Here is a 114,217-nt window from a genome sequence, read left to right as displayed (position 1 = left end):
CCCACCCGGACACCGGCGGAGGCAACGGAGTCGGCCGAGGCGACCGCTGTGTGACCCCCCACGGGCGCAGGTGGGCGCATTCGCGCCCACCTTGGCATCGTCGGACGCTGGCACCTCCCTTCGGCCGGTTTGGGACCATGGCCAGGTGGACGGGGATGCGGATATGGGCGCGGGCGAGCCGAGCGCGCTGGAGGTGGCGCCGACGCCCCGGACGGCGGTGGCGTGGCTGCCGCCGCCGGAGCTCTGGCCGGCGATCCAGGACATCCGGTGGGAGCACGATCCACAGGTACGGCGCTGGCCACCGCATGTGAACCTGCTCTTCGGCTTCGTACCGGAGGCCGAGTTCGCGCGGGCGGTGCCGCTGCTCGCCGCCGCGGCGAGGGAAAGCACGGCGTTCACCGCCCGCCTCACCGGTGTGCGGTACTTCCGACACCGGCACTACGCGACGATCTGGCTCGATCCGGCCGCGGCGGACCCGGCGCCCTGGGCCCGCCTCCACCGGGAACTCCAGGAGCGCTTCCCCCTCTGCGTCGGACGCGGTGACCGCTTCACCCCGCACCTCTCCCTCGGCCGCACCCACGACCCGAAAGGCCTGGCCGCCGAGTGCGCCGCTCGGCTCGGCAGCCTCTCTGCCGCGGTCGAGGACATGGTCCTGCTCTCCCGTCGGGGCGAGGAGCCCATGAAGCCGAGGGCCATGATCACCCTGGGGACCGGCGAGGTCCGCCACCCGGGCACCCACTGAGCCTCACCGCGCCGCGCGCCCGGTGACTCACATGTCCAGGACGACGTCGGACTTCGGCCGGGCGCAGCAAATGAGGACCTGGCCGTCCGGTGGGGGCTCCAGCGGGGCGGGAGAGTAGGTGACGCTGCCGGACAGGAGCGGGGTGACGCAGGTGTGGCACACACCCGTACGGCAGCTCCAGCGGGTGGGGACGTCGCATGTGTCGGCGAGTTCGAGCACGCTCTGCTCGCCGTCGGCACTCCGCGCGGAGAGGCCGCTGCGGGCGAAGGTCACCTGCGGTCCGGTGCCCGGCGGTCCGGTTGGCTGGTGAGGCGCCGGGCCGGTCTCTCCGGTGAGGCCCGGAGTGAGGGACGGCAGGGCCCCGAACAGCTCGGTGTGTATGCGGGCGGCGTCGATGCCGGCAGCGGTGAGGGCGTGCCGTATGTCGGTCATGAAGGAAGCGGGTCCGCAGACGTAGGCACTCGCGTCAGGCGGTACGGCGAGAGCCAGCATGGCGTCCTCGGTGAGCCGCCCGGGAGAGGCATGGAAGCGACGGCTTTCCTCGCTCGTGGCCGCGCTGTAGAAGACGTGCTCGTGGGCGTGCGGCAGGGCGCGGAGCAGGGCGTGTGCTTCGCCGGCCAGCGGATGCTCCCGCGGCCCGCGCGCACCGTGGATCCACCACACCTCGGGGACGAGGGGCCGGGCGGCGAGTTCGTGCAGCATGGACAGCACCGGGGTGAGGCCGATACCGGCGGAGACCAGGAGAACCGGCCCCGCGCTCTCGGTGAGGACGAAGTCGCCGCGCGGTGCCGCGACTTCGAGGACGGCGCCGGGACGCAGCTCGGTGGTCAGATAGCCGCTGGCGGTGCCGTTCGGCTCGTGCTTGACGCTGATCCGGTAGGTCCCGGCGTCCGGCGCCGAGGAAAGCGAGTAGCTGCGGATCGGGGCGGGCCGCGCGGCCTGCGGGATCCGCACCGTGAGGTACTGGCCCGCCCGGGCGCTCGGGAGTCGGGTCCCGTCGGGTGCGGACAGGTGGAGGGAGAAGACCGTGGTGCTCTCGGCCACGACATCGTCCACCCGCAACTCGCGAAACCCGTCCCAGGCGGGGCCGTCGTCGGCCAGGCCCGGACCGTCGGCGGCGGCAAGCAGCTCACGGAAAGACCCCTGCCAACCCGGGCTGAGCGCGGGGATGTTCAGCGCGCGACGCAGCATGTCCGGGTCGCGGCCGGGGAGGTAGAGCAGCGCGTCGATGTCGGCCACGCTCAGCGCGCCGGGCCCGGTCCTGGTCTTGGTGATCGTGTCACCGGCCTGGATGTGTCCCTCCTGGATGACGCGCATGTAGAAGCCCGGCCGGTGGTGGCTGACCAGCAGGGCGGGCAACTCGGGCTCGCCCATGCGCAGGCCGACCCGGTAGCAGGTGACCCGGGGCTGGGTGACTTCGAACTCCGCCTCGCCGATGCGGTACCGGTCGCCGACGCAGACCTCGTCGTCGGGCAAACCGTCGACGGTGAGGTTCTCTCCGAACTGACCGAAGGTGAAGTCGTCCCGTCGGAAGTGCCGCTGCCAGTACCGATAGGACTCGATCTGGTAGACCAGCACCGCGCGTTGCTCTCCACCATGGCCCTGGGTGTCGCCCTGGCCGTCGCCGTCGAGGTTGAGCCGGCGGGCCATCACGGGGCCACGTACGGGCCGCTTCCACACACCGGTGTAGACGACCCTGCCCTGCCAGGGCACGTTCGCCGGCTTTCCGACGTTCACCGCCAGCACTGATCCCATCGGGGGTCTCCTCCCGGTTCCAGTAAAGGCCGCTTCACGTCCGGACTCACGTCGATCACGGCGTCATGGGGGGCTCTCACCGTCGGCGGTCCGGCTACCGGCTCACAGGGCCAGGCGCATGATCGTCAGATCGAGCCACCGCCCGAACTTGGTGCCGACCTCGGGCACCGCTCCAACGACCTGGAATCCGAACCGTTCGTGCAGCCGGACCGAGGAGGCGTTCGCCGACTCGATACCGGCGATCATCACATGGTGTCCGGCCTCGCGTGCCGCCGTGACGAGCGCGGCGAGCAGCGCGGAGCCGATGCCGAGTCCGAGCCGGTCCTCGCGGACGTAGACGGAGTCCTCGACGGTGTGGCGGTATCCGTCCAGGTCTCGCCACGGCCCGTAGACCGCGAATCCGGCCACCTCACCGCGCACTTCGGCCACGAGCGCCGAGCCGCGCTCCAGATGGACGGACAGCCAGGCCGCCGCGTCGGCGGGAGACTGCGGGGTCTCGGTCCACAGGGCGGTCGAGTGCTCGATCGCGTGGTTGCGGATCGCCCGGATCGACTCGGCGTCGCCGGAGTGTGCCGGGCGCACTGTCACGAGACGCTCTCTCTCGTATATTGGATTCATGTCCAACATAGTAGATCCCCTGGTGGGGCGCATCGCGGCCCGCGTCCGCACCGAGCGCGAACGCCGTCGATGGACCCTGGCCCAGCTTGCGGATGCGTCGGGCGTGTCCCAGGCCATGATCAGCAGGATCGAGCGCGGGGAGAGCAGCCCCACCGCCGTCGTCCTCGGAAAGCTGTCGGCCGCCTTCCAGCTCAGCGTCGCCTCCCTGCTGGCCCTCGCCGAGGGGACGCCGGACGAGACACCCGAGCTCTCGGGGGTGCGCCGCCGGGCCGACGCGGCCGAGTGGCGCGACCCCGCCACCGGCTATCGGCGCCGTCAGATCACCAGCCCGCACTTCCCCGCGGAGATCGCCGAGATCCGACTGCCCGCCGGCGCCCGGGTGCCGTATCCGGCCGCGGCCTTCGCCTTCGTACGCCAGGTCGTCTGGGTCCTCGAGGGCCATCTGACGTTCCACGACGGCGACACCGTGCACGAGCTCGACCCGGGCGACACGATCGAACTCGGCGAGCCCTCCGAGCGTGTCTTCGCCAACACCGGCGACGCCGAGTGCCGGTACGCAGTCGTCCTCACCCGCGGCACACAGCCGTGACCCGGCCCCTACCGCGAGGCGGCACGCTGCTCCTGGCAGCCATAGCCGGTACGGCCATCGCGAACAACTACGCCCTGCAACCCGCGCTCTCCGCCGTGGCCGCCGACCTCGGCGTCTCCCTCTCCCTCATCGGCCTGGTGCCGACCGCCGCGCTCGTCGGCTGCATGGCTGGTTTCGCCCTCCTGCTGCCCCTGACCGATCACCTCGCCCCGCGCACTCTGGTCACGGCGCAGCTCACCGCACTGGCGCTCGCTCTCGGCGTCGGCGCCGCCGCGGCGGGCCCGGTGCAGCTCCTGGTCGCCTACCTGCTCATCGGCGCCGCCGCGAGCGTCGGCGCGCAGGCCGGCAACATCGCGGGCCGGCACGCCTCGCCCGGACGTCGTGGTTCCGGGGTGGCCACGGTCGCCGCCGGTATGTCGGCCGGCATCCTGCTCAGCCGCCTGGCGGGCGGAGCACTCACCGACGCCCTCGGGTGGCGCCGGATGCTGCTCGTCTTCGCCGGCCTCGCCCTGTTCGGCGCGGTCGCCGCCCTCACGTTCCTGCCCCGGCGACGGCCACACCCCGAGCACGGCTACGGCCGCACCCTGGCCTCGCTTCCGTCGCTCCTGCGCACCCATCCCCCACTGCGCGGCGCCGTGGTCACCGGGGGCCTGTGGTACTTCGCCTTCAACCTCGTCTGGGTCGCGCTCACCCTCGCCCTCGCGCAGCCGCCCCACTCCCTGAGCCCCGCCTCCATCGGCCTGTACAGCCTGGCCGGGGTGCTCGGATTCGCCGTACTCCCCTTCACCGGCCGCCTCATCGACCGGCACGGACCGCGGACCGTGATCGTCGCCGGCATGGCAACCGCGGTGGCGGGCACCGCCCTGCTGGCGACGGGCCTGAGCACTCCGGCCGCGGCCGCCCTCGGACTCGCGCTCTTCGACGCCGGCTGCTTCGCGGCGCAGGCCGCCAACCAGAGCCGTGTCATCGCCCTCGACCCCCAGCGCTCGGGCAGCCTCAGCAGCGTCTATCTCATGCTCTACTTCACGGTCGGCGCCCTCGGCACCGCGCTCGCCGCACCGCTGCTCAGCGCACTCGGCTGGCGGGGCGTCACACTCACGGCCATCGCCGCGCTCCTCCTCGCCACGGCCATCGGGCGCACGGGCACCACCCGACGGACGGTGCACGTCACGAGGACGCGCGCTCGGAGCACCCGTCGGCATCAATGACTCCATTTTGACAGGGCCTTGACATATTTGACCGGCCTCAGCAGCATGCAAATCACCACCAGAGTTCCGCAATTCCCTTTGACCGCACCGCAATTCACGTACAGCACGTAGCGCACCCATGCGGCGGTACGGCATCTCCGTGGCCGACCCCGCGCCAGCACCCGGCAAGCGCGGCCGGCGCGCGCCTTGCCTGACATCTCTCACCGTCAGGAAGGACAACCCCCCATGCTTCGGCGCCCCCGCGCGGGGCTGAGAACGGTCACCGCGCTCGCGCTCCTGCTGGCCTGCGCCGCCACGGCGGCACCCACGGCCACGCCCGCCTCCGCAGCCCCGGCGGACCTCCCGCCCGGCGACTACCAGCAGGTCCAACTCGCCACCGGCGCGGCCGAGACGGGCGAGCCGATGTCGCTCGCCGTACTGCCCGACCGGTCGGTCCTGCACACCGCCCGCGACGGCACGATCCGCCTCACGGACGCCGCCGGCAACACGAAACAGGCCGGAAAGCTGGACGTCTACACGCACGACGAAGAGGGCCTGCAAGGGATCGCCGCCGACCCCGCCTTCGCCACCAACCGGTACGTGTACGTCTACTACTCCCCCAAGCTGAACACACCGGCGGGGGACGCCCCCACGACCGGGACCGCCGCCGACTTCGAGCGGTGGAAGGGCCACCTCAACCTGTCGCGGTTCGTCCTGCGCACCGACGGCACCCTGGACCCGGCCAGCGAGAAGGTCGTCCTGGAGGTGCCGAACGACCGCGGCCAGTGCTGTCACGTCGGCGGTGACATCGACTTCGACGCGGCCGGGAACCTCTACCTGACGACCGGCGACGACACCAACCCGTTCGACTCGTCCGGGTACGCGCCGATCGACGAACGCACCAACCGCAACCCCCAGTTCGACGCCCAGCGCAGCTCCGGCAACACCAACGACCTGCGGGGCAAGGTGCTCAGGATCAAACCGACCGCCGCGGGCGGCTACACCGTCCCCTCGGGCAATCTCTTCGCACCGGGCACGGCCGGCACTCGCCCCGAGATCTACGCGATGGGCTTCCGCAACCCGTTCCGGATGTCCGTGGACCGGCCCACCGGCACGGTCTACCTCGGCGACTACGGCCCCGACGCCGGCGGCACCGACCCCAACCGCGGGCCGGGCGGCCAGGTCGAGTTCGACCGCATCACCTCGCCCGGCAACTACGGCTGGCCGTACTGCACCGGCACCAACACGACCGGCGAGACGTACAACGAGTACACCTTCCCGAGCGGCCCCTCCGGAGCCAAGTACAACTGCGCGGGTGGCCCCGCCAACAACTCCTTCCGCAACACCGGCCAGGGACAGCTTCCCCCTGCCAGGCCCAGCTGGATCAAGTACGGACTCGACGGCTCACCACCCGAGTTCGGCGGCGGCTCGGAGTCCCCGATGGGCGGGGAGGTCTACCGCTACGATCCGAACTCGTCCTCCACGGTGAAGTTCCCGCAGTCCCTCGACGGCCGCTTCTTCGCCGCCGAGTACGGACGGCAGTGGATCAAGGCCATCGAGGTCAGGAGCGACGGTTCCTACGGCACGATCGACGACGTCCCCTGGAACGGCACCCAGGTGATGGACACCGACTTCGGCCCCGACGGCGCGCTCTATGTCCTGGACTACGGCACCGGCGGCAACAACTCGGGCCTGTACCGAGTCGAGTACATCGCGGGCAGCAACCGCAACCCCGTCGCCCGGGCGTCCGCCGACCGCACCTCCGGCGCCCTGCCACTGACCGTGCGGTTCTCCGCACAGGGCAGCTCCGACCCCGAGGGCGGGGCGCTGAGCTACTCCTGGAACTTCGGCGACGGCACCACCTCCACGCAGCCCGACCCCAGCCACACATACACCAGCGCGGGCACCTACCGGCCCACCCTCACGGTCCGCGATCCGCAGGGCCTGACCGGCACCGCCAGCCTGGTGGTCACCGCGGGCAACACCGCGCCGACGGTGGCCCTCCAACAGCCCCTGGACGGGCAGCCGTTCGCCTTCGGGGACACCGTGCCGTTCAAGGTGCAGGTCAGCGACCCCGAGGACGGCACCGTCGACTGCTCCAAGGTGAAGCTCACCTATCTCCTCGGCCATGACAGTCACACCCACGCCATCACCTCCACCAACGGCTGCGAGGGCAATCTCACCGTGCCCGCCGACGGCGAACACGACAGCGCCGCCAACCTCTACGGAGTCTTCGACGCCGAGTACACCGACGCCGGCGGCCTGACCACGCACTCCGTGCGGACCCTGCAACCACGTCACCGGCAGGGCGAGCACTTCGGCGCCCAGTCCGGCATCCAGCTCGCCAACCACGCCACCGCCGAGGGCGGCCGGACGGTCGGCTACACCGACGACGGCGACTGGATCTCGTTCAAGCCGTATGTCCTCGCGGGCGCCACGAAGTTCACCGCGCGGGTGGCGTCCGGTGGAGCGGGCGGCACCCTCCAGGTCCGCGCCGGGTCCGCGACCGGCACGCTGCTCGGCACCGCGACCGTGCCGGTGACCGGCGGCTGGGACACCTTCACCGACGTCACCGCGGGCCTCTCCGGCGCGCCCGCCGGCACTGCCGAGCTGTTCCTGGTGTTCCGCGGCCCGACCGGGCAGGGCAGCCTGTTCGACGTCGACGCCTTCACCCTCGGCTCCGGCTCCTCCACGACCACGCCGTGGGAGGCGGAGTCGTACAGCTCCGCCGACGGTGTGCAGTCGGCGGCGCACGGCACGGCCAGCGGCGGTCTGACGCTGGGCTACATCGACAACGGCGACTGGGCGGGCTACGCCTCCGTCTCCACCGCCGGCGCGGCCTCCGTCTCCGCCCGGGTCTCCTCGGCCGGGGCCGGCGGCACCCTCCAGTTCCGCTCCGGCTCGCAGACGGGGCCGCTGCTGGGCTCCGTGACGGTGCCGGTGACCGGCGGCTGGGACACCTTCACCACGGTCAGCACCACACTGAACGGCGCCGGATCGGGCCCGCTCTTCCTCACCTTCACAGGAGGCTCCGGCTCCCTGTTCGACGTCGACACCTTCACCCTCACCCGGTCCGCGTCCGCGGCACGAAAGGGGCGTTGACTCCTCCCCGTCCTGAAGGAGGGGGATTCCTGGCTCACTTCGCCTGACACCTAGCAGGTGGCAGGGCTTACAAGATCAGCACCAGCCGGGTTGAGACCAGCCCGGACCAGCATCACACGGGCGGAGTTCTTGTCTCTCGGGGAGACGGCTCCGCACGCGGTGCAGGTATACGTTCGTTCGGAAAGAGGCAGTGCGTGCTTGGTCCTCGCTCCGCACTTGGCGCAGTCCATCGTGGTATGCGCCGGGTGGACCAGATGCACGGCCCTGCCATGCTTCCTCGCCATCTCCACCAGCGCCTTCTTCGTGGCACTGATCGCCGCATCGGCGGCCTTGCGCGCCATGGTGGTCTTCGCGAGGAACTTGGGCCGGAAGTCCTCCACAGCGAGCGCGTCGTGTTCGCGGACGACCTTCTTGGCCCACTTACGGGCCGTGTCCTGCCGCTGGGCAGCGACTTTCCGGTGCAGTTTCGCGGTCTGCCGCTTCGCTTCACGGTAGCCCTTCGAGGCCCCCTGTCCCTTGGCCGGACGGCGCCGGGCCATCATCCGCTGGTAGCGGGCCAGCTTCTGCGCGGCCGTACGCCCGTGCTGCGGGTGGGGAAGATCGTGGGCGTTGGATGTGGTGGTGGCTGTCTCCTTTACGCCCCAGTCGATCCCGATCACACGCCCGGTCGCCGGGAGTTGTTCGGTCACGGCGGGGACGACGAAGGATGCCCACCAGTGCCCCACCGCATCCCGGTACACACGCACACTCGACGGGGGCCTGGGCAGCTGGCGCGACCACACTGGCCGCACCACAATCCCGCCGGCAAGCAACAGACGACCGTCCTTGAGACGGAACCCGCGCCTGGTGTATTCGAGGGTGGGCAGCGCCTCGCGCTTCTTCCTGTACTTGGGCATTCCGGCCCGCTGCCGCATCGGCACACCGGCCTTGATGTCTTTGAGGGCCTTGGCGCGGGATTTGCCGAAGTCGCGGATCACCTGCTGCTGGGGAACGCACGCACCTTCCCGCAGCCATCCGGTGCGGGCGCGGGCCTCGGTCAGCATCGCCGCCAGCTGCACCGGACCACACGTCGCCCCCTCACCGGTTACCCGGTTGTGCGCGTTGACGGCCCTGGACTTCGCGACGCACTCATTCCACACCCACCGCACCCGGCCCCACTCCGCCTCAAGAGCAGTGCGGGCCGTGGACGACAGGCGCAGACGGTAGGTGTACCGGCAATGCCGGGACACCTCCGCCTTCACTTCTGTCGTCATGCATCCCAACCTACCGGGGAGGACTGACAGTTAAGACCACCTTCCCTGGGCGGGCTGCCTCACCTGCACTTCGGTGTACGCCGATCCGCCCTGGCGGCGAATCGGCTCTCCCTGCCCCGCTCCCGCGGGAGCTTCGTTTCCTCCCCCGGCTGAAGCCGGCGGTATCCACGAAGGAAGACCTGATGACCATGAACATCCTGATGCGGCGGCTGCGCCACGGCACCGCGGCCCTGGCCCTGGGGCTGCTGGGCGCCCTGATCGCCCCGGCCGGCCCGGCCCACGCGGCCTCCTTCGACGTCCTGGTGTTCTCCAGGACGGCCGGCTTCCGGCACGACGCGATCCCGGCGGGCATCGACGCCCTGCGCACACTCGGCGGGCAGAACGACTTCTCCGTCACGGCCACGGAGGACTCCGGGGCCTTCACCGCGGCCAACCTCGCGAACTACGAGGCCGTGGTGTTCCTCAACACCACCGGCGACGTCCTCAGCTCCTCGCAGCAGACGGCGTTCCAGTCGTACGTCGATTCCGGCGGCGGCTACCTCGGCGTCCACGCGGCCGCCGACACCGAGTACGACTGGCCCTACTACGGACAGCTCGTCGGGGCGTGGTTCCAGAGCCACCCCGCGATCCAGCAGGCCACGATCCGCACCGAGGACCGGACGCACCCGGCCACCACCCACCTGGGCGCCACCTGGACCCGCTCCGACGAGTGGTACAACTACCGCGCCAACCCGCGTCCCAGGGTGCACGTCCTGCAGACGCTCGACGAAAGCACCTACAGCGGCGGCTCGATGGGCGCCGACCACCCCATCACCTGGTGCCACGGCCAGGGCGCGGGCCGGTCCTTCTACACCGGGCTCGGCCACACCACCGCCTCCTACGCCGAGCCGGCCTTCCGTTCCCTGCTGCTCGGCGGGGTCCGCTACGCAGCCGGGCAGGCGGCGGCCGACTGCTCGGCTCCGGCCGGCAACGCACAGATCGAGGCCGAGTCGTACGGCTCCGGCTCCGGCGTGCAGGTCGCCGCGCACGCCCCGGCCAGCGGCGGGCAGACCCTCGGCTACATCGACAACGGCGACTGGGTGGGCTACCCCCATGTCACCACCGCGGGAGCGAAGACCTTCACCGCCAAGGTGTCCTCCGCGGGCGCGGGCGGCACCATCGAGATCCGTTCCGGCTCGGCGGGCGGCACCCTGCTCGGTTCGGTGGCGGTGCCGGTCACCGGGGGCTGGGAGACGTTCACGACCGTGACGACGACTCTCACCGCCTCCGCCTCGGGGCCGCTCTTCCTGCGGTTCACCGGAGGCGGCGGAGCCCTTTTCGACATCGACACCTTCAGCCTCGGGGCGGCCACAGGCTGAGACCGAGCGCCCCTCCGTTCGGGCCACCGCTGGGGGCTCATCCGGTGATTTCCGTCGGGGCCGGGCTGTTCGCACGGCCCTGGCGGGTACGCCGGTTGCGCGGAACACGACCCCACGACCCCTGAGGAGATCAGCCCATGTATGCAGTGGTCCGGCGGTACGAAGGAGTGACCGATCCGCTGGAGGCGGGGCGTCGGGTGAACGAGGAGTTCGTGCCGCTCCTGCGCCAGGTCGAAGGGTTCGTTGCCTACTACTGGATCGATGCCGGCGACGGGGTGATGGTGTCGACGGGCGTCTTCCAGGACCGGGCCGGTGCCGAGGAGTCGACCGACCGGGCGAGGGACTTCGTCCGGGATCGCCTCGCCGCGCTGCTCCCCAACGCGCCGCAGGTCACGGCCGGCGAGGTGGTGGCCCATTCGTAAGGGGGGCCGAGTCGGTCGCGTTCTGGAGGCGGGCGTGGAAGTGAACCGGTTGGGTCTGGTGGTCCACGGTGGGCGTGCCCAGGCCGTGGACGCGGCCGGTGTGGTCCGGGCCTGGTGCGATGAGCACGCCGTGCGGTGCACGGACATCGACGTGTGGAGCGAGGGCGGGCGGCACAGCGCGCGTGAGGAGGTAGAGGCCGCGGGCGATCCCGATCTCATCGTCACCCTGGGCGGAGACGGCACCTTTCTGCGGGGTGCCAGGCTGGCGGCCGAGAACGACGCCCTCGTCCTCGGTGTCGACCTCGGGCGGGTGGGATTCCTGACGGAGGTGTCGGCCGCCGAGGTGCCGTCCGCGCTGGACGCGTTGCGCGAGGGCCGCTTCCACGTCGACAGCCGCATGCTTCTCGCCCTGCGTGCCTCGCGTCGTCTGGAGATGCCGCCGGGCATGGAGGCCCTCATGGAGTACGGCCGCGGCCCGCTGCTGCCTCCCCCGCAGGTGCGCTCCGACTGCCGGACCGACGACGAGTGGGGTGTCCCGCTGGACGTGACCGCGCTCAACGACGTGGTGCTGGAGAAGCTGGCCAGGGACCGCCAGGTGTCGGTCGGGGTCTACGTCTCCGGCAGACTCCTGGCCTCCTACTCCGCCGACGCGCTGCTGGTCGCCACGCCGACCGGTTCGACCGCGTACAGCTTCGCCGCCGGTGGCCCCGTGGTCTCGCCGCGTGCGGAGGCGCTCGTCTTCACACCGGTCGCGCCGCACATGACGTTCAACCGGTCGGTCGTCACCGCCCCCGACGAACCGGTCGGGCTGCGCATCCTGGAGCGGTCGGGGCAGGCCGCCGTGAGCATCGACGGCCAGCTGCGCGGTGTCCTCGGGCCGGGCGACTGGATCGGCGTGTACGCAGCGCCGCGCCGGCTGAGGGCCGTACGGCTGGGACGGATGGATTTCTACGGCCGGCTGCGTGAGCGGATGAACCTGACGGACGCGCCGGCCGCGGTCGCCGACGGAACGCCCGCTCCCCTGTGGTCGGTGACCACAGCGCCACCTCATGACCTCGCTCATCTGGCCCTGCTGACGACACCGGAGGGCCCGTCACCGCTGCGATGAGCGTGCTGACGACGTGGGCTACTCGAAGAACTTGAGACTCCAACCGGTGTTCGTGTTCGAGCCGGGGACGTTGGCGCGACTGTAGGTGGTGTTGCCCCACCAGCAGAACGTGCCGGTGTACCAGTACCGGTTCTCCCACGCGTACGGCGTCCCCTTCGGCACCGCGTGGAACATCAGGGGGAACGTCGGCCCGGCCGGCGGGCTCGTGCCGATGTCGCCGTCGAGCAGGACGAAGCTGTGGTGGCCGGGGCCGTTGACGTACAGGGTCGGGTCCCAACCGGGCATCATCGTCGAGCGGTTGGAGCCGAACAGGCAGCCGTTGGACTTGTACCAGTCCCACACGTACGTCGGGTCTCCCCCGGCACGCAGTCGCAGGTCGGCCAGGCAGTACTGCTCGCTCCAGCTGCCGTTGGCGGAGTACACGATGTGCAGTTGCCCTTTGGGGTCCTTGACGGCCTCGGGTGCCTCGTTGATGAACGGGTGGCCGACCACGCGCTCCCAGCTCTCCCGGGGCTGAGAGATGACATACCGTCCGCCGGTCGGTGTGGTCGGGCTGCTCATGCGGGCGATGTACAGGTTCTGCTCGACGTTGGTGTCGCCGGCCCAGCCCGACCACACGAACCAACGCCGGCCGTTGAAGGTGAACAGGGTTCCGTCGATGGCCCATTTGCCGTCCGGCAGAGCCAGTTGGGTCTCGGTGGTGTATCCGCTGTCGGGGCCGGTCGAGCTGATGACGTACATGCGGTGAGCCGGTCCGCGGCCCGCCGAGAAGTAGATGTAGTAACGGCCGCCGTCCCGCACGATTTCGGGAGCCCAGACCTCGCCGAGGTCGCGGGTGTCGGACCAGACCTGCCGGGCGGGAGCCGTCGCCAGAGCGTCCGTGGACGGAGCCTGCCGCACGACGATGCCGCCGCCGGCAGACTGCACCGACACGTAGGTGCCGCCGACCCGGAGCACGCTCGGGTCGGCGGCCCGGAGACTCGTCTGCCCCGCCTGGGCCGGATCGGCGGACGTCAGGGACAGCACGGCGGCGAGCAGACCGGCGAGCAGGGCGGCAGCGGCGACCGCGATGCGGCGAGGAAGCTTCGTGGGCACTTGAAAGTCCCGCTTTCCATCGATGGAACAGCTCTCCGGCAGCATTGTTGTGAGACGCGAGCATGTCAATGCCGTGGAGGCTCGAGTGCCGCAAGTCGCCTGCCGCACAAGCCCCGTGAGGGTGACGACAGAGTGGTGCGCGAGGTCTGGACACCAGTCGGAGGCCGTGCTGTCATTTCGGCTGTCGCAAGATTTCCAACGTTGAAAGAGCCGCCCGACCGCGCCCGTCCCGGTCTCCCGTCGTTCCTGCGGGCCGGGCCTTTCCGGATGACCGGTCCCGGTCCGCGGCCTCCGTCCGAGGAAGGTTCGATGACAAGACAACACATCCGCCCACGGGCGAGACTGTGGGCGCTGCTGGCCACGGCCGCTCTCGTTGTGCCCCCGAGCGGTCTGGCCGCCACCGCGTCGGCAGCGGAGCCGACCGGCAGCGCCTCGGCACTCTCCGCCGAAGCAGCCGACGTAGAGGTGCACGGCCTGAAGGGCGAGTACTTCAGCATGTCGGCCCCGGGCGCCCGGGACTTCGCCGAACTCGGTGGCACGCTGCTCGACCCGCAGATCAACTTCTCCGGTCTGACCAGCACCTTCCAGGAGCTGAACGGCAGGACGGAGCACACGACCGCCCGCTGGACGGGCCAGATCCAGGCACCCGCCACCGGCGACTACACCTTCTACGCCATCGGCGACAACGGCTTCCGCCTCTACATCGACGGCAAGCCGGTCATCGACCACTGGGAGCCGGACTGGGACCGGGAACAGACCAGCGCCGCGATCCGCCTGAACGCCGGCGAGAAGCACGACTTCCGCCTGGAGATGTTCCAGGACTTCGGCGGCGCCAACATGTTCCTGCGCTGGTCCGGCCCCGGCCTGGCCAAGCAGCTCGTGCCGATGTCGGCGTTCACTCCGCCGGAGGGCTTCGAGGTCTACCCGGTGGAGCTGTCCGTGGCCACGGACGGACGCCGCCTGCGGGCCCGGTTCGAGGGCAGGGTCGATGAACTCCAGGCGGTCAAGGACCACTTGAAGGTCGAGGCCGACACCACCGCCATGCCCCTGAAGTCGGTCACCATCGCTCCCGGGGACCGCAACTCCCTGCTCGTGACGCTCGCCGAGCCCATCCAGAAGAACCAGCAGGTGCGGGTCACCTACGACGGCCAGGGCGGCCTGACGTCGGGCGGCGAGACCGTGCCGAAGGTCATCCGCTACGCCGACAACGCCTCCGCCCACCGCCTCACCACCAAGGGGGGCGACAAGGTCGACGGGAAGAACCCGCTGCCGGAGTACCCGCGTCCGCAGCAGGTCCGCTCCAAGTGGAAGAACCTCAACGGTCCTTGGCAGTTCAGCGGTGCCAAGGCCGGCGAGCAGCCGGTGTTCGGCAAGGATCTCGACGAGAGGATCGTCGTGCCGTACCCGGTGGAGTCGCAGCTCTCCGGCCTCGAGCGGCACGAGGACCACATGTTCTACCGCAGACTGGTGAACGTCCCCAAGGACTGGAAGGTCGGCAAGGACGGCAAGGGCAACCGGCTGAAGCTGAACTTCGGCGCCGTGGACTACCAGGCCCGCGTCTTCGTCAACGGCACGAAGGTCGCCGAACACACCGGCGGCTACGACGCGTTCAGCGCCGACATCACCGACGCGCTGAAGGGCACCGGGCCGCAGGAGGTCGTGGTCGCGGTCACCGACACCGGCGGCGCCGACCAGCCGATGGGCAAGCAGTCCACCAACCCTGGCGGCATCTTCTACACCCAGTCGTCGGGCATCTGGCAGACCGTCTGGATGGAACCGGTCGCGAACGCCGCGATCGATAACGTTGTCTCGACGCCCGACATCGACACGAGCAGCCTCGCGGTGACGGTGGAGTCGGGCAAGGCGTCCGCCGGGGCCCGGGTCGAGGCGGTCGCGCGTGACAAGCGCGGCAACGTTGTCGGCAAGGTCAGCGGGCCGGCCAACAGGCAGCTGCGGCTACCGGTGGCGAACCAGCACCTGTGGAGCCCGGACGACCCCTACCTCTACCAACTCGACGTCAAGCTCACCGACGGCCGGTCGACCGACAAGGTCGGCAGCTACTTCGGCATGCGCGAGATAGGTGTGGCGAAGGTCGGCGGCTTCCAGAAGCTGGTGCTCAACGGCAAGCCGGTCTTCTCCCTCGCCACCCTCGACCAGGGCTTCTGGCCCGACGGCCTGTACACCGCTCCGAGCGACGAGGCCCTCGCGTTCGACCTGAAGGCGCACAAGGAGCTCGGCTTCAACGCCGTGCGCAAGCACATCAAGGTGGAGCCCGCGCGCTGGTTCTACCACGCGGACCGGCTCGGCCTGCTGGTCTGGCAGGACTTCGTCTCCGGCAACATCACCAACGAGACCGGGCGCCGCGCCTTCGTCGACCAGGGCCGCGAGGTGCTGCGCGAGCACCACAACGCGCCGTCCGTGATCGGCTGGATCGTCTTCAACGAGGGCTGGGGCGAGTGGGACCGCACGGAGACCGGCAAGATCGCCGAGGCGGTGAAGGAGGCCGACCCGTCCCGGGTCGTCAACGCCCACAGCGGCGTCAACTGCTGTAACTCCAAGGGGGATTCGGGCAAGGGCGACATCATCGACCACCACGACTACAACAACGAGGACCCGCCGTTCCCCGACGACAAGCGGGCCGCGATGGACGGTGAGCACGGCGGCTTCACCCTGCGCACCCCCGGGCACATGTGGCCGGGAGCCCCGACGGTGATCTACAGCGGCGTCAACGACAAGGAGGCGCTGACCCGCAAGTACGTCGAGAACACCGAGAAGTTCTATCTCGACCAGGCGGCGAACGAGCTGTCCGGCTCGGTGTACACCCAGATCACCGACCTGGAGAACGAGCTCAACGGCCTGTACACGTACGACCGCCGGGAGATCAAGGTCGACCCGGTCCGGGTCCGCGAGGTCAACCGCAAGGTCATCGCCGCCGGTGCCGAGGCGGGCGAGCGGCAGCCGCTGAAGGGCGGCGGACACTGGGCCCTCGACGAGGGCACCGGGACCACGGCCAAGGACGACGGCCCGAACTCCAAGCCCTTGACGCTCTCCACGGGCACCACCTGGACGCCCGGAGTCAGCGGCAGCGCGCTGAAGTTCGACGGCAACGGCCAGTACGCCGAGACCGACGGACCCGTACTCGACACCACCGGAAGCTACTCGGTTTCCGCGTGGGTCCGGCTGGACGAGCTCCCCGGCAACTACGCCACCGCGGTCAGCCAGGACACCCGGCGCCAGGCCAGCCCGTTCTATCTCCAGTACGGGCAGGGCGCGTTCGCCTTCAGCACGCCCGGTGAGAACCGCGCCCGACTGGTGACCACGCTGGAGAAGGGCCGCTGGTACCACCTGGTAGGCGTCCGCGACGGCGCGAACAACACCATCAAGCTGTACGTCGACGGAAAGCCGGCGGCGACTGCCACCGGCGGTGCGGCCTACCCGAGCACCGGTTCCCTGGCCGTCGGCCGTGCCCAGTGGGGCGGCAACGACACCGACTTCTGGAACGGCGCGGTCGACGAGGTCCACGCCTATGACAAGGCGCTCACCGCCGAGGAGGTGAGCGCGCTCTACACGGACGAGAAGGCGTAGCGGCAGCGGCGACGAGTGGGCCCCGGGGGGGGGGACCCCCCCCCGCGGGGGCCCACTCGCTTGGCTATGCCTTCTCCGTGCCGACCCACTGGCTGAGACGGCGAGCGCGGTGGTCGCACACCGCGCTCGCCGTCTCAGCCAGTGGGTCGGAGACGTGGGCGTGCGTGCGGGTCCGGGCCTTTCACATGAGTTGCCGTCTGCGGCCCAGCCAGGTCTGGGCGATGACGACGACGGCGAGGAAGGCGCCGCTGACGACCTGCTGGTAGGAGGAGTCGAGGGAGCCGATCTGGTTGATGACGTTCTGGATGACCTTCAGCAGCAGGACGCCGACCAGGGAGCCGCTGACGTAGCCGAGACCGCCGGTCAGCAGCGTCCCGCCGATGACGACCGCGGAGATGGCCTCCAGTTCCATGCCGTTGCCGAGGATGGTCACGCCGGAGGCGAGCCAGGCGGCGTTGAGCGCGCCGGCCAGGCCGGCGAGGAGCCCCGACAAGGTGTAGACGAGGATCTTGGTGCGGGCCACGGGGGCGCCCATCAGGGCCGCGGCGTCCTCGTTGCCCCCGACCGCGTACACGTGCTGTCCGAAGCGCGTGCGGCGCAGTACGGCGGCTCCCGCGGCGAACAGGGCCAGGGTGATCCAGACCGGGTTGCCGAGGCCCAGGGTGGTGCCCTGGCCCAGTTCGGCGAGGAGAGAGCCCTTGGCGATCAGGAAGGTGTCCGCGCCCTCGTCGGTGAGGGCGAGCAGCAGGCCGCGCGCGCCCAGCATGGCGGCGAGCGTGACGATGAACGGGGCGAGTCGGGAGCGGGCGACCAGCAGGCCGTTGACGACGCCGATCAGTCCGCAGACCGCGAGCGGCAGCAGCAGGGCCACCAGGGTGCCGTGGCGGGATCCCCAGGCCGCCAGGACGCCGCCGAGGGCGAAGAGTGAGCCGACGGAGAGGTCGATGCCGCCGGTGATGATCACGAAGGTCATGCCGAGGGCGACGACGGCCAGGAAGGCCGAACTGGTCGCCATGTTGGTGATGTTGTCGCCGGTGGCGAAGGTGTCGAAGGAGAACGACGCCACCAGTGAGACGATCACCAGCACGGCCAGTGCGCCGTGCTGCTGGACGAGGGCGCTGAGTCGCTCGGAGCGGGCGGAGCCGACCGGTTCGGTCTCCCCCGTCGGCTCGTTACTCGCGGTGGTCACCGGCGCGTCCGCTTTCGTGACGGTCATCGCTTCCCCCGTCCCCGTGCCGCGTAGACGGCGGCGACGATCACTACGGCCTGGGCGATCTGGGTCCAGGAGGGCGGCAGATCATGCTTGATGAGGGTGGCGGTGAGCAGCTGGATGAGGACGGCTCCGGCCACGGTCCCGGCGATGTTGACCCGTCCGCCGGTCAGCGGGGTGCCGCCGACGACGACCGCCGTGATCGCCGAGAGTTCCATGAGGTTGCCGAGCGAGGTCGGGTCGCTCGCCTGGAGGCGGGCGGTCGCCAGCACACCCGCGACTGCGGCGAGCAGCGCGCAGACGACGTACACGATGATCAGGACGCGTCGTACCGGCAGGCCGGCGAGTTGCGCCGCCGGGCGGCTGTCGCCGATGGCGAGGAGCTGGCGTCCGAAGGTGGTGCGGCGCACGACGAAGGCCACCAGCAGGGCCAGGACGGCGGCGATCAGGATCAGGTACGGGATGCCTACGATGTCGCCGGAGCCCAGGGAGGCCAGGGAGGGGTTGCGCAGGTCCTCCAGCTGGGGCAGCAGGACGAGGGCGAGGCCCCGGCCGCCGACCATGAGGGCCAGGGTGGCCACGATCGGTTGCACTCCGACGAGTGCGACCAGCGCGCCGTTGGCCAGTCCGACCCCGGCGGCGAACAGGGCGACCACGAGCAGTGCGGGCAGGAGTCCGTAGCCGAGGTAGAGCGCGGTGACGGAGGCCGCGAGTGCCATGACGGCACCGACCGACAGGTCGACGCCCTCCGTGCCGATGACCAGGGCCATGCCGAGGGCGACGATGATGACGGGGGCGACCTGGACGGCCTGGGTGCGGAAGTTCTCGGCTGAGAGGAAGTGCGGGGTGATGACGGTGTTGACGACGAGCAGGGCCGCCACGCCCGCGTAGACGCCGTAGGTCTGGAGCCACTGGAGTGCGCGGGTCTTGTCCAGCGGGGCGGTGCGGAGCGTGGCCTCAGCCATCGGTGGCCACCTCCTTGGCCAAGTGCTCCACCTGGGCGTTCCCGGCGATGGTCCGCATCAGCTTGTCCTCGGTGACGTCGTCGCCGGTCAGCTCGCCGACGACGGCACCGTCCTTCAGTACGACCACGCGGTCGGACCCTTCGATCAGTTCCTCCAGGTCGGAGGAGATGAGCAGGACGCCCAGGCCGTCGGCGGCCAGTTCGTCGACGAGTTTCTGCACCTCGGCCTTGGCGCCGACGTCGATGCCGCGGGTGGGCTCGTCGAGGAGCAGCACCTTGGGGTTCATGGCGAGCCAGCGGGCGAGCAGCACCTTCTGCTGGTTGCCGCCGGACAGTTCGCCGACCTTCTGGTGCGGTGAGGAGGCCTTGATGCGCAGCCGCTTGATGAAGGTGTCGACGACGCTGTCGACGCGGGCCTCGGAGACGAGGCCGAAGCGGGAGAGGCGGGGCAGGACGGCGAGCGCGATGTTCTCCCGGACCGACAGGCCGGGGACGATGCCCTCGCTCTTGCGGTCCTCCGGCAGCAGGCTGACACCGGCCCGGATGGCGGCCGGAGCCGAGCCGCCGCGCAGCGGGACGCCGGCCACGGTGACGCGGCCCGAACGGACGGGCAGGGCGCCGGAGATGGCCTTCGCCGTCTCGGTGCGTCCGGAGCCGAGCAGTCCGCCCAGGCCGACGACCTCGCCCGGGCGGATGGTCAGGGACACCTGGTGCAGTTTGTGGGGCACCGTCAGTTCCCGGGCGTCCAGCACGGGTTGGGTGTCGGTCGCCTCGTGGTCGCCGGTGAACTTGGTGAGTCCTTCCTCGCGGACCTCGCCGAGGTCGCGGCCGAGCATCGTGGACACCAGGGCGAGGCGGTCGAGGTCGGCCAGGCGGCCGTGGTGGACACGGCGGCCGTCGCGGAGCACGGTGACCGTGCTGCACACGGCGTAGAGCTCGTCGAGGCGGTGGCTGACGTAGACGACGGCGATGCCCGCGTCCCGCAAGCGCCGGATCACCGAGAACAGGGTCTCGACCTCGCGCGGTTCGAGGGAGGAGGTCGGTTCGTCCATGATGACGATGCGGGCGTCGGTGGCCACGGCGCGGGCCAGGGCCACCATTTGCTGGGCGCCGACGCCGAGGGTGCGCAGTGGCCGGCGGACGTCGACGCGGACGCCGTAGCCGCGCAGGGTCTCCTCGGCCTCGCGGTTCATGCGGGCGATGTCCAGGACGCCGAAGCGGTTGCGCGGTTCACGGCCGAGGAAGAGGTTGCGGGCCACGCTGAGCAGCGGGATCAGGTTGACCTCTTGGTAGATGGTCGAGATGCCCGCCTTCTGTGCCTCCAGGGGTGTGGCGAAGGAGACCTTCTCGCCCTGGAAGGTGATTTCGCCGGCGTCGGGGCGGTACACGCCGGTGAGGAGTTTGATGAGGGTCGACTTGCCGGCGCCGTTCTCGCCGATGAGGGCGTGGACCTCGCCGGCGTGCAGGCTGAGGTCCACGTCGTCCAGGGCCCGGACGCCTGGGAAGGTCTTGCTCAGTCCGCGGACGGTGAGGACTTCGGCGGGGGGTGCCACCTGTGCCTCCAGGAAGTGGGGTGCGGAACGTGGTGACGGGAATGCGTGGGGGGCACGGTCGCCCGTGCCCCCGGTGGCTCAGTACGCCTTGCCGATCTCCGACTTCGCGTTGTCCGCGTCGTAGGCGCTGTCCTGGATGATGATGTCCTGCGGGACTTCCTCGCCCTTGGTGAAGGTGTCCAGGGTCTGGAAGGCCAGCGGGCCGAACCGGGGGTTGGACTCGATGACGCCGCTGATCCAGCCGTCGACGATGCCCTGGACGGCGTTGCGGGTGCCGTCGACCGTCACGATCTTGACGTCGCCCGCCTTCTTGCCGGCGCCCTTGAGCGCGGCCACCGCACCGAGGCCCATCTCGTCGTTCTCCGCGTAGATGCCCTTGATTCCGGGCTTCGACTGGATGAGCTGCTCGGTGACCTGCTGGCCCTTCTCGCGGGCGAAGTCACCGGTCTGCTCGAACACGACCTTCAACTCCGGCGCCTTCTCGGCGATCCGCTCCTTGAAGCCCTTGGTGCGTTCGGTGGTGACGTTGTTGCCGGCCGAGCCGAGGAGGATGGCGACCTCGCCCTTGCCGCCGGTCGCCTCGATCATCTGGTCGGCGGCGCGCTTGCCCTGCTCGACGAAGTCGGAGGCGATGAAGGAGACGTAGTCCTTGCAGGCGGTGGCGTTGATCTTCCGGTCGATCGTGACGATCGGGACCTTCTTGGCGGCTGCGGCCTGGAGCACCGGGTCCCAGCCGTCGGAGTTGAGCGGGGCGATCACCAGCAGGTCGGCGCCCTTGGCGAGCAGGTCCTGGACGTCGCTGATCTGCTTGGAGAACTGCGACTGGGCGTTGGCCGTCAGCAACTTGACGCCCCGCTTCTTCGCCTCGTCCTTGATGGACTGGGTCTCGGCGATGCGGAAGGGGTTGGCCTCCTTCTCCGACTGGGAGAAGCCCACGGTCGCGTTCTTCAGGTCCAGCTTCTCGGCGCCGTAGGCGTCGATGGCGCAGGTCTTGCTGCCCGGCTTCGGCGTGACGACCTTCTGTTCGGCGCCCGCGGCCGCCGGGGACCGGGCGTCCTTCGAAGCGTCGTCCTCCGACTTCGCGCAGGCGCCAGCGGTCAATGCCACCGCGGCGGTCAGAGCCACGACCCCGGGGCGGGCTAGGAGACGAGGGCGGTGAGTGGTGCGCTGCATGGTGACCCCGATCCGGGCGACGCTGAAAGGGAGTTGGGAGCCGACGCAGGAGCGGAAAACGGTGCGTCTCCCTGGGCGGGCAACGTTGTCGGGCCCGCCGCAAGGAGGTTTTTACATCGTTGGAAGGGAGCTGTAAACCCCCTGTGCGCGCACCTCTGTGGGTGGCGGGAAGGCGGGGGCGTGATGGAAGCGCTTGCCCGATGGCCGTTCCGTGGCCGCCCTGTGGCCGTCCCAACGGGGCGATCGCGAGGTGCCGTTGCGCTTCAGGACCTCAGCCGACCGGGCACACGGTGGTGCCGGCCGGGATTTCATCGCGGGCCGCGGCGGGCCATCCGAATACGGCTGACGCAGGTCTGCGCGGACGGCGCCATGCTGACCACCCTGTCCGACATGGCCGCCTCCGGAGAGCTGGCACTGAGCGTGGCCGAGACCTATCCGCTGGAGGAGGCCGCCAAGGCACACGCGCGCCTGGCAGCCAGCGGACTCCGCGGCCGCATCGTCCTCACCATGGAATGAGAACGCATCCTCACCCAGCCGCGTCGACGGCCGCGCTGCCCGCGGCACAGCTGATTGTGACCCGAGCAGGAATCTCAAGGTTAGACGGATCGCGACCGTCGACGGCCAGGTCGTGGCGGACGCGGCAGGGTGCGGACCGCCAAGCGTGCAAGCCCCCTGCCACACGGATCCACAGTCGATACCGGCGCCAGATACCCGAGTGGACCGTCGGCGGACGGGAGTTGACCGTCCGCCGACGGGCGCGTCGGTTCGTCAGCGGATGAGCCGGTGCCGGCGCCGAACGTTTGTGGAACAGGTCGCGGGGCCGACCGGCCACGCCGCCGCCTGTCAACCTGCCGTTCGGCAACATGTCACCCGCCGCCACCATGCCATGGCCGCATCAGGAACAGGCGCTTACCCACGCGGAAACGGTCCGTGGCCGCGGGCGCGGCTGCGTGGACTGCTGCGCCGCCGCGGCCGGTCCTGACTGGGCTTGCGAAGACCTCCGCCAGGTGCAACAGGCCCGGTTGGGTGACGATGGAGGTGTACGGCCCGACCGTGCTGTTCCAGGAGGAGGCAGCGGCATGACTTATCCCTCCGATTCATCGGGCACCGGCCCTCCGCGCGGCACCGAGCCACACGACGCCCCCTTGACCGAAGGGCTGGGCGCCTTGGCGAACATGGGCTGGCAGATCCTGCTCACCACGGGCCTGGCCACGATCGCCCTGGGCGTCGTGATTTTCGCCTGGCCTGAGGAGACGCTGCGGGTCGTCGGCGTACTCTTCGGCATCTACCTGCTGGCTACCGGCGTGTTCCAGCTGGCCGCCGCCTTCGGCACGCATGTCCCCCGGCATCTTCGGGTGCTGCACTTCCTCACCGGTGCGCTCTCCGTCCTGCTGGGGCTGATCTGCTTCAGGGGCACTGTGCAGTCGATCTTTCTGCTCGCCCTGTGGATCGGCTTCAGCTGGCTGCTGCGCGGCATCATGGTGACGGCTGCGGCGGCTTCCGCAGAGGACATGCCGGCACGCGGCTGGCAGCTGTTCTACGGGATCATCAGCACTCTGGCGGGCATCGTGTTGATCGTCTCGCCGTTCTCCTCGATCGCCGCACTCACCCTGGCGGTGGGTGTCATGGCCGTGGTCCTGGGGGTGGTCGAGGTGTTCCAGGCCATCAGGATGCGCGTCGAAGTCGGTCGCCTCGCTCCGGGCGGCACTGCCGCCGAGCGGCGGCCTCTGTTCCACCGCCCGCACCCCCAACACTGATCACCCAACACTGATCACCGGGACCGGACCGGACCGGGCAGCCACGAACGCGCAGCGAAGCGGCACTCCCTGCTACCGGGCGAACACCTCGGTCAGCGCCTGCACCGCGCAGGGCCCCCTCAGCCCGGCGCATTCATGAAGCGGGATGTCCAGCAGGATGATCCGCGAAGGCGGATGGGGCGAGCGGAGCGCAGCGCGGACGTCACGCTTGGCCGGCTCCGGTGGGGAAAGGGATACGGGAGTCTGGCACTCAAGGACTTCCCCTCAGCGGGGCATCGCGCGCTCCGGTGGCATCCCCGGGCGGTCCTTCGGCAGCAGCAAACGGAGGGCACCCGGCCGGATACCGCACACGACGGGCAGAGGAAGCCGCACCGCTTCGCCGTCGACGCCCGCGTCAAGGTGCGGCACCTCGCCGTGCAGAGTGATGCCGGGAGCGGACCAGATGACGGCCCCATCCCCCGCCGACCCGGCACCGCGCTTGTGCTGTCGCAGTTCGCCGCGCAGATGCCGCAGGAGATCCGGGGGAGCCTGCGCACGGCGCTTGAGAACGATGACGCCCAGCTGTCCCGTGGTGAGGGAGAACCGACGCCCCAGCCAACGCGGTGTTGCCAGGTGGTAGGGGTTATTGGAGATCAGCACCACCTGCGGGAACTCGACGGTCCCCCGTGGTGTGTCCACCCGGGCCTCGACCCACTGCTTGCCCTTGGCGTAGTCGGGTGCCACTGCGGCGAACGCGCGAGGCTTGTCCTCCCGGTACCCGGGTTCCAACAGGGCGTCGGCGTACACGCCGAAGGAGACGTTGTTGATGAAGACACGCGAGCCGAGCACGCCCAGGTCCACCTGCGCGGGCTCACCGTCGACCAGGGCTTCCAGCGCCTGCCCTGGATCGCGCAGATCGAGGCCCAGGTCCCGGGCGAAGTGGTTGCGGGTGCCCGCCGGGACCACGACCAGCGACCGGCCCGTGTCGGCGGCCACCGCGGCGACTGCCGACACGGTGCCGTCACCGCCCGCGACCCCCAGCACCTGCGCCCCCTCCACCACGGCTTTCCTCGCGAGCGACGCCGCGTCCCCTTCCGCACTGGTCGTCGTCCAGACCTCGGCTCCTATGTCCTCGGCCCGCTGCACCAGGCCGTAACGAGCCGTCTTGCCGCCGCCCGAGCGTGGATTCATCACGATCACCACCCGGGCGCGAGTCCGAGCGCCGGCCATCAGCGCATCCACTCTCGGTGTTCATGCGGTGACTTCGAATTGCCGGCCCAAGTTCGCCAAGGTCGCCAGGCTTCCGCCGGGCAAGGGTCCTGAGGTGCGTTGTCGTGCGGGGGCGTGGTGCCGGTGCCTGCTGGGGTTGCGGAGGTGGATGTCATGCCGCCTCACCCTCCAGGTAGAGGGGTGGATCGGTTCCCCTCCATCGTCACTCCGCCCAGCCCCGTGTTGCCTGGCGGGAGGTGGACACCCTCAAGGTCCGGTGTCCAAGGTGTCCACGCTCAGGGGGGCAGGCCCCTTCGTCTGGCTCACCCTCGGCCGCGTGAACGAGCCGGGGAGTGGTCGGCGGGCAAAGCCCCAGCTGCGGAGCAGTAACATCTGGGACCCGGTCGGAGGTCGCGGTGCCGGATGAATGAACGCGCACGAACGAGCCCGAGCGCTGGATCGCCCGTAGATTGGAAGTCCAGGCAGTCGCGCTCGCGGCCACGGAGAGCGCGTGATGACAGCGGACATCGATTTCACGGCGTTCTTCGACGCCACACCAAGCCCGTACCTGGTACTGGATGCGGACCTGGTGATCCGCTACGCGAACCCGGCATGCCTGCGGACTGCGGGCCGGACCAAGGACGAGTTGATCGGGAAGTACTTCTTCGACGCCCTGCCGGAGAATCCCAGCATCCGCGACGACGCGGAACGAAGTCTGAAAGCCTCCCTGCACCGGCTTCTGGACACCGGGAAGCCGGAAACCGCGGTGCTCCAGCGGTACGACGTGCCCGCCCCCGATCAGCAGGACGGGTTCGAGGAGCGATGGTGGTCCGTCATCCACACCCCCCTTCGCGGACCTGACGGCACGGTGAAGTGGATCATCCAACAGGTAACGGACGTCACGGCGTTCGTCCACTCACCCCGGGCACATCAGCTCCGCAGGGAGTCGACCGAGAGAACGGAAAGCATGACAGCCGAGCTGTACGCGCGCGCCCGCGAGCTGCACCGGCTGAACCAGGAACTGCGCCAAGCCCACGCCCGCGAACAGCAGGTCGCCGTCACCCTGCAGGAAGCCATGCTCTCCGTCCCCGACCTGGACCGGCACACCAACATCGCCGTGCGGTACCTGCCCGCGACCGCGTCACTGAACGTGTGCGGCGACTGGTACGACGTCGTCGACCTGCCACCCGACCGCTACGCCGTGGCGGTCGGAGACGTCGTCGGCCACGGCCTGCACGCCGCGGCCGTCATGGGCATGCTCCGCAGCGCCCTGAGCGCCGTCATCCGCGCCATCCCCAGCCCCGCCCAGGCCCTGGAAGTCCTCGGCCTCTACGCCCGCTCCGTGGACGGTGCCATGGCCGCCACCGCAGTCAAGGTACTCGTCGACACCCGCAGCAGACTGATCATCTACAGCAACGCCGGGCACCCACCGCCGATCCTGCTCCACACCGACGGAACCCACGACCTGCTCGACCAGGCCACCGACCCGCCACTCGGCACACGCGAGCACCACGTTCCCCGCCCTCAGGCCGGCCTCCCCTACACGCCAGGAGACATCCTCGTGCTGTACACCGACGGCCTCATCGAGCGCCGCGACGAGGACATCGACACCGGCCTGGCCCGCCTGACGACGGCCCTGACCCAAGAGCAAACCCTCCCCCCCGACCTACTGGCCGACGCACTGCTGACCCGGCTCAACGTCGCAGAGGGCGTCTCCGACGACATCGCTCTCGTCATCATCCGCCTTTGACCCGGCGCCTCCCGACAGCTCCGGAGATACGCCAGCCGAGTTAAGAACAGGCACTCAGCTTGTTCTGGCGGGCCGACCCCCGCCGTGAGCGGCAGACTTACGCCTTCCCCACGGGCACACGCCAGACCAGCTTCGTCCCGCCGCTCCCGGGAGAGGTGAACTCCAGCGTGCCGCCGAGGTGTTGGGCCCGCTCCGCCATGTTGCGCAGGCCACTGCGGCGCCCGTCGGCCGGAATGCCCACGCCGTTGTCGAGGACGGTCAGCCGCACCTCGCGGCCGTCGGTCTCCAGCAGGACCTCGGCCCGGTTGGCATGGGCGTGCCGGGCAACGTTCGTGAGTGCTTCGGAGAGGACGGCGACGACGTGGTCGGCGACCTCTTTGGACACCTGGGTGTCCAGCAGCCCTTCCATGCGCAGGCTGGGTGCGAAGCCAAGGACCGGCGCCGCCTCGCCCACGGCACGCACCACATGGGCCCGCAGATTCTGGTCCGCGCTGCCCTCCCGTGTGCGGAGTCCGAAGATCGTCGAGCGGATGATCTTGATGGTTTCGTCGAGGTCCTCCACCGCGCGCACGACCCGCTCCGAGGCCTGGGGGTGCTCGATGAAACGCCCCGCGCTCTGCAGGGTCATTCCGGTGGCGAAGAGCCGCTGGATCGCCAGGTCGTGCAGGTCCCGGGCGATTCGGTCGCGGTCCTCCAGCAGCGCCATCTGCTCGGCGTCGTTCCGCCGGTCGGCGAGTTCCATCGCGACCGCCGCCTGGGCGGCGAAGGCCTGGAGCGGCTCGGTCTCCTTGTCCGAGTACACCGTGCCGCCGGCCTCACGGACCAGGAGCACCACGCCCCGCACCCCGTCGCCCTTGCCGATGGGCACCGCCACCGCCGGGCCGAGTCCGGTGAAACGCTGCCGGCCGACCAGGAAGCGCTCGTCCCGCAGGACGTCCGCGCTCGTCACGGGTGAGCCGGCGGCGAACGCCTCGCCCATGAGGCTGCCCTCCACCGGCAACACCTGCCCACGGTGTCCTTCGGCGTCCTGGCCCGTGGCCAGCTCCACGGTGAGCGTCTCGGTGTCCTTCACCGGCACGCCGACCACGGACAGGACCGCGCCCGCGATCTGCCTCGCCCTGTCGGCGACCAGTCTGAGCACCTCGCCGCGCGGGCTGCCGGACAGCAAACTGCTGGTGATCTCCGCGCTCGCCCGCACCCAGCGCTCACGGCGCTGGGCCTCCTCGTACAGGCGGGCGTTGTCGATCGCGACACCGGCCGCGACCGCCAGCGTCGACAGCACGGACTCGTCCTCTTCGTCGAACTGGGCTCCGCCCCGCTTCTCCGTCAGGTACAGGTTGCCGAATACCTGGTCGCGGACGCGGATCGGGACACCGAGGAAGGTGTTCATCGGCGGATGGTTCGCGGGGAAACCGTACGAGGACGCGTGCTCGGAGATCTTCACCAGCCTGAGAGGCTCGGGGTTGCGGATCAGCTCGCCGAGGATGCCGTGGCCCTCGGGGTACGGCCCGATCTTCGCGATCTGCTCGTCGGTCACGCCCACCGTCAGGAATTCCGAGAGCCGCTTGCCGTCCGGTCCGATCACGCCAAGGGCCGCGTACTGGGCCTCCACCAGGACCGCCGCCGCCTCGACGATGCTCCGCAGGGCCTGCTCCAGGTCCAGCTCGCGGCCCACCGAGAGGACGGCCTCCAGCAGGCTGTGGACCCGATTCTGCATTCCCCGCGCCGCGTCCAGGCGGGCCTGCAGTTCCTCCAGCAGTTCGTCCAGCTTCAGCTGCGGCAGTCGTACTCGACCGCTCTCCGAGCTTCCCACCGCTGATTCCTCCAGGCATCCCGCGCCGGGCCGACGGCCGGTCGTCCGTCGCCCCGTCACCGTATCGTGACGGAATTTCGGGAGGAAAGCCGGTCGATTTCATCAGCTGGGCGACCGGAAACCCCGGGTCTCGGGCGGGTGAGCGGCCCGTGTACGGCTCGGGTCAGATCTGCGGGAGGCGGGCGGCGACGTACTCGGTCAGGTCGAGGAGGCGGTTGGTGTAGCCCCACTCGTTGTCGTACCAGCCGAAGACCTTCACCAGCTCACCGTGAGCCTGCGTCAGGGGTGCGTCCAGGACGCAGGATGCGGGGTCGCCGACGACGTCGCGGGAGACGATCGGAGCGTCGCAGACCCGCAGGACGCCCTTCAGCGGCCCCTCGGCGGCCTCCCCGAACGCGGCGTTGACCTCGTCCGCGGTCGCAGGCCTTCGGAGAACCACACTCAAGTCGGTCAGGGAACCGTCCTCGACCGGGACGCGTACGGCGATGCCGTCCAGAGTGCCGGCCAGTTCCGGCAGGACGAGGCCGACGGCGCGTGCGGCACCGGTGGAGGTGGGGATGATGTTGACGGCGGCGCTCCGGCCGCGGCGCAGGTCCTTGTGGGGGCCGTCGAGAACGACCTGATCATTGGTGTAGCCGTGGATGGTGGTCATCAGGCCCTTGACGAGGCCGAAGCTGTCGTGCAGGACCTTCACCATCGGCGCCACGCAGTTTGTCGTGCAGGACGCGTTGGAAACCACGTGGTCCCGCTCCGGGTCGTACGTGCTCTCGTTGACGCCCATCACGACTGTGGCGTCGACGCCCTTGCCCGGCACCGACAGCAGCACCTTGCGCGCCCCGGCCTTCAGGTGCAGGCCGGCCTGCTCGCGGGTACGGAAGCGGCCGGTGGACTCGATGACGATGTCGACGCCGAGGTCGCCCCATCGCAAGGCGGCGGGCTCGCGCTCGGCGGTGACGCCGACACGCTTTCCGTCGACGGTGATCGAGACGTCGTCGTGCTCGACCGTGCGGCCGAGTCGGCCGTAAGTCGAGTCGTACGACAGGAGATGCGCCAGCGCGGCCGGGGAGGTGACGTCGTTGACGGCGACCACCTCGACCGCTGTTCCGATGCCCTCCTGCGCTCGTTCCAGCACGCAACGCAGGTAGTTGCGTCCGATGCGGCCGAAGCCGTTGATGCCCACGCGCACGGTCATGTCCGTCGCCTCCCGGCCGGTTCCTGGGGTGTGCGCTGCCAGCCTGTGGCAGCGACTCGGGCAGGGACATGGGCCGTACGGGGCTGAGCCCGGGGACGTTCGGCCCCCGGCCTCCCGGGCGGCTGTCAGCGCCCTTCCTGCTGGAGCCGGTCCTGAGCCTGGGTGGCGATGACGGCGGCCTGGATGCGGCGCTCGACGCCGAGCTTGGCGAGCAGACGGGAGATGTGGTTCTTCACCGTCTTCTCGGCGAGGAAGAGGCGCTGGCCGATCTGGCGGTTGGTCAGGCCCTCGCCGACCAGTGCCAGGATCTCCCGTTCCCGGTCCGTAAGGCCGGGCAGCGCCTCCGGCTCCGGCTCCGGCTGCTCGCCCGCACGCAGTCGGGCCATCAGCTTGGTGGTGGCACTGGGATCGAGCAGGGACTGGCCCGCGGCGACCGTGCGGACGGCCGAAACCAGGTCCGAGCCCTGGATCTGCTTCAAGACGTACCCGGAGGCACCCGCCATGATCGAGTCCAGCAGGGCCTCTTCGTCGTCGAAGGACGTCAGCATCAGGCAGGCCAGTTCCGGAAGGCTCGAGCGCAGTTCCCGGCAGACCGTGACGCCGTCGCCGTCGGGCAGACGGACGTCCAGGACCGCGACCTGCGGGCGCAGCGCCGGGACGCGGACCAGCGCCTGCTCGGCGGTCGCCGCCTCGCCGACCACGGTGATGTCCGGTTCGTCGTTCAGCAGGTCGTGGACCCCGCGCCGTACGACCTCGTGGTCGTCCAGCAGGAAGACCCGGATCGGGTCGTCGCCGGCCAGCGCGCTGTCCGCCATGTGTCGCTCCTGTTCTCGAACCTACGCAGTCTGCCGCCCGACCGGGCCGAATGAGCGGCACGTGACCGTCATCCGCCTCTGATCCTGCGCCCTGCCGGGCCGATGGACCAGGGCCGATCGGCCCTGATTTCCACCGAGCCGGGCCTGGACGAGGGCCGGCGGGCCGAAAGGCTGGTGCTCGGCTCCGGCGGCCACGGCGCGAGCGTCGGCTTCCTGGTCCAGAACCCCGACGCACAACGCCGCCGCCGCGATCGCGGCCCTCCCCCGGGGGCGGAGGGCCGACCGGCCCACCGGTCGAGGACGTACGGGACCTGCCGGCCGCGCGAGGCCCGTTCGAACCTGTAACCGCAATCGCACAGACTTCTCCGGCACATCACGGGAGCACCCATGAAGGCAGCGGTAGTCCGAGCCTTCGGCGAGCCCTCGGTGATCGAGGACCGGCCGGATCCCGAGCCCGGCCCCGGCCAGGTACGCGTCGGTGTCGAGGCCGTCCTGAACGGCACCTCCGTGATCGGCTCGATCGTCGGCACCCGCCAGGACCTCGCCGAGGGCTTCGAGCTGCACGCCGCCGGCCGCTCGACTCCGCCGACGAGTGCATCGACGAAGTCCTCCGCGGCCAGGTCAAAGCACGCATCGTCTTCGAGCTGCGACCCGGCTTCGGCCCGGCACGCGGAAGGAAGGGCACACCGCTATGACGAACCACGTGTACGACTTCACCGAGGGTGCCAAGGAGATGGCCCACCTGCTCGGTGGAAAGGGCGCCAACCTGGCCGAGATGACCCGGCTGGGGTTGCCCGTACCGCCGGGGTTCACAATCACCACCGAGGCATGCCGGGCCTTCCTGGCCACCGGCACCGCGCCCGAGGGGCTGGCCCACGAGATCTCCGCGCATCTGAGGGCCCTGGAGCGGGCCGCCGGGCGGCGACTCGGGCAGCCGGACGACCCGCTGCTTGTCTCCGTCCGGTCCGGGGCCCGCTTCTCCATGCCGGGCATGATGGAGACGATTCTCGACATCGGCCTGACAGACGAGTCCGTCCTGGGCCTCGCCAAGGCCTCCGGGAACGAGCGCTTCGCCTGGGACTCCTACCGCCGCCTCATACAGATGTTCGGCAGCACCGTGATGGGCGTGGACAGCGAACGCTTCGAGAGCGTCATGGCCCGGCTGAGGCAGGCGCGGGGGGCGGCCGACGACCTGCAACTGGACGCGAACGACCTGGCCGCTCTCGTCGAGGCGTACAAGGACCTCATCCACCAGGAGACCGGCGACTACTTCCCGCAGAGCCCGGCCGAACAGCTGCGACGGGCGATCCTGGCCGTCTTCGAGTCCTGGAACGCTGAACGCGCCCGGCTCTACCGGCGCCGCGAGGGCATCCGCGACGACCTCGGCACGGCGGTCAACGTGCAGAGGATGGTGTTCGGCAACCTCGGCCCGGACTCCGGCAGCGGCGTCGCATTCACCCGCGACCCGGCCACCGGCCGCCGGGGCCTGTACGGCGACTACCTGCCCAACGCACAGGGCGAGGACGTGGTCGCCGGTATCCGCAACACCGTCGGGCTGGACGAACTCCACCACGCGAACCCCGAGGCGTACGTCCAACTGCGCGACCACATGGGCCTGTTGGAGAGCCACTATCGCGACCTGTGCGACATCGAGTTCACCGTCGAACGCGGCACGCTGTGGATGCTGCAGACCCGCGTCGGCAAGCGCACCGCCGAGGCCGCGTTCACCATCGCCGCCGCACTGGCGGACGAGAAACTCATCACCCCCGACGAGGGGCTCGCCCGGGTGAGCGGGGACGGGCTCGCACGGCTGATGTTCCCACGCTTCGACACCGACGCGGTCGGCCCGGCACTCGCGCACGGCCTTCCGGCCTCACCCGGCGCCGCCGTAGGGGCCGCGGTCTTCGACTCGGCCGAGGCGGTGCGCCGTGCCACGGCCCGCGAGAAGGTGATCCTCGTCCGGCAGGAGACCACGCCGGACGACCTCCCCGGCATGGTCGCCGCCCAGGCCGTGCTGACCAGCCGCGGCGGCAAGACCAGCCACGCGGCCGTGGTCGCCCGCGGGATGGGCAAGGTGTGTGTCTGCGGAGCGGAGGCGCTCTCCGTCGACACCCGGACGCGCCGCTTCACCACGAACGGCACCACGGTGGAGGAGGGCACACTCATCTCCGTCGACGGCTCCGAAGGCGCCGTGTACCTCGGGGCCGCTCCCCGGGTCGACTCCTCGGTGATGCGGTACTTCGAGACCGGTGCACGGTCCGAGGGCCTGGTCGACGCGGTGGCCCGCGCTCTCGAACAGGCCGACGGCGTACGGCGACTGGGCGTGCGGGCCAACGCCGACACACCCGAGGATGCGGCGCGCGCCCGCCGGTTCGGCGCCGAGGGCATCGGCCTGTGCCGCACCGAGCACATGTTCCTCGGCGACCGCCGCCGACTGGTCGAGGCGATGATCCTGGCCCGCTCGGACACCGAGCGTCAACGCGCGCTGGACGCCCTGCTCCCGCTGCAGCGGCAGGACTTCGTCGGCATCCTGGCGGCGATGGACGGCCTGCCGGTCACCATCCGCCTCCTGGATCCGCCGCTGCACGAGTTCCTGCCCGACCGCACCGAACTGGCCGTACGCATCGCGACCGCCGAGGCCCGCGGCAACCCGCCGGACGCGCACGACGCCGAACTCCTCGACGCGGTCAACCGCATGCACGAGGAGAACCCGATGCTCGGCCTGCGCGGAGTGCGGCTTGGCCTGGTCGCGCCGGGCCTGGTGGCCATGCAGGTACGGGCCGTCGCCGAGGCCGTCGTGGAGCGCAAGCGGGCAGGCGGCGAACCCCAGGCCGAGATCATGGTGCCGCTGATCGACACGGTCGAGGAGCTACACCTCGTACGCGAGGAGGTCGAGCGGGTCCTGGCCGAGGTCGCAGCGTCCTCCGGCACCCCCCTCACCTGCCCGGTCGGCACGATGATCGAACTGCCCCGGGCCGCCCTGACGGCGGACTCGATCGCGCGGGAAGCGGAGTTCTTCTCCTTCGGCACCAACGATCTCACCCAGACCACATGGGGCTTCTCCCGCGACGACGTGGAGGCCGCGTTCTTCACCGCCTATCTCGACAAGGGCATCTTCAAGGTCTCCCCCTTCGAGACGATCGACCGCGCGGGTGTGGGCCGCCTGGTCGAGATCGCCGTCGCCGAGGGCCGGGCCGCACGGCCCGAGCTGAAGATCGGCGTCTGCGGCGAGCACGGCGGCGACCCCGCCTCGGTCCACTTCTTCCACACGGCGGGCCTCGACTACGTCTCCTGCTCGCCGTTCCGCGTCCCCGTCGCCCGGCTCGAAGCGGGACGGGCCGCACTCGACGGGACGGAGGCGAGCGACACCAGGTGAGCGGTCGGCCCCCGAAGACAGCGGGGCGACCCGCTCGACTCAGTGAAGAGGTACATCACATGGCTCACACGGACACCGGCGCTCACGACACCGCCGGCGTGCTGGTGCGCGCGAGGAGCGGCGACGTGAGTGCGGAGATCCTCGCCTACGCACGGGACCGGGTCCAGGCGGTCGTCGATCACCCGGGAATGCCCGCACTCACCGGCGAGGTCAGGATCGACCGAGCGGCGGCACACCGTGCCGAACAACCCTGGAGTGCCGTGGCCGAGGTCCGGGCAGGGCATGCCGTGGTGATCGTCCACGCGCGCGAGGCCACCGGCCGGGAACTGGCCGACCGGCTGCAGGACCGGCTGCGCGAGCGGTTGGGCCGGGCTGTCCGGGACGGCACCGCCCACAGGACGGTCGCACCGCGGTGGCGCGGTGGCGCAACGGCCCGGCGGCCCTGAGCCGCACCCCCACGCCCGTACCCGCGAGAAGGAGTTGCCGTGAAGACCCGCACAGTCGGCGAGGTGATGACGTCAGAGGTCGTGAACGCCCGCCGCAAGACCTCGTTCAAGGACGTGGCACGGCTGCTGGACAAGCACCGGATCAGCGGACTGCCGGTGGTGGACCACGACGACAAGGTCCTCGGGGTGATCTCCGAGACCGACCTCGTACGGCGGCGGGCGGCCCCGCCCGAACCGGGTGCAGGGCCGCGGTTCAGGGGCGGCTCCAGGCGCCGCACCGCCCGCGCGACGGCCGCCGAGGCACACGGCACCACGGCGGAGCAGCTGATGTCGACGCCGGCGATCACCGTGCATCCGGAACAGCGCGTCGCCGACGCCGCACGGGTGATGGAGCGGCATCACATCGAGCGACTTCCGGTCGTCGACGAGGAGGACCGGCTGATCGGCATCGCCACCCGCCGTGATCTCCTGCGGGTCTTCCTGCGCACGGACGACGAGATCCGCCAGGACGTGATCGACGAGGTCCTGACCCGTTCCATGTCCCTGCCGCCGCACACCGTGATCGTCACGGTCACCGACGGGATCGTCGCGTTGGAGGGCCGGCTGGAGCGGGGCAGCGACATTCCGCTCGTGATCCGGATGGCCTGGCGTATCGACGGAGTCGTGGGTGTGGTCAACAGCCTCACCTTCCGCATCGACGACGCCTGACAGCCCGAGAAGCATCCCTCGCCAGGCCGATTCGAGGGCGGAGGGACCTACTCACCGTGACCGGACAGGAGGCCCGGGTCACCCACGGCCTGAGGGCGCTCGCCGACTACGAGTCGCCCGACCGGCGGTGAGGCCGAGTCGGGCGGAGCGCGGGAACGGACTGGGCCGGTCAGGACGCCAGAGGGGCCGAACGGCCCTGGCACGACACGATCGGCCGCCGTTCGATGGAGGTCTGTGCACCCACACACTGTGCGGTCGACACCACCCGACGACCAACGACCGATCCGTACGGAACACACCATGCCAACCACCGACGGCCGAGCGATCGAGGCCGGCCCACTCCACAGCGTCGAGCTCGACCCCGCGGAGGCAATGCGCCTGCTCGGCAGCGTGTCCATGGGCAGGATCGTGTTCACCCGGCACGCGCTGCCGACCATCCGGCCGGTCAACCATGTCCTGGTCGACGGTGACATCGTGATCCGCACCCGTGAGGGAGCGTCCCTGACCGCGCACACGCGCCGAGCCGACAGCGAAGGGGTCGTCGTCGCCTACGAGGCCGACGCGATCGACCCGGACACCCATGTCGGCTGGAGCGTCGTGGCCACCGGCTACGCCCGTCTGGTCACCGACCCGCACGAGCTGGCCCGCTATCAGGCGCTGCTGCGCCCCTGGGTGCAGCACACGATGGACTATGCGGTCCGTATCCGCCCGGACCTGCTCTCGGGCATCCGCCTGACCCTCGCGACGGAGGGGCCGACGGCCCTCCCGGAAGGCCCCGCTCGGCCCTCGTGACAGTCGCCGCCGGCGCACACACTTGCCTTGAAAACCCTCGCAGGCCAAGGAGCTGATAGCCCATGACGGCCCTGCTGCAAGTCCCCGACCGCCCCGTCCGAATGAACGCGGTGCTCGACGCCCCGCTGTCCCGGTGGCTGTGGCTGGTGAAATGGATCCTGGTCGTCCCGCACCTCTTCGTGCTGTTCTTCCTCTGGATCGCCTTCACCGTGGTCAGCGTGATCGCGTTCTTCGCGATCCTGTTCACCGAGCGCTATCCGCGCCCGCTGTTCGATTTCAATCTGGGTGTGCTTCGTTGGAGCTGGCGGGTCGGGTACTACTCGTACAGCGCCCTGGGCACCGACCGCTATCCGCCGTTCAGCCTGGGTGAGGAGCCCGCTTACCCGACACGGCTGGACATCGCCTACCCCGAGCACCTGTCCCGAGGCCTGGTGCTGGTGAAGTGGTGGCTCCTCGCCATCCCCCACTACATCGTCATCGGCTTCTTCCTGGGCGGCTTCCACCTCGGCTGGTGGACGGGCGGACTCATCGGCGTCCTGACGGTGATCGCCGCCGTGATCATGACGTTCACGGAGAAGTACCCGAGGGACCTGTTCGCCCTGATCCTCGGTCTCGACCGCTGGTGTCTGCGAGTGGTGGCCTACGCCGCGCTGATGACGGACGCCTACCCGCCGTTCCGTCTCGACATGGGAGGCATGGAACCCGCCGAAGGGGAGGAGCCGTAAATGACCACGTTCCTTGTGGCGGCGTTTCTCGTCCTGCACGGCCTGCTGCATCCCGGTGTGTGGACGGCACCCGTGCAGCCCGACAGGCCGGGCCCCTTCGACCCCGGACACTCGTGGGTCCTGTCCGCGGCCCATGTCGCTGCCGCCCCGGCGAGGGCCACGGCGCTGGCCCTCGCCTGGTACACCGCGCTGCTGTACGCCGTTGCGGGCGCCGGGGCAGTGGCGGGGGTGGGCTGGTGGCCCACCGCGGCCGTCGTGGCGGCCGCGAGCGGGCTCGCCCTCAAGGCCGTCTGGTTCGACCCGTGGCTCACGGTCGGGATGCTGCTGGACGTGGGTGTCATCGTCGCCGTGGCCATGTCATGGCCTGCGTCCCTCTACTGAGAGCCACGGGTGGAAGTTCAGTCGTGCGGGACGGCCGCCACAGGCCCCGCCGCGTGGTGCGGGAGAGCGTGGCCCGCTCGGTCACCGCGACACCTGGGAACTTGGCGCGCCATGGCCGCAGCAGTCGGTCAGGGCGGCCCCGACACGCCCGGCCAGGTGGGTGTTGAGCTCGGCGGCGAGGGCCCCGTCGTGGCCGTGGGGGTACGGCGGCGGACTCCAGCCGTGGGCCACGCGCAGGGCTGCGGCTCGCCGGGCTGCGGCGTCGCGCACGAGGACGCCGGTCGTTCGGGCTAACCCCGGCCGGCGGCGCGTAGGCATAGGGCTGCCACTGCCAGGCGTGCAGCAGGCGCAGGAGAAGGTCGCGGAGTTGGACTTCTCCTGCGGCCCAGTCGGCGCCGGAGGGTCCCTCCGGGGAACCGTCCAGACCGACGGTAACGGTGCGGAACAAAGGTGATCCTCCCTCATGGACGCACGGCCGGTCTTCATGGGCCCGTGACTGAACAGGGGCTGCGCCATCGCCGCCGGGCGGCCGGAACGTCACCGGGGCGCCGCCGCGACAGCGCGGTGGCGCCCCGGTTCGCCGGCCCGGGTGTTCAGAGCAGCCAGCGGTTGCGGTTGACGAACGGCAGCTTCGCCCACGCCTTGCCCAGGCCCCACGTGGCACCGGCGCCCGCGGTCGCGAGGGCGATGAGGACGACGGCGTAGATGAGGTGGTAGTCGGCGAACGGGTTCGTCGACATGCTCGGCGAGCCGTCCGACAGGTGCTTGGCGGGCGGCCACTCGGCGAGCCACATCAGCGCCATCATGGCGGTGCCGGCGACCGCGGCGAGCCGCAGGCCGATGCCCGCGATCAGGGCGAGGCCGATGCCGAGCAGGCCGAGCATGAACAGCCAGTCCGCCCAGGCCGCCCCGGCCCAGTCGTGGAACGTGGACTCCATCGGGCCGACGGCGACACCGCTGAGGAAGCCCTTGGTCGGTGAGCCACCGTCGATCCAGCCCTTACCGGACGGGGTGGCGTATCCGAAGCCGAACGTCTTGTCGAGGAAGGCCCACAGGAAGACGAACCCGGTCAGCAGACGCAGGCCCGCGAAGACATACGAGCCGACCGCCGTGGCGGACGCGGTCGCTGCTTCGCCGGGCGCGGAAGCGGTGCGGCTCCTGCGCAGCGACGGGAAGTGGAACCCCGTGTGCCGCTGGGGGTGCTCGTGAACTGCCATGGTGTCATCCCCTCCAGGGGTGAGTGCGCGAAGTCCGATTGGCTGTCGTCGCACTTCCAAAGTCCCGCTTCGGCGAGCGGAGTTGGAGGGTCCGCGAGGCCCGGGGGACGGGGCCGAACGTCCCTGCGGTGCGGGCTCGTTCAGCCGGTCCAGGTCCAGTCGACGACCTCCGGGAGGTCGACACCGTGCTCGCGGATCCAGTCGTGGTGACGGAAGCGCGCGTCCTCCATCGACTGCCGTACCTCCGCGGCCCGTACGGCCAGGCCCGGGACGCGGTCGATGACATCCATGACCAGCCGGTAGCGGTCGAGGTCGTTGCGGACGACCATGTCGAAGGGGGTCGTGGTGGTGCCGATCTCCTTGTATCCGCGTACATGCAGGTGGGCGTGGCCGGTGCGGCGGTAGGCGAGCCGGTGGATCAGCCACGGATAGCCGTGGTAGGCGAAGATGACGGGCTTGTCGGGGGTGAACAGCGCGTCGTACTCCGCGTCCGACATGCCGTGCGGGTGCTCCGTCTCGGGCAGCAGCCGGGCCAGGTCGACGACGTTGACGACCCGGACGGTGAGATCCGGCAGGTGCCGGCGCAGCAACTGGGCGGCTGCCAGGACCTCTTGCGTGGGTACGTCTCCTGCCGCGGCCAGCACCACGTCGGGCGCGCGCGACGCGTCCTCGGTTCCCGCCCACTCCCAGATACCGGCGCCCCGCGCGCAGTGGGCCTTCGCCTGGTCCATGGTGAGCCAGTCGAAGCAGGGCTGCTTTCCGGCGACGACGACGTTGACGTAGTCGCGGCTGCGCAGGGCGTGGTCGGCGACGGAGAGCAGGGTGTTGGCGTCCGGCGGCAGATAGACCCGTACGACTTCGGGGCTCTTGTTGAGGACGTGGTCGACGAAGCCGGGATCCTGGTGGGAGAAGCCGTTGTGGTCCTGCCGCCAGACGTGCGAGGTCAGCAGGTAGTTGAGGGAGGCGATCGGGGCGCGCCAGGGCAGCCGGCGGGTCACCCGCAGCCATTTGATGTGCTGGTTGACCATCGAGTCGACGATGTGGACGAACGCCTCGTAGCAGGAGAAGAGCCCGTGCCGGCCGGTCAGGAGGTAGCCCTCCAGCCAGCCCTGGCAGGTGTGTTCGGAGAGGATCTCCATGACCCGGCCGTGCCGGTCGAGGTGCTCGTCCACGTCCAGGGTCTCGGCCTGCCAGGCCTTGCCGCTGGCGCCGTAGACCGCGTTCAGCCGGTTGGAGGCCGTCTCGTCGGGGCCGACGATCCGCAAGTCACGCCGCTCGGCGGTCCTGCGCATGACGTCCTCCAGCAGGTCGCCCAGCACACGGGTGGGCTCGTGCATCGTCGCTCCCGGCTTGTCGACGGCGACGGCGTACCGCTCCAGCGGGGGCAGGGGCAGCTCGCGCACCAGCAGCCCGCCGTTGGCGTGCGGGGTGGCGCCCAGCCTGCGTGCGCCGTCGGGAACGCAGGCAAGCACCTCGGAGCGGGGGCGTCCGCGCTCGTCGAAGAGTTCCTCGGGGCGGTAGGAGCGCAGCCACTTCTCCAGCTCGCGCAGATGCTCCGGGTTCTCCCGTACGCCGGAGAGCGGGACCTGGTGGGAGCGCCAGGTGCCCTCGACCGGGAGGCCGTCGACCTCGGCGGGGCCGGTCCAGCCCTTCGGGGTGCGCAGGACGATGACCGGCCACGCCGGGCGTTGGGTCGCCCCGTCCTCGCGTGCGGCCCGCTGGAACGCCGCGATCCGGTCCAGCGCGTCGTCCATGGCCGCGGCCAGGGCCCGGTGGACGGTCATCGGGTCGTCGCCGCTGACATGGATCGGGTCGTGGCCGTATCCCTCGAGAAGCGCGTCGAGTTCGGCCTCGGGGAGCCGGGACAGCACGGTCGGGTTGGCGATCTTGTAGCCGTTGAGGTGCAGGATCGGCAGGACCGCACCGTCGTGGACGGGGTCGAGGAACTTGTTCGAGTGCCAGGACGCGGCCAGCGGACCGGTCTCCGCCTCACCGTCCCCGATCACACAGGCGACCAGCAGGTCCGGGTTGTCGAACGCGGCGCCATAGGCATGGGCGAGCGAATAGCCGAGCTCACCGCCCTCATGGACGGATCCCGGCGTCTCGGGCGCGACATGGCTGGGCACCCCGCCCGGGAACGAGAACTGCCGGAACAGCAGCTCCATCCCCGGCGCGTCCCGGCTGACGTCCGGGTATGTCTCCGAATACGTGCCCTCCAGCCAGGAGTTGGCGAGCACGGCAGGTCCACCGTGGCCGGGTCCCCACACGCACAGGGCGTCCTGGCCCCGGGCCCTGATGACACGGTTGAGGTGGGTGTGGACCAGGTTCAGGCCGGGTGAGGTGCCCCAGTGACCGAGCAGCCGCGGCTTGACGTGCTCCGGGCGCAGGGGCTCGGTCAGGAGCGGGTTGGACATGAGGTAGATCTGGCCCACGGACAGGTAGTTCGCGGCACGCCAATGGGCGTCCAGCGCCTTCAGCTCCTCGTCCGTGATGTCGGTCGGCGTCTGCTGCGCGACGTCGGGCATGGTCGGATTCCCTCCGGGCCGGGATCAGTTGGCCGCTTTCGCGACTTCCCTCACCGTGCGGCAGCCGGACGGCGCGGCGACAGGGCCGGTCGGGCCACAAATGTCTCCCGCTCAGCAGTCGCTGGGGACAATCACCAACGGGCATCGGGAGCGATGCAGCAAGGTGTGCGTGACATGCCCCAGGTGCCCGCCGCCGCGGCGCGAGTGGCGGTGGGCGCCGATCACCACGACATCGGCCTCTCGGGTTGCCTCCGCGAGGGCGTGCGCCGCAGCGGAGCGGACGGCACGCGTTTCCACGGCGACCTCGCGATACCGCTCCCGCAGCGCGGACACGGCGAAGCGCGGCACCGCCTCCTCGGTCCTGCCGAGCCGGACGGCCTCGTCGGGCACGCGGCCCAAAGGCACGGGGGCGGGCAGTGCGGGGCTCAACTGCCGATAGGTCCAGGCGTGCAGAACACGCAGGGGGACGCCGCGGCGTTCCGCCTCCGCGAAGGCGTACGCGGCGGCCTCTGCGTCGCGGTCGCTCTCCACACCCAACAGCACATCGCCGTGTTCCGTGGCTCTGCGATCACCACGTACGACGAGCAGTGGACCATGTGCGCGCGCGGCCAGCCGCAGGCTCACCGAACCGAACAGGCGGCCGGCGACGCCGCCGAGTCCCCGGCAGCCGATCACGGTGAGCAGGGCGTCCCGGCCATGGTGCGTCACCGCCTCGACCGGGTCACCCTCGAACGCGGAGGCGGTGACCGGCAGGCCGGGATGCCGGTCGCTCAACCGTGAGACCGCGTACGCCAGAACCGGTGGGGCCGCGTCGCGGTCGGCCACGGCGTACACGACGTCCAGTACGGCGGCTCGTGACTCCGCCTCGTGCGCGGCCCGGTCGAGCGCCCGTACAGCGGGCTGCGAGCCGTCCATTCCGACAACCACGCGTGCGGTGGTCATGGCTGTTCCCTCCCCTGACGTGTGATGCACGGCAATGTGGGGCGGCCTCCGGGTCAGAAGGCCCTCAGCCCGTGCTCCCGGAACTGCTCGCGCACCCGCTCGGTGAGGCCGGGATCCGGCACGGGGGTGTCGCGCAAAGGGAACGGGATCCCCAGGGCTTGGTACTTGTGGGCACCGAGTTTGTGGAACGGCAGGACGTCCACGCGGTCGACGTTTGCGAGCCCGGCCACGAAGCCGGCCAGCCCGTCCACGGCGTCCGGGTCGTCGGTCCAGCCCGGAACGAGGACGTAGCGGATCCACACGGGGACGCCGAGGCGGTCGAGGCGGGCGGCGAAGCTGAGCGTGGGGGCGAGTTCGCCGCCGGTCAGCCTCCGGTAGGTGCCGATGTCGAAGGACTTGATGTCCAGCAGTACCAGGTCGGTGTCGGCGAGGAGTCCGTCGGTGGCGCGGGCGCCGAGGAAGCCGGAGGTGTCGAGGGCCGTGTGCAGTCCGGCCTGTCGGCACCGGCGCAGGATCTCGCCGGTGAAGGCGGGCTGGAGCAGCGGTTCCCCGCCCGTGAGTGTCACCCCTCCCCCGGCGGTCGTGACGAAGGCCCGGTACTTCTCGACTTCCGCCAGCACCTCGTCGACCGTGGTCTCCTCGCCGTCCCGCATGTGCCAGGTGTCGGGGTTGGCGCAGTACAGGCAGCGCAGCGGGCAGCCGCTGACGAAGAGGACGAACCGGGTTCCGGGACCGTCCACGCCGGTGGACAGGTCCCAGGAGTGGATCCGGCCGGTGGGGCTCATCGGGACTCGTGGAAGGTGCGGCTGATCACGTCGAGCTGCTGCTCGCGGGTCAGACGGACGAAGTTGACGGCGTATCCGGACACCCGGACCGTCAACTCCGGGTACTTCTCCGGGTGTTCCATGGCGTCTTCCAGCGTCGCCCGGTTCAGGACGTTGACGTTCATGTGGAAGCCGTCCGAGGCCATGTAAGCGTCGAGGATGCCGACGAGGTTGCCCGCGCGCTCGCCCGGATCATGCCCCAGCCCTTCAGGAGTGATCGTCGTGGTCAGGGAGATTCCGTCACGGGCCTGCTCGTACGGAAGCTTGGCGACCGAGAGCGCCGAGGCGACCACCCCGTGCCGGTCGCGGCCGTTCATCGGGTTGGCACCGGGAGCGAAGGGCTGTCCGGCGCGTCGGCCGTCGGGGGTGTTCCCGGTGTGCTTGCCGTAGACGACGTTGGAGGTGATCGTCAGCACCGACTGGGTGTGCTCGGCGTTCCGGTACGTGGGGTGGCGGCGCACCTTGGTCATGAAGGACGTCACCAGGTCGGTGGCGATGTCGTCGGCGCGGTCGTCGTTGTTGCCGTACGCCGGGTAGTCGCCCTCGATCTCGTAGTCGACGGCGAGGCCGGTGGCGTCCCGGACCACCTTCACGCGCGCGTACTTGACCGCGCAGAGGCTGTCGACGGCGACCGAGAGACCGGCGATGCCGCACGCCATGAACCGGTGCACGGGGTGGTCGTGCAGGGCCATCTCGACGCGCTCGTAGGCGTACTTGTCGTGCATGTAGTGGATCACGTTGAGGGTGTTGACGTAGGTGGCCGCGAGCCAGTCGAGCATGTGCTCGTACGCCGCCCGCAGCTGCTCGTAGTCCAGGTACTCGCGAGTCAGCGCGGGTGCCTCCGGTGCGATCTGCTCGCCGGTCATCTCGTCCCGGCCGCCGTTGATCGCGTACAGCAGCGCCTTGGCCAGGTTGACGCGCGCTCCGAAGAACTGCATCTGCTTGCCCACCGCCATCGCGGAGACGCAGCAGGCGACCGCGGTGTCGTCGCCGGTGCGCGGGCGCATCAGCTCGTCGGACTCGTACTGGATGGCGCTGGTGTCGATGGAGACCTGCGCGCAGAACCGCTTGAAGTCCGCGGGCAGGTGGGGCGACCACAGGACGGTCAGGTTGGGTTCGGGGGCCGGGCCCAGGTTGTAGAGGGTCTGGAGGAAGCGGAAGGAGGTGCGGGTGACCAGCGGACGGCCGTCCGCGCCGATGCCGCCGATGGACTCCGTCACCCACGTCGGATCGCCGGAGAAGAGTGCGTCGTACTCGGGAGTGCGCAGGAATCGTACGATGCGCAGCTTGATGACGAAGTCGTCGATCAGCTCCTGGGCGCGGACCTCGTCGACGTCACCCTCGTCCAGGTCTCGCTGGAGGTACACGTCCAGGAACGTGGACGTGCGGCCGAGGGACATCGCAGCACCGTTCTGCTCCTTCACCGCGGCGAGGAAGCCGAGGTAGAGCCATTGCACCGCCTCGTGGGCCGTGGCGGCTGGGCGCGTGACGTCACAGCCGTAGGAGGCGGCCATTTCGGCGAGCTCCCCGAGCGCGCGAATCTGCTCGGCCAGTTCCTCGCGGTCCCGGATGACGTCCGACGAGGAGGGCTGTGCGTCCAGCAGGGCCTTCTCGGCGTGTTTGGCCTCGATCAGCCGGCCGGTGCCGTACAGCGCGACACGCCGGTAGTCGCCGATGATCCGGCCGCGGCCGTAGGCGTCCGGCAGCCCGGTGACGATGCCCACCTTGCGCGCGGCGCGCATCTGCGGGGTGTAGGCGTCGAAGACACCGTCGTTGTGCGTCTTGCGATAGCTGCCGAACACGCGCGTCACGAACGGGTCGGGCGCGTAGCCGTACGCCTTCAGGCCGTTCTCGACCATCCGCAGACCGCCGTTCGGCATGATCGCCCGCTTCAGCGGCGCGTCGGTCTGCAGGCCCACGATCAGCTCGCGGTCCCGGTCAATGTAACCGGGCGTGTGCGAGGTGATCGTGGACGGGGTGACGGCGTCCACGTCGAGGATGCCGCGCCGCCGCTCCTCGGGGAACAGGGCGCTGACCTTGTCCCAGACCGCGCGGGTACGCTCGGTCGGTCCGGTCAGGAAGCCGAAGTCGCCTTCGTAGGGCGTGTAGTTGGCCTGGATGAAGTCGCGTACGTCGATCGCGTCGCGCCAGCGCTCGCCCGTGAAACCGCGCCAGGCGGACTCGGACGTCTCCGACTCCACCACGCCTTGCCGGGCCGCCGTGGTCATCTGTGCCTCCGCATGCGCCGAACGACGCGTCCGCGTTCTCCCACGGACGCCCTGCCTTTCGATGCTCGTCCCCGGTGGCCGGCCTGTGGCAGGGCCGTCGGGAGCACGACGGGGCGCCGTACGGCCCGGGCACAGGGCCCATTGGTCCCTGCCGCCGCCGCGCGGACCGGTCCGGTGGACCGTCCCCGGGGGCCCGTTCGACCCAGGTACACACTCCGCCGCGCCACCTAGCGTTCTCGGCCATGGAGAAGGACACCTGACGACGGGTTCAAGACCGTCCCGCTGGACCGGGCCATGGGGGAACCCGTGGTCCTCGGCGGCTCGCTCGGCTTCCGGTGGGGAGGGGCCGGGCGTGGCCGCCTGAACCGCGCGGACGGTGATGTGACACGCCTGCTCGCTGATTGCTCGGCCGGAACGGAGTCCCCGAGGTCGAGGGGTCGGTGGCGGACGAAACCGTCGTCGCCGGCCTGGGCGTGCTCTGCACCCGCCGGCTGCTGACCCGTCGGATCCGCCTCGGCGGCGCCGACGCGTGCGTCGGCCGAGGCACCCGCACCTCGTCACATGATCACACGATCTCCAGGACGTCCCGGACGGAGCGGCGAGGCGTGACGGGGCCCTGCGGCCCGTAGCCCATACGCAGCACCATCTGGACGTGGCCGATGCCGCTGAGGGGATCGCGCGTCAGCTCGCGCAGGTCGGAACTCTCCAGCGAGTGGGAGCTCAGGGATGTGGCCAGTTCGGCCAGGGTCGCTTCGAGCAGGACGCGTTGCAGGGCCTGGCCTGCGGACAGCCAGTCGGCCGGCCGGTCGTCACGTGTGCCCAGGAGCGCCAGGTGGGGCGTGTGTTCGAAGGCGAGCGTGCCCCGGTCGGCCACCTGCCTTCGTCCGGCGAAGTCGCGCCAAGCCGCCCTGCCCTCGCTCGGGCGCGGACCGAAGGCGTACTCGGGAACGCCGTCCACAGCGGTGTCGGCCTCGGCTCCGAGGCGGGTCCAGCGCTCCAACTCCTCGCGGCCCGAGGGCTCCAGGCTGTCGCGGCTCTCCGCGTCACGCACCAGCTTCAGCATGAAGTCCGCATGCCAGGGGTCGGGGAACACGAGTTCCGCCCCCTCACGCGAGGCCGCCTCGCGCAGTACCTGCCGCACCGGCTCGGGTACGTCCCGGTCGGAGAAGGGGTTGCGGCTGGTGTGCCGACGGCTGATCGCCGGATGCAGCCGGACCAGGTCGTGCTCCGATGCCGTGCGGGCAGGCCGTGGCTCCAGGCCGACGACAGCCACCAGCAGTGGATCCGCGGGGTCGGGCAGCACCCTGACCTGGGCGGCGAGTCCCGCGTGGGCGGCGGCCACGCGGAGGTTGAACAGAGCCGCTCCGCAGCCGATGTGCAATGCCCGGTGGCGGGGATCCGTGCGGGGCATGGCACGGGTGAGGTCAGCCCGCAGATGCAACTGATGCTCGCCGGTCACATAGCGGAAGGACCAGGGCTGCGCGTTGTGCATGGACGGGGCTCGAACCGCGTCACCGACCAGGGTGGTCACATTCCGGGGACCATGTGGTTCGGACTGCCGCTCGGACATCACTGCCTCCTCGGGCGCCCAAGGCCCGTGCACTCCTGTCAATAACCACGGTGCACCACGGCAGGGCCGGCCGTCACCCCGACCGGCGGCCGGACACGGCCCGATCGGAGGAGCCACCAGGCACCGAGGGCCCCCTCGCAACGAAGGCGACCCATGAGTTCACGCCCGGTGACCGGCTCCGGGTCGGCCGCCGTCGGCCCGGATGGAGGTTCCGTCGGGCCCGACCGGCCCATGCGGGACAGGACGACGTGGCGGACCGTGGAGAGGGAGGGGAGTACGTCGAAGGAGGTGGGACCCATGCGGCATCGCACCGTAGGAGAACTGATGACGACGGACGTCGTGAGCGTGCGCCAGGACGCGGCCTTCGCGGACATCGCCAAGCTGCTCGCGGAGCACGGCATCACCGCGGTTCCGGTGGTGGACGACACCGACCGGCCGGTAGGCGTGGTCTCGGAGGCCGATCTGCTCCGCAAGGAGGCGAGCCGGCTCGACGCCGACTGGTTGCTGCCCACGCTGCGCCCGCAGCCCGTCGGACGGGACAAGGCGGAGGCGACCACGGCGGAGGGACTGATGACCAGCCCGGCCGTCACCGCTCGCCCGGAATGGACGGTGGTCGAGGCAGCCCGCGCCATGGAGCAGGGCGGCGTCAAGCGGCTGCCGGTGGTGGACGAGACAGGCCGGCTGACCGGTGTGATCAGCCGTGCCGACCTGCTGCGGGTGTTCCTGCGCGGGGACCGCGCCATCCGCGAGGAGATCACCGGGGACGTTCTGATCCGGACGCTGGGGATCGAGCCCGACGCCGTGACCGCGCATGTCGTCGACAGCCGGGTCACGCTGCGCGGCCTCGTCGAACGGAGGAGCACGATCCCCGTGGCCGTACGGCTGTGCCGCTCCGTCGACGGCGTGGTGGAGGTCACCGAGGACTTGCAGTACCGGGTCGACGACGTCGGCGGTCAGGCGCCGGACACCGGTCTTTCACGCCGTGACGGCCTGGCACCGTGACGGACGTCCGTCCGTGCGGCGCCACCGGCACCCCCGGGCTCGTCCAGGGTGCGATCGCCCCTTCCGTGCGCCCCGGCACCGCCAACTCCTGGTCCTACTGCGCCCCGGGGTCGAGCACCTGTTCCACAGCCCGGCGAGGCGTCGCTGTCCCTTCCGGCCCGTACCCCAGCCTGATCAGCATCTGGACGTGCCCGGCGAAGCCCTCGGGGCCGCTCATGATCCGTCGCAGGTCCGGCCACTCCACTGCCTGGTGCAGCAACGACGTGCGTACGCCGTGCGTCGTGGCGACCAGCAGGACGTGCTCCAGTGCCTGACCTGCCCGCAGCCAGTCGGCCCGGCGGTCGTGCTGGGTGCTGAGCACCGCGACGAACGGCTCGGCCTCGAACGCCTGCGAAAGGAGCCGCTCGGGGCGGCGCTGCGCGGTGAAGTCCCGCAGTGGGACTCGTTCGTGGGCGTCCTGCGGCCCGAGCGCACTCTCCGGCAGCCCGGCGTCGGCCTGCCCGTCGGCGTCGTGGCGGATCCACCGACGGCTCTCGTCGCGCCGATCGGGGTCGTTGCGGTTGCGCCACTCGGCCTCGGCGGTCAGCCTCAGCAGCCGAGGCACGTCCTGCGGCGCGGGGAAGGTGAGCCGGGCTCCCTCCATGTGGGCGGCCTCGGTCAGTTCGGAGCGCACATGCGAAGGCAGCGGCCTCCCGGAGAAGGGGAACCGGCTGCTGTGCCTGCGCCGGATCGCGGCGTAGAGGTCGGTGCGGTGGCCGGAGGCCGTGCGGGCCGCGGGGGCGGCCAGTCGGACGGTGGCGAGCAGTCCGGGGTCCTCCGGTGCCGGCAGCAGGCGGGTGACGGGAGACCAGCCGAAATGGGCGACCGCCACACGGAGGTTGAGCACGGCCGCGCCCACCGACAGGTGCAGGGCACGACCTGTGGGATCCACGTGCCGCAGGCCTCGCTCGGGAGCCGCGCGAACCTGGAGCGTGACGGTCTCGGGGTCCAGGCGGTAGCGCCACGGCTGGGTGTTGAAGATCGAGGGTGCGGCGATCGCGGCCGAGATGCAGGCTTCCAGGGTCGCGGCGTCGAGCGTCGTCGACTGCATGATGGTCTCCTCCCCGCATGACTCGGAGCGGTTGATGCTGTCCTCCGAGCTTGAGAGGTCGCGAGCACCGCGTAGAGGGGCCGATGGTCCCCAGCCGGGCGCCGGACGGCTCGGTGTACGTCTCCAGGGCGCGGCCAAGGCCGAACGGCCCCCGGCACGTGACAGAACGTCCCCGAAAGACCCGCCGACGCCCCCTGTTCGGCCCCTGCCGCGGCGCAGTTCCCGGTGTCACGTTCTTGTGCGAGACGACGAGGAGGCGCAGTCCGATGCGTGAAGAGCAGCGCACGAAGCGAACGAGGCATCTGCTGTGGCGGTGGCGGAGCAACCCGCTGCGGCGGCACGACGACATCGTCGAGGCATGGACCGTCCTGGCCGTGTGGACGGTCATCGCACTGGGCGGCACGCTCGTGGGCGCACTGACCGCCGAAGCCGCCGACGACTCCTTCACGCAGCAGCGCGGAGAGCGCCACGCCGTCCAGGCAGCGCTCGTCGAAGGTACGACGGACACGGCGCTCACCGGCAGGGGGACCATGAGCGACCGGGTCCGGGCGACGGTCCGCTGGACGGCGTCGGACGGTTCCGCGCACACAGGCCGGACTCTGGTGCACACCGGCCGGGAGGCCGGTTCGAAGGTCGTGGTCTGGCTGGACGACACAGGACAGGTGACGCGGGAGCCGCAGTCCGCCGCCGAGGCCGCGTTGGAGGCGGCGGTCCTCGGCACGGGGGCCGCCGTCGCGTTCGGCGGGATGGCCTACGGTGCCGGACGTCTAGTGCGGTGGCGGCTCGACCAGCGGCGATACGACCAGTGGGGCAAGGAGTGGGAGCAGACCGGACCGCGGTGGCGCCGCAAGACCACATGATCCACCGTGAACAGGGGAAGACCCGGGGCCGGTCGGCCCTCTGACTGCAGTAAGCGAACGGTGGCCCGGCTGGCCGCCCCTGCCGGACCTGTTCGGCTGGATCGAGGCCGGTGTTCCGGGCCTGCACCAGACACCCGGGGCGCACGGAATCCGCGTCGAGGAACAGCTCGCGGACGGCACGTACGTCCTGCGCGCCGAACTTCCCGGCGTCGACCCGGCCAAGGATGTCGAGATCACCGTGGCGGAGGGGGTGCTGACGCTTCGGGCGGAGCGTTCCGCGGAGAGGACCGAGAAGCATCACACGGAGTTCCGCTACGGCACCTTCGCCCGTGCCGTCCGGCTGCCGGCCGGGGCCCGCGGGGAGGACGCGACAGCGGAGTACAAGGACGGCGTACTGACCATCACGGTCCCGGTTCCCGCGACGAAGGCGGGTACCCGGACCATCCCGGTGCGGCACGGCTGAACTCCCGCTCCGCCGTGCCGCGGGCCCGGGCGTCCGCGCAGGCAGGCCGGACGCCCGGGCCCGTCACCCAGGACGTTGCGCCCGGCACGTGTGCGAGAGGCGGTGCTGATCATGGACCTGCCGCCGTCCGCGTCGCACCCGGGGGCCGCTCCACGGGTGGCGAAGCGGCCGTTGCCCCGCGACATCGCCGACTTGCAGGGCGGCACCACGGGCGAAGGCATCCATCTGGGTGCGATGGCCGGCACCCTCGACGTCGTGCAGCGCGGGCTGACGGGGCTGGAGACCCGGGGTGGCGCCGTGTGGCTCGACCCGGTCCCCCTGCCCGAACTCGCCGAGTACGGCTTGGCCCTGCGTTACCGCGGGCACTGGGGCGTACGGCTGCGCATCCGTCCGGGACGCCTGCACGTCGACGTTCCGGCCTCCGACGAGTCCCCCACCACCATCGAGCTTCCGGACCGGGCCGTCTCCGTGGCCCCGGGAGAGTCGTGCGAGCTGAGACTGACGGACCGAGACCGAACACCCCACCGGGGGACGCGAGCTCCAGGAACCGGTCCGCCTACCTCCGCTGCGCCGATCGCACGGCACGGAAGGCCAGTTCGGCCAACAGCACGCTCGAGGCGGTGGCCACGCAGACCGCCCACTGCGCCGGGTTCAGCGCGACGGTGCCGAAGACCGTGCGCGCCCAGGGCAGTTGGACAGCGACGGCCTGGACGGCGAGCACACCCACCAGGCACAGCCACAAGGTCCTGTTGCGCAGCTGGTAAGGGCCCAGGACAGGACCGTCGTCCGCGCGAGCGCAAAGTACGTTGAACAACTGGAACAGGACGAACGTGGTGAACGCCATGGTCAGCGCGGTGTCCGTGCCCACCCGCGGGCGGGCAAGGGCCAGCAGGGTCACCGTGCCCAAGGCCATCACCGCCCCGGCCCGGGTGATGGCGGCAAGGCGGTGAGCGCCGAGGATGCGTTCGGCCGGGTCGCGTGGCGGCCGACGCATGGCGTCGTCGCCGGCGGGGTCCACGGCCAGTGCCATGGCGGGCGGCCCGTCCATGATGATGTTGACCCAGAGGAGCTGGGGCGCGGTCAGCGGAGCGGGCAGTCCGGCGAGGGACGCTCCCAGCAGAGTGAGAATCGCTCCGATGTTGGTGGCGAGCTGGAAACGGACGAACTTGACGATGTTGTCGTAGATGCAGCGTCCCTCATGCACGGCGCGCACGATGGTGGAGAAGTCGTCGTCGGTGAGGACCATGTCGGCGGCTTCCTTCGCCACGTCCGTACCGGTGACGCCCATGGCGACGCCGATGTGGGCGGCCCGCAGCGCCGCGGCGTCGTTGACGCCGTCGCCGGTCATCGCGACGATGTGCCCCCGGTCGGACAGGGCCCGAACGATCATGACCTTGTGCTCGGGAGCGACCCGGGCGAACACCCCGATGTCGTCGACGCGGTCGGCGAGTCGGTCTTCCGTCATCCGGTCCAGCTCCGCTCCCGTCACCACCTCGCCGCGGATGTCCAGTTCGCGTGCGATCGCGGCCGCGGTGTCGGCATGGTCGCCAGTGATCATCTTGACTCCGACTCCGGCCCTACGGCAGAGGGCCACCGCGTCCCGGGCCTGCGGCCGCGGCGGGTCGGCGATCCCGGCGATCGACACCAGCGTCAGGGCAGGGAGTTCCGAGACCTCACCCTGCCCGTCGACCAGGGCGGTGGCCGCGCCGAGCACGCGCAGTCCCGTACCGCCCAGCCGCGCGGCCACGCCGACGACCTCGGCTCGGAGCGCGTCGCCGAGGGGGCGTACGCCGTCGCCCATGAGCACGTCCGTGCATCGGCCCAGCAGGACGTCCAGGGCCCCCTTGACGTGGATGCGCGTGGCACCGTTCGGGTCGGTGTGGAAGGTGGCCATGTACTTGGTCGCGGCATCGAAGGGAAGTTCGCCGGAACGGGGCAGTTCGGCGCGTGTCCGGTCGGCGTCCACGCCCGCCTTCGCCGCGAGGACGATCAGGGCCGCCTCGGTGGGATCGCCGATGATGCCGTCGTCCGTGACACGGGCGTCATTGCACAGGGCGAAGGGCATGACCGCCTCCCGCAGGTCGCCCCTCCCCTGCTCGTCTGTGGCGCCCTGGCCGTCGATCGTGCCGTCGGTGCCGTAACCCTCGCCGGTGACGGCGTACACCGTGCCCCCGGTCCACAGGGCCCGTACGGTCATCTCGTTGAGGGTCAGCGTGCCGGTCTTGTCGCTGCAGACCACCGTCGCCGAACCGAGGGACTCCACGGACACCAGGCGCTTGACGACGGCTCCGTGCCGGGCCATGCGGTACACCCCGAAAGCCAGGGTCAGCGCGAGAACGGCCGGCAGCCCCTCCGGTATCGCGGCCACTGCGAGCGCCACCGCTCGCAGTGCGAGGTCCGAGAGCGTGTCGCCGCGCACGAGTGCGGTGACCGCGTACGCCAGCACGGCGATGCCGCTCAGCAGAGCCAGCCGGCGGCCGAGGCTGTCCAACTGGACCTGGAGCGGGCTGGGCGGCTCGCCGCCGGTGCGCAGCTCCTCGGCGATCGTACCGAGTTCGGTGTCCATGCCGGTCGCCGTGACGATCATCTCGGCGCGGCCGCGGGTCAGCGCGGTGTTCATGAACAGCACGCTGGTGCGCTCGACGACCGGCAGCCGACCGGCGCCGTTCCCGCCCACCGCCGCCACGCTCTTGACCACGGGCTGCGACTCACCCGTCAGCGCCGCCTCGGCCACCTCGACCGACTCCGCGACAAGCAGTCGACCATCGGCCGGTACACGGTCACCGGCCTCCAGCAGCACGATGTCCCCGGGGACCAGCGTGTGTGCTTCGACCACGCGGACCTCGCCGTCGCGGCGGACTCGTGCGGTGGGCACGAGCATCCGGCGCAGCGCCTCCAGACTGCGTTCCGCGCGTCGCTCCTGCAGATAGCCGAGTACGGCGTTGACCTGCAGGACGATCGTGATGACCACCGCGTCCTTGAAGTCGCCGATGGCTCCGGCGACGACCGCGGCGATCAGCAGGATCGCGATGAGCCAGTTGCGGAACTGGTCCAGGAACTTCTGCCACTCCGGCCGGCGGGCGGGCTCGGCAAGCCGGTTCGGACCGTGGACCGTGACGCGCTCGGCGGCCTCTCGGCTCGGGAGGCCGACGGCCGGATCGACGTGGAGGCGGACGGCGACCTGTTCGGGAGGCAGGGCATGAGCCTCGGGCAACTCCCGGGTGTGTTCGTGGCCGGAGGCCGTCCGGCGCATCCCGGATGTCGTCGGTACGTCCACGGTCAGGTCCTTCCGTATCAGGAGGAAACCAAGGCGCGCGGGCGAGGTGCACACCAGTGAGAGTTGATCAGTCGGCCGGCCTGTACAGCGATCCGTCCGGCCCCACCACGACCGGGCCGCCTCTCGCGACTCTTCCTTCACTCGTGCGGGACGACAGCCACAGGGCAGCCGACGTGATGGATGGCGGCGTGGGTGACGGGTCCGGTGCGGGGGCCCGTGGGCCGTTCCGTCATGCGGCGGCCGACCACCAGGAGACTCGCCCCGGTGGCGGCGCGGACCAGTACGGACTGAGCACGACCCTCGGTCACGGTCTCGGCGACCTCGACGTCGGGGTACTCGTCCCGCCACCCCTTCAGGACGGCGCTGAGGAAACCGAGCCATTCGTCGGCCTGTTCCGGGTCGTTCACCAGTCCGATGTCCCCGGGGCCGAGATCCAGGCGTGACGGTGCCTGCCAGGCGTGCACGACATGCAGGCGTGCGCCCCGCACTCGGGCCGCTTCGAAGGCGAACTCGATCACCTCGTCGCAGGGGTCGCCCAGGTCGATGCCCAGGACGACATCCCGGTAGCCGGTCCGGGTGGACGGGCTGCCGTCGTCGGCCGACAGGTGTTCGTCCGCGGCTTCTTCGCCCGCCCGGACGAGGACGACCGGCCGGGTGGCGCGTGCCACCACGCCCAGGGCGACCGAACCGACCAGGAACCCGGTGAAGCCGCTCAGTCCCCTCGAACCCAGGACGATCAACTCAGCCTGTTCGGCAGCCTGGAGCAGGGCGGTGGTCGCCGGTCCCTCGATCTGCTCGTCGTCGAGTTTGGCACCGGGGCACGTACGACGGACGCGCTCCTCGGCCTGGCGCAGTGCGCGCCGGGCCAGATACCGCTGAGCCGCTGTCGCCGGCTCCCCGGCCCCCTGGCGGGGGTGCCAGTTCCAGGCATGCACCAGACGCAGCGGCCGGTCCCGGCGCACCGCCTCGCGGCCTGCCCACTCGGCGGCGGCCAGACTCTCGGCGGATCCGTCGACTCCGGCGATGACGGGCGCAAGCATGGAGCTCACCTCCTGTGCTCGATCTGTTCCCGGCTGCCAGCGTCCCGCTGTGCCACGAGGGCGGACATGGGCCGCCAGGGCTGCGTTTCGGCCCGTTCGGCCCCGTGCGCACAGGACCGTGTCGTGGCGAAGCTGGACCGACCCGGGCATCAAGTCCACCGGGGCGGAAGGCGGCACATCATGGAGCGAGAGATCATCACCGGCGTCGACCGATCGGCACGCGGCCGTGCCGCGGCCGACTGGGCCGCGCGCGAGGCGCTCTCGCGCGGGCTGCCCCTGCGGGTGGTCCATGTGTCGTCGCCGGAAGGTCCCGATCCGGCCGAGCGTTGGCCGTATCGTCCCGAAACGGTGGCGGACCACGTGGTCGCCCAACTCACCGACCGCCATCCGACCTTGCGGGCCCGCGGCCTGAACCTCACCGGGGCTCCGGCGGCGGCCCTGCGCACGATGGCGCAGGATGCGGAAATGCTGGTGATCGGTCTGCGCGGCGAGGGCAGTCACCCCCGGATCCCCGTGGGATCGACCGCCGACGCCTTGGTCCGGGCGTGTGAGCGGCCGGTGGTGCTGGTCCCCGGCGCCCTGCCCGGCGAGGGTCCGCCCGGCCGCGTCGACGGCGTGACCCTGGGGATCGACGCCCGCGGCCCGGCCGACGGCGCGGTCGGCCTCGCCTTCGAGACGGCCAGGCTGCGTGCCGCACGGCTCCATGCCGTGCACGCCTGGAAGCTGCCCGCGCGGGCGGCGGAACGGCCCCTCCCCGTCCTGGAGGAGGATCGCGCGACGTGGGAGGACGACGAGGTGCAGCGGTTGTCGGACGCGCTGCGGCCGTGGCGCGGCAAGTACCCGGAGGTCGACGTCCTGGAGGACGTCGTCCTGCTCGCCCCGGAGGTGGCGCTCGCCCACGCCGCCGCCAACTCCGGCCTCGTGGTAGCCGGCCGCCGATCGGGCCGTACGGCGCTCGCTCTGCTGCCGCACACCCGGTGCCCCGTCGCGGTCGTGCCGGTGTAGCCGTGGGACGGCTCGCGGACACGACGTCGGCGCGCACGGACGACGGCCGGGGATGTTCGGCCCTGCGGGTGGGGTCCTTCGGCCCATGCGGCGTACAGCGACCACGGCTCACCGTGAAGGCATGAGGAGCCGCGGTCGGATCGCCGTCATCGGCGTCGGGAACGAGTTCCGGCGCGACGACGGCGTGGGCTGGGCCGTACTCGCCCGCCTGCGCGAGCGGGCCGGGTCCCGGCCGTTGCCGCCGGACACCGAACTCGCGACCTGCGACGGCGAACCCGGTCGGCTGATCGACCTGTGGGAGGGCGCCCGGCTCGCGGTGGTCGTCGACGCGGCCCACGCCCACCCGGGCGTCCCCGGCCACGTGCACCGCCTCGCACTCGACGCCGGGGTCCTGGCACAGCCTTCGTCCACGAGCTCCCACGGGCTGGGCCTCGGGGAGGCCGTCGAGCTGGCAAGGGTGCTGGGGCTGCTGCCCGAGCGGCTGATCGTGTACGCCGTCGAGGGTGCCGAGAGCGAGCTGGGCACCGGTCTGTCCCCCGCCGTCGCGGGGGCGGTGGAGCCTCTCGCGAAGACCGTCGAGGAGGAGATCGCACGCCACGTGGACACCACAGCCGGGAGGCCGGCATGACCGCACGGCGGTTCCACGTCGAAGGCATCGTGCAAGGCGTCGGCTTCCGGCCCTTCGTCCACCGCACCGCCGCCGAACTCGGCCTGGACGGCTGGGTGGCCAACGTCAACGGCCACGTGGAGGGCGAGGTCACCGGGCCGGCGCACGCGATCGAGCAGTTCGCGGCCCGGCTGCGCACCGGCGCCCCGCCCCTCGCCAGGGTGCGCCGCGTCCGGCTGACCCGTGCCGAGCGGGAGTCGCCCCGGGCCGCCGGCTTCCGGGTGCTGAAGAGCGCCCTGGGCGGACCGGACGAGGCATCCCGCGAGATCCCGCCCGACGCCGCGATCTGCGACTCCTGCCTGAGCGAACTGCGCGACCCGCACGACCGCCGCTACCGCTACCCGTTCATCAACTGCACCGATTGCGGCCCACGCGCCACGATCATCGACGACCTGCCGTACGACCGGGTCCGTACGACCATGCGCCGCTTCCCGCTGTGCACCGCGTGCGCGGCCGAGTACGCCGACCCCACCGACCGGCGCTTCCACGCCGAACCCGTCGCCTGCCCCTTGTGCGGGCCCCGGTTGGCCTGGGAGGAGATGCGCGGTGAGCGGGCGCTGCGGGCGGCGGTCCGGACGGTCCGCCAGGGCGGAATCGTCGCGTTGAAGGGGCTGGGGGGCTATCAGCTGGTGTGCGACGCGGGCGACGCGACAGCCGTGGCGGAGCTGCGGCGGCGCAAGCGCCGTCCGGCCAAACCGTTCGCGGTGATGGTGCGCGATGTCGAGGCGGCCGCGCGGCTGACGCGGATCGGCGCGGGCGAGCGCCGGGCACTTGCCGCTCCGGAGCGGCCCGTGGTGCTGCTCGGTCGGCGCCGGTGGCAAGGCCGAACGGCTCCCCTCGCTCCCGAGGTCCACCCCGGCCTGCCCCGGGTCGGCCTGTTCCTGCCCACCACCGGTCTGCACGCCCTCCTCCTCGACGAACTCGCCCGGCCGCTCGTGGTCACCAGCGGCAACCTCAGCGACGAGCCGATCGCCATCGACGACGAGGAGGCGCGGTGCGCCCTCGCCACCGTGGCGGACGGCTTCCTCACCCACGACCGGCCCATCCGGTCCCGGTACGACGACTCCGTGGTGCAGTTCACCGGGCGGACGAGGATCACGGTTCGCCGGGCTCGCGGTCTCGCTCCCGCCCCGCTGCCGCTGCCGCTGCCGGTGCGGACGCCGGTCGCCGGGGTGGGCGCCCAGCTGAAGCACACGTTCACCCTGGCCGCCGAGGGCAGGGCGCACATCGGTCCGCACACCGGAGACCTGGCCGGTCCGGCGACGTACGACGCGTTCACGGCGTCGTACGACCATCTCAGGGAACTCACCGGAATCGAACCCGCCGTCCTCGCCCACGACCTGCACCCGGGCTATCTGTCCACCCAGTGGGCGACGGAGCAGCCCCTGCGCCGCATCCCGGTGCAGCACCACCACGCGCACGTGGCCGCCTGCGCGGCCGAGCACGGGGTGCGGGGCCGGTTCCTCGGGATCGCCTACGACGGTCTGGGACTGGGCGACGACGGCACGCTGTGGGGCGGCGAAGTCCTCGTCGCCGATCTGAGCGGCTACCGCCGCGTGGGCAGGTTCGCCACGGCGCCCCTGCCCGGCGGCGACGCGGCGGTACGCCATCCCTGGCGCACGGCCCTCGGCCATCTGCTCGGCGGCGAGGCGCTGGGCTCCCCGCGCCCGTATCCGTGGCTCGTGCGGCCGTTCACCGACCGGCTCGACCCGGCCGAGGTCACCACCCTGCGTGCCATGATCGCGCGGGACGTCAACTGCCCGCGCGCGTCGAGTGCCGGTCGGCTCTTCGACACCGCCGCCGCGCTGCTCGGCCTCGCGGACCACGTGAGTTACGAGGGTGAGGCGGCCGTCCTGCTGGAGGCGACGGCGGGCGACGAGCGTGCCGTGCCCTTCGCCCATCGGGTGGTGCGCGCTCAGGGGCTGTGGGTGTACGACCCGACGCCGACCCTGGCCGATCTGCTGCGGCGGCAGTTGGACGGGGAGCCGGTGGCACGGCTCGCGGCGGCCTTCCATCTGACGCTCGCGAACGCCACCGCCGAACTCGTCGAGCGGGCCGTGGCCGAAGGGGCACCGGGCACCGTGTGCCTGGGCGGCGGCTGCTTCGTCAACCGCCGGCTGCTGACCGAGGTGAAGCGCCGACTGCACGCGCGGGGACTGCGGGTACTGGTCGGCGGTCAGGTCCCGGTCGGGGACGGCGGCATCAGCTACGGCCAGGCGGCGGTCGCGGCCGCACGGCTGACCGGGAAAGGGTGAACGCGCATGTGCCTGGGCATTCCCGGCCGGATCCTGGAGACCCACGACGACAGCGGACTGCGCATGGCGACCGTCGACTTCGGCGGCGTCCGACGCGAGGTCTGCCTGAGCTGCACACCCGAGGCGGACGTCGGGTCGTACGTCATCGTGCACGTCGGCTTCGCGATCGCCCAGGTCGACGAGGCGGAGGCACAGCGGACGCTCGGGGTGCTGCGGGCGATGGCGGGCGCGGTCGAGGGTGAGCTGGGTGAGCCGCTGCCGTAGCGCTCCGCCGGGCCGGCCGGGCCGGACAGGCGGCGGTCTGCGTGCGCCGTTCACGGCAGGTTGTCGTGCCCGCCCGGCAGAGCTGCCGGTCGGCTCCTGACCAGGGCCGGTCGGCCCCTCCCGCAGGCACTCCTCGCAGTCGCAACCTGATGATGGAGAAGAACGGACCGCCCGGACAAGGAGGACCGTCATGACCGCCACCGCAGCCCCGGCCGTGCTCGACCGGGACGGCCTGAACGCGCTGGTCACGGCGCTGGTGGCAGAGGGCAGGACCGTCGTCGGGCCGACGGTGCGGGACGGCGCGATCGTACTGGCCGAGCTGACCACGGCGGACGCGCTCCCCTACGGCTGGGGCGTCGAACTGGACGCCGGACGCTACCGGCTGGTCCCCCGCGAGGACGGGGCCGCCTTCGCGCACAGCGCCGGGCCGCAGTCGTGGAAGTCCTATCTGCATCCCGCGCGCGAGCGGCTGTGGAGCGCCGACCGGTCACCGGAGGGGGACATCCGCTTCACCCCGCACGAGCCGGATCCACCGTCGTACGCCTTCCTCGGCGTCCGCCCCTGCGATCTGCGGGCCATCGCCATCCAGGACCGGGTGCTCACCGGCGGGCGGCACGAGGACTCCGGGTACGGCAGGCGCCGCACCAAGGCGCTCCTGATCGCCGCGGAGTGCACCGAACCCGGTGCCACCTGCTTCTGCGTCTCCACGGGAGGCGGCCCCGCGGCCGACCCCGGATACGACCTGGCGCTGACCGAGGTGATCGACGAGGACGGTCACCGCTTCCTCGTGCGCGTGGGCAGCGAGGAGGGCGCCGAGCTGCTGGAGCAGGTGCCGCACCGCACCGCCGACCCTGACACCGAAGCCACCGCCCGCACCGCCGTGGACGCCGCCCGCGACCGCATGGGCCGCGCCCTGCCCCCGGTGGACCTGCGCGACCTCATGGGCGCCAGCCTCGACGCCGAGCGCTGGGACGACGTCGCCGCCCGCTGTCTGACCTGCGGCAACTGCACGATGGTCTGCCCGACCTGCTTCTGCACCACCACCGAGGAGGTCACCGACCTCACCGGTGACCACACCGAGCGCTGGCAGCGCTGGGATTCCTGCTTCGACCTGGACTTCTCCTATCTGCACGGCGGGCCGGTCCGCTCCTCGGCCCGCGGCCGCTACCGGCAGTGGCTCACCCACAAACTGTCCACCTGGCACGACCAGTTCGACACGACCGGATGCGTCGGCTGCGGGCGCTGCATCACCTGGTGCCCGGCGGGCATCGACGTCACGGAGGAAGTCGCCGCCCTGAACGCCGAACGCACCGCGCACATGGCACCCGGAACGGAGACGGACTGATGCCTCCCTCGATCGCTCTGCGCATGAACCACGCTCTGCCCGTCGAGCACCGCGAGCGGCTGCTGCGTGTCGGCCGTGAGGTCCAGGTCCAGCCGGGCACCCGCCTGTTCGAGGAGGGCGGACACGCCGATCGCTTCTGGATCATCCGGGGCGGCACGGCCGCCCTCGACATGCATGTGCCCGGCCGCCGTCCGCCGGTCATCGAGACGCTCGGTGTCGGCGACCTCGTCGGCTGGTCCTGGTTGTACGAGCCGTACGTCTGGCAGCTGGGCGCCGAGGCCCTGACCCTTCTGCGCGCCTACGAGTTCGACGCCGTCGCCGTCCGGCTGATGTGTCTGAACGACCTTGCGTTCGGACGTGCCGTCGAGCACTGGGTCGGCCGGGTGCTGGCCCACCGGCTCAACGCGGCCCGGGCCCGGCTGGTCGACCTGTACGGGATTTACGAGGCGAAGGAAGCGCGATGACCGCCGTACCGGTCCCCCATCGCGTGGTCGCCCGCCTGCCGGAGACCGCGGACACCGTCACGCTGCGCCTCGAACCGGTCGGCGCGGCTCTGCCCGACTTCGCGCCAGGACAGTTCGCGATGGTGCACTCCTTCGGCCGCGGCGAGATCCCCGTCTCGGTGAGTTCCGTCCAGGCCACGGGCGGTCTCGCCCACACGATCCGCTCGGTGGGCGCGGTCTCCGACGGGCTGTGCTCGGCGCGGGTCGGCGACGTCGTCGGACTTCGTGGTCCGTACGGCAACACCTGGGAGCCGGCACGGGCACGCGGCTGTGACGTGGTGATCGTGGCCGGCGGTATCGGTCTCGCCCCGCTGCGGCCGCTGATTCTGGTCGCGCTGGCCGAGCCGGAGGCGTACCGCCGCGTCAACGTCCTTGTCGGCGCGCGAACTCCGGGCGACCTCATCGCCAGGCAGGAGGTCGAGAGCTGGCCCACGGCTTTCACCGGGGTGACGGTCGACCGGCCCTCCCCCGGCTGGCGCGGGGACGTCGGCGTGGTCACCCAGCTGCTGGGGCGCGCGGATTTCGAGCCGGACCGCACCTGGGCGTTCGTGTGCGGGCCGGAGCCGATGATCCGGGCCACCGCCCGCGAACTCACCCTGCGCGGTGTCCCCCGCGACCGCATCCGCGTCTCGCTGGAGCGGAACATGCGCTGCGCCACAGGGCACTGCGGGCACTGCCAGCTCGGCCCCCTGCTGCTCTGCCAAGTGGGCCCCGTCGTGGACTGGGAACGCGCCGAACCACTGCTGTCGGTAAGGGAGTTGTGAGATGTCGCCCACACTCGCCGTGTTCAAACTGGCCTCCTGTGACGGCTGCCAGCTCACCCTGCTGGACTGCGAGGACGAGCTTCTCGCGCTGGCGGGCGAAGTGGAGATCTCGCACTTCCTGGAGGCGTCCAGCGCCGTGGGGGCCGGACCGTACGATCTGTCCCTCGTCGAGGGCTCCGTCACCACTGCCGACGACGCCGGGCGGGTGCGCGCGATCCGGGCCGCCTCACGGCATCTGGTCACGATCGGGGCGTGCGCGACCGCCGGGGGCATCCAGGCACTGCGGAACTTCGCCGACGTCGACGAGTACCGACGCGTGGTGTACGCGCACCCGGAGTACGTCGACACGCTTGCCACCTCCACTGCGGTCTCGGCCCACGTGGACGTCGACTTCGAGCTGCGCGGTTGTCCGATCGACAAGCGGCAGCTCATCGAGGTGATCACCGCGTTCCTCGCCGGCCGCAGGCCCGACGTTCCCGACCACAGCGTGTGCTTCGAGTGCAAACGGCGCGGCACCGTCTGCGTCACCGTCGCCCACGGCACACCCTGCCTCGGGCCTGTCACCCACGCCGGGTGCGGAGCGCTGTGCCCTGCGTACGGCCGCGGCTGCTACGGCTGCTTCGGCCCCTCCGGGTCGGTGAACCTGCCCGCCCTGATCCCCCTGCTGCGCCGCGACGGCCTCGACGACGACGCGGTGGAACGGTTCCTGCACACCTTCAACGCCGCCGCGTTCGAGAAGATCGAGAAGGAGTCGGCCAAGTGACGCACCGCGGTTCCCGTCTGCTGCACGTCGGGTCGCTGTCCCGGGTCGAGGGCGAGGGCGCGCTGCGCCTGCACGTCCACGACGGCACGGTCACCGAGGCACGGCTGGAGATCTACGAGCCGCCGCGATTCTTCGAGGCGTTTCTGCGCGGCCGTGCGTACACCGAGCCGCCGGACATCACGGCCCGCGTCTGCGGGATCTGCCCGGTGGCGTACCAGATGAGCGCCTGCGCGGCGATCGAGGACGCGTGCGGGGTGACGGTCGGCCCGGCGATCCGCGATCTGCGCAGGCTGCTGTACTGCGGCGAGTGGATCGAGAGCCAGGCACTGCACATCTATCTGCTGCACGCGCCGGACTTCCTGGGCCGCGCGAGCGCGATCGAACTCGCCCGCACGCACCGGACCGAGGTCGAGCGGGGGCTCCGGCTGAAGAAGGCCGGCAACTCACTGATGGAGTTGCTCGGCGGTCGGGCGGTGCACCCCGTGAACGTCCGCCTCGGCGGCTTCCACCGGGTGCCCTCCCGCGAGGAACTCCGCCCGGCCGCCGAGGAGTTGAAGCAGGCACTCGACGACGCGTGGGACACCGTGCGCTGGGTCGCCGGCTTCGAGTTCCCGGACGCCCGGATCGAGGCCGACCTGCTGGCGCTGGCCGAGCCGGACACGTACGCCATCGAGAGCGGGACACCGACCGTCCTGCGGGCCGACGGCACCACGGGCTCGTTCCCCGTGCGGGACTTCACCGGGCACGTCACCGAGACGCACCTGCCCCACTCGACGGCGCTGCACTCGCGGCTCGACGGGCGGCTTCATCTCACGGGTTCCCTCGCCCGGTTCGCGATCAGTGGCGCCCGACTGTCGCCGGTGGCGGTGCAGGCGGCGGTGGAGGCCGGGCTCGGCGATCCGCGTTCGGGCGCTGTGTGCCGCAATCCGTTCCGGTCGATCCTGGTGCGGGCGGTGGAGACGTTGTACGCCGTCGGTGAGGCGCTGCGGATCATCGAGGCCTACGAGCCGCCCCCACGCCCGTTCACGGAGGTGCCACCGGTCGCGGGCGTCGGGCACGGTGCCACCGAGGCACCTCGCGGACTGCTCTACCACCGCTACGAACTCGACGCCGACGGAGTCGTGACCAGCGCGCTGCTGGTGCCGCCCACCGCACAGAACCAGGGCGCTATCGAGGACGACCTGCGGCGGATGACCCAACGGGCGATCGGCGAGCGCGACCCGGACGACGGTGAGCTGACGGCCCTGTGCGAGCGGGCCATCCGCAACCACGACCCGTGCATCTCCTGCTCCACCCACTTCCTGGACCTGACGGTCGTCCGTACCTGATGAGACATGCGGGAGTCTGTGATGTCTGAATCTCCGTACACCGTGAGTGACGTGATGACGCACACTGTCGTCGCCGTCGGCAGCCACGCGTCCTTCAAGGAGATCGTCGAGCTGCTCGACCAGTGGAAGGTCAGCGCCCTGCCGGTGCTGGCCGGTGAGGGGCGGGTCGTCGGGGTGGTGTCCGAGGCCGATCTGCTTCCCAAGGAGGAGCTCCGCGACGGCATCGAGACCGAGGCCGGTCTCGGGGAGCGGCTCAAGGCGAGCGCGGTGACCGCGGGCGAGCTGATGAGCACTCCGGCGGTCACCGTGCACGCGGACGCCTCTCTCGCCGAAGCGGCGCGCATCATGGCCCGCCGGCACGTCAAGCGGCTTCCGGTCGTGGACGGCGTCGGGATGCTCCAGGGCATCGTCAGCCGCAGCGATCTGCTGAAGGTGTTCCTGCGGTCCGACGAGGAGATCGCCGACGAGATCCGCGGCAGCGTGCTGGGCCTTCTTCCGGTCACCGGCGTACTGGGGGTCTCGGTCACCGAGGGCGTGGTCACGCTGAGCGGTTCGATGCCCGAGCGGGGGCTGGTGCCCGTGGTCTCCCGGGCCGTGCGAGCCGTCGAGGGGGTCGTCGACGTCCAACTCGATCTGAGCCATCGCTGAAAGGCCTCGATCACCGATGAAGTACCTCGACGAGTACCGCGATCCCGTCCTGGCCCGGCGCCTGCTGGACGAGCTGCGGGAGACCGCCTCGCGCCCCTGGCGGATCATGGAGGTGTGCGGCGGCCAGACGCACACGCTCGTCCGGCAGGGCATCGACGAACTGCTGCCGGCCGGGATGCGGATGATCCACGGCCCGGGCTGCCCGGTCTGCGTCACGCCGCTGGAGACCTTGGACCGGGCCATGGCGATCGCCGCCCGGCCCGGCGTGATCCTCACCAGCTTCGGCGACATGCTCCGCGTGCCCGGCACGGACACCGACCTCCTGTCGCTGCGGGCGCGAGGCGCGGACGTACGGGTGGTCTACGCCCCCATGGACGCCGTACGCATTGCCGCCGAGCACCCCGACAAGGAGGTCGTCTTCCTCGCGGTCGGCTTCGAGACGACCGCGCCCGCCAACGCGACGGCCGTGCTGCACGCGGCGCGTCTCGGGCTGCCGAACTTCTCCGTGCTGGTCAGCCATGTCCTCGTCCCGCCCGCGATGACCGCGCTGCTCGACGACCCGGACTGCGAGGTGCAGGCGTTCCTGGCGGCCGGGCACGTGTGCGCGGTGATGGGGTGGCGCGAGTACGAGCCGATCGCCGCCGAGTACCGGGTGCCGATCGTGGTCACCGGGTTCGAGCCGCTGGACCTGCTGGAGGGCATCCTCATGGCCGTACGGCAACTGGAGTCGGGCCGGTACGAGGTCGAGAACCAGTACGTGCGGGCCGTACGGCGCTCCGGCAACACCGAGGCGCGGGACGCGGTCCGCGAAGTGTTCCGGGTCACCGACCGGGCCTGGCGAGGAATCGGCGCGCTGCCCGACAGCGGGCTCGAACTCGCCGGGAAATACCGGCGGTTCGATGCGGCCCGGCGCTTCGACGTAGGCGGGCTGTGTCCCGTCGAGGACGCCGAATGCATCGCCGGCGCCATCCTCACCGGGGCCAAACTGCCCACCGACTGCGCGGCGTACGGCACCCGCTGCACGCCCCGCCACCCCCTCGGCGCACCCATGGTGTCGTCCGAGGGCACCTGCGCCGCCTTCCACGCGGCCGGACGCACTCCCGCCAGGAGGCCGGCATGATTATCCAGTGCCCCACCCCCCACCACGACGACGAGGTCGTCCTGCTCGGCCACGGGGCCGGCGGCCGCCTCACCGCCGAGCTCCTCGACCGGCTGATCCTGCCCGCCCTCGACGGCGGCGCGGGTCCCATGGAGGACGCGGCACTGCTGCCCGGCTACCGCGAACTGGTGATCAGCACCGACAGCTTCGTCGTCAGCCCGCTGTTCTTCCCCGGCGGGGACATCGGGTCCCTCGCCGTCCACGGCACGGTCAACGACCTCGCCATGCGGGGCGCGTGGCCTCTCGCGCTGTCCGTGTCCCTCATCATCGAGGAGGGACTGCCGCTGGCCGACCTCCGCACTGTTCTCGCCTCGTTGGGGAAGGCCGCACAGGACGCCGGAGTGCCCGTGGTCACCGGGGACACCAAGGTCGTCGGGCGCTCGGCCGCCGACGGACTGTTCATCAACACCACCGGCATCGGGCAGCGGCACGGCTCGCTGCACCCGTCCGCCGCGCTGGCCCGCCCCGGTGACGCGATCCTCCTGTCCGGGCCTGTCGGACTGCACGGCACAAGCGTTCTGAGCACCCGTGAGGGCCTCGGCTTCGAGGGCGACATCACCTCCGACACACGGCCGCTGCACCGCCTGGTGAGCAGTCTGGTCCCGCTCGGCGCGGACGTCCACGTGCTGCGCGACCCGACGCGTGGCGGGCTCGCGGCGGCCCTCAACGAGATCGCCCGTGACTCTTCCGTGGCCGTCGAGATCGAGGAGAGCGCGGTGCCGGTGCCCGAGCCGGTCGCCGCGGCCTGCGACCTGCTCGGCCTTGACCCGCTGGTCGTCGCCAACGAGGGCTGCCTGGTCGCCTTCGTCGCCGCCGGCGCGGCCGAGAGCGCGCTGACCGCGATGCGGTCCACGGGCGAGGGTGCGGGAGCTGTGCGGATCGGGCAGGTGCTGCCGGACGGGCCCGCGGGGAGGGTGTCGCTGCGCACACTGGTGGGCGCCCGGCGGATCGTGGAAATGCCGCTCGGCGAACAGTTGCCGCGAATCTGCTAGAGGCGCGTTCACTCTCTCGTCGTTCCCGGCAGCCTGGTCGGGCCGGCGTCACACCGACGTGCTGTCGACGGGCAGTTCGAGAGGCTGGGTGTGGCAGGCCGCCGCGACGTCGTGGGCGGCCGCGTGCAGAGGACCTCCGGCACCTGACCCGCCCGGAGACAGTCGGTAGGGCTGTCGCAAGGGGTGGACAGCACGGCGACGGTTCCGGTGCGTGCGCTCCACCGGTGCCTGGTCGGGGGCAGTACGGGGTGAACCCGTCGCGACCCACGAGCAGGGTGGCGTCCGGGTGATGACGGTGGACGTCGTCCTCGGCGGTACGCACCAGGTCCGCCGGCTGCACTCGAAGGGCCCGCGGTGAGTGTGCCGACGCGCCATCGCGCGGGCCGGCAGTGTCTCCTCACGCGCCGCCGGAGCGTGGGCCTCATAGCCCGCTTGGGCCGGCAACCGGGAGTTCCCCGGCTCCGGCAGGAGGCCGACGGGGGCCGGAAGCCCAGCATGCGTACGGCGATCCGCACGTTCAGCAGAGGCGCCCCGCAGGCGATGACCGCCTCCCGGCCACCGGGGCCGGTCAGGATCATCCGCCGCCCGCCGTGCAGGTGGACCTCGAAGCCGTGCTCGTGGCCCTCCTCGACAAAGAGCCTCCCCTGCCCACGGAGTCCGGCTCAGCCCTTGGCCACCAACTCGTCGGCGACCGTCCTCGCCCAGTCCTCGATCCGTGCGAAGTCCCGGAAGTCGCCGCCCTTTCCGTTCTTGACGATCATCCGGGCGACCCACCCCTTGGCGCCCTCCTGCAGACAGCCGCCGAAGGTGACGTGTCCGTTCGCGTCGAGCCGGATCATGGCGCGCTTCACACCCGCCACGGGCGGGATCTCCCGCTCCGACGCCGAGGGGTCCAGCGGGCCACTGCTGAACAGCCACAGCGGGCGGCCCGCCAGCTCGCGGCGGTGCCGACGAAGGAACCGGCGCGAGTCCCTGTGCCAGCGACCGGCGTACAGTCCGCCGCCGACCACGACGGCGTCGTAGGGGTCGACACGGGCGACGGAACCGGCCGGCAGTGCCTCGGCTGTGAGGCCCTCCTTGCGCATGACCTCGGCCACGGCCTCGGCGATCTGCGCGGTCGATCCGTTGGTCGTCCCGTAGGCGACCAGCACCTTGGTCGTCATGATCCTCCGCCTCCTTTCACTTCTTCACAGCTTGCGCAGCCAGTCGTCGGCGATGCCGCGCAGCGCCTGCTCATCGGGCCGCAGGTGCGAGTCGTCCAGCCGGTGGGTGAGCCTGTCGACGACCGCGACCACGCCGTCGATCTGCCGGGTCATGGAGACAGCGATCTCCGTCTCGCTCTTGCGCTCCATCGGGCCCATGAGCGTGACCACGCCCTCGGTGACGGTGACGGCGATGCTGCGCGGTGGCAGCCACAGGGCCCGCACCAGGACCTGGTCGACGACCTCGGCGCGGATCTCCGCGTCCGGCCGCAGGAAGACCTGGAGCAGGTCGCGGCGGGTGACGATGCCCACGAGGCGGTGCTCCTCGTCGAGGACGGGAAGACGTTCGATGTGGTGCTGCGCCATGGTCCGGGCGGCCTCGACGATGCTGTCGTCGGCGTGGACGGTGACCGGTGGCTGTGTCATCAACTGACCGGCGGTGCGAGCCCGCGCCTTCACGGCCCGCTCCCGCCCGACCCGGGTCAGCCGGTCGAAGCGGAAGCGCTTCTTCGGCTCGTACGGGCCGGGCGTCTCGGCCTGGCGGACCATCAGATCGGTCTCGGAGATGACGCCTATGACCTTCTCGTCGTCGTCGACGACCGGAAGTCCGCTGATGCGGTGGTCGCTGAGCAGCACGGCCACCTCCTTGAACGGGGTGCCGTACTCGGCGCGGACGACCTCCGTGGTCATCACGGAGCCGACCTTGTTGTGCTTCATGGCTGTTCCTCCTCAGCGGAGTCGGCGCAGATACGGGTCCTGGGGCCTGCGGGGCAGCAGGCGTACGCGCGCATCGAGCACGGTGACCCGGCCCGGTGTCGCGAGCACGGGGTTGAAGTCGGCCTCGGCCAGTTGCGGCAGGTCGCTCGCCATGCGGGACAGTCGCAGCAGCAGTTGTTCGAGGCCCTGGAGATCGACCGGTCGGGCACCGCCGGCGCCGAGCAGGAGCGGGGCGCAGCGCGGGGCCGTGATCAGGTCGTGGACGTCGTGGTCGGTGAGCGGGGCCAGCCGTGCGGCGTGGTCGGCGAGGACCTCCGTCGCGGTGCCGCCGAGGCCGAACAGGACGAGTGGTCCGAAGACCTGGTCCTGGACGACACCGGCGAACAGCTCGGTGCCGCGCTCGGCCAGCGGCTGGATCACCACGCCGTCCAGCAGGCCGGCGAACCGGGTGTCCAGGTCGCGGAAAGCTGCTCGGACCTGGGAGTCACCGCGCAGGTCTAGGTGGACGGCGTGTTCGGCGCTCTTGTGCACCAGGCCCGGCCAGTGGCCCTTCATCACGACGCGGCCGTCGGCGCCGCGCAGCCGTTCGGCGGCGAGCACGGCGTCGACCTCGGTGTCCGCCCAGGCCCAGGCCAGCTGGGGAATGCCGTAGCAGCCGAGGAGTTCCGCGCATGCGCGCGGGTCGAGCCAGCCACCGTCCGGGTGCCGGTCGAGGTAGGCGCCGACGACGGCGTGGGCGCGCTCCGTCTCGACGCCGTCGAGGTCGGGAACCGTCCCGGCGGGCCGGGCGAGCCACGCGGCGCGGCGGGCCGCGTGGGCCAGCGCCCGGGCCGCGGCCTGGGGTTCTGCGTAGGCGGGGATGCTGGTGCCCTCGGCGGCGGGCAGTAGTTCGACCGGCAGGGCCTGTTCGAGTCGGACCGCGGCGATCGGCTTGGGCCGTCGTCCGGGAGTATGAGTGAGGGCTCGGACGAGGTCGTCGCCGGTCGCCGCGGCGACCGCCGTGGGGACCAGCGCCACGAGGACGGCGTCGACACCGCCGCTCCGCGCGACCCGGTCCACACAGTCGCTGAGCTGCTCCTCCGTGACGGCGGCCGTGGCGTCGACGGGGTTGCCGACTGCGGCGCCCGCGGGCAGGACGGCGAGCAGATCGTCGATCAACTCGGGGCTGGGCGCCGGGAGCTCCAGCCCGACCTCGGCACAGGCGTCGGCCGCGAGGACACCCGCTCCCCCGGCGTTGGTGACGATGGCGACGCGGGGACCGGCCGGCAGAGGCTGAGCGTGCAGCAGAGCGGCGGCTTCGAGGAGTTCCCCGACCGAGCGGGTGGCGGTGATGCCGGCCTGGGTGAACAGGGCGCCCCGGGTCATGGTGCGGGTGGCGGCGGCCGCGGTGTGCGAGGCGGCGGCGCGTCGGCCTGCCTCGGTGCGGCCGGCGTCGACGGTCAGGACCGGCATCCGACGGGTGACACGTCGGGCGGTGCGGGAGAAGGCGCGCGGGTTGCCGAAGGACTCCAGGTGCAGCACCGCGAGGTCGGTCCGGCCGTCGCTCTCCCACCACTGGAGCATGTCGTTGCCGCTGACGTCGTACTTGTCGCCGAGCGAGACGAAGGACGAGACGCCGACACCGAGCCGGGACAGCCCGTCGAGCAGCGCGATGCCGACGCCGCCGGACTGCACGGCGACGCCCGCGGTGCCGGAGCGCGGGTGGCCGGCTGCGAAGGTGGCGTCCAGGTGCAGCTCCGGATCGGTATGGGAGATGCCGAGGCAGTTGGGGCCGACGAGCCGCATGCCGTACGAGCGGCAGGCCGCCAGCAGGGCGCGTGCCTGGTCGGCGTCCAGACCCGCGGTGACGACGAGCAGGGCCCGCACGCCCGACTTCCCGCACGCCTCGGCGGTGCCGGGGATCGCGGCGGCGGGTACGGCGAGAACCGCGAGGTCAGGGGTCTTGGGCAGGGCGCCGACCGACGAGTGGCAGGGCACCCCGAGGATCGAGCTCGCGGCGGGGTTCACCGCGAACAGGCGGCCCGTGTAGCCGCCCGCGTGCAACTGGTGCAGGATCGCCCTCCCCACCGAGCCCGGCTTGCGTCCCGCCCCGACGACGGCGACCGTGCGCGGCCGCAGCAGCGGTTCGAGGCTGGCGACGTCGGCGGCACGGCCGCGTTCCTCCACGGCCGTCAGATAGGTGTCGCTCTCGTCGAGTGCGATGGAGCAACGAACCTCGGGACCCTCGAAGCGGCGGGTCGTGCGCAGGCCGAGGTCGGCGAAGAGCTTCAGCACTTCGTGGTTCTCGCTGAGCGCGTCGGCCGTGAAACCGGTGATGCCCTCGGCGCGGGCCCCGGAGACCAGGTGCTCGACGAGCAGGGTGCCGACGCCCCGGTGGTGCAGTCCGTCGGCGACCGCGATGGAGATCTCCGCCGTGTCTCCCGTCCCGCCGCTGTCGTACTCGGCGAGGCCGATCACCCGGCCACCGGTCTCGGCCAGCAGGGCCCGGTGCCCTGGGGCCGGCTCGGCGCAGGCCCGGTCGGCGGCCGTTCCGGCGGAGCGCCGGCTGGCGGCGAAGAACCTCAGGCGCAGGTTCTCCGGGGACATCTCCTCGTACAGCCCCCGCACCTGATCGTGGTCGTCCCGCCGCACCGGACGGATGCACACAGTGGTGCCGTCCGCGAGCAGGGCGTGGACCGGGCGCCGGCTGAGCGTGTCGTCCGTCATCGCGGTCTCCTCGGTGTTCCTCGGTATTGCTCCGGCTCTTAGAGCGTCCTGCGGGGCGGGCGAAGGTCCCATGGGCTGTCCGGGCGTTCTGGGTGGGCCGGTCGGCCCTCAATGGAGGGCCGGATCCGAGGCATTTCGGGCCCGCCCCGGCAAGGTCCGTCCCTCTGGAACCCGCTGCGCGGGGCTCTCACGCCGGGTGCGGTACGACGGCGACCGGGCAGGCGGAGTGGTGCAGTGCCGCGTGGGCGACGCGGCCGAGCTGGAGCCCGCGGTGTCCGGTGCGGCGCTCGGCGCCGACGATCAGGAGGTCGGCGTGGTGCGAGGCGTCCACCAGCACGCGTCGGGCGTGGCCCTCGACGGTACGGCGGTGCAGTTCCAGATCGGGCGGAGCGTCCCGGAGGGCCTGGGTGAGGGTCTCCTCGGCGTGCTGCTCATGCAGACGGGCGGGCGCCTCGGCCAGCAAGGGGTGGTCGGTGCTCTCGTGCGCGGGGCACCGCCAGGCCCGTACGGCCTCCAGGGGGACCCCGCGGCGCCGGGCCTCCTCGTAGGCGAACCGGAGGACCGCGGAGCTCTCGGGGTGCTCTCCGACGGCCACGACGACGCGTCCGTGGACCGGGGGCGTCACCTGGTTGTCGTGGCTGCCGCGCAGCACGACCATCGGGCAATGGGCATGTGCGGCAACCGTCAGGCTCACGGAGCCCAGCAACACCTCCGCGAGGCCGCTGCGACCACGGTTACCGACAACCAGCGCCGAGGCGTTGCGGCTCGCCCGCACCAGGGCGTACTCAGGCTCTTCGAACACCACATCAGCGGTCACCTTCAGGTCCGGGTGCCGGGAACGGGCCCGTCGGACGGCGGCGCCGGTGATCTCCTGGGGCAGCACCTGCGTGGAGGGCCGGCCCAGATCCTTGGCCAGCGCGGCTCCCTCGTACCGCTCCCACAGACAGGCGTACACCACCTCGAGCGGCACTCCACGCAGCGCGGCCTCGTCGGATGCCCAGTCCGTGGCGCGCAGGCTCGGCTCGGATCCGTCGACACCGACGACCAGGGGGAGGTCCACGGCGTTCACCTCCCCGCGCCGAGATCGAAGACGATGCGTGCCTTGACCTGGCCTCGGAGTACTTCGTCGATGCACTCGTTGGCGGAGTCGAGCGGGCGGGTCTCGTAGATCACCCGTGTGCGGCCGGCGGCGTGCAGCTCGAACACCTCGGCGAGGTCCTGGCGGGTGCCGACGATGGAGCCGATGACGGAGGTGCCGTTCAGGACGGTGTCGAAGATCGGGACCTGGAGGGTGCCGTGCGCGGGCAGCGCCACCAGGACCAGCTTGCCGCCGCGCCGCAGTCCGGAGTTGACGGCGGCGAAGGCGGCCTCGTTCACGGCCAGGGCGATCCCCGCGTGGGCGCCGCCGTGCCGCTTGAGGACCTCGCCGACGTCGTGCTTGCGGGCGTCGATGACGAGGTCGGCGCCGAGTTCGGCGGCGAGCTCGAGTTTGTCGTCGGTGACGTCGATCGCCGCGACGGTGGCGCCGGCGATCTTGGCGTATTGAAGGGCCAGGTGTCCCAGACCGCCGATCCCGGAGATCGCGACGAGCTGTGTGGGCCTGACGTCGGCGACCTTGACCGCCTTGTACGTGGTGACGCCGGCGCAGGTCAGCGGGGCGGCGTCACGGGGGTCGATGCCGTGCGGGACGGGCTGGGCGAAGTCGGCGAAGGCCAGCATCTTCTCGGCGTATCCGCCGTCGCGGCCGTAGCCGGTGTTGATCTGCCGCTCGCACAGGGTCTCCCAGCCGGATAGGCAGTGCTCGCACCGGCCGCAGGCCTTGCCCAGCCAGGGCACGGCGACGCGCTGCCCGACGGCGAGGTGGGTGACGCCCTCGCCGAGCTTCTCGACGAGGCCGACGCCCTCGTGGCCGGGGACGAAGGGCGGCTCGGGCTTGACGGGCCAGTCGCCGTGGGCGGCGTGGATGTCGGTGTGGCACAGCCCGCAGGCCTCGACACGGACAAGCACCTGGCCGGGGCCGGGCTCGGGATCCGGCCGGTCCTCGATCACCAAGGGCTCACCGAACGCTCGGACTACCGCTGCCTTCATGGGGTCAACTCCTGAAAGTTCGTGGTCAGTTGTGGGCGATGACCGCGACGGGGGCCGCGGCATGGTGCAGGACGGTGTGCGTGACGGGGCCGATGTGGGCGCCGAACGGGCTGCGGCGGATGCGGCGGCCGACAACGACCAGGGAGGCCGTGTGGGAGGCGTCCACCAGCCGGATACCGGGGCTGCCGGAGGGCGTCGCCTCGGTGACCTCGACGTTCGGGTGCTTCTGACGCCAGGGCCGCAGGGCTTCCGCCAGGACGGCGGCGTGCTGCCGGGCGATCTCGTCGTGCAACTGGGTGTCGGCGGTGAGGCCGTAGACGTAGTACGGGGGCAGGTTCCAACCGTGGATCACCCGCAGGCCTGTGTTGCGGCGGGCGGCCTCCTCGAAGGCGAACTCGATCACCGGGTCGGCGGGGCTCGCCGCGTCGAGGCCGAGGAGGACCGGGTGGTACGGCGTGGCGGCCGACGGGATGCCCGCCTGGTCCGGCTCGTGCTCGTCGGCGGCCTGTTCACCGGCCCGGACGAGGACGACGGGCCGCTCTGCGTGCGCCACGACGGAGAGGCCGACCGAGCCGACCATGAAGCCACCGAACCCGCCAAGTCCACGGGACCCGAGGACCAGCAGTTCCGCGTCCGCGGCTGCCTTGAGCAGGGTGTCGGCCGGTGCTCCCGTCAGGTGCTCGGTGGTCAGCTCGACGCCGGGGTGACGCCGCCTCATCACCTCGGCCGCCTCGCGCGGCACCCGCTCGCTCCAGTGCCGCTGGGTTTCGGTGCCGAGCAGCGGGGCCTGGGCCATGGGTTCCGGAGCGGGCTCCCAGACATGGACGATCTTCAACGGCAGGCCGCGCAGCTCGGCCTCGCGGGCCGCCCACTCAGCCGCCGCCCGGCTCTCGGACGAGCCGTCGAGACCTGCGACAACAGTGCGGATCATGGTTCTGCCTCCTGATCGGGGAACTGGCACCAGCGTCAGGCCTGGGATCCGGCTGCTGCAGGGGCCGCTGGTCCCCGAGTCGGGCCCGACCGGCCCAACGGCCCCCGGGTACACGGCAACCAGGGGTTGCGGACGGCGAACGGCCGTCGGGCCCAAGCCTGGCCAGGTCCCCGGACCGGGCCGGCCTCGATGGCGGCCGGAGCGATCAGGACGACCGCGTACACGACGTGGTACTCGGCGAAGGGGCTGAACGGCCCCTTCCCCGCGCCCTGTCGGCCACCGAACCTGGACGCGCGGACGTGGCGGTCGAGGCGGTCGGGCCGGTCGCGACGGATCCTGAAGACAGTCGGCGAAAGGAACCCCCATGTCCTACGGCTCGGACCGCCACGCCCCGGGCCGGCACCGTCTGATGCCCGCGGTCCGCCGACTGGCCCCCGGGGTCACCGCCCTGGCCGGCTATCGCCGCTCGTGGCTGCGCGGCGACCTGCTCGCCGGTGTCACGGTGGCCGCGTATCTCGTGCCCCAGGTGATGGCGTACGCGGGCGTGGCCGGGCTGCCACCGGTCGCCGGGCTGTGGGCGATCCTGCCCGCCCTCGGCCTGTACGCCCTGTTGGGCTCGTCCCGGCTGCTGTCGGTCGGCCCGGAGTCCACGACCGCGCTGATGACTGCGACCGTGGTGGCTCCACTGGCCGGCGCCGACCCCGACCGCTACGCCGCGCTGGCCGCCGCCCTCGCCGTGACCGTGGGCCTGCTGTGCCTGGCGGCCCGGGTGCTGCGTCTGGGTTTCGTCGCCGACCTGCTCTCCCGCCCGGTCCTGATCGGCTATCTGGCGGGGGTGGCCCTGATCATGATCGTGGACCAGCTGCCCAAGCTCACCGGCGTGGACACGGAGGGCTCGGGCTTCTTCCCGCAACTGTGGTCGTTCATCGGGGACTTGGGTCAGGCGCACACCGCGACGGTGGTCTTCTCCGCTGTCACGATCGCGTTCCTGTTCACCTCGGCGTGGCTGCTGCCGGCCGTGCCGGGCCCCCTGCTCGCGGTGGTGCTGGGCACCGCGGCCGTGGCCGTCCTCGATCTCGACGACAAGTACGGGATCAAGGTCATCGGTGAGGTCCCGTCCGGGCTGCCCTCCGTGGCGGCGCCCGACCTGAGCGAGCTGCCACAGCTGGTGCTGCCCGCCCTGGGGGTCCTGCTCGTCGCCTACACGGACTTCATCCTCACCGCCCGCGCGTTCGCGGGTCGCGACGACGAGAACGGCCGCCTCGACGCCGACCAGGAGTTCCTGGCGCTGGGCGCGAGCAATCTCGGCGCCGGCTGGCTGCAGGGCTTCCCGCTGAGCAGCAGTGCCAGCCGCACCGCGCTCGCCTCCTCGGCGGGCGCCCGCAGCCAGGCGTACTCCTTGGTGGCGGGCCTGGTGGTCCTCGCGGTGCTGCTGTTCCTCAGCCCGCTCCTGACCCGCATGCCGTCCGCCGTGCTGGGCGCGCTGGTGGTGTACGCGGCGGCCCGGATGACGGACCTCGCGGGCTTTGCCCGGCTGGCCGCGTTCCGGCGGCGGGAACTGCTGCTGGCGGTCGGCTGCCTGGTTGGGGTGCTCGTCCTGGATCTGCTGTACGGCGTGCTGGTCGCCGTGGGGCTGTCCGTGGCCGAGCTGCTGAGCCGGGTTGCCCGGCCGCACGACGCCGTCGAGGGGCTGGTCCCCGGAGTGGCCGGTATGCACGACGTGGACGACTACCCCCAGGCTCGCACCATCCCCGGGCTACTCGTCTACCGGTACGACTCCCCGCTGTTCTTCGCCAACGCGCAGGACTTCCACCGCCGCGCCCTGGCCGCCGTCGACGAGCAGACCGGCCCGGTCCGCTGGTTCGTCCTCAACACCGAGGCGAACGTGGAGGTGGACATCACCGCCCTGGACGCTGTGGACGCCCTGCGCCGCGAGCTGACCCGGAGCGGCATCGTCTTCGCACTGGCCCGTGTGAAGCAGGACCTGCTGGACGATCTGGAGGCGTACGGGCTCGCGGAATCGGTGGGCCGGAGGCTGATCTTCCCTACCTTGCCGACGGCCGTGGCCGCGTACCGGAAGTGGTGCGGCGAGCAGTGACCGGGTGTCAGGCAATGGGCAGATCGGGCCTTACGAGTGTGCCGGAGAGGCCGTGCACGATCTCGTACGCCGCGTCCAGCGCTCCGATCGCCGCCAGCTGACCGGTGTTCTCGACGAAACGGGCGGCCGCTTCGGCCTTCGGGCCCATCGAGTCCTCGGGGTAGTCGGCAGCGCGCAGCTCGGCGGGTGTGACGTCGAGGACGGGCCGCCGGCCGGGGGTGCCGTAGTCGGCGTAGACGTTCGGTACGTCGGTGAGGACGAGCAGGAAGTCGGCCTTCAGCTCCTCGGCCAGCCGGGCGGCGGCGAGGTCCTTGTCCACGACGGCCTCCACGCAGTGCAGCGCTCCGGTGGCCCGGTCGGCGACGACGGGAACGCCACCGCCGCCCGAGCACACCACCACCGCCCCCGTCTCCAGCAGCGTCCGGACGGTGCCGGCCTCCACGATCCGCTCGGGCAAGGGCGCGGGGACCACACGCCGCCGGCCGTGCCGGTCCTCGGCCATGTGCCAGCCGTACTTCCTCATCAGGTAACGGGCCGGCCTCTCGGGGTAGAGCGGGCCGACCAGCCCCGTGGGGTGCTCGAAGGCTGGATCGTCGGCGCGTACCCGGGTGTGCGTGACGAGCGCGACGACACTGCGTCCGGGCAGCACATCGCGCATGGTGCGCACCAGGAGGGTGCCGATCAGTCCCTGGGTCTGGGCGCCGATGAGATCAAGGGGATAGGGGGCGGCAAGGGCCGCGTCGGCCGTGCTCTGGGCGGCGAGGAGATCGAGCTGGGGGGCGTTTCCGTACGTGAGGACGAGTTCGTGGTCGTGGGCCAGGGGCGCGATCGCGGTGGCGACGCGGACCATGTTGGTGCGCTGGATGTCCGCGTCCGGGCGCTCACCGCGGTGCAGCAGCGCGTTGCCGCCGAGGCTGACGACGATGCGCATGTTGTCGCCCCTCTCCTCGCTCCGGTCGTATCCGCGCCGGGTGGCGCTCCCTCCCCTCACCATCGAACGACGGACCGCCCGGGCCGCGCAGGATGCCGAAGGGCTCCCGAGGGCCGCCGGGTGGCCCGGTCCCGGGGCCGGGTGGCCCATGGCCCTGGCGTCCGCACATGCCCACGCTGGAGGTGGCAGCTCCGCCCGCACGACCTGGAGGCATTCCATGAACGCACCCGCATCCACGAGCATGCCTCGGGCGCTGCCCACCGAGCACCGGGACCGGCTGCTGCGGATCGCCCGCGAGGTGTCCTTCCCGCAGGACACCCGGCTCTTCGAGGAGGGCGGGCACGCCGACCGGTTCTGGATCATCCGCACCGGCACGGTCGACCTCGACATACGCGTGCCCGGCCGCCGGGCCGCCGTCATCGAGTCGCTCGGCCACAACGAACTGCTCGGCTGGTCGTGGCTGTACCCGCCGTACGTCTGGCATCTGGGAGCACAGGCGTCCTCGCCGCTTCGGGCCTACGAGTTCGACGCCATCGCCGTTCGCGCGATCTGCCGGAGCGACCCCGAGTTCGGCCGGAGCATCGCCCGGTGGGTGGGCGAGGTCGTGGCCCACCGCCTCCAGGCGGCCCGCGTCCGGCTGCTGGACCTGTACGCGCCGTACGGCAGCGGGACATCGCACTGACCGCGCTCCGCGGCGCGGACCGAAACCATCGAGGAGTGGAAGGAGTCATCGTGCCCGGATCCCCGCACATCGTGCGTGACGTGATGACCCGTGACGTCGCCGTCGTGGACCGCGACACCGCCTTCAAGGACATCGTGCGGACCCTGCAGGAGCGCAGGGTCAGCGCCCTGCCCGTGGTCGACGGAGGGGGCCGGGTGCTCGGCGTCGTCTCCGAGGCCGATCTGCTGCACAAGGAGGAGTTCCGCGACAGCGACCCCGACCGGTACACGCAGCTGCGCCGGCTGTCGGACATGGCGAAGGCCGGATCGGTGACCGCGGGTGAGCTGATGACCCGTCCCGCCCTCACTGTCACGTCCGACGCGACGCTCGCCCAGGCCGCCCGGACCATGGCACGGGCCAGGGTCAAGCGCCTGCCCGTGGTCGACGCGGACGGACGCCTGGAGGGCGTCGTCAGCCGGGTCGACCTGCTGAAGGTGTTCCTTCGGGACGACGAGGAGATCGCTGAGGAGGTGCGCCGGGAGATCGTGGCATACCTCTTCCCGCTCCCTGGTTCGGCGGTGCGGGTCGACGTCCTCGACGGTGTCGTGCGCCTGGGCGGCCGGATCCGGGACAAGTCGCTGATACCGGTGGCGGCGCGGCTGGCGCGGGCGGTCGAGGGGGTTGTGGACGTGGTGTTCGAGCTGGACGAGCAGGACACCACCGGGTGAACCTGGTACGTCAGCCCGGCCACGCGCCGCCGTCGAGGACGCGAGCCTGAGACATACGGCCCGCCCCGGCCGAACGGGGCGGAGAGCAAGACGATCAGCTTGGTGTGCGGACGGCCGCGCCCTGACGCCGGAAGTGTGCAAGTGGCGGGCCGGCCGGTGACTGAGCCCCTCCAGGGGCGGGCCCTGGGCAAGGGCCCGTTGGGCACGGCCCCGGAGCCGCTCGGCCCACGCGTGGCCCGCCCTGTTCGGGAGAGGGTGACGGCACAGGCCATCCATGGAGGCAGCCATGACCGAACACGCCGACGGAATCGTGGTGGGCGTCGACGGCTCCGAGGCATCCGTGGCCGCGCTGCGCTGGGCGGCGGAGCAGGCACGGGCCCTCGGCACACCGGTCGTCGCGGTGCACGCCTGGGAACCGGCCACGGCGGGGTTCGCGCCCTACGCGCCGGCGTCGGCCCGCCCTACGGTCGCGGAGCAGCGCGAGCGGGCCGCCGAGGTCCTGGCCTCGGCCGTGCGTGCGGCCTTCGGCCCCCGCGTCGGCCCGGACCTGCGCGCCGTCGTGGTGGAGGGGCCGCCCGCACAGGTGCTCCTCCGGTACGCGCGCGGTGCCCTGCTCCTGGCCCTCGGGCGCAGGGCGCACGGGCGGTGGGAACTCCCGGCCGTCGGCACGGTCGGCCGCGAGTGTCTGCGCTCCGCCACGGTCCCCGTGGTGACGGTGCCCACCCCCGACCGCCCCGCGACACGGATCACGGCGATCGGCGCCACTGCCGACGTACGGACGGGAGCGGCGTGAGGGCCGACGCGGGCTTACCCGGAGTTGCTCGACCCCCGCCCCGTGGGGGCTCTTCAGCCTCGGAGTGGAACTCCAGGCGGCTGGGCGGCTGGAATCACCGGAGAACTTGCTTCGCACCTGACGGCTCGCACATGGCGGCTCCCCGCCGTGCGGGCGGCGGGGAGCCATGGCGTGGACGCCGTTCCCCTGTGGTCCGGGTCCCTCAGGAGCGGACGGGCGGGCGGTGGTCGGCGGTCTCGGTCCTGTGCGCCCGGCGGTTCTGCCGACGTAGCGCGAGCGTGTCGAACAGCGCGGCAAGAGCGAAGGTCACCCCCATCGCCGCGAACAGCAGGAGCGTGAACCGCTCCCAGAACTCCGGCGTGAGACTCGTGCCCACGTTCCTCGCCCCCTCGGGTCGGCATCGTTCCCCTTCGCTTCCAGCCAACTCCGATACGGCTTCCGGCACATGAGCCACGCGTCCCGAAGGCAGGGCCGGAGCGGCCCTTGCCGGGACGCGGTCCGCGCCCACGGACAACGCTCGCCCGTACGCGCGGTGGAAGGAGGACCGCCACTGCGCGGGACGACCTCCAAGGAGGCGCCGATCATGAAGCGGGGCGGCGACTCGGGTCGTGCACCAGGACGCCGATCGTTGCCACCACGGCGGCCGCACCGAACGGGACAGTTCTCCCTGCCAGGCCGGGTTGTTGGGACTGCGGGCCGACTGTGGTGCCTTCGGTGTCGATCGCTCCGGGCCAGTGGTCGCTCGGAGTTGCCACGGCACGCCTCCGTGGGCCGCAGAAAGGGCCGTTCGGTCCCGGGCAGGGCCGCACCGGCCCCTGCCGGGGCCACTGACCGCACAGCGATCCTGGCAGTGGAGGGACCCGCACACCGGCGTGCGGGCGCCGATCCGGGGAGGTGGTGGCCGTGCCGCGCCCTGTTGTGGTGGGACTGGACGGTTCCCGTGAGAGCCTCGCCGCCGCCGACTGGGCGGTCCGGGAGGCGCTTCGGCGCGGTCTTCCGCTGCGCCTGGTGCACGCCTGGGAAGGCGGCATGTCGCCCGACGAGTCGGAGCTGCCCGAGCTGGACGCGCCTCGCTACTGGGCGCGGCGGGTCCTGCGGGGTGCCCTTGACCGGCTCAACGAACGCTATCCGCAGGTGTACCTGAGCGCGGAGCAGATCTCCCGGCCGGCGGCCGACGCCCTGGTCGCCGCGGGCGACGAGGCCGAGCTGCTGGTCCTCGGCAGCCGCGCGTTCAGCGGTCTCGGCGGCTTCATGGCCGGTTCCGTGGCACTGGCGACGGTCGCCCGTGTGACGCGGCCCGTCGTGCTCGTCCGGGCGGATCAGACCCTCGAGGACGAGCACGAACCGGACGCTCAGGGCCGGCCGTCGGCGCACACGCCCTACCGTCCTGTCGTGGTCGGCGTGGACCCGGCTCAGTCGTGCGAGGAGTTGCTCGGGTTCGCCTTCGAGAGCGCGATGCTGCGTGCCGCGCCCCTGCGCGTGGTTCACACGTGGCAGCTGCCGTACGTGCCTCACGCGCTGGAGGCGAAGGCGCGCCGGGACGTGCGGGCGGGCGCCGAACGAGTACTGGAGTCCGTTCTCGGACCGTGGCGGGAGAAGTACCCCGCGGTGGAGGTCACCAGGCTGGCCGAGGAGGGCCGTCCGGCGCCGCACCTGCTGGACGCGGCACGGGACGCCGGTCTGCTGGCCGTCGGCCGCAGGATCCGCCCGGCCAGGATCGGCGTCCACACCGGGCCGGTCGCGCACGCGGTGATGCACCACGTCCGCTGCCCGGTCGCGATCGTGCCGCACGAATGAGTCGTCCCTCCCGGTTCCGCCGGCAGGGGACGGACCGGGAGGGACCGGGTCGGCGCGGCCGTATCTCCGCTCCTGCCCGTCGGCTCCGACACCCGCACAGGTGATCCAGGGCGCGGGGTCGCTGCACCAGGTGAACGTCCTGGCCGTAGGGCCAGGCCCAGCCTGTCGGGCTCGGAGGGCGACGGCGGTGACGAAGCCGCCACCGAACCTGGAGCGACGGTTGGCCAAGGACGCTGGTGCCGGACGGCCCCGGAGTGCGGTCCGACCGACCGTCGCGGCGCCCGCCCCCGCAGCCCGACCAACGTGGCCGACCTCCGGACGGGGGCCTCCTCCGTCACCTCCACCCCGCGAACCCCGGCGGCCCGTAACGAAGGATGTGCGCCGGTCAGCCGGTCGTAGGTACCAGCACCACCGGGCAGTGGGAGCGATGCAGGAGCGTGTGCGCGACCGGGCCGACCTGCGGCCCGAGCCGGCTCGTACGACGATGTGCGCCGATCACGACGACGGCGGCCTCGTACGTCGCGTCCAGCAGGGCCTGGGCCGGTCCTCTGCGCACCGTGCGGGTCTCGACGTCGACCTGGGGGTGCTCTTCCCGCAGCCTGGCCAGGTCGAAGCGCGGCACGGCCTTCTCGGCCGGATCGTCATGGAGGCGCCGCCGTTGCCCGGGGCTCGTCGCGAGGATCAGGGAGGGAAGTTCGCGGGAGACGTACCGGTGGGTCGAGTGCAGGACCCTCAGCCGGGCACCTCGCCGCCGCGCCTCATGAAAGGCATAGGAGGCCGCGTCCGCGTCGGAGTCGTCCTCCAGGCCGAGCAGCACACTGCGCTCGCCGTCGCATGGATGGTCACCGCGTACGACAAGCAGAGGACCGTGCACATGAGCGGCCAGTCGCAGGCTCACCGAGCCGGCCAGCAGCCCGGTGACGCCGCCGAAGCCGCGGGTGCCGACGACGGTCAGGGCAGCGCCCTCGCTCTCGCGCACGAGGACCCGCACCGCGCCGCCCGCCAAGGCATCGGTCACCACGGACAGGTTCGGATGACGTTCCCGGACACGTGTGGCGGCGGACGCGAGGACGGGTTCGGCCTCGTCGCGGTCGTGCACCGCGTACACGACACGCAGCTGAGTTCCCCGGCGTGCGGCCTCGTCCGAGGCCCGGTCCAGCGCTCGTACGGCGTTCAGGGAATCGTTCACACCGACGACCACAGGGTGGAGAGCCATCTCCCTCTCCCTTCTGCTCTGTGCTGGCGACGCTCGTCCGTCCGCGACGTCGCGGGCAGGGGCCACGCGCACCTGGCACCATGCCGTACGGCCCCCGCCGCGGGGCCGTACGGTCCCGCACCGGCGCGCAACGGGGCGGCCCCCGGGACCCCTTCCGCGGGTGCAGCCAGCGGCCCCGGCGGTGCCTGTGCTCCCCACACGCCAGTTTGTACCCGCCGGGGCGCGCAGGCTTGGGCCGGTCGGCCCCGCGGGATCGGGCGGACTGGGCCGATCGGCCCTTCCGCTCCCCGCGAAGTGCAGGGTTCGCTTGGGCCATGTACGAGAACCCCACCAGGTCCTCGTCGTCCCTCCCAGCGTCTGCCGTCGCTGGTACGACCGTGGTGGAGCTTGGCGGCGAGCTCGACCTTCTCGCTGCACCGGCCCTGAGGACACGGCTGGACTCGCTGACCGCCGGGACGTGCCCCGATCTGGTGCTCGATCTGCGTGCCGTGTCCTTCATCGACTGCACGGGGCTCGGCGTCCTGTGCCGGGCCCGCAACCGCGTCACGGCCCGGCAGGGCCGGCTCCGTCTGCTCACCGAGGACACGTGCTTCCTGCGCGTGCTGCGCGTCACCGGTCTGGCGAACGCTTTCGAGATCCACCCCGACCTGCCCGCACTCGTCGGCGCGCACGTGGTCACCGTCCCGGCGGGCTGACGGGCCCCCGACGGCTGCCTGCTCACGGCTCGGGCGCCGAGCACTGCACGCGCCGCGGAGCTGCGGAACCCTCTGGGCACGCGTGGGTGCTTCCGTACACATTCGGCCCCTCCGATCCGAGGGGGCCGAACGGCCGGGTTTCAGGGCCGTCCGGTGCCGAACAGGTCCTGGACGGCTCTCCTGCGGACGACCGGATCCTGCCACCGTGGACATGTGATGGCTGTCGGCTGTCACTTCGGGGAAGGGAGGAGCGACATGCAGCACCGTACGGTCGCAGACCTGATGACCCGCGATGTGGTCCGGGCCCGGCGTGAGACGCCCTTCAAGGAGATCGTCGAGCTGTTGGCCGAGAACGACGTCACCGCCGTACCGGTGGTGGACGAGCTGGACCACCCCTTGGGCGTGGTGTCCGAGGCAGACCTGCTGCGCAAGTGCTCCGCCCAGGCCGACCCGTCCGGGCACACCCCGATTCCGCATCTGGAGGCATGGGAGCGGGCCAAGGCCGCCGGTGCCAGGGCGGAGGAGTTGATGTCGACGCCCGCCGTCTGCGCGCATCCGGAGTGGAGTGTGGTCGAGGCGGCCCGGCTCATGGCAGCCAAGAACGTCAAGCGGCTGCCCGTCGTGGACGAGGCGGACCGGCTCCGGGGCATCGTCAGCCGCAGTGATCTGCTGCGGATCTTCCTGCGCCGGGACGACGCGATCCGCGACGAGATAACCGAAGATGTGCTGCGCCGGACGCTGGGCCTCGCGCCCTCGGACGTGACGGTCGAGGTACGCGAAGGGGAGGTGACCCTCACAGGATCCGTCGAGGTCAGCAGCCTTATCCCCATCATCGAGCGACTGTGCGGGAACGTCGACGGGGTGGTCGCGGTCTCCGCGCACATCGGGTGTCGGGTCGGCCGGTGATGAGACTCGGTCTCGGGCCGAAGGTCCTCGACCGCAAGGCCGCGAGGCGGGTCGCCGACGGAGCCCCTGTCGCCCATGCTGGAAGGAGAGTCACTTGGCTCTTCGGGTTCACGTCCGCGGAGGTGAGCCGCATGACTCCGCCTGTTCGGCACGTGCGGGAAGGCCTCGGACCTCGTGCCGCTCCGGGCACCGCCGCCCACCGGTGTGAAGGCCGACGACGTGCGTGCCACCCTCACCGACCGCAGCCTCAAGGTCACCGTCCCCGAGACCTGGCCGGCCAAGCCGCACCACATCGCGGTCTGGGGCCGAGGCACCGCCGGGCGGGGCACAGCCGCGGGTGAGGTCGGCCGACGTCCCACGCAGAGCAGGGAGGAAGCCATGAAGGTCGGAGTGCTGACAGGCGGCGGCGACTGCCCCGGCCTCAACGCCGTGATCCGCAGTGTCGTCCGCAAGGGAGTCCAGGAGTACGGCTTCGACTTCGTCGGGCTGCGGGACGGCTGGCTCGGTGCGCTTCAGGGCAATGTGGTGCCGCTGGACATCGCCAACGTGCGGGGAATCCTTCCACGCGGCGGAACCATCCTCGGCTCCTCCCGCACCAACCCGTTCAAACACGAGGACGGGGTGCAGCGCATCAAGGACATGCTCGCCGCGCAGGGGATCGATGCGCTCATCGTGATCGGCGGCGAGGACACACTTGGTGTGGCCACCGAGCTGAGCCGCCAGGGGGTCAATCTGGTCGGCGTACCGAAGACCATCGACAACGACGTGTCCGGCACCGACTACACCTTCGGCTTCGACACGGCCGTCGGCATCGCGACGGAGGCCATCGACCGCCTCCACACCACCGCCGAGTCGCACATGCGCACACTGGTGGTGGAGGTGATGGGGAGGCACTCGGGGTGGATCGCCCTGCACGCCGGCGTGGCGGGCGGCGCCAACGTGATCCTCATCCCGGAGCGGCCGTTCGACATCGATCAGGTCTGCGCGTGGGTGAAGGGCCGATTCAAGATCCACTATGCGCCGATCGTCGTCGCCGCCGAGGGAGCCGTCCCGATCGAGGGGCAGATGGTCCTCAAGAACCGGACGCTGGACGAGTTCGGCCACGTGCGCCTGTCGGGCATCGGCGAGTGGCTTGCCCAGGAGATCGAGGAGCGCACGGGCACGGACGCCCGTACCACCGTCCTCGGCCACGTGCAGCGCGGCGGCACGCCGAGCGCCTTCGACCGCTGGCTGGCCACGCGCTTCGGGCTGCACGCCGTCGACGCGGTCAAGGACGGCGACTACGGCAAGATGGTGGCCCTGCGCGGCACCCGGATCATCCGCATCCCCCTCGACGGCAGCAGGGCGAAGACCAAGCTGGTGGACCCGTCTCTGTACGACGAGTTCGAGGTGTTCTTCGGCTGATCCTCTCCCCGTCAGCCGGCATACGGCTCCCCCGTCAGCCGGCATACGGCACGACCGCCACCGGACAGCGGGTGTGATGCAGTACGCCGTGAGTCACCGGCCCCAGCCGGCCCTCGGGCGCCCGCGGGTCGGTGCGACGGCCCACGACCAACAGGCCCGCTCCCAGGGACCCGTTCACGAGCGCCTGCGCGGGGTGGAGCAGGACGACGTCGGTGCGGGTCGTTACTTCCGGATACTTCTCCTGCCTCGTGCGCAGGGCGTCGGAGAGCCGCAACACCTCCTGGTCCTCCCAAGTGGCGCGATCCTCCTCGGTCACGAACAGCCTCTGGGAGGAGACGGCCTCGGCGGGAAGAGCCCAGGCCTGAACCACCCGCAGACGCGCCCCGCGTGCCTCGGCTGCCGAGAACGCGAAGTCGATCACTTCACCGACCGGACGGTGCGCGTCGAACCCCACCACCACCTCGGCGCCACCGCCCGCCACCGGCGTCCCGTCCCCGAAACCCTCGACGGGCCGTTCGGGTACGAGCACCGCGGGGCAAGCGGCTGCCGCGGCGACACGAAGGGCCACCGACCCGACCGCGAGTCCGTCGAAGCCGCCCGCGCCACGTGCTCCGACCACGAGAAGCCCGGCGTCACGCGCTGCGGCGAGGAGTGCCATGGCCGGGGCGTCGTCGGCCTGCTCGCCCCGAACCCGCAGGTCCGGGTAGCGGGTGCCCAGATCGGTGATCGCCCGCTGGAGCATGTGCTCCCCCATACGGTGCAGGGTTTGCGCGGCGGGGGCCGGCACGGCACCGCCCGGCAGCGGTGGCATGGCGCGCATCAGCCGCAGCTCGACACCGCGCAGCAGCGCCTCCCGCGCGGCCCAGTCGGCCGCGGCCAGGCTGCGTTCGGATCCGTCGACACCCGCCAGCACGGGGTGACTCATCGCGCCCTCCTTCGCCCACCGTCCACGTCCGCAGGCGCACCCCACGTCTCCTTCGCCCTTTTCTCCCACTGTTCCACGGCGGGCCCCGAAGGTCCCGGCGAAAGAGCCGTCCGGCCCTCTCCGCTCCGCACCACCACGGCGCGTCGATGGAAGGCACACGGCATTCGTGAGGAGGCGGTGCCGGCGTTCGGCTTCGCCGGGACGGACACCGGACGTCCCCTGAACACAAGGTGGAGAGGAACCATGACCTACGGCACACAGGTATGCGACGAGTTGCGGGCACCCGCCCAAGAACTGCGACAGGCGATCCCGCAGGTGTACGTCCCTGCCCGCAGGCGGCGCGGGGCGCTCGGGTTCGCGGCCGTGCTTGAACGATCACGAGGGCGGAGACAGCTCACGTGGGGCACCGGGCCCTGTGGGGCCGGACGTCGGCTCCGCAGGGACCATCGGCCCAGTGACCGGACGCCGATGCCGTTCGAGGGTGGGACGGGGATGCGGGGGAACGGACCAGCGACCTGCTGGAGGCCGACTCATGAGTGCACAAAATTCGCCGTCCGCGTCCGGCCCGCCCCCACCGCACCGAGAGCACGCGTCGAAGGGGGCGAACCCCCTGCGGCGTACGTCCGACAAGATCGAATCCTGGTTGTGCGGCTTGTTGACGCTGGTGTTCGTCCTCGGTCTGCCGGCCGCCGCACTCGGTGCCGGGCTGACGGCGTACGGGTCGTCGATGCGCGCTGTGCATACCCAGTCGGCACAGCGGCAGGAGGTCACCGCCCGGCTTACGGCGGACGTCAAGGGCAGTGCCGAAGACGCGAAGCGACAAGCGAGGGTCCGCTGGACCGACGGCAACGGCACGGTGCGGACGGGAACCACCCTGGTGGAGCCGGGAACGCCCAGGGGCACGACCTTGCAGGTGTGGGTGGACCGGAACGGAACCCTCACCGGCCCACCGATGAGCACGCTCAATGCCAGGACCACGGGCTGGCTCGTGGGCGGCATGGCGGCGGCCTGCGTGACCGCCGGATTCTTCGCGACGCGGGCCGGCGTGCGCCACTTGCTGGATCGCGGGAGGTACGCGCGCTGGGAGGCCGAGTGGGTCCTGGTGGAGCCCCTGTGGTCCGCGCGCTTTCGCAAGTGACGGCCGCGGCGCGGCGGGAAGGCGGAGGAGGTGACGCCCGTGTCCGATGCGATGACCACCGATCTGTACGAGGTCACGACGGCGATGTCCTGTCTGCGGGAGGGCAAGACCGGCCCGGCGGCCTTCAGCCTCTTCGTCCGCGGCCTGCCTGCTGAGGGAGGCTTCCTGCTCGCGGAGGGGCTGGAGACGGCCCTGGACCACCTGTCCGGCCTGCGCCTCGGCCCCGACGACGTCGCCGCCTTCGCCTCCGCCCCGCACCGGCCGCCCCGGGAACTTCAGGCCCTGCTCGGCCTGGAGTTCACGGACGACGTGCGGGCCGTGACGGCGGGGCGGATCGTGCTGGCGGAAGAGCCACTGCTGGAGGTGACCGCGCCGCTTCCGGTGGCGCAGCTTGCCGAAACATACGTGCTCAACCAGCTGAGCCATCAGCCCACGCTCGCCTCGAGGGCCGCGCACCGCGTACCCGCCGCGGCCGGGCATCCCCTGGTGGACTGCTCCCTGCGGGGGACTCCCGGCCCGCGGTTCGGGTTCCAGGCCGCCCGCGTCGGTGCGATGGTCGGCTTCGCGGGGACCAGCAACGTGGCCGCGGCCACCGCCTTCGGCACACCTGCCGCCGGAACGATGGCCCACTCTTTCGTGGAGGCGCTCGCAACCGAGGAGGAGGCGTTCCGCGCCTTCGCACGCTCCCGCCCCGGGCCGGTGACCTTGCTGGTGGACACCTATGACACCGAGGAGGGCGTCCGCGTCGCGTCCCGTGCCCTGCGGGACCTGGACCGCGGCCCGGTCTCGGCGGTACGCCTGGACAGCGGCGACCTCGGGAACCTGGCGGTGCGAGCACGAGCCGTCCTGGACGGCGCGGGCCTGACGGACGTGCGCATCATCGCCGGCGGCGGTCTCGACGATTACGCCGTTGACGGCCTGGTCCGCTCGGGCCCGCCGATCGACACGTACGCCGTCGGCACGTGCGTCGGGGTCTCGGCCGATGCACCGTTCCTGGACTCCGTCTACAAAACGGGGGAGTACGACGGCCGACCGGCGCACACCCCCGTCCCCCAGCTTCCGGATGCGAAACGAACCGAATCCGGATCACATCGGTCCATACCGTTCCAAGGAGGAAGCTAATGCCGCATACGACGGAATGGAAGGTTCGTCTTCACCTCTTCGAGGACGACGAGGGAACGACGAAGGCACACGTGGTCCTGGACACCGGCACCACGACGCTCACCGGCCACGGGTCCGCGCACTGCAGTCCCACGGACATGAACGTGCCCGAGATCGGCGACGAGCTGGCGGCGAGCAGAGCCATGAACGACCTCTCCCAGCAGCTGCTCGACGTCGCCGAGCGCGACATCGAGGACGTGGGCGCAATCCCGCCCGACACCCGTCAGGTCACAGGATGGCCCACGTGAGCCCCGGGACCGGAAGGCAAGGAGGACCAGCCATGACCCATCCCGTACGACGCGGCAGGGGCACCCATCCCATGTGGGACCCCTTCCGTGAGATCGAGGATCTCCGCACCCGCATGGACCGGCTCATGCATGCGACCTTCCCCGTCGCCGGCTACCCCGAGTTCGGCACCGCCGAGGCGTGGGCGCCGCTGGCCGACGTCGAGGACACTGAGGACGCCTACCTGGTGGAACTGGAGCTTCCGGGTGTGGACAAGGAACAGATCACCGTGGAGGTCACTGAAGGGGAACTGGACGTCCACGGTGAGATCAAGGAGAGGGAACGCACCGGGGTCGTCCACCGGCACACCCGCCGCGTCGGGCAGTTCGACTACCACACCACCCTGCCGCCCAACGCGGACACCGAGCACGTCAGCGCGGATCTGACCAACGGGGTGCTCACGGTGCGCGTTCCCAAGACCGAGAGGGGCAAGCCGCAGCGCGTCGACATCTCCGGCTGAGCCGGGTGTACCGGGTTCGGCAGGCAGGCGCCCGTTTCCGTCAAGGGCCGACGGTTCCGTAGCCGCCGGCCCTCGCGCGACGGCGGCCCACTCGCCTCTCAGCCGCGCTGGACTGCCCTCAGATGGCAGGCGAGCGCCGGGAGTCGTCCGTCCGGTACGTGATGTGCTCGGCGACCGACACCACACCGTCGACGCTCCGGCACAGCCGCTCGATGACGGGGATCAGGCTCCTGAACTCGACGGAGCCGCGGAGGCCGACCTGGCCCTCGTACACATCGACCGTCACCTCCAAGGGATCGAGCCCCACCGTCCGGCGCAGCACGTCCTCCGCGATCTCGTCGCGGATGGCGTCGTCCCGGCGCAGGAAGATCCGCAGCAGGTCGCCGCGGCTGACGATACCCAGGAGCCGGTCCGCCTCGTCCACCACGGGCAGCCGCTTGACGTGGCGGGTGTCCATCAGACGGGCAGCCTCGACCACGTTCCAGTCCGGACGTGCGCAGAGCACCGGGGTCGACATCAGTTCCTCGGCTCGGGCCCCTTCGGCCTTGGCCCGTTCCCAGGCCTCCAGGTGCGGAACCGGGGCCCGCCCGGACGGGTCGGCTTGTCCGGCGCTCTTGCGCAGCAGGTCGGCCTCGGACACCACGCCGACAGGATGATCCCGATCGTCCACCACGGGTACGGCGGTGACATCGTTCTCCGCCAGCAGCCTGACGAGCTCTTTGAACGGCATGTCACGCCGTGCCCGGACCACGTCCCGGGTCATGAGCTCCGCAACCGTTCGGTGGTGCATGTCGCCTCCCGGACAGGGGCCGCCCGGCCCCGCGAACACGGGGCTTTCGGCCCCATGCGGCGGTGTGTCGCACATGGCACGTTGGATACAGCACCATTCTGCGGAGAGGGCGGCGGTCATGCGAGCTCACCTCGGCGACCAACTTGTCATCGAAAGTCCCTCGACCGGCGCCACCAGGCGCGACGGCGAGATCGTCGGACTCCACCACGAGGACGGAACACCTCCCTACGACGTGCGGTGGACGGACACGGAGGAGGTGACACTCGTGTTCCCCGGGCCCGACGCGCACATCCGCCATGCCGAGCACGGGCAGCCCGGCACCGCCCCCGAGCCTTCCCGGCCGTACACGGGCGAGGCGGAGACCGTAGCCGCAGCCGCCCGGCCGGCCGGCCGGGACACCTGACCCCGGCGACATCGGCCGGCGCGTGGCCGTCGAACGTCGGCGACAGAAACTGAGCCGGGGGGAAACCGCCCGCCGCGCACGAATGTCACCCAGCTACCTGGCGTACCTGGAGGAACGGCCCGCCAACCCGACCCCGGCCACTCTCATCAGGCTGGCCGACGCGCTGGGCACGACCGTCAGCGCCCTGCGCGGAGAAGGGGTCGATCTCCCTGCCGGTCAAGGCCACGCGCTGCTGCATCCCCGGCTGCGCGACCTCGGCCCGGAGGAATGCCGCACGCTCCTGTCCACGCACGGGGTGGGGCGTATCGCGGTGACGGATTCCGACGGACGCCCGGCTGTCGTCCCGGTCAACTACGAGGTCGTCGACGACACCCTCGTGTTCCGTACCGCGCCCGGTTCCCTTCCCGCGGCCGCCGCAGGAGCGGATGTGGCCTTCGAGGTCGACCACATCGACGAGGCTCTCAGCCAGGGCTGGAGCGTGCTCGCGGTCGGCCCGGCCGGCGTCGTGACGGAGCCCGACGCCGTGCGCAGGCTCACGCGGAGCGCCCACACCCCGCCATGGGCGGGGGGTCAACGAGAGATGTGGGTGTCGATCCGGCCCACGAGCCTGACTGGCCGCCGCATCACTCCTGCCGATGAGTAACCGATGGGAGCGATGGCGTCGCCCCGGCATGCCGCTGACTCGCGAGAGGAGACTCCGGTGGGCCGACGGGTGAGCCGCACACCCGCGGATGGAAAGGCGCGTTCGAGCTGCCTGCCGGCCTACATCGCGCCGGCCAGGCTGCTGCCCCGAGTTCGCCGGCGGTCAGCGCCCCCCTTTCGCGGGATCGGACAGGCACCGGATCTACTCGGAGCCGGGGAGGTCGCGGTACCGGAACTCCTTCCGGCGAGAGCCGTCCGTATGTCGCGGCGGTCCGTGGCCGGTGCGACGGTAGTCACAGGAGACCTTTCAGCAGCCGGATGGACAAGGCGGTGGCGGCGATGGAACTCCCACTGGTCGTGGGCGTCGACGGATCGGACTCCAGTCTGGTGGCGGTCGACTGGGCGGTGGACGAAGCGGCACGCCACGGGCTGCCGCTGCGCCTGCTCTACGCCTCCCTCTGGGAGCGTTACGAGGGAAGCCGACCGTCCCTCAGAACCGATCGGCCTGCTGAGGAGATCTTGGTGCAGCACATCATCGCCTCCTGCACGGAACGCGCCCGGCTCCGCGATCCCGCGGTCAAGTCCTCGGGCGAGGTGCTGCCCGACGATGCCGTGTCCGTGCTGCTGAAGGCAGGGCACGAGGCGTTCGCCCTGGTCACGGGCTCCCGCGGGCGCGGCGACATCGCCGGGCGGCTGCTGGGGTCGGTCAGCCTCGCGGTGGCGGCCCGCGCGGTGTGCCCGGTCATCGTCGTCCGTGGCTCGGAACGGAACCTTCGAGGGGCCTACGGCCGGGTCGTGGTGGGCGTCGGCGACTCGACCGAAGGCGACGGCGCCGTACGGTTCGCCGCCCGCGAGGCCCGGGTGCGGGGCTGTGCCCTGACCGCCGTACGGGCCTGGCGGAGCCCGGCCCACGAGCCGGTGGACGACCTGCGGACCGCCGGTGACGCCTCTGGGGCGCATGAGGAGCAGGCTGCCAACCGTCTCACCGACGCGCTCCGTGAAACCGGACGGGAGCACCCCGAGGGCGAGGTACACCGCCAGCTGACCGAAGGACCGGCCCACCGTGTTCTGCTGGAGGCCTCGGCCGATGCCGATCTGATCGTCGTCGGCGCCCTGCGCCGGCACGGTCACTTCGGTCTGCAACTCGGCAGGGCCGCCCACTCGTTGCTCCACCACTCCGAGTGCCCGGTCGCCATCGTCCCTCAGCAGGTCTGAGGCTTCGCTGCGCGGGCGGGGCTGCCACGGCTTCCGAAGCCGCATGAGGGGCGGCGGATGTCGCATGGGAGCGGGACCGCTGGACGGTCTGGGCTGGCGGCATCTGGAGCGCCCCGAGCACACGCTCCCCAGGTCGTCCACGACGGCCACAAGGAGCCCGCTGATGCCCGCCATGGGATCCGACATCGACCGCGAGCGGCGACGGCGACGATCGTCGCCGTCGCCACCGCGATTCCTGCGCACCTGATCCTCACCCATCTGCGCACAGAGCACGGAGCACGGAGCCCAACAGCCATCACCGCCTGGCTGTATCCCGTGCTGCACCGCCTCGCCCCGAGTCACACCACGACCACGGAACACATCGGCCGCGCCATGCTCGCGGTCACCCGTCAACCCGTGCGGGACCGCGTTCTGTTCAGCCCCGACATCAACCGGCTGGGTGCCTGATACGGGCACTGTCCTGGCTGCGCGTGTTTGCCGTTCACGCGAGCGGCAACGCGGAGTACATGAACCAGTCGAACAGCGGCACGAATCAAGATTCCGCATCCAAGCCCAGTGCGTCCACCAAGGCCCGGAAGGCCACCGCGAAGGCGACCGCTCCCGCATCGCAGGCGGCGGACAAGGCGGCCGAGAAGTCCGGTGACGTGGCCTCAGCAGCCGTGGACGTGGCCGAACGCACGGCCGGAACGGGCACGGCGCTCGTGCACAGCGCGGCCGAGCGTGTCCAAGCCGGCCGCCAGGCCGTCATCGACGCCTCGGGACAGGCGGTGGCCTTCGCCGGGACGGCGTGGACGGTGATCGCCCATCGAAAGGTCCTCGCCGCCGGTGTCGGTGCGGGCTTGTCGGCGTTGACCGTGACGTCGTATCTGGCGGGCCGCCGTGCGGGTCACCGCACGCTCGGTCCGATCACCCGGCTGACCGGCGGGCGGATCTGAGGCGAGAGGCGAGCCCCTTCGCTCTTGTCCCGGGAGGTTGCCTCCGGGCGGGTCAGCCCTGGGGCCCGCCCTTCGCCGCCCCGCGCCCCAGCGTGCTCTCGCGCTCGACCAGCCGGTAGTCCGCCCAGACACGCCGGGGTTCGGGGGCCTCGCCGCCCACCCGGGCGAGCACCGACTCAACGGCGAGCCGGCCGATGGCCTCCTTGTCCGGTGACACGGAGGTGAGCGTCACCGCGCCGAAGTGCCCCTCGACCACGTCGTCGAAGCCGACGACCGCGATGTCCTCGGGGACGCGAAGTCCGCGCTCGTGCAGGACACGCATGGCGCCGATGGCCATCGGGTCGTTGTAGGCGAAGATCGCGTCGGGGCGCCGTCCGGCCTCGAGGATGCGGGTCATGGCCGCCGCGCCGTCGGCGTGCCCCCAGCCGTCGGTGGCGGCCACGAGCCCGTCGTCGGCCGGGAGTCCGGCGGCGGTCAGTTCCTCGCGCCAGCCGCGTACGCGCAGTTGTGCGGGCTCGCTGCGGCCGCGGCGGTCGCCGATGAACGCGACCTCCCGGCGCCCAAGGCCGACAAGGTGCCGGACGGCCGCGCGGGCCGCGGCCACGTTGTCGACGGCGATGTGGTCGTACGGCAGGTCGTAGTCCCGCTCCCCGAGCAGCACCAGCGGGACGTTCTCCGCGCGGTCGCGCAGGTCCTCGGTCTCCAGCTCGATGGGGCTGAGGATGAGGCCGTCGATGACGCGCGCGCGAAAGCCCTGGCTGACCAGGAGTTCCTGTTCGCGGCGTCCGCCGGTGTGGTCGAGCAGCACGATGTAGTCGTGGGCGGCGGCGGCGTCGATGACCGCGGCGGCGAGTTCGGCGAAGTAGGGGTTGCCGAGTTCGGGCAGGGCGAGCGCGATCATGCCCGTGCGTCCCTTGCGCAGGTGCCGGGCGGCCAGATTGGGCCGGTAGCCGAGCGCGTCGATGGACCGCTGAACGCGTTCACGCATGGCGGGGGTGACGTGCTGGTAGTTGTTCACCACGTTGGAGACGGTCTTGATGGAGACCCCCGCGTGGGCGGCGACGTCCTTGAGGCTGACCCGCACGGCATTCCCTTTCGAAGCGGCCCGGCTCGGGTGGTCGGTGCGGGTCCGGTGTCGCCACCCTGAGCCTGACGCCGAGTCCCGGTACTTGACATTTACAACGTTATACATTCGCCCTCGTCGCACTGACAAGGCGTTGGACGATCGCCCGGCACCAGTACCACACCGGGCAAGAAACCCGCCATTGAAGGCCGGCGACGTGACGTCACCGACCCGGACCCACAGAGGCTGCGGCCGGGCCGGTGACGTCATGGCGAGCGGTCGCTACGGCCGCTGTCGGCCGGCTACGCGGCTCACGAGCCGTCGCCCGACGCGGCGCCGGCCGTCACGTCGGTCACCGTCCAGCGCTGGTTGGCGCCGGAGTTGGGCTGCCATACGCCGACGGAGGCTCCGTCGTTCGTGGACTGGCCCGAGACGTCCGGGAGTTGGCCGGTGGCGGCGTTGACGAGAGTCCAGGTGCCGTCGCCGGTGCTCGACATGATCCACTGGGCGGCGCTGTCGCGGCGGCCGTTGTCCGGCTCGGCCACCAAGGCACCGTCGCGGACGGCGAGACGCTTGTCCTGCGTCGTCTCGGTGAAGACGTACCGCTTGCGGTTGTCCTCGCCGCGGATCTGCTCCAGCCGCCACTGCTGACCGCTCGGGTCGGCGGCGGCACTCTTGATGACGAGGCCGGTGCCGTTGGCGGCGATCGTGAGGTCCTTGCCGCTCTGGACCCCGGTCAACCGGTAGGTGTGGCCCTTCTGGAGCTCGGCCGCGTCCCCGGCCACGCCGGACACGCCCTTGACGAGGAAGGACGTCACGGACTGGGCGGGCACCGTGATCGTGGCCTGCTTCCCGTCGACCCGGACCGGCCGCTGCCGCTCCAGTTTGCCGTCGGCGCTGGTCACCACCGGGGTGACGGTGGCGCGGGACGAGACGTGCCCGAACTTCGAGAGGTCGAGCGTGACCTGACGGGCCTCGGCGGTGCTGTTGACGTGCACGACGGTCGCCGCGTCGCCCTTGCGGGAGAGCGCGGCCGTGCTGGAGGTGTCGTTCGTCTTGATCAGCCGGTCGCCGGGCTTGATGTAGTGGGTGAAGTTGCGGGCGGTGTCGAACTTGGTGTTGGTGTAGATCGGGCAGGTTTCGAGGGTGTCCTTCGAGGTGCAGCTGAAGGAGAGCTGGATCTCGCCCCAGTTGCCGCCCTTGTCGGACTCACCGCCGGGCTTCATGTTGTCGTAGTCCTCGACGGGCTGCCAGAACACCCAGGCGCGGGGCTCCAGTTCCCGCAGGTCGTCGACAATGCGCTGGGCGAGGCCGAGGCCCGGCCGCATGTCCGTGAAGCTCTGGCCGTCGCCCCAGTCGCCCTCGACCTCGCTCATCCACAGCGGCTTGTCCGCGGCCTTGGCCAGATCGCGCACGGTGGTGCGCTGGCCGGTGCCGTAGGTGTGGACGTTCATCTGGCCGACGAGGTCGCGCACCTCCTGGGGGTAGGAGTTCCAGTTGGTGGCGAAGGTGCCCGGGTTGGTCTCGTCCATCGCGGAGATCTCCGCGTTCGTCCTGGACTTCGCGAGCGTGGGCGCCAGCGCGCGGATCACCTTCTGCTGGAGTTCGGGGCCGATGTGGGCGCCTTCCTGCCGGCCGCCGACTGGCTCGCCGTCCGGGCCCAGCTTGGTGCCCCAGTAGTTGGTGTTCGGCTCGTTGAACGGGTCCAGGGTGTCGACCTTGATGCCGTGCGCCTTCTCCAGCCGCTCGGTGGCGCCCACCAGGTACTTGGCGAAGTCGTCGACGGCCTCCGTCTTGAGCTGGTCCTTGCCCGCGTCGAAGTTGCCGGAGACGTAGCCGCTCTCGGTCATGAACCACGGCGGCGAGTTGCTGAACGTCTCCCAGTGGGTGATGTCCTTCTTGATGCGGTCGACCCACCAGCGCTGAGTGGCGTCGGCCTTGTTGTTCCAGTCGGCGGGGTCGTCCGCGTCCCACCAGTCGACGTCGTCACGGGTGGTGCCCGCCGGGGCCTTCCACCAGCCCTCGACCGCTCCGCCAGCCCGGAGGTAGTCCTTGACGTCCGGGGCGTTGCCGCCGCCGATGTTGTAGCGGGCGATGTTCAGGGCGAGGCCGTCGTCGCCGAAGAGGAGCTTGGCCAGCCTCTCGCGTATCGCGGGCGGGTAGTCGCCGGTGGCGTTGGCGAACCAGACCAGGCTGGTGCCCCAGCCCTCGAACCTCTCCTGCTGGTAGGAGGGGTCGGGCCTCACGGTGACCGCGGCGGCCGCTGCCGTGTCGGCGTGCGCGAGGGGCAGAGTCGTGGTGGCCAGGACGGTTCCGGTCGCCAGGGCGGTGACGCCGAGGGCCCCGAAAAGCCTTCTCTTACGGGTGCGGTGTGCCATCTCGAGTACTCCAGCTCTTCTGCGTGCGCGCGTCCCGGCGGGACGCAGAGATCGGGGCCCGAAGGGGGCGGTCTGGTGTGTTTCGGTGGGTTCTCGTATGATTTCGACTAGCCGATGTTTACGTAAACATCCATTGGCGCGATGTCTACACTGTGCGAATCTCGCCGGTCAAGGAGTCGGCCGGGACCGAAAGTTGAGACCGAGAGTTGCGTGGCTGGGGACGAGATGGACACGACTGACGACAGCGGTGGTACACCGGCGGGAACGCGCCGGTCGGAGAGCCGCACGCGCCGGCGCGCGGCCCGTCCCCGGCAGGGCGCCTCAATGGCCGACGTCGCCCGCGTGGCCGGTGTCTCCTCCCAGACGGTCTCCCGCGTCTCCAACGGCTTCCCCGGCGTCACCGAGGAGACCCGTCGGCAGGTCCTGGCCGCCATGCGGGAGCTGGGCTACCGGCCCAACAGCGCCGCGCGAGCCCTCAAGCGCGGCGAGTTCCGCACCCTCGGTGTGATCACCTTCTCGCTCTCCACCATGGGGAACATCCGGACCCTCGAGGCGATCGCCACATCGGCCGCTCAGGAGGGTTACGCCGTGACGCTCCTTCCCGTCGCCGTGCCGACCCAGGACGAGGTGAACGGAGCCTTCTCACGCCTGGGCGAACTCGCCGTGGATGCCGTCATCGTCATCATGGAGATCCACCTGCTCGACGCGGCGACCGTCTCGCTGCCGCCCGGCGTCCAAGTCGTGGTGGCCGACTCCGACGCCGGCGACCGCTACACCGTGGTCGACACCGACCAGGTGGGCGGAGCCCGCGACGCGGTACGGCATCTGCTGGACCTCGGTCACGACACGGTGTGGCATCTGGCCGGCCCCGAGGGATCGTTCGCCGCCCAGCGGCGTGCCGACGCGTGGCGCGACACCCTCACCGAGGCGGGCCGCCGCCCGCCGCCCCTCATCCGCGGCGACTGGTCGGCCGAATCCGGTTACCGGGCCGGTCTGCGGATCGCGGAACAGCAGGACTGCACGGCCGTGTTCACCGCCAACGACCAGATGGCACTGGGCCTGCTGCGCGCCCTGCACGAACGCGGACGGAAGGTACCCCACGACATCAGCGTCGTCGGCTTCGACGACCTCGCCGAAGCGGCGTCCTTCCTGCCTCCCCTCACCACCATCCACCAGGACTTCGCCGAGGTCGGACGGCTCTGCGTGGAAGGGGTCCTCAGCAAGATCCGCAATCCCGCACAGGAAACGGCGGGACAGGGCACGACCCTTGTCCCGACGCGGCTCGTGGTACGCGAGAGCACCGCACCGCCGCCGCAATGCAGTTAGGGCCGACAGTCCCGCTGTTACGGTGCGCCCATGTCATCGATCAAGCAGTTTCAAGTCACCTTCGACTGCGCGGAACCCGAGCGCGTCGCTCGCTTCTGGTGCGAGGTGCTGGGGTACGCCGTTTCGCCGCCACCGTCGGGATTCGCCACTTGGGACGACTTCGACCGCTCCCAGCCTCCCGAGGACCGGGGTAAATGGTTCGCCTGCAGCGACCCCTCAGGCGTGGGCCCGCGACTGTTCTTTCAGCGCGTCCCCGAAAGCAAGGTCGTCAAGAACCGAGTGCACCTCTGCGTGAGGGTCGGCACCGGCCTCGTGGGCGAGGAGCGCCTCGCCGCGCTCGAAGCGGAGTGCGCACGGCTGATCCCGCTCGGGGCGGTGCGCGTGCGGCTTCTGTACGACGGCAACGACTCGTGCATCGTGATGCAGGACATCGAGGGCAACGAGTTCTGTCTCGACTGAGCGCCCGCACCGGACTCCCGTTTCCGCAACCCACGTCGGCGTCCCCGCGTCCAACTACACGACAGACAACTGTCGATCACCCAGGAGAGCACGTGGCCAAGAAAGACCCGACGGCGGACGCGGCGCAGGAGAAGGACCGCGAGAAGTGGATGGCGCGTTTCCAGGTGCGGCTGGCCATGCAGCCCGGCGTGGACCGGGCAGTCGTACTCCAAGCGGTCAAGGAGGTCACGGTGCACTGCGCGGAGACGGGCGAGCACCCGCGGGCTGCCTTCGGCGACCCCGACGCGTACGCCGTGCAGGCCGCCGCGCGGCTGGTGCCGGCGGATCGGGCAGCGCGCGAGAGGCGGGGCAACGCCGTCATGGACGCGCTCGGCTCCGTACGTGACGTGGCGGGCAAGCTCGGCGGTCTGTGAGCCTGCAGCCAGGTGATGCGGTACACGATCTCCGTCGTGGGCGGACGGCGTTCCCACGCCCCTCACACGGGAACGTCCCTGCCCCGCACCCAGAGTCACGGTACGGGGCAGGGAGTGAAGGCACGGCCCAGCCGTCAGCCGAGGTCGAACTCAGACCCGCCCTCGCCGGCACCGGACGCTTCCTGACCGGAGCCGAACGCGTCCTGGCCGGAGCCGAAGCCGCCCTGGTCGGAGCCGAACCCGCCCTGGTCGAACGCGGGCGCGACCGGAGCGCTGTTCCCGAAGCCGGCTCCGGTGTTACCCATCTCGTCGTCGTCAGCGAGGGCCTGGCCCGCGCCACCGAACAGAACGGTTCCGGCGAGAGCGACGGCGGCCAGCACGGTTGGTGCACGCATGAGCATCTCCTTCAGTCGATGGTCAGTCGCCGTAGGTATGCCGCCGACTCCCGCACGAGTAGCACCGACCTGCACACAAGCACCCGAATAGGGGCTCATATGGCGCCGACCGAACCAAAACCCTCGCCAGGTCATGGCCACGGCGCCGCTGACGCCACGTCAGGACGTGGACGGCGACGGCCCCCACGGGCACGAACGCCCGGAGACGTCGAGCTCAGGTGAGGTGGACCTCGGTGCTGTCGGCGGTCGCCGCCGGGTGACCAGCCGAGGCTGTCGTTCGTCAGACCGCTGGGGCGCAACCAGCATCGACTGAAAGGGAATTGCTGTTCGCCTCCTGCCTGGCCACGGGGCGTTGTCAGTGGTGGCAGGCAGGATGGCCCGTATGACGACAGCAGTTGCAGAGATCGTGGACGCCGCCGCCTACGCGCAGGCGGTCCAGGACGCGGTGAAGGCCGCAGCCGCCTACTACGCGGGCGGCACGTCCGTCTTGGACGACGAGAGCTACGACCGACTGGTGCGCGGCATCGCGGCCTGGGAGCGTGATCACCCCGACGAGGTGCTGCCCGAGTCGCCGACGGGGAAGGTGGCCGGCGGGGCCGCCGAGGGGGACGTCCCGCATACGGTGGCGATGCTGAGCCTGGACAACGTGTTCTCGCCCGAGGAGTTCACCGCCTGGACCGCGTCCCTGGGCCGGCGCATCGGACATGACGTGGCCCGGTTCAGTGTCGAACCGAAACTGGACGGTCTCGCGATCGCCGCCCGCTACACCGGCGGCCGGCTGAGACAGCTCATCACCCGGGGCGACGGGACGGCCGGGGAGGACGTCTCGCACGCGATCGGCACCATCGAGGGCCTGCCGGAGCTGCTTTCCGAACCGGTCACCGTGGAGGTGCGCGGCGAAGTGCTCATGACGACGGCCCAGTTCGAGCACGCCAATGAGATACGCACCGCGCACGGCGGGCAGCCGTTCGCCAATCCCCGCAACGCCGCCGCGGGCACCCTTCGCGCGAAGGACCGCGTGTACACCGTGCCGATGACGTTCTTCGGCTACGGTCTGCTGCCGCTTCCCGACACCGGGACGGACCTGGCCGCCCTGCTGGCGGAACTCGCCCACAGTGAGCTGATGGCGAAGACGGCCGCGTACGGGGTGAACACCACCGCCGGCACCGCCGTGCCCGGCCTCGTCGCGGACAGCTGCGAGCACGTGCTGGCCCGAGTGCGGGAGATCGCCGCCCTGCGCGCACAGTTGCCGTTCGGCATCGACGGGATCGTCATCAAGGCCGACCTGGCGGCCGATCAACAGGCAGCGGGGAGCGGCTCACGCGCCCCGCGCTGGGCGATCGCCTACAAGCTGCCCGCCGTGGAGAAGATCACCAAGCTGCTCGAGGTGGAGTGGAACGTGGGCCGCACCGGCATCATCGCCCCACGCGCGGTCCTGGAGCCGGTCGAGATCGACGGCTCCACCATCACGTACGCCACCCTGCACAACCCGGCCGACATCACCCGCCGCGATCTGCGCCTGGGCGACCACGTCATGGTGTACCGCGCCGGCGACGTCATCCCCCGCATCGAGGCCCCCGTCGCCCACCTGCGCACCGGCGACGAACAGCCCATCGCCTTCCCCGAGACGTGCCCCCGGTGCGGCTCCGGCATCGACACCAGCGAGCAGCGCTGGCGGTGCGAGAACGGCCGCAACTGCCACCTGGTCGCCTCCCTCTCCTACGCGGCCGGCCGCGACCAGCTCGACATCGAAGGCCTCGGCCACACCCGTGTCGTCCAGCTCGTCGACGCCGGCCTGGTCACCGATCTCGCCGACCTGTTCACTCTCACCCGCGAGCAACTGCTCGGCCTGGAGCGGATGGGCGAGACCAGCACCGACAACCTTCTCGCCGCCCTCGCCACCGCCAGGACCCGACCGCTGTCACGGGTGCTGTGCGCGCTCGGTGTGCGCGGCACCGGCCGGTCCATGTCCCGCCGTATCGCCCGCCACTTCGCCACCATGGACGCCCTCCGGGCCGCCGACGCCGAAGCGATACGACAGGTCGACGGGATCGGCACCGAGAAGGCTCCGTCCATCGTCGCGGAACTCGCCGAACTCGCTCCCCTCATCGACAAGCTCGCCGCTGCCGGGGTGAACATGAGCGAACCAGGAGCCACCCCGCCCCCGCCCCTGCCCGCGGACGGCAGCGACAGCAGTCCCGCGGAGCCCGTCGCGTCTGCCGCCGGCCCGCTGGCCGGGATGACGGTGGTCGTCACCGGCACGATGACCGGGGCGCTGGAAAAGCTCAGCCGCAACCAGATGAACGAGCTCATCGAGCGGGCCGGCGGCCGTTCATCCTCCAGCGTCTCGAAGAAGACCGCTCTGGTCGTCGCGGGAGAGGGTGCCGGGTCCAAGCGAGCCAAGGCGGAAGACCTCGGCATCCGGCTGGCCGCACCGGACGAATTCGCCGCGCTCATCGCCGACTTCCTGGAGTGACCCAGGCTGGGCCGGTCTCGAGGTGTCTCACCTCACAGCGGTTGCCCCGGGACACCAGGAACAACCCGAATCGGTTGACCGTTCACCTATACGTGGCTGGCGGAGGGGACAGTGTCCCCGGGCCTCACCTATAGCCCATGGGGACGATCGTTCGGCTGAAGCCCCATGGAGCCCTCCGCCGAGAGGCGACCGCCCTCCGCTTGCCACCACCCACGGCCCCGGCTGGTCTCCCCCGTCCAGCCGGGGCTTTCCCTTGGTCATTCACTCGGTTTCCTGCCCTGCGGATCATGTGATCACTAGGCTGCGACGATGGAAGGCTCAACCAACGCGCCCGAGGCCGCCGCCCAGTCCGCCGATCCGGTCGGGGTGAACGACTACGACAGTTTCGCCGAGGCGTACTCGGCGGAGACCGAGAACAACCTCGTGAACGCGTACTACGCGCGGCCCGCGATGTTGGCCCTCGCCGGAGACGTGGCCGGCCGCCGGATCCTCGACGCCGGTTGCGGCTCCGGCCCGCTGTCCGCCGCAATGCGCGACCGCGGCGCGGTCGTCACCGGCATCGACGCCAGCGCACGGATGCTGGAGTTGGCGAGGCAGCGGCTCGGTGACGACGTGGCCCTGCACAGGGTCGACCTGAGCGACCGCCTGCCGTTCGCCGACGGCGCGTTCGACGACGTGGTCGCGTCACTGGTCCTGCACTACCTGGAGGACTGGGGCCCCACACTGACCGAGTTGCGGCGCGTGCTCAAGCCCGGCGGGCGGCTGATCGCGTCGGTGGATCACCCCTTCGTGGCCTACACCATCCAGGAGCCCCGGCCCGACTACTTCGCGACCACCAGCTATTCCTTCGACTGGACGTTCAACGGGCAGTCCGCCCCTATGACGTTCTGGCGCAAGCCGTTGCACGCGATGACCGACGCCTTCACCGCCGCCGGCTTCCGCATAACCACCATCAGCGAGCCGCAACCAGACCCGGCCGCCCGTGAGCTGTTCCCCGAAGCCTTCCACGGCCTCTCGACCAAGGCCTGCTTCCTGTTCTTCGTCGTCGAGGTACCGCCGTCGGCCAAGGGCTCGGAGGACTAGCGGGCTCCGCCCGATCGGACTCGCGCCATCACCTGGTCGGCCAATTTTCGCGGGGTCAGCTCGCCATCCAGGAACACCGTGTCGCTGGGCAGCGCGTCAGCCGCGGCCATGCACGTATCGATCCTGTCCTTGCACCAACGGCGGGTCCGTTCGTCCTGCTCGGGGTTGTCCGGCGTAAAGCTCCGGCCGTCGATCCGAGTCTCCAGGACCTCACGAGAGACCTTGAGGAAGAAGTGGTGGACGTCGATGTCCGCATCCTTCAGCGCACCGAAGATCTCGCCGACATAGCCGGGGTTGACCAAGGTCATGGGGACCAGAACGGGGCGGCGGTACTCCTCGACCAGGCCCACCGCCAGGTCGGCGACCTGCCGTCGCCACAGCGGGAGGTCCTGGAAATCGCATCACCGTTCACCCAGACGATCAACGTAGTCCTCCACGCCCTTGGCTGCCGCGACACCCTATCGATCGCCGATCACGCACCCATACGAAGGTCAACCAGTCGGCACGCCGATGAGTTCCGTAAGCGCCGCGGGTCTATGACTGCGAAGGGCGCCCAAGCCCGCCGAGAGGATCGTCGGGCCGTGAGCGCGCCGGGCGACCCTACCCGAGGAGACGAACATGACCGCCACCTACACCTTCGACGTCTTTTCCAGCCTCGACGGCTACGGCTCCTACAGGGACGCGGACTGGGGCGGCTACTGGGGCAAGCAAGGTCCCGAGCTGCTCGACCGCCGCCTCGCTCTCTTCGGGGAGGAGCAGCGGATGGTCTTCGGTGCCAACACCTACCGGGACTTCGTGCAGCTGCTGGGTGCGGGCGCGGAGGAGACCGGCGTGGGTGATCCTTGGGTCGCCCGGATGAGGAGCATGCCGACGACGGTGGTGTCGTCGACGTTGGAGGGCCCCCTCGACTGGCCCGACGCGACCGTCGCGCGCGGTGACGCCGTCGACATCGTCGCCCGGCTCAAGGCGGAATCCGACGTGCCGTTGCGCTCGCACGGCAGCCTGTCGTTGAACTGGGCGCTGATGGCCGCCGGGCTTGTCGACCGCGTCCAGGTGACGATCTTCCCCGTGATCACCGGCCGCAGCGGCGTCGCCCCGATCTTTGGCGGTGCCTCCGACTTCGACCTGGAGCTGATCGAGCACCGAACGCTCGACGGCCGCACCCAAGAACTCATCTACCGCCCCACCCTCCACTGACCCGCCTGCCATGCGCGGTCCTCGCATCAGGCCAAGCGGCTCAGCAGGAGCCGTGCCTCGTCCCTCGCGGCGGTCACCGCCTGCTCGTCGAGCCCGCACAGCCGCAGGCAGGCGGAAGCGATGGCATCCGTGTCGGCCTCATCCGGTTCTCGGGTGCGTCGTATCTGGATGACGACCTCCACCAGCTGGATCAGGAGTTCGCCGATTCGTTCGGGCGGCAGGCTGCGGGTGAGGGTCTCGGGTGCGGTGGCGGCGCCCAGAGCCCCGTAGCTTTGCTGCAGTTGGCCCCGGTCGGCTCGGAAGGTGTCGAATCGTTCCGCCAGGACCTCCGGCAGGAGGTAGAGCGTGCCGATGTTGTAGGGCGTGCGGGACAGGGTGTGTACGTCCGTCGTCGCGACCGCGTACAGCGCCGCCGCCGCGCTCGCCCGTTCGGGCACCCAGGCCTGGATCCGTTCCACCATCTCCAGGCTCGGCCGGACCGAGGTGGCCAGCAGCTCGGCGACGATCTCGTCCTTGGTGGCGAAGTGGTAGTACAGCGAGGCCTGCCGGACGCCCACCCGCTCGGCGATCATCCGGGTGCTGGTGGCGGCGATGCCGTGCTCGACGAACAGGGCACCAGCGGCGTCGAGGATCTGCTCCCGGGCGGAGGAGTGGGGATCGGACGCCGGCGTGTGCCGGGGCCTTCCTTGGCGGGGCTGCTGCGTCTTCGTCATGATCCCATCCTGCCTCCCAGGAGGCGAGCGGTCAGCGGGGGCCGGCCCGCTACCCGGTGGCCACGGGTCGTCCGGCCTCACTCGCTCGCCAAGTAGGCCCGCCAGCCGCCGAAGCCGGTGATGTCGGGTGCGTCCTCGACGGCGTACGGCTCCACGAGGAAGCCGCTGATCTGCCGTCCGTCGGACAGTTCTACGGTGCCGACCGTCATCGGCGCCGGTACGGCAGCGGTCAGCGTCCCGAAGCCCGCGGCCGGCAGCCGCCAGATCTCTCCCTCGATGCCCACTCCCCTGCCACCGTTTGTCCTGGTCCCGGCGAGCCGGACCAGGCCCGGCTTGGGCGGCTCGGTGGCCAAGGCGTGCAGGCGGTAGCGGTCGGCGGTGTGCGCCGGGCCCACCAGGGTGCCGCCCGCAGCGACCAACTGGGCGTTGAGAGGCTGTCCGGTGAGGTGGGCGCCGACCACGAACAGGTCGAGCCCCGGATCGGCGAACCGCTCGGCCAGGGCGGCCAGGGCCCGGTCGGAGAAGGCCGGGCCGGTGAACATCACGCCGAACGGCAGGCCGTCCACGAACCCGGCGGGGACGGCGAGCGAGGCGTGGTCCAACAGATTGGCGAAGTTGGTGAAGCGCCCCATGCGCGCGTTGGCGCCGACCGGGTCGGCCGCCACTTCATCGAGGGTGGGATGCCAGGTGGTGGTCGGGGTGAGGAGCGCCGCGCAGCCGTCGAGGGCCGCGCGTGCGGTGGCGCCGAGGGCGGCGAGGCGAGCGGTGTCGGTGGCCCAGTCGGCGGCGGTCTTGGCCCGCCCGGCCAGCACGATGGACGCGACGGTGGGGTCGAGGTCCGTTCCGATCAGGTCGCGGTGCTTCTCGAGGTGCTCGCCCACGGCGGCGTACCGCTCGGCCACGAACGCGCCGCCGTACAGCAGTTGGGCGGCCTCCAGCAGCGGGGTGACATCGGTCTCGACGATCTCCACGCCGGTGGCCGCCAAAAGGGCAACCGCTGCGTCGAAGGCCTCGAGCCAGCCGTCGGCCATGCCTCGCAGGTTCTCCCGGTTCGGCACGGCGACCCTGGGGCGGGCCGCTGGCGGTGGAAGCTGCGTACCGGTGCGGGAGAGCGGGTCGGCCGGGTCGGGGCCCTCGACGATCTCCGCGGCCGTGCGGGCGAGCCGCAGGTCGCGGGCGAACACGGTCACGCAGTCGAGGGTGTAGCAGGCGGGGACCACCCCGGTGACGGGCACCAGGCCCTTGGTGGGCTTGACGCCGACGATGCCGTTGAGGGCCGCCGGCACCCGGCCCGAGCCCGCCGTGTCGGTGCCCAGGGCGATGTCGGCGATGCCCAGCGCGACCGTGACGGCGGAGCCGGAGGACGATCCACCGGAAATGCGGGCCGTGTCCCAGGCGTTGCGCACGGCGCCATAGGGGCTGCGGGTGCCGACCAGACCGGTGGCGAACTGGTCGAGGTTGGTCTTGCCGAGCACCACCGCGCCGGCCGCGCGCAGCCGTGCCACCGCGGGCGCGTCCGCGTCCGGCCGGTAGGCGTAGGACGGCGCGCCGGCAGTGGTGGGCAGGCCGGCCACGTCGATGTTGTCCTTGACGGCTGCGACCAGCCCGGCCAGGGGCAGCCTCGGATCGATCGCGGCCGCCTCGGCGAGCACCTCGTCGCGGGGCCTGAGGTGGATCCAGAGTTCGGGCCGGCCGGCGGACTCGACGCGGTCGTAGGCGGCCTCGACTCGTTGGGCGGGGGTCTGGAGGTTCATGCCTTCACCGCCGCGAGAACCTGGCCGGGGGCGACCTGTTCACCGGGTCTGACGTAGATCTCCAGGAGGGTTCCGGTGGTCGGAGCGCTCACTGTGGACTCCATTTTCATCGCCTCCAGCGAGAGGATCGGGTCGCCCTCGGCGACGGTGGTGCCCGGCTGTGCGACGGTCTGCCAGACGGTCGCGGTGAAGGGCGCGGTGACCGGGGTCGCACCGTCCGGGACGGTGACGGCGTCGGCGGCCGGGGGTGCGGGATCGTCGTTCCGGTCGAACTCGCCGGCGGCCCGCCAGCGTTCCTTCTCGGCGTCGAACGCCGCGCTCTGCCGCTGCCGGAAGGCGGCGATCGAGTCGGCGTTGGCGGCCAGGAACGCGTTGTACTCGGCGATCGAGAAAGTGCCCTCCTGGGTGTCGTGGGGGCCGCGGCCGGCGTCGGTCTCGGCGCGCAGTTCGAGGAGTTCCTCCGCGGTCACGGGATACCACTCGATGCGGTCGAAGAAGCGCAGGGCCCAGGGCGAGTCCTGGAACAGTCCGCCCCTGCGGAAGCGGTTCCAGACCTGCACGGTACGGCCGACGAACTGGTATCCGCCGGGGCCCTCCATGCCGTAGACGCACAGGTAGGCGCCGCCGATGCCGACGGAGTTCTCCGCGGTCCAGGTGCGGGCCGGGTTGTACTTGGTGGTGACCAGGCGGTGCCGCGGGTCGAGCGGGGTGGCCACGGGGGCGCCGAGGTAGACGTCACCGAGGCCGAGCACCAGGTAGGAGGCGGCGAAGACGGTGCGGTAGACGTCGTCGGGGGTCTCCAGGCCGTTGACGCGGCGGATGAACTCGATGTTCCACGGGCACCACGGGGCGTCGTCGCGCACGCCGGCCATGTACCGCTCGATGGCGAGCCGGGTCGCGGGGTCGTCCCAGCTGAGCGGCAGCCGCACGGTGCGGGAGGGGACGACCAACTCGTTGGTGGGCGGGACCTCGTCCTCCAGTTCGCGCAGCAGGGCGGTGAGATCACGGGCCTTCAGGCGGCGGGCGTCGGTGTGGATCTGCAGGGACCGGATGCCCGGCGTGACGTCGACGATGCCGTCCGGCGCGTGCGCGGCCAGGGTCTCCTGCAGGGCGTGCACCCGCATCCGCAGGCCGAGGTCGAGCACCATGGGGCCGTACTCGACGAGGACGTTGTCGTCGCCGTCGCGGCGGTAGGTGACGTCAGGGCGGGTGTCGGTCGCCCCCAGGCGGTCCAGGACGCCGTCGTCGCCGTCGCCTCCCGTGCTGATCAGCGCGGGCGAGGCGCGGCGGGCGTCGAGGCCCGCCGCCTCGGCCTCCTTGACCGGTACGAACCGGACGGTGTCGCCGGGGCGGAGCTGGCCGAGCTTCCACAGTTCGCCGCTGGCGACCACCGCGGGACAGACGAATCCGCCCAGGGACGGCCCGTCGGGGCCCAGGATGATCGGCGTGTCGCCGGTGAAGTCCAGGGCTCCGACCGCGTACGGCGTGTCGTGGATGTTGGAGGGGTGCAGTCCGGCCTCGCCGCCGTCCTGGCGGGCCCAGCGGGGTTTGGGTCCGATGAGGCGGATGCCGGTGCGGGCCGAGTTGTGGTGCACCTTGTAGTCGGTGGCGTAGAGGGTGTCGATGTCCTCGCGGGTGAAGAACTCCGGTGCCGCGTGCGGCCCTTCGGTCACGCCGATCCGCCAGTGCGAGGTGATCGCGGGGCGCCGCTCGGGCGGGGTCGGGCCGACGGGGGCGGCGCTGGAGGCCGCGGGTCGCAGTACGTCCCCGGCGAGCAGCGCCCGGCCGCCGTGCCCGCCGAAGCCACCGAGGGTGAACGTCGAGGCGCTGCCCAGGTATTCGGGGACATCGATGCCGCCTCGGACGGCCACATAGGTGCGCAGGCCGGGCCCTTGTGCGGTGCCGAGGACCAGGGTGGCGCCGGCCGGGACGGCCACCGGCTCCCACATGGCGGCCACGGCGCCACCCGCGCTGACCGGGACGGGGGCGCCGCTGACCGCGACCGTGGTGGCGGTGGAGAAGCGCAGGGTCAGGCCGCCCGCGGTGACTTCGAGCGCGGGCGCCTCGGCCGGGTTGCCGACGGCCAGGTTCGCCTCGGCGAAGGAGACCGGGTCGAAGGGGCCGCTCGGCGGCACGCCCACGTGCCAGTGGCCGAGCCGGCCGGGGAGGTCCTGGACGGTGGTCATCGGTCCCGGCACCAGGACGTCGATGCGGGGCTCCGGGTCGTCGGTGGTGGCGAGCGTGCTGGTGCTGTGCACGGCTTCGCGGACTTCGCCGCGCACGGTCAGCGCGCGCAGCAGGCCCAGGTTGGTGACGATGCCGTCGACCCGGCTCGCGCCCAGCGCCTCGCCGAGGACGTCGAACGCGCGGTCGCGGGTGGCGCCGTGCGCGATCACCTTCGTCAGCATGGGGTCGTAGTACGGCGATATCTCCAGGCCGGTCTCGGCGTAGCCGTCGACCCTGACCCCGGGTATCTCATCGGTGCCCTGACCGGGGAAGACCGCTCGGGTGATCAGGCCCGAGGAGGGGAGCGCGTCCTTGCCGGGGTCCTCTGCGTAGACCCGGGCCTGCACGGCGTGTCCGGTGGGCGTCCAGGCCCTTTCGAACACGGCGTCGTCGACGCGGCCGTCGCGGGCCAGGGCGAGCATGAGTTCGACGAGGTCGACGCCGTACGCCTCCTCGGTCACCGGGTGCTCGACCTGGAGCCGGGTGTTGACCTCCAGGAAGGCGGCCTCCTCGCGCACCGGGTCGTAGACGAACTCCACGGTCCCCGCGCCGCGGTAGCCGACCGAGGCGAGCAGCCGGCGCGAGGAGTCGTGCAGCTGAGCGCGGACACGGTCGGGCAGGGACGGGGCCGGAGCCTCCTCGATCACCTTCTGGTTGCGGCGCTGGAGCGAGCAGTCGCGGTCGCCGATGACGGCGATCCGGCCGGCGCCGTCGCCGAAGACCTGCACCTCGACGTGGCGGGCCGGGCGCACCAGCCGCTCCAGGAAGACGCCGGCCGATCCGAAGTGCGACTCGGCGAGCGCGGCCACGCGGGCGAAGGCCGCACGCACCTCGTCGGCGGTGGCGCAGGCCTGCATGCCGATGCCACCGCCTCCGCCGGTGGCCTTGACCATCACGGGCAGCCCGATCGACTCGGCCGCGGTGACGGCCTCTTCGGCGCTCGCGAGGAGTTCCGTCCCGGCCAGCAGCGGCACTCCGGCCGCCTTGGCCAGGGCACGGGCGGTGTGCTTCTCGCCGAAGGCGGTGATCTGGTCGGCGGTCGGCCCCGCGAAGCGCAGGCCCGCTTCCTCGACGGCGCGGGCGAAGGCGGCGTTCTCGGAGAGAAATCCGTAGCCGGGGTGGATGATCCCGGCGCCGTGGTCGAGCGCGGCCTCGATGATCGCGTCGCCGCGCAGGTACGAGTCGCGTGCGGGGGCGGCACCGAGGCGGACCGCCCGGTCGGCCTCGCGGACGTGCGGTGCGGCCCGGTCGGCGTCGGAGAACACGGCGACGGTGGCCAGGCCCATCAGCCTGGCCGTGCGGATGACTCGGCGGGCTATCTCACCCCGGTTGGCGACGAGAACAGTGGTGGGGCGGCCGGTCACGCGGCGTCCTCCGGAATGCTCGGATCCTGCGCGGACCGCGGACGTGCACTGGCGTGGCTGTCGCGGCTGCCGGGGCTCTGGGGGTCCACGACGATCATCCGCAGCGGGGTCGGGTTGAAGTCGTTGCACGGGTTGTTCATCTGGGGGCAGTTGGACACCATCACCAGGACGTCCATGTCGGCGCGCACCGCGACCCGGCGGCCGGGCGCCGACATGCCGTCCACGATGCCCAGCGCGCCGTCTGCCTCGACGGGCACGTTCATGAACCAGTTGAGGTTGGAGACGAGGTCGCGCACCCCCAGTCCGCGCCGGGATGCCTCGGCGAGGAAGTTCTCGCGGCAGCCGTGATGGAACATCACGTGGTGGCCGTAGCGCAGGGTGTTGGACTCCTTGCCGCAGGCGCCGCCGATCGTGTCCTGGCGGTCGATCTCGTTGGCGACGACGGTCATCAGCGGGCGGCCCTCGTTGCTGCGCAGAACGGTGCCTGTGCGCACATAGGCGTTGCCCTGCCAGGCCAGGGTGTCGGGGACGCTGTAGCGCTCCTCGGGGTCGTCGGCGTTGTAGAGCAGACAGTCGGCGGACTGGTTGCCGCCGACGTCGACGATCGTCAGGACGTGCCCCTCGGTCACCACCGCGGACCAGGGTGCGTTGGGTGGGACGTGCTCGTCCAGGACGATCCGGCCCTCGACCAGGCTCGATGCCCAGTCCAGGGGGGATCCCTCGGTGTACACGGCGCCGACGGGGACGGTGGAGGCGACGGTGCCGCCCGCGGGGGTGGGGTAGGTGGTCGCGGTGGTACCGGTGTTCTCTGTCTGAGCGGTCTGAGCGGTCTGAGCGGTCTGAGCGGTCTGAGTGGTCTGACCGGTCTGGCCGGCCTGCGTGGTCGCCATGTCACAGCCCTCGTGCTTCGCAGTAGTCGGCGGTGTTCAGGTACGCCCGGTGCAGCTCGGGCGTCGCGGCGAACCGGGGCTCGTCGGGGCCGGTCGGTGTGCCGCGCCAGGCGTGCACGCGCAGGGGCCCGACGAGGTAGTCGGTGCGCGGGTCCAGCGGATGGGCGACGTTGGCGACCAGCACCAACAGGGGCATTTCCGCGACGAGTTCGACGTGGGTGCCCGGGCCCTCGCTTCCCCGCCAGCTGAGGGCGCCGTCCGCCTCGACGCGTACGCCTTGGAAGAACGACACGCTGGGCGGCAGATCGCGCCGGCTCAGGCCGTGCTTGGCGGCGGCTTTGACGAAGAGTCCGCGCCCTGACGGGGACGGCCCCTCGGGGCGGGCGTCGCCGTACTTGCGTTCGTTCCACGCGTCGGTGGTCGTGCCGCAGAAGGCGTCGTGCCGGCCCGAGGAGTCGCCGGTGACGACGGCCATGACCCGGCCGTCGCCGGACAGCAGTGGGTGGTTCAGGCCCAGGTAGGCCTGCCAGGGGATCTTCAGGGTGTCGGCGACGTTGAGCCGCTCGACCGGTTCCAGGGCGTTGAAGAGCAGCAAATGGGCGCAGGCGTCGCCGGTCGGGTCGTCGAAGCGCAGCCGTGTGCCGCGGGCGAGGACCTTGTGGGTGTAGCCGCCGGGCGCGACTGTCTCCGCCCAGACCAGGGCGGCGGCGTCGACTCCCGGCGGGCGGTGCGGGCTGCCCGACGCCGGAAGGTACGGCATCCATGCGCCGGCCTGTCCGCCCTGGGCGCGGGCGTCTTCGCGGGCGTTGCGGACGCTGTCGGTCTGGTGCAGCTCGCGGACGCCGGCGGGGGGTTGAGAGGTGGGCGGCTCGGTGAGGTGCCGGCCGTGCGGCGGATGGGCCGTCGGCCCTTCGGTCGTGGTCATGGCTGTCCCGTCGTCCCTTCGTCGGTGCGTCGTCAGCGGGTCTCCGGCCATGCGTGGCCGGTGCGGACCGCCGGGTTGTCGGGCGGGCTCGGTGGTCTGCGTGGCCGACACGGACCGCCGGGCTGTCGGCCGAGCTCGGCGGTCTGGGCAGCCGACACGGACCGCCGAGCTGTCAGCCGGGCTCGGCGGACTGCGTAGCCGCCACGGACCGCCGAGTTGTCGGCCGGGCTCGGCGGTCTGCGTAGCCGACACGAACCGCCGGGCTGTCGGCCGAGCTCGGCGGTCTGCGTGGCCGGCGCGGACCGCCGGGCTGTCGGCCGAGCTCGGCGGCCTGCGTAGCCGACACGGACCGCCGAGGTGTCAGGCGGGCTCGGCGACGGCTTCGGCGGGCGGCTCGATGTGGGTGTGGGGCACGTGCCTCAGCTGGATCCGGCGGTGCAGGCGGCGGGCGAGGAAGTAGCCGGCGCCGAGGGCGAGGCTGAGCCCGATGAAGAGCAGAGCGCTCCACTGGAGCCACCAGGTCCCTTCGGTGAGGTCGTAGATCTCCCGGCGGGGCCACAGCAGGTTGACGGTCATGCCGATCTGGAAGAGCACGGCGAGCGCGTTGACGAGGGTTCCCCAGCGGCCCAGGGAGAACAGCGGCCGGCCGGTCTCGTCGACGCCGTCCGGGAGCGGGCCGGCGCCGCGGTGCCGGATCCGGGCGACGAGCAGCGGCAGCGTCACGCCCAGGTAGGCCAGATAGAGCATGGCGATGCAGAGGCTGGAGAGCGCGGTGAAGATCGCCGACTGGCGGACGTTGACCAGGAGTGCGATCGCGGCGCCGACGCCCACCACGATGGACGTGATGATCGGCGTGCCGGTGCGGGGCGAGACCTTCGCGAGGTGCCGGTGGAAGGGCAGGGCGCCCTCACGTGCCATGGAGTAGATCATTCGGGCGCCGGAGGTCTGCACGGCGAGGGTGCAGGCGAACACCGCGACGGCGACGCAGCACAGCAACAGCCGTCCCAGGACGCCTCCGAGCCGGTCGGTGAGCACCCAGGAGAGGCCGCCGGTGGCCAGGTTGCCGTCGGTCAGGCTGCTCGCCGCCAACAGTCCGGAGAGGATGAGCAGCGCGCCGCCGATGCCCGAGAAGATCAGCGCGCGCAGGATGGTCCGGGGAGTGGTCCGGCGTGGGCTGCGCGTCTCCTCCGCCAGCTCGCCCGCCGAGTCGAAGCCGACCATGACGTACGCCGCCATCAGCGAGGATGCGAGGAAGGCCCCCAGGTAGGCGCCGTCGCCCGCCCATCCGGTGTTGTGGACCACTGCCTGGGGGCCGCGCTCGGGCAGGAAGAAGAGCAGCAGCACCAGGGCGATCACACCGACGATCTCGATCACGACGCCGAAGCTGGTGGCCGCGGCCATCTGGCGGATGCCCAGGATGTTCACCACGGTGGTGATCACCAGCAGGACGCAGCCCAGGACGACGGCGTTCTGCGCGCCCGTCGAGGAGGCGACCGAGGGGTCGGCGTGCGATCCCCCGACGATCTGGAAGCCGGACCAGATGGCGGGCAGGACGGCCTGCGCGGCGATCGCGGCCGCCGCGACGGTGAGGATCTGACCGATGATCATCGTCCAGCCGGTGAACCAGCCCGTCGTGGTGCCGGCCAGCCGGCTCGACCACTGGTAGATCACCCCCGAGATGGGCCAGCGCGCCGCCAGTTCGGCGAAGCAGAGCGCGACCAGCAGTTGGCCCACGAAGACCAGCGGCCAGGTCCAGAAGAACGCGGCGCCGCCGAGACCGAAGCCGAGGCCGAAGAGCTGGAAGACGGTGGTGAGGATCGACACGAAGGAGAAGCCCGCGGCGAAGGACGCGAAGCCGCCCATGGCGCGGCGTAGTTCCTGGTGGTAGCCGACGTGAGCGGGGCCGGTCGCGGGGCCGTCGGCGGGAGGGGACACAGGGGTGAGCTCTGATCGGTTCATCACCGCACCTCCGAGCGGGGGTTACCTGTCGGCTGACAGGTATTGCGATGGTGGGACCGGGTGGTCTCACGACCGAGTCACAGGCGTTAACGTCGTGTAACCGGTCTCACTGGTACGGGGCTTGCCGGTCCCCCGAGCTCAGAGCCCCCGTCCACCCGACCACACAGGCGGGCAGGTGGACAGGCGCGGGTCCGGACATCTCGGCGGCCGGACCCGCGCCGTGCTCCGTCAGCCCGTGTGAACGATCCGGAAGCGCTCGGGGTCCGCCGGATCCCGGTCGACGACCTGAATCGGCGCCCCGGTCCACTGCCACACGCTGATGCCCGGCGTGCGGGAGAACTGGATTCGCCCGCGGGTGCCCTCAGCCTCGACATGCGGCCAGGATCCGGCGATGCGAGCCCGGTCCGGGCCGTGAGAGCGCAGGACTTGGGCGAGGACGGCGATGGTGTCGTAGCCCTCGAAGCCCACGAAGGAGGGCGCTTGGGCGAGCCGCTCGCGCAGGGCCGTCTCGACGCGTGCGCCGAGCGGGCTCAGCCGCTCGGGCAGATAGCGCAGGAAGGGAATCGCGGCGCCGTCGCCGCCCAGCAGGTTCACCCATTCCGTCAACTCCGGCTGCCCGGCCGGAGCGCCGATCAGGATCTCGGCCAGGCGCGGGTCGGAGCGGACGGACCGGACGATCGGCACCGCCGGGTCCGGGTGGCCGACCAGGAGGAGGAGCGCTGTCGCACCATGGCCGACGAGTGCGTCGCACACGGCATTGGGAGTGAGCGCGCTCATGTCCAGTTCGATGACGGTACCGCCGCGCGGGGCGAGATGCTCCCGCAGGATGCGGATCCCTGATGCCCAGTAGACGCTGGGCTGGGCCGCCACGGCGATGCGGCTGTTGCCCGCGCCGAGGAGGAAGTCCGCGTAGATCCGCCAGCCGCGGGACTGCTCCGGGGCCAGGCGCGCGACCCATTCCGTCGGCTGTTCCGTGAGCGAGTCGAGAACCGCCGACGAGCACAGGAACGGCACTCCGAGTTCGTCGGCCCGGCCGGCCGCGGCACGGGCGACGACGCTGTGGTACTCCCCCACCAGCGCGGTCACCCCCAGGCCGGCCAGCTCGTCCACCGCCGCCGTGGCCTTCTGGGGATCGGCCGCCGTGTCCCGGACCACCAACTCCAGTGGCTTTCCGCCGACTCCGCCCGCCTCATTGACGTCGCGTACGGCCAACTCGAGTCCGGCGAGCAGGTGTCGGCCGGACTCGGCCCAGCCCGGCCGGGTCAGCGGAACGAGTGCGCCGATCCGTACGGACGACCCGTCAACCCAGTCCGCTCCGGGCGGCGATGGCTGCGATGGCGGCGTGTTCATGCGCTGGCGTCTCCTGCGTGACGAGTCGGTT

The 114,217-nt window shown here is 71.3% G+C and carries 95 protein-coding genes and 6 pseudogenes (1 of these 101 cut by a window edge); 58 read left to right on the top strand and 43 right to left on the bottom strand.

Annotation, left to right across the window (positions count from 1 at the left end):
- Together ACIRD7_RS17210 and ACIRD7_RS17205 are read left to right on the top strand one after the other, a co-directional pair.
- Nucleotides 1–54, top strand: partial view of an MFS transporter gene (locus ACIRD7_RS17210; RefSeq protein WP_403453735.1) — the 3' end only. 1,548 nt of this gene lie to the left of the window's left edge; 54 of the gene's 1,602 nt are visible here — the last part of the coding sequence; its start codon lies off the left edge, out of view; its stop codon occupies nt 52–54.
- A 91-nt stretch (nt 55–145) separates the two neighbouring features.
- Entirely contained in the window at nt 146–742 is a 597-nt protein-coding gene (locus ACIRD7_RS17205; protein WP_403453734.1) for a 2'-5' RNA ligase family protein, read from the top strand.
- 27 nt (nt 743–769) lie between these two features.
- Here the strand turns inward: ACIRD7_RS17205 and ACIRD7_RS17200 are convergent, their stop codons facing one another.
- Together ACIRD7_RS17200 and ACIRD7_RS17195 are read right to left on the bottom strand one after the other, a co-directional pair.
- Nucleotides 770–2,497, bottom strand: coding sequence for an MOSC domain-containing protein (locus tag ACIRD7_RS17200; RefSeq protein ID WP_403453733.1), 1,728 nt, complete (start codon nt 2,495–2,497; stop codon nt 770–772).
- A 102-nt stretch (nt 2,498–2,599) separates the two neighbouring features.
- Nucleotides 2,600–3,085 carry a GNAT family N-acetyltransferase gene (locus ACIRD7_RS17195; protein ID WP_403453730.1) on the bottom strand — a complete coding sequence of 162 codons (486 nt, stop codon included), beginning with the start codon at nt 3,083–3,085 and terminating at the stop codon, nt 2,600–2,602.
- 28 nt (nt 3,086–3,113) lie between these two features.
- On the opposite strand from ACIRD7_RS17195, the gene ACIRD7_RS17190 reads away from it, so the two are divergent.
- The 3 genes from ACIRD7_RS17190 (at nt 3,114) to ACIRD7_RS17180 (ending at nt 7,993) form a co-directional block, all read left to right on the top strand.
- Entirely contained in the window at nt 3,114–3,704 is a 591-nt protein-coding gene (locus tag ACIRD7_RS17190; RefSeq protein ID WP_403453729.1) for a helix-turn-helix domain-containing protein, read from the top strand.
- Nucleotides 3,701–4,912, top strand: coding sequence for an MFS transporter (locus ACIRD7_RS17185; RefSeq protein WP_403453727.1), 1,212 nt, complete (start codon nt 3,701–3,703; stop codon nt 4,910–4,912). Before ACIRD7_RS17190 ends, ACIRD7_RS17185 begins: the two co-directional genes overlap by 4 nt.
- 225 nt (nt 4,913–5,137) lie before the next feature.
- Complete coding sequence (locus tag ACIRD7_RS17180; RefSeq protein ID WP_403453724.1) at nt 5,138–7,993, top strand: carbohydrate-binding protein; 2,856 nt, start codon at nt 5,138–5,140, stop codon at nt 7,991–7,993.
- A 50-nt stretch (nt 7,994–8,043) separates the two neighbouring features.
- Here ACIRD7_RS17180 and ACIRD7_RS17175 read toward each other — a convergent pair whose 3' ends face one another.
- Nucleotides 8,044–9,246, bottom strand: a complete 1,203-nt coding sequence (locus tag ACIRD7_RS17175; protein WP_403453722.1) for an RNA-guided endonuclease InsQ/TnpB family protein — start codon at nt 9,244–9,246, stop codon at nt 8,044–8,046.
- A gap of 200 nt (nt 9,247–9,446) precedes the next feature.
- Here ACIRD7_RS17175 and ACIRD7_RS17170 point away from each other — a divergent pair.
- From ACIRD7_RS17170 to ACIRD7_RS17160, 3 genes and pseudogenes are all read left to right on the top strand, one after another.
- A pseudogene (locus tag ACIRD7_RS17170) lies at nt 9,447–10,586 on the top strand (ThuA domain-containing protein); the annotation flags it as partial.
- A 155-nt stretch (nt 10,587–10,741) separates the two neighbouring features.
- Complete coding sequence (locus tag ACIRD7_RS17165) at nt 10,742–11,026, top strand: hypothetical protein (protein WP_403453719.1); 285 nt, start codon at nt 10,742–10,744, stop codon at nt 11,024–11,026.
- Between the two features lie 34 nt (nt 11,027–11,060).
- Entirely contained in the window at nt 11,061–12,134 is a 1,074-nt protein-coding gene (locus tag ACIRD7_RS17160; protein WP_403453717.1) for an NAD(+)/NADH kinase, read from the top strand.
- An 18-nt stretch (nt 12,135–12,152) separates the two neighbouring features.
- On the opposite strand, the gene ACIRD7_RS17155 is transcribed toward ACIRD7_RS17160, so the two are convergent.
- Complete coding sequence (locus tag ACIRD7_RS17155; RefSeq protein WP_403453714.1) at nt 12,153–13,229, bottom strand: glycoside hydrolase family 43 protein; 1,077 nt, start codon at nt 13,227–13,229, stop codon at nt 12,153–12,155.
- Nucleotides 13,230–13,538: 309 nt separating this feature from the next.
- Here ACIRD7_RS17155 and ACIRD7_RS17150 point away from each other — a divergent pair, with 309 nt between their 5' ends.
- The gene (locus tag ACIRD7_RS17150) at nt 13,539–16,814 is read left to right on the top strand and encodes a LamG-like jellyroll fold domain-containing protein (protein ID WP_403453712.1); all 3,276 of its coding nucleotides are present in this window, start codon (nt 13,539–13,541) and stop codon (nt 16,812–16,814) included.
- A 181-nt stretch (nt 16,815–16,995) separates the two neighbouring features.
- Here the strand turns inward: ACIRD7_RS17150 and ACIRD7_RS17145 are convergent, their stop codons facing one another.
- The 4 genes from ACIRD7_RS17145 to ACIRD7_RS17130 form a co-directional block, all read right to left on the bottom strand.
- Nucleotides 16,996–18,030: an ABC transporter permease gene (locus ACIRD7_RS17145; protein WP_403453709.1), complete on the bottom strand. Its 1,035-nt coding sequence runs from the start codon at nt 18,028–18,030 to the stop codon at nt 16,996–16,998.
- The gene (locus ACIRD7_RS17140) at nt 18,027–18,989 is read right to left on the bottom strand and encodes an ABC transporter permease (RefSeq protein WP_403453707.1); all 963 of its coding nucleotides are present in this window, start codon (nt 18,987–18,989) and stop codon (nt 18,027–18,029) included. Before ACIRD7_RS17140 ends, ACIRD7_RS17145 begins: the two co-directional genes overlap by 4 nt.
- On the bottom strand, nt 18,982–20,541 hold the full coding sequence (locus tag ACIRD7_RS17135) for a sugar ABC transporter ATP-binding protein (protein WP_403453706.1): 1,560 nt from the start codon (nt 20,539–20,541) through the stop codon (nt 18,982–18,984). The genes ACIRD7_RS17140 and ACIRD7_RS17135 overlap by 8 nt, the downstream gene beginning before the upstream one ends.
- 78 nt (nt 20,542–20,619) lie before the next feature.
- Nucleotides 20,620–21,714 (bottom strand): ABC transporter substrate-binding protein, encoded by a 1,095-nt coding sequence (locus ACIRD7_RS17130; protein WP_403453704.1) that lies wholly within the window; start codon nt 21,712–21,714, stop codon nt 20,620–20,622.
- A 183-nt stretch (nt 21,715–21,897) separates the two neighbouring features.
- Between ACIRD7_RS17130 and ACIRD7_RS17125 the strand changes: the two genes are divergently transcribed.
- A complete protein-coding gene (locus ACIRD7_RS17125) occupies nt 21,898–22,230 on the top strand; it encodes a zinc-binding dehydrogenase (RefSeq protein WP_403453703.1) in 333 nt (110 codons plus the stop codon).
- A 563-nt stretch (nt 22,231–22,793) separates the two neighbouring features.
- Nucleotides 22,794–23,471: an HdeD family acid-resistance protein gene (locus ACIRD7_RS17120; protein WP_403453701.1), complete on the top strand. Its 678-nt coding sequence runs from the start codon at nt 22,794–22,796 to the stop codon at nt 23,469–23,471.
- A 264-nt stretch (nt 23,472–23,735) separates the two neighbouring features.
- On the opposite strand, the gene ACIRD7_RS17115 is transcribed toward ACIRD7_RS17120, so the two are convergent.
- The gene (locus tag ACIRD7_RS17115; RefSeq protein WP_403453699.1) at nt 23,736–24,680 is read right to left on the bottom strand and encodes a diacylglycerol/lipid kinase family protein; all 945 of its coding nucleotides are present in this window, start codon (nt 24,678–24,680) and stop codon (nt 23,736–23,738) included.
- A 493-nt stretch (nt 24,681–25,173) separates the two neighbouring features.
- On the opposite strand from ACIRD7_RS17115, the gene ACIRD7_RS17110 reads away from it, so the two are divergent.
- A complete protein-coding gene (locus ACIRD7_RS17110) occupies nt 25,174–26,409 on the top strand; it encodes a PP2C family protein-serine/threonine phosphatase (RefSeq protein WP_403453697.1) in 1,236 nt (411 codons plus the stop codon).
- A 97-nt stretch (nt 26,410–26,506) separates the two neighbouring features.
- On the opposite strand, the gene ACIRD7_RS17105 is transcribed toward ACIRD7_RS17110, so the two are convergent.
- From ACIRD7_RS17105 to ACIRD7_RS17095, 3 genes are all read right to left on the bottom strand, one after another.
- Entirely contained in the window at nt 26,507–28,222 is a 1,716-nt protein-coding gene (locus ACIRD7_RS17105) for a GAF domain-containing protein (protein WP_403453696.1), read from the bottom strand.
- 163 nt (nt 28,223–28,385) lie between these two features.
- The gene (gene gap, locus ACIRD7_RS17100) at nt 28,386–29,414 is read right to left on the bottom strand and encodes a type I glyceraldehyde-3-phosphate dehydrogenase (RefSeq protein WP_403453694.1); all 1,029 of its coding nucleotides are present in this window, start codon (nt 29,412–29,414) and stop codon (nt 28,386–28,388) included.
- Nucleotides 29,415–29,539: 125 nt separating this feature from the next.
- The gene (locus tag ACIRD7_RS17095; RefSeq protein WP_403453692.1) at nt 29,540–30,229 is read right to left on the bottom strand and encodes a response regulator; all 690 of its coding nucleotides are present in this window, start codon (nt 30,227–30,229) and stop codon (nt 29,540–29,542) included.
- A gap of 453 nt (nt 30,230–30,682) precedes the next feature.
- On the opposite strand from ACIRD7_RS17095, the pseudogene ACIRD7_RS17090 reads away from it, so the two are divergent.
- The 8 genes and pseudogenes from ACIRD7_RS17090 to ACIRD7_RS17055 all read left to right on the top strand — a co-directional run.
- Nucleotides 30,683–30,924 (top strand): annotated as a pseudogene (locus ACIRD7_RS17090) (hypothetical protein); the annotation flags it as partial.
- Nucleotides 30,921–33,605, top strand: coding sequence for a pyruvate, phosphate dikinase (gene ppdK, locus ACIRD7_RS17085; protein ID WP_403453690.1), 2,685 nt, complete (start codon nt 30,921–30,923; stop codon nt 33,603–33,605). The pseudogene ACIRD7_RS17090 and the gene ppdK, both read left to right, overlap by 4 nt.
- Nucleotides 33,606–33,664: 59 nt before the next feature.
- Nucleotides 33,665–34,051, top strand: coding sequence for a hypothetical protein (locus ACIRD7_RS17080; protein WP_403453688.1), 387 nt, complete (start codon nt 33,665–33,667; stop codon nt 34,049–34,051).
- A 39-nt stretch (nt 34,052–34,090) separates the two neighbouring features.
- Nucleotides 34,091–34,759, top strand: coding sequence for a CBS domain-containing protein (locus ACIRD7_RS17075; protein ID WP_403453687.1), 669 nt, complete (start codon nt 34,091–34,093; stop codon nt 34,757–34,759).
- Between the two features lie 300 nt (nt 34,760–35,059).
- Nucleotides 35,060–35,551, top strand: coding sequence for a pyridoxamine 5'-phosphate oxidase family protein (locus ACIRD7_RS17070; RefSeq protein ID WP_403453685.1), 492 nt, complete (start codon nt 35,060–35,062; stop codon nt 35,549–35,551).
- Nucleotides 35,552–35,613: 62 nt separating this feature from the next.
- A complete protein-coding gene (locus ACIRD7_RS17065; protein ID WP_403453683.1) occupies nt 35,614–36,276 on the top strand; it encodes a DUF4389 domain-containing protein in 663 nt (220 codons plus the stop codon).
- The gene (locus ACIRD7_RS17060) at nt 36,277–36,657 is read left to right on the top strand and encodes a hypothetical protein (RefSeq protein WP_403453680.1); all 381 of its coding nucleotides are present in this window, start codon (nt 36,277–36,279) and stop codon (nt 36,655–36,657) included.
- Nucleotides 36,658–36,768: 111 nt separating this feature from the next.
- Nucleotides 36,769–36,951, top strand: a complete 183-nt coding sequence (locus ACIRD7_RS17055; RefSeq protein ID WP_403453679.1) for a hypothetical protein — start codon at nt 36,769–36,771, stop codon at nt 36,949–36,951.
- Nucleotides 36,952–37,250: 299 nt separating this feature from the next.
- On the opposite strand, the gene ACIRD7_RS17050 is transcribed toward ACIRD7_RS17055, so the two are convergent.
- From ACIRD7_RS17050 to ACIRD7_RS17025, 6 genes are all read right to left on the bottom strand, one after another.
- Entirely contained in the window at nt 37,251–37,874 is a 624-nt protein-coding gene (locus ACIRD7_RS17050; protein WP_403453677.1) for a hypothetical protein, read from the bottom strand.
- A 140-nt stretch (nt 37,875–38,014) separates the two neighbouring features.
- Nucleotides 38,015–40,399: a phosphoketolase gene (locus ACIRD7_RS17045; RefSeq protein WP_403453676.1), complete on the bottom strand. Its 2,385-nt coding sequence runs from the start codon at nt 40,397–40,399 to the stop codon at nt 38,015–38,017.
- Between the two features lie 111 nt (nt 40,400–40,510).
- Entirely contained in the window at nt 40,511–41,341 is an 831-nt protein-coding gene (locus tag ACIRD7_RS17040; protein WP_403453674.1) for a universal stress protein, read from the bottom strand.
- Nucleotides 41,342–41,394: 53 nt separating this feature from the next.
- Nucleotides 41,395–42,126 carry a pyruvate formate-lyase-activating protein gene (gene pflA, locus ACIRD7_RS17035; RefSeq protein ID WP_403453671.1) on the bottom strand — a complete coding sequence of 244 codons (732 nt, stop codon included), beginning with the start codon at nt 42,124–42,126 and terminating at the stop codon, nt 41,395–41,397.
- On the bottom strand, nt 42,123–44,393 hold the full coding sequence (gene pflB, locus ACIRD7_RS17030; RefSeq protein WP_403453669.1) for a formate C-acetyltransferase: 2,271 nt from the start codon (nt 44,391–44,393) through the stop codon (nt 42,123–42,125). The genes pflA and pflB overlap by 4 nt, the downstream gene beginning before the upstream one ends.
- Before the next feature lie 565 nt (nt 44,394–44,958).
- A complete protein-coding gene (locus ACIRD7_RS17025; RefSeq protein WP_403453667.1) occupies nt 44,959–45,963 on the bottom strand; it encodes an Acg family FMN-binding oxidoreductase in 1,005 nt (334 codons plus the stop codon).
- Nucleotides 45,964–46,260: 297 nt separating this feature from the next.
- On the opposite strand from ACIRD7_RS17025, the gene ACIRD7_RS17020 reads away from it, so the two are divergent.
- Nucleotides 46,261–46,965, top strand: a complete 705-nt coding sequence (locus tag ACIRD7_RS17020; RefSeq protein ID WP_403453665.1) for a CBS domain-containing protein — start codon at nt 46,261–46,263, stop codon at nt 46,963–46,965.
- 94 nt (nt 46,966–47,059) lie between these two features.
- Here ACIRD7_RS17020 and ACIRD7_RS17015 read toward each other — a convergent pair whose 3' ends face one another.
- Entirely contained in the window at nt 47,060–48,055 is a 996-nt protein-coding gene (locus tag ACIRD7_RS17015) for an Acg family FMN-binding oxidoreductase (protein WP_403453664.1), read from the bottom strand.
- Between the two features lie 266 nt (nt 48,056–48,321).
- Here ACIRD7_RS17015 and ACIRD7_RS17010 point away from each other — a divergent pair, with 266 nt between their 5' ends.
- From ACIRD7_RS17010 to ACIRD7_RS17000, 3 genes and pseudogenes are all read left to right on the top strand, one after another.
- Nucleotides 48,322–48,915 carry a hypothetical protein gene (locus ACIRD7_RS17010; protein ID WP_403453663.1) on the top strand — a complete coding sequence of 198 codons (594 nt, stop codon included), beginning with the start codon at nt 48,322–48,324 and terminating at the stop codon, nt 48,913–48,915.
- A 40-nt stretch (nt 48,916–48,955) separates the two neighbouring features.
- Nucleotides 48,956–49,378: an Hsp20/alpha crystallin family protein gene (locus tag ACIRD7_RS17005; RefSeq protein ID WP_403453881.1), complete on the top strand. Its 423-nt coding sequence runs from the start codon at nt 48,956–48,958 to the stop codon at nt 49,376–49,378.
- A 171-nt stretch (nt 49,379–49,549) separates the two neighbouring features.
- Nucleotides 49,550–49,885 (top strand): annotated as a pseudogene (locus ACIRD7_RS17000) (glycosyl hydrolase family 65 protein); the annotation flags it as partial.
- Nucleotides 49,886–49,934: 49 nt separating this feature from the next.
- Here ACIRD7_RS17000 and ACIRD7_RS16995 read toward each other — a convergent pair.
- Together ACIRD7_RS16995 and ACIRD7_RS16990 are read right to left on the bottom strand one after the other, a co-directional pair.
- Nucleotides 49,935–52,655 (bottom strand): cation-translocating P-type ATPase, encoded by a 2,721-nt coding sequence (locus tag ACIRD7_RS16995; RefSeq protein WP_403453661.1) that lies wholly within the window; start codon nt 52,653–52,655, stop codon nt 49,935–49,937.
- Between the two features lie 137 nt (nt 52,656–52,792).
- Entirely contained in the window at nt 52,793–53,695 is a 903-nt protein-coding gene (locus ACIRD7_RS16990; protein ID WP_403453658.1) for a universal stress protein, read from the bottom strand.
- A 180-nt stretch (nt 53,696–53,875) separates the two neighbouring features.
- On the opposite strand from ACIRD7_RS16990, the gene ACIRD7_RS16985 reads away from it, so the two are divergent.
- The 13 genes from ACIRD7_RS16985 (at nt 53,876) to ACIRD7_RS16925 (ending at nt 65,746) form a co-directional block, all read left to right on the top strand.
- Complete coding sequence (locus ACIRD7_RS16985) at nt 53,876–54,700, top strand: universal stress protein (RefSeq protein WP_403453656.1); 825 nt, start codon at nt 53,876–53,878, stop codon at nt 54,698–54,700.
- A gap of 121 nt (nt 54,701–54,821) precedes the next feature.
- The gene (locus ACIRD7_RS16980) at nt 54,822–55,328 is read left to right on the top strand and encodes a hydrogenase maturation protease (RefSeq protein ID WP_403453654.1); all 507 of its coding nucleotides are present in this window, start codon (nt 54,822–54,824) and stop codon (nt 55,326–55,328) included.
- Nucleotides 55,325–57,622 carry a carbamoyltransferase HypF gene (hypF, locus tag ACIRD7_RS16975; protein WP_403453651.1) on the top strand — a complete coding sequence of 766 codons (2,298 nt, stop codon included), beginning with the start codon at nt 55,325–55,327 and terminating at the stop codon, nt 57,620–57,622. Before ACIRD7_RS16980 ends, hypF begins: the two co-directional genes overlap by 4 nt.
- 6 nt (nt 57,623–57,628) lie before the next feature.
- Nucleotides 57,629–57,886 (top strand): HypC/HybG/HupF family hydrogenase formation chaperone, encoded by a 258-nt coding sequence (locus ACIRD7_RS16970; RefSeq protein ID WP_403453648.1) that lies wholly within the window; start codon nt 57,629–57,631, stop codon nt 57,884–57,886.
- A gap of 190 nt (nt 57,887–58,076) precedes the next feature.
- Entirely contained in the window at nt 58,077–59,231 is a 1,155-nt protein-coding gene (locus tag ACIRD7_RS16965; RefSeq protein WP_403453646.1) for a 4Fe-4S dicluster domain-containing protein, read from the top strand.
- The gene (locus tag ACIRD7_RS16960; protein WP_403453643.1) at nt 59,231–59,695 is read left to right on the top strand and encodes a cyclic nucleotide-binding domain-containing protein; all 465 of its coding nucleotides are present in this window, start codon (nt 59,231–59,233) and stop codon (nt 59,693–59,695) included. Before ACIRD7_RS16965 ends, ACIRD7_RS16960 begins: the two co-directional genes overlap by 1 nt.
- Nucleotides 59,692–60,498, top strand: a complete 807-nt coding sequence (locus ACIRD7_RS16955; RefSeq protein ID WP_403453640.1) for an FAD/NAD(P)-binding protein — start codon at nt 59,692–59,694, stop codon at nt 60,496–60,498. The genes ACIRD7_RS16960 and ACIRD7_RS16955 overlap by 4 nt, the downstream gene beginning before the upstream one ends.
- Before the next feature lies 1 nt (nt 60,499).
- Nucleotides 60,500–61,261 (top strand): oxidoreductase, encoded by a 762-nt coding sequence (locus tag ACIRD7_RS16950; protein WP_403453637.1) that lies wholly within the window; start codon nt 60,500–60,502, stop codon nt 61,259–61,261.
- A complete protein-coding gene (locus tag ACIRD7_RS16945) occupies nt 61,258–62,589 on the top strand; it encodes a Ni/Fe hydrogenase subunit alpha (RefSeq protein ID WP_403453635.1) in 1,332 nt (443 codons plus the stop codon). Before ACIRD7_RS16950 ends, ACIRD7_RS16945 begins: the two co-directional genes overlap by 4 nt.
- A gap of 21 nt (nt 62,590–62,610) precedes the next feature.
- The gene (locus tag ACIRD7_RS16940) at nt 62,611–63,237 is read left to right on the top strand and encodes a CBS domain-containing protein (protein ID WP_403453632.1); all 627 of its coding nucleotides are present in this window, start codon (nt 62,611–62,613) and stop codon (nt 63,235–63,237) included.
- A 16-nt stretch (nt 63,238–63,253) separates the two neighbouring features.
- On the top strand, nt 63,254–64,357 hold the full coding sequence (gene hypD, locus ACIRD7_RS16935) for a hydrogenase formation protein HypD (RefSeq protein WP_403453629.1): 1,104 nt from the start codon (nt 63,254–63,256) through the stop codon (nt 64,355–64,357).
- Nucleotides 64,354–65,388: a hydrogenase expression/formation protein HypE gene (gene hypE, locus ACIRD7_RS16930; protein ID WP_403453627.1), complete on the top strand. Its 1,035-nt coding sequence runs from the start codon at nt 64,354–64,356 to the stop codon at nt 65,386–65,388. The genes hypD and hypE overlap by 4 nt, the downstream gene beginning before the upstream one ends.
- 211 nt (nt 65,389–65,599) lie before the next feature.
- Nucleotides 65,600–65,746, top strand: coding sequence for a hypothetical protein (locus ACIRD7_RS16925; RefSeq protein ID WP_403453625.1), 147 nt, complete (start codon nt 65,600–65,602; stop codon nt 65,744–65,746).
- Nucleotides 65,747–66,050: 304 nt separating this feature from the next.
- Here the strand turns inward: ACIRD7_RS16925 and ACIRD7_RS16920 are convergent, their stop codons facing one another.
- From ACIRD7_RS16920 to ACIRD7_RS16895, 6 genes are all read right to left on the bottom strand, one after another.
- Entirely contained in the window at nt 66,051–66,551 is a 501-nt protein-coding gene (locus ACIRD7_RS16920) for a flavodoxin domain-containing protein (RefSeq protein WP_403453623.1), read from the bottom strand.
- A 24-nt stretch (nt 66,552–66,575) separates the two neighbouring features.
- Nucleotides 66,576–67,307: a CBS domain-containing protein gene (locus tag ACIRD7_RS16915; RefSeq protein WP_403453621.1), complete on the bottom strand. Its 732-nt coding sequence runs from the start codon at nt 67,305–67,307 to the stop codon at nt 66,576–66,578.
- A gap of 12 nt (nt 67,308–67,319) precedes the next feature.
- A complete protein-coding gene (locus ACIRD7_RS16910; RefSeq protein WP_403453619.1) occupies nt 67,320–70,013 on the bottom strand; it encodes a GNAT family N-acetyltransferase in 2,694 nt (897 codons plus the stop codon).
- A 187-nt stretch (nt 70,014–70,200) separates the two neighbouring features.
- Nucleotides 70,201–71,082, bottom strand: a complete 882-nt coding sequence (locus ACIRD7_RS16905) for a universal stress protein (protein ID WP_403453618.1) — start codon at nt 71,080–71,082, stop codon at nt 70,201–70,203.
- Nucleotides 71,079–72,101: an alcohol dehydrogenase AdhP gene (gene adhP, locus ACIRD7_RS16900; RefSeq protein WP_403453616.1), complete on the bottom strand. Its 1,023-nt coding sequence runs from the start codon at nt 72,099–72,101 to the stop codon at nt 71,079–71,081. The genes ACIRD7_RS16905 and adhP overlap by 4 nt, the downstream gene beginning before the upstream one ends.
- A gap of 25 nt (nt 72,102–72,126) precedes the next feature.
- A complete protein-coding gene (locus ACIRD7_RS16895; protein ID WP_403453615.1) occupies nt 72,127–73,032 on the bottom strand; it encodes a universal stress protein in 906 nt (301 codons plus the stop codon).
- A 364-nt stretch (nt 73,033–73,396) separates the two neighbouring features.
- On the opposite strand from ACIRD7_RS16895, the gene ACIRD7_RS16890 reads away from it, so the two are divergent.
- Entirely contained in the window at nt 73,397–75,130 is a 1,734-nt protein-coding gene (locus tag ACIRD7_RS16890) for a SulP family inorganic anion transporter (RefSeq protein ID WP_403453614.1), read from the top strand.
- Between the two features lie 7 nt (nt 75,131–75,137).
- On the opposite strand, the gene ACIRD7_RS16885 is transcribed toward ACIRD7_RS16890, so the two are convergent.
- On the bottom strand, nt 75,138–76,061 hold the full coding sequence (locus ACIRD7_RS16885) for a carbamate kinase (protein WP_403453612.1): 924 nt from the start codon (nt 76,059–76,061) through the stop codon (nt 75,138–75,140).
- A 217-nt stretch (nt 76,062–76,278) separates the two neighbouring features.
- On the opposite strand from ACIRD7_RS16885, the gene ACIRD7_RS16880 reads away from it, so the two are divergent.
- The 3 genes from ACIRD7_RS16880 (at nt 76,279) to ACIRD7_RS16870 (ending at nt 78,243) form a co-directional block, all read left to right on the top strand.
- The gene (locus ACIRD7_RS16880) at nt 76,279–76,743 is read left to right on the top strand and encodes a cyclic nucleotide-binding domain-containing protein (RefSeq protein ID WP_403453611.1); all 465 of its coding nucleotides are present in this window, start codon (nt 76,279–76,281) and stop codon (nt 76,741–76,743) included.
- Between the two features lie 50 nt (nt 76,744–76,793).
- Nucleotides 76,794–77,450 (top strand): CBS domain-containing protein, encoded by a 657-nt coding sequence (locus ACIRD7_RS16875; RefSeq protein ID WP_403453610.1) that lies wholly within the window; start codon nt 76,794–76,796, stop codon nt 77,448–77,450.
- A gap of 286 nt (nt 77,451–77,736) precedes the next feature.
- Nucleotides 77,737–78,243: a universal stress protein gene (locus tag ACIRD7_RS16870; protein WP_403453609.1), complete on the top strand. Its 507-nt coding sequence runs from the start codon at nt 77,737–77,739 to the stop codon at nt 78,241–78,243.
- A gap of 202 nt (nt 78,244–78,445) precedes the next feature.
- Here ACIRD7_RS16870 and ACIRD7_RS16865 read toward each other — a convergent pair whose 3' ends face one another.
- Entirely contained in the window at nt 78,446–78,619 is a 174-nt protein-coding gene (locus ACIRD7_RS16865) for a hypothetical protein (protein WP_403453608.1), read from the bottom strand.
- 527 nt (nt 78,620–79,146) lie between these two features.
- Here ACIRD7_RS16865 and ACIRD7_RS16860 point away from each other — a divergent pair.
- Nucleotides 79,147–80,040, top strand: a complete 894-nt coding sequence (locus ACIRD7_RS16860; protein WP_403453607.1) for a universal stress protein — start codon at nt 79,147–79,149, stop codon at nt 80,038–80,040.
- Between the two features lie 385 nt (nt 80,041–80,425).
- Here ACIRD7_RS16860 and ACIRD7_RS16855 read toward each other — a convergent pair whose 3' ends face one another.
- Entirely contained in the window at nt 80,426–81,256 is an 831-nt protein-coding gene (locus ACIRD7_RS16855; protein WP_403453605.1) for a universal stress protein, read from the bottom strand.
- 314 nt (nt 81,257–81,570) lie between these two features.
- On the opposite strand from ACIRD7_RS16855, the gene ACIRD7_RS16850 reads away from it, so the two are divergent.
- The 3 genes from ACIRD7_RS16850 to ACIRD7_RS16840 all read left to right on the top strand — a co-directional run bounded on the left by ACIRD7_RS16850 (nt 81,571) and on the right by ACIRD7_RS16840 (nt 84,261).
- Nucleotides 81,571–81,951 carry an STAS domain-containing protein gene (locus ACIRD7_RS16850; RefSeq protein ID WP_403453604.1) on the top strand — a complete coding sequence of 127 codons (381 nt, stop codon included), beginning with the start codon at nt 81,571–81,573 and terminating at the stop codon, nt 81,949–81,951.
- A gap of 255 nt (nt 81,952–82,206) precedes the next feature.
- Nucleotides 82,207–82,857 carry a CBS domain-containing protein gene (locus ACIRD7_RS16845; RefSeq protein ID WP_403453602.1) on the top strand — a complete coding sequence of 217 codons (651 nt, stop codon included), beginning with the start codon at nt 82,207–82,209 and terminating at the stop codon, nt 82,855–82,857.
- A gap of 378 nt (nt 82,858–83,235) precedes the next feature.
- Nucleotides 83,236–84,261, top strand: coding sequence for a 6-phosphofructokinase (locus ACIRD7_RS16840; RefSeq protein WP_403453879.1), 1,026 nt, complete (start codon nt 83,236–83,238; stop codon nt 84,259–84,261).
- Between the two features lie 34 nt (nt 84,262–84,295).
- On the opposite strand, the gene ACIRD7_RS16835 is transcribed toward ACIRD7_RS16840, so the two are convergent.
- Nucleotides 84,296–85,186: a universal stress protein gene (locus ACIRD7_RS16835; RefSeq protein ID WP_403453601.1), complete on the bottom strand. Its 891-nt coding sequence runs from the start codon at nt 85,184–85,186 to the stop codon at nt 84,296–84,298.
- Nucleotides 85,187–85,718: 532 nt separating this feature from the next.
- Between ACIRD7_RS16835 and ACIRD7_RS16830 the strand changes: the two genes are divergently transcribed.
- The 4 genes and pseudogenes from ACIRD7_RS16830 (at nt 85,719) to ACIRD7_RS16815 (ending at nt 88,230) form a co-directional block, all read left to right on the top strand.
- Complete coding sequence (locus ACIRD7_RS16830) at nt 85,719–86,324, top strand: hypothetical protein (protein WP_403453600.1); 606 nt, start codon at nt 85,719–85,721, stop codon at nt 86,322–86,324.
- A 39-nt stretch (nt 86,325–86,363) separates the two neighbouring features.
- A pseudogene (locus ACIRD7_RS16825) lies at nt 86,364–87,410 on the top strand (nicotinate phosphoribosyltransferase); the annotation flags it as partial.
- Between the two features lie 35 nt (nt 87,411–87,445).
- Complete coding sequence (locus ACIRD7_RS16820) at nt 87,446–87,733, top strand: DUF1876 domain-containing protein (RefSeq protein WP_403453598.1); 288 nt, start codon at nt 87,446–87,448, stop codon at nt 87,731–87,733.
- A gap of 32 nt (nt 87,734–87,765) precedes the next feature.
- Entirely contained in the window at nt 87,766–88,230 is a 465-nt protein-coding gene (locus tag ACIRD7_RS16815) for an Hsp20/alpha crystallin family protein (RefSeq protein ID WP_403453597.1), read from the top strand.
- A 118-nt stretch (nt 88,231–88,348) separates the two neighbouring features.
- Here the strand turns inward: ACIRD7_RS16815 and ACIRD7_RS16810 are convergent, their stop codons facing one another.
- On the bottom strand, nt 88,349–89,020 hold the full coding sequence (locus tag ACIRD7_RS16810; protein WP_403453595.1) for a CBS domain-containing protein: 672 nt from the start codon (nt 89,018–89,020) through the stop codon (nt 88,349–88,351).
- 118 nt (nt 89,021–89,138) lie between these two features.
- Between ACIRD7_RS16810 and ACIRD7_RS16805 the strand changes: the two are divergent.
- From ACIRD7_RS16805 to ACIRD7_RS16795, 3 genes and pseudogenes are all read left to right on the top strand, one after another.
- Nucleotides 89,139–90,066, top strand: a pseudogene (locus ACIRD7_RS16805) (pyridoxamine 5'-phosphate oxidase family protein).
- 338 nt (nt 90,067–90,404) lie between these two features.
- A complete protein-coding gene (locus tag ACIRD7_RS16800) occupies nt 90,405–91,280 on the top strand; it encodes a universal stress protein (RefSeq protein WP_403453878.1) in 876 nt (291 codons plus the stop codon).
- Nucleotides 91,281–91,750: 470 nt separating this feature from the next.
- On the top strand, nt 91,751–92,215 hold the full coding sequence (locus ACIRD7_RS16795) for a hypothetical protein (RefSeq protein ID WP_403453594.1): 465 nt from the start codon (nt 91,751–91,753) through the stop codon (nt 92,213–92,215).
- Nucleotides 92,216–92,267: 52 nt separating this feature from the next.
- Here ACIRD7_RS16795 and ACIRD7_RS16790 read toward each other — a convergent pair whose 3' ends face one another.
- Together ACIRD7_RS16790 and ACIRD7_RS16785 are read right to left on the bottom strand one after the other, a co-directional pair.
- Nucleotides 92,268–93,299, bottom strand: coding sequence for a LacI family DNA-binding transcriptional regulator (locus ACIRD7_RS16790; protein WP_403453592.1), 1,032 nt, complete (start codon nt 93,297–93,299; stop codon nt 92,268–92,270).
- A gap of 290 nt (nt 93,300–93,589) precedes the next feature.
- Nucleotides 93,590–95,656: a glycoside hydrolase gene (locus tag ACIRD7_RS16785; RefSeq protein WP_403453591.1), complete on the bottom strand. Its 2,067-nt coding sequence runs from the start codon at nt 95,654–95,656 to the stop codon at nt 93,590–93,592.
- Nucleotides 95,657–95,980: 324 nt separating this feature from the next.
- On the opposite strand from ACIRD7_RS16785, the gene ACIRD7_RS16780 reads away from it, so the two are divergent.
- The 3 genes from ACIRD7_RS16780 (at nt 95,981) to ACIRD7_RS16770 (ending at nt 97,854) form a co-directional block, all read left to right on the top strand.
- Nucleotides 95,981–96,982 (top strand): LacI family DNA-binding transcriptional regulator, encoded by a 1,002-nt coding sequence (locus ACIRD7_RS16780; RefSeq protein ID WP_403453590.1) that lies wholly within the window; start codon nt 95,981–95,983, stop codon nt 96,980–96,982.
- A gap of 30 nt (nt 96,983–97,012) precedes the next feature.
- Nucleotides 97,013–97,441: a VOC family protein gene (locus ACIRD7_RS16775; protein WP_403453589.1), complete on the top strand. Its 429-nt coding sequence runs from the start codon at nt 97,013–97,015 to the stop codon at nt 97,439–97,441.
- 92 nt (nt 97,442–97,533) lie between these two features.
- Nucleotides 97,534–97,854, top strand: a complete 321-nt coding sequence (locus tag ACIRD7_RS16770) for a hypothetical protein (RefSeq protein ID WP_403453588.1) — start codon at nt 97,534–97,536, stop codon at nt 97,852–97,854.
- Between the two features lie 134 nt (nt 97,855–97,988).
- Here the strand turns inward: ACIRD7_RS16770 and ACIRD7_RS16765 are convergent, their stop codons facing one another.
- A complete protein-coding gene (locus ACIRD7_RS16765) occupies nt 97,989–98,249 on the bottom strand; it encodes a hypothetical protein (RefSeq protein WP_403453587.1) in 261 nt (86 codons plus the stop codon).
- Nucleotides 98,250–98,631: 382 nt separating this feature from the next.
- On the opposite strand from ACIRD7_RS16765, the gene ligA reads away from it, so the two are divergent.
- Both ligA and ACIRD7_RS16755 read left to right on the top strand, forming a co-directional pair.
- Nucleotides 98,632–100,725 (top strand): NAD-dependent DNA ligase LigA, encoded by a 2,094-nt coding sequence (gene ligA / locus ACIRD7_RS16760; protein ID WP_403453586.1) that lies wholly within the window; start codon nt 98,632–98,634, stop codon nt 100,723–100,725.
- A 309-nt stretch (nt 100,726–101,034) separates the two neighbouring features.
- Complete coding sequence (locus ACIRD7_RS16755) at nt 101,035–101,808, top strand: class I SAM-dependent methyltransferase (protein ID WP_403453584.1); 774 nt, start codon at nt 101,035–101,037, stop codon at nt 101,806–101,808.
- On the opposite strand, the pseudogene ACIRD7_RS16750 reads toward ACIRD7_RS16755, so the two are convergent.
- Nucleotides 101,805–102,206: pseudogene (locus tag ACIRD7_RS16750) on the bottom strand (TmrB-like protein); the annotation flags it as partial. The gene ACIRD7_RS16755 and the pseudogene ACIRD7_RS16750 sit on opposite strands and share 4 nt — an antisense overlap.
- Nucleotides 102,207–102,426: 220 nt before the next feature.
- On the opposite strand from ACIRD7_RS16750, the gene ACIRD7_RS16745 reads away from it, so the two are divergent.
- Nucleotides 102,427–103,005 (top strand): dihydrofolate reductase family protein, encoded by a 579-nt coding sequence (locus tag ACIRD7_RS16745; protein WP_403453582.1) that lies wholly within the window; start codon nt 102,427–102,429, stop codon nt 103,003–103,005.
- A 26-nt stretch (nt 103,006–103,031) separates the two neighbouring features.
- Here the strand turns inward: ACIRD7_RS16745 and ACIRD7_RS16740 are convergent, their stop codons facing one another.
- From ACIRD7_RS16740 to ACIRD7_RS16710, 7 genes are all read right to left on the bottom strand, one after another.
- On the bottom strand, nt 103,032–103,718 hold the full coding sequence (locus ACIRD7_RS16740) for a helix-turn-helix domain-containing protein (protein WP_403453581.1): 687 nt from the start codon (nt 103,716–103,718) through the stop codon (nt 103,032–103,034).
- A 77-nt stretch (nt 103,719–103,795) separates the two neighbouring features.
- The gene (locus ACIRD7_RS16735; protein ID WP_403453580.1) at nt 103,796–105,472 is read right to left on the bottom strand and encodes an allophanate hydrolase; all 1,677 of its coding nucleotides are present in this window, start codon (nt 105,470–105,472) and stop codon (nt 103,796–103,798) included.
- A complete protein-coding gene (gene uca, locus ACIRD7_RS16730; RefSeq protein WP_403453579.1) occupies nt 105,469–109,062 on the bottom strand; it encodes an urea carboxylase in 3,594 nt (1,197 codons plus the stop codon). Before uca ends, ACIRD7_RS16735 begins: the two co-directional genes overlap by 4 nt.
- Nucleotides 109,059–109,952, bottom strand: a complete 894-nt coding sequence (locus ACIRD7_RS16725; RefSeq protein WP_403453578.1) for an urea amidolyase associated protein UAAP2 — start codon at nt 109,950–109,952, stop codon at nt 109,059–109,061. Before ACIRD7_RS16725 ends, uca begins: the two co-directional genes overlap by 4 nt.
- Nucleotide 109,953: 1 nt before the next feature.
- A complete protein-coding gene (locus ACIRD7_RS16720; RefSeq protein ID WP_403453576.1) occupies nt 109,954–110,877 on the bottom strand; it encodes an urea amidolyase associated protein UAAP1 in 924 nt (307 codons plus the stop codon).
- A 360-nt stretch (nt 110,878–111,237) separates the two neighbouring features.
- Nucleotides 111,238–112,836 (bottom strand): amino acid permease, encoded by a 1,599-nt coding sequence (locus tag ACIRD7_RS16715; protein ID WP_403453575.1) that lies wholly within the window; start codon nt 112,834–112,836, stop codon nt 111,238–111,240.
- 228 nt (nt 112,837–113,064) lie between these two features.
- Nucleotides 113,065–114,186: an ABC transporter substrate-binding protein gene (locus ACIRD7_RS16710; RefSeq protein WP_403453574.1), complete on the bottom strand. Its 1,122-nt coding sequence runs from the start codon at nt 114,184–114,186 to the stop codon at nt 113,065–113,067.
- Nucleotides 114,187–114,217: the final 31 nt, after the last annotated feature.

It is taken from the genome of Streptomyces sp. NPDC093568 (assembly GCF_044764945.1).
Taxonomy (GTDB): domain Bacteria; phylum Actinomycetota; class Actinomycetes; order Streptomycetales; family Streptomycetaceae; genus Streptomyces.
This window is presented reverse-complemented; position numbering and strand designations above follow the sequence as displayed.

Excerpts from the sequence above, each read along its gene's own strand:
- hypD (WP_403453629.1), top strand. The coding sequence starts at position 63,254 with ATGAAGTACCTCGACGAGTACCGCGATCCCGTCCTGGCCCGGCGCCTG.
- ppdK (WP_403453690.1), top strand. The coding sequence starts at position 30,921 with ATGACGAACCACGTGTACGACTTCACCGAGGGTGCCAAGGAGATGGCC.
- ACIRD7_RS17165 (WP_403453719.1), top strand. The coding sequence starts at position 10,742 with ATGTATGCAGTGGTCCGGCGGTACGAAGGAGTGACCGATCCGCTGGAG.
- ACIRD7_RS16745 (WP_403453582.1), top strand. The coding sequence starts at position 102,427 with ATGACCGCCACCTACACCTTCGACGTCTTTTCCAGCCTCGACGGCTAC.
- ACIRD7_RS17125 (WP_403453703.1), top strand. The coding sequence starts at position 21,898 with ATGGAAGCGCTTGCCCGATGGCCGTTCCGTGGCCGCCCTGTGGCCGTC.
- ACIRD7_RS17140 (WP_403453707.1), bottom strand. The coding sequence starts at position 18,989 with ATGGCTGAGGCCACGCTCCGCACCGCCCCGCTGGACAAGACCCGCGCA.
- ACIRD7_RS16840 (WP_403453879.1), top strand. The coding sequence starts at position 83,236 with ATGAAGGTCGGAGTGCTGACAGGCGGCGGCGACTGCCCCGGCCTCAAC.
- ACIRD7_RS17055 (WP_403453679.1), top strand. The coding sequence starts at position 36,769 with ATGGCCGCAGCAGTCGGTCAGGGCGGCCCCGACACGCCCGGCCAGGTG.
- ACIRD7_RS16880 (WP_403453611.1), top strand. The coding sequence starts at position 76,279 with ATGAACGCACCCGCATCCACGAGCATGCCTCGGGCGCTGCCCACCGAG.
- ACIRD7_RS16850 (WP_403453604.1), top strand. The coding sequence starts at position 81,571 with ATGTACGAGAACCCCACCAGGTCCTCGTCGTCCCTCCCAGCGTCTGCC.
- ACIRD7_RS16990 (WP_403453658.1), bottom strand. The coding sequence starts at position 53,695 with ATGCTTGCGCCCGTCATCGCCGGAGTCGACGGATCCGCCGAGAGTCTG.
- ACIRD7_RS17020 (WP_403453665.1), top strand. The coding sequence starts at position 46,261 with ATGCGGCATCGCACCGTAGGAGAACTGATGACGACGGACGTCGTGAGC.
- ACIRD7_RS16885 (WP_403453612.1), bottom strand. The coding sequence starts at position 76,061 with ATGCGCATCGTCGTCAGCCTCGGCGGCAACGCGCTGCTGCACCGCGGT.
- ACIRD7_RS17015 (WP_403453664.1), bottom strand. The coding sequence starts at position 48,055 with ATGCAGTCGACGACGCTCGACGCCGCGACCCTGGAAGCCTGCATCTCG.
- pflB (WP_403453669.1), bottom strand. The coding sequence starts at position 44,393 with ATGACCACGGCGGCCCGGCAAGGCGTGGTGGAGTCGGAGACGTCCGAG.
- ACIRD7_RS17145 (WP_403453709.1), bottom strand. The coding sequence starts at position 18,030 with ATGACCGTCACGAAAGCGGACGCGCCGGTGACCACCGCGAGTAACGAG.
- hypF (WP_403453651.1), top strand. The coding sequence starts at position 55,325 with ATGACCGCACGGCGGTTCCACGTCGAAGGCATCGTGCAAGGCGTCGGC.
- ACIRD7_RS16980 (WP_403453654.1), top strand. The coding sequence starts at position 54,822 with ATGAGGAGCCGCGGTCGGATCGCCGTCATCGGCGTCGGGAACGAGTTC.
- ACIRD7_RS16855 (WP_403453605.1), bottom strand. The coding sequence starts at position 81,256 with ATGGCTCTCCACCCTGTGGTCGTCGGTGTGAACGATTCCCTGAACGCC.
- gap (WP_403453694.1), bottom strand. The coding sequence starts at position 29,414 with ATGACCGTGCGCGTGGGCATCAACGGCTTCGGCCGCATCGGACGCAAC.
- ACIRD7_RS16870 (WP_403453609.1), top strand. The coding sequence starts at position 77,737 with ATGACCGAACACGCCGACGGAATCGTGGTGGGCGTCGACGGCTCCGAG.
- ACIRD7_RS16715 (WP_403453575.1), bottom strand. The coding sequence starts at position 112,836 with ATGAACCGATCAGAGCTCACCCCTGTGTCCCCTCCCGCCGACGGCCCC.
- ACIRD7_RS17060 (WP_403453680.1), top strand. The coding sequence starts at position 36,277 with ATGACCACGTTCCTTGTGGCGGCGTTTCTCGTCCTGCACGGCCTGCTG.
- ACIRD7_RS16725 (WP_403453578.1), bottom strand. The coding sequence starts at position 109,952 with ATGGCGACCACGCAGGCCGGCCAGACCGGTCAGACCACTCAGACCGCT.
- ACIRD7_RS16735 (WP_403453580.1), bottom strand. The coding sequence starts at position 105,472 with ATGAACCTCCAGACCCCCGCCCAACGAGTCGAGGCCGCCTACGACCGC.
- ACIRD7_RS16710 (WP_403453574.1), bottom strand. The coding sequence starts at position 114,186 with ATGAACACGCCGCCATCGCAGCCATCGCCGCCCGGAGCGGACTGGGTT.
- ACIRD7_RS16910 (WP_403453619.1), bottom strand. The coding sequence starts at position 70,013 with ATGACGGACGACACGCTCAGCCGGCGCCCGGTCCACGCCCTGCTCGCG.
- ACIRD7_RS17065 (WP_403453683.1), top strand. The coding sequence starts at position 35,614 with ATGACGGCCCTGCTGCAAGTCCCCGACCGCCCCGTCCGAATGAACGCG.
- ACIRD7_RS16720 (WP_403453576.1), bottom strand. The coding sequence starts at position 110,877 with ATGACCACGACCGAAGGGCCGACGGCCCATCCGCCGCACGGCCGGCAC.
- ACIRD7_RS16800 (WP_403453878.1), top strand. The coding sequence starts at position 90,405 with ATGGAACTCCCACTGGTCGTGGGCGTCGACGGATCGGACTCCAGTCTG.
- hypE (WP_403453627.1), top strand. The coding sequence starts at position 64,354 with ATGATTATCCAGTGCCCCACCCCCCACCACGACGACGAGGTCGTCCTG.
- ACIRD7_RS16970 (WP_403453648.1), top strand. The coding sequence starts at position 57,629 with ATGTGCCTGGGCATTCCCGGCCGGATCCTGGAGACCCACGACGACAGC.
- ACIRD7_RS16785 (WP_403453591.1), bottom strand. The coding sequence starts at position 95,656 with ATGGCACACCGCACCCGTAAGAGAAGGCTTTTCGGGGCCCTCGGCGTC.
- ACIRD7_RS16765 (WP_403453587.1), bottom strand. The coding sequence starts at position 98,249 with ATGCGTGCACCAACCGTGCTGGCCGCCGTCGCTCTCGCCGGAACCGTT.
- ACIRD7_RS17010 (WP_403453663.1), top strand. The coding sequence starts at position 48,322 with ATGCGTGAAGAGCAGCGCACGAAGCGAACGAGGCATCTGCTGTGGCGG.
- ACIRD7_RS17040 (WP_403453674.1), bottom strand. The coding sequence starts at position 41,341 with ATGACCACCGCACGCGTGGTTGTCGGAATGGACGGCTCGCAGCCCGCT.
- ACIRD7_RS17180 (WP_403453724.1), top strand. The coding sequence starts at position 5,138 with ATGCTTCGGCGCCCCCGCGCGGGGCTGAGAACGGTCACCGCGCTCGCG.
- ACIRD7_RS16810 (WP_403453595.1), bottom strand. The coding sequence starts at position 89,020 with ATGCACCACCGAACGGTTGCGGAGCTCATGACCCGGGACGTGGTCCGG.
- ACIRD7_RS17190 (WP_403453729.1), top strand. The coding sequence starts at position 3,114 with ATGTCCAACATAGTAGATCCCCTGGTGGGGCGCATCGCGGCCCGCGTC.
- ACIRD7_RS17150 (WP_403453712.1), top strand. The coding sequence starts at position 13,539 with ATGACAAGACAACACATCCGCCCACGGGCGAGACTGTGGGCGCTGCTG.
- ACIRD7_RS16755 (WP_403453584.1), top strand. The coding sequence starts at position 101,035 with ATGGAAGGCTCAACCAACGCGCCCGAGGCCGCCGCCCAGTCCGCCGAT.
- ligA (WP_403453586.1), top strand. The coding sequence starts at position 98,632 with ATGACGACAGCAGTTGCAGAGATCGTGGACGCCGCCGCCTACGCGCAG.
- ACIRD7_RS17095 (WP_403453692.1), bottom strand. The coding sequence starts at position 30,229 with ATGGCGGACAGCGCGCTGGCCGGCGACGACCCGATCCGGGTCTTCCTG.
- pflA (WP_403453671.1), bottom strand. The coding sequence starts at position 42,126 with ATGAGCCCCACCGGCCGGATCCACTCCTGGGACCTGTCCACCGGCGTG.
- ACIRD7_RS16820 (WP_403453598.1), top strand. The coding sequence starts at position 87,446 with ATGCCGCATACGACGGAATGGAAGGTTCGTCTTCACCTCTTCGAGGAC.
- ACIRD7_RS16985 (WP_403453656.1), top strand. The coding sequence starts at position 53,876 with ATGGAGCGAGAGATCATCACCGGCGTCGACCGATCGGCACGCGGCCGT.
- ACIRD7_RS16915 (WP_403453621.1), bottom strand. The coding sequence starts at position 67,307 with ATGAAGCACAACAAGGTCGGCTCCGTGATGACCACGGAGGTCGTCCGC.
- ACIRD7_RS16940 (WP_403453632.1), top strand. The coding sequence starts at position 62,611 with ATGTCTGAATCTCCGTACACCGTGAGTGACGTGATGACGCACACTGTC.
- adhP (WP_403453616.1), bottom strand. The coding sequence starts at position 72,101 with ATGAAGGCAGCGGTAGTCCGAGCGTTCGGTGAGCCCTTGGTGATCGAG.
- ACIRD7_RS17200 (WP_403453733.1), bottom strand. The coding sequence starts at position 2,497 with ATGGGATCAGTGCTGGCGGTGAACGTCGGAAAGCCGGCGAACGTGCCC.
- ACIRD7_RS17175 (WP_403453722.1), bottom strand. The coding sequence starts at position 9,246 with ATGACGACAGAAGTGAAGGCGGAGGTGTCCCGGCATTGCCGGTACACC.
- ACIRD7_RS16960 (WP_403453643.1), top strand. The coding sequence starts at position 59,231 with ATGCCTCCCTCGATCGCTCTGCGCATGAACCACGCTCTGCCCGTCGAG.
- ACIRD7_RS16815 (WP_403453597.1), top strand. The coding sequence starts at position 87,766 with ATGACCCATCCCGTACGACGCGGCAGGGGCACCCATCCCATGTGGGAC.
- ACIRD7_RS17070 (WP_403453685.1), top strand. The coding sequence starts at position 35,060 with ATGCCAACCACCGACGGCCGAGCGATCGAGGCCGGCCCACTCCACAGC.
- ACIRD7_RS16895 (WP_403453615.1), bottom strand. The coding sequence starts at position 73,032 with ATGATCCGCACTGTTGTCGCAGGTCTCGACGGCTCGTCCGAGAGCCGG.
- ACIRD7_RS16835 (WP_403453601.1), bottom strand. The coding sequence starts at position 85,186 with ATGAGTCACCCCGTGCTGGCGGGTGTCGACGGATCCGAACGCAGCCTG.
- ACIRD7_RS16955 (WP_403453640.1), top strand. The coding sequence starts at position 59,692 with ATGACCGCCGTACCGGTCCCCCATCGCGTGGTCGCCCGCCTGCCGGAG.
- ACIRD7_RS16920 (WP_403453623.1), bottom strand. The coding sequence starts at position 66,551 with ATGACGACCAAGGTGCTGGTCGCCTACGGGACGACCAACGGATCGACC.
- ACIRD7_RS16830 (WP_403453600.1), top strand. The coding sequence starts at position 85,719 with ATGAGTGCACAAAATTCGCCGTCCGCGTCCGGCCCGCCCCCACCGCAC.
- ACIRD7_RS17080 (WP_403453688.1), top strand. The coding sequence starts at position 33,665 with ATGGCTCACACGGACACCGGCGCTCACGACACCGCCGGCGTGCTGGTG.
- ACIRD7_RS16845 (WP_403453602.1), top strand. The coding sequence starts at position 82,207 with ATGCAGCACCGTACGGTCGCAGACCTGATGACCCGCGATGTGGTCCGG.
- ACIRD7_RS16950 (WP_403453637.1), top strand. The coding sequence starts at position 60,500 with ATGTCGCCCACACTCGCCGTGTTCAAACTGGCCTCCTGTGACGGCTGC.
- ACIRD7_RS17130 (WP_403453704.1), bottom strand. The coding sequence starts at position 21,714 with ATGCAGCGCACCACTCACCGCCCTCGTCTCCTAGCCCGCCCCGGGGTC.
- ACIRD7_RS16780 (WP_403453590.1), top strand. The coding sequence starts at position 95,981 with ATGGCCGACGTCGCCCGCGTGGCCGGTGTCTCCTCCCAGACGGTCTCC.
- ACIRD7_RS16775 (WP_403453589.1), top strand. The coding sequence starts at position 97,013 with ATGTCATCGATCAAGCAGTTTCAAGTCACCTTCGACTGCGCGGAACCC.
- ACIRD7_RS17045 (WP_403453676.1), bottom strand. The coding sequence starts at position 40,399 with ATGCCCGACGTCGCGCAGCAGACGCCGACCGACATCACGGACGAGGAG.
- ACIRD7_RS16890 (WP_403453614.1), top strand. The coding sequence starts at position 73,397 with ATGTCCTACGGCTCGGACCGCCACGCCCCGGGCCGGCACCGTCTGATG.
- ACIRD7_RS17120 (WP_403453701.1), top strand. The coding sequence starts at position 22,794 with ATGACTTATCCCTCCGATTCATCGGGCACCGGCCCTCCGCGCGGCACC.
- ACIRD7_RS17110 (WP_403453697.1), top strand. The coding sequence starts at position 25,174 with ATGACAGCGGACATCGATTTCACGGCGTTCTTCGACGCCACACCAAGC.
- ACIRD7_RS16740 (WP_403453581.1), bottom strand. The coding sequence starts at position 103,718 with ATGACGAAGACGCAGCAGCCCCGCCAAGGAAGGCCCCGGCACACGCCG.
- ACIRD7_RS17115 (WP_403453699.1), bottom strand. The coding sequence starts at position 24,680 with ATGGCCGGCGCTCGGACTCGCGCCCGGGTGGTGATCGTGATGAATCCA.
- ACIRD7_RS16965 (WP_403453646.1), top strand. The coding sequence starts at position 58,077 with ATGACCGCCACCGCAGCCCCGGCCGTGCTCGACCGGGACGGCCTGAAC.
- ACIRD7_RS17050 (WP_403453677.1), bottom strand. The coding sequence starts at position 37,874 with ATGGCAGTTCACGAGCACCCCCAGCGGCACACGGGGTTCCACTTCCCG.
- ACIRD7_RS17025 (WP_403453667.1), bottom strand. The coding sequence starts at position 45,963 with ATGTCCGAGCGGCAGTCCGAACCACATGGTCCCCGGAATGTGACCACC.